Genomic DNA, 114,410 nt, shown 5'->3' with positions numbered 1-114,410 from the left:
ATGGCGTGTTCAAGATCGACGGCGAGGTCGGAAACAAGAAGGTCTACGATCCCCGCTCCTACATGAAGAAGGCCGAGACCGGCATGGCCGAGCGCATCGTGGAGGCCTGCCAGGACCTCCACTCCGCCGGCACCTCCGTGTCCAAGTAACACCCCCCCTTCACACCCTCCCCACAGCACACCACGCAACGGGGAGGGTTAAGCTTTGCTCCAAGCAAAATTACGGACGTCAGCCGGCAACCACCACGTCATAGCCACGTTCCTGCAAAGAGCAAATAACTTTGCTGTCGATGTCCGAATCGGTTACCACAGTTCGGATCGCCTCTGGGCCTCCTACCGAAGAGAATGAACGTTTCCCGAACTTGGAGGAGTCCGCAACCACGACTGGTTTCACCGCCCGCGAAGCCATAGCACGGTTAGTGAAAGCTTCAAATTCGTCAGTAGTACCCGGTCCACTGGAATCAAAACCATTCACACCGATAAAGGCCAAATCCATATTGATCTGCTCTAATACCTGAGTACTAAAAGGGCCTGTTAGCTCGCAGGAGTGCGAATTCATCACTCCCCCAACCACGACAATCCGCAGCTCTGGCCTTCCACTGAGACGGTAGGCAACGCTCACAGCATTTGTAACTACTGTCAAAACCGGAAGCGTCACCGGAGACTTTTCGGCATGCTTGGCCGCCCATCGAGCGATCTCTAAGGCCACCTCACTAACCGTGGTTCCGCCAGATAATCCAATAACTTGCCCAGGCTCTATAAAACGCATGCACTCCAAGGCTATTTGCCGCTTTTGCGCTGAATATGGAGACGTTGAAAGAAGCGAAAAGGTTGGCAAGCCACTATCGATAGCCGTTGCCCCGCCATGTGTCCGTAAAGCTTGACCCTTCTCTGCGAGTAGATCTAGATCACGGCGCGCGGTTGCCGCAGAGATTCCAAGCGTGTTTATTATTTGATCTACCGTCACTGTGCCATTACTATTAAGCATTTCCACGATAGATTGAAGCCGTTCCGTTCGAATCACTGCGCGAAGTCCTTCCGAGCTATTTTTGCCCTCCGTTAGCCCCAACTGATGAGGGTCACCCCTCTATCTTAGTATGCTTCCCCCCATCGTCCTATGTTGGATTCGCCGACCCGCCTACAGGCGCTTGAGCATCCGGGTGTCTAAAACCACTTTTCGGACGAGTTCATCGCATCACCATCTGTGCCTCCAAGCGCCGGCGCGCGCCAAGGGGCTACCAACTCCCACTTCGCAACTAGATCGACGTTAATGCCTTAGCAAGCCATGAGCAGGCTTGTAAGCTACTCATCCTTCCCGACACAACTTCGACATCTTGCAGTCGAAAGCGATGTACATTCATACACGCATTGCACATACTCTGCACAATCCTCTTTTTCAGATAAACATAGGCTGCGCTTAATTGGATATAAGTTGAGTCGGACAATGGTAATTCCAGCGCTGGATAGAGTAGGTCAAATTAGCGATATAGAGATTCCCTAAAATTAGGACCGGTTGCGAAGACGTGTTCGCCGGTTTTCTTTCGCTATCGGCTTCCACACGCGATCAAACTAATTCGCGCGGTCTAGATCTGCACCGAGCTCGCAACTTATATTCACAAGCAAGAGATATGCACCTCCGCCCCCCGTCAGGGGCGCAGGTTTCTCATACGCATCCAGATACTGCACGCCGAGAGGGAACGTAACCTCTGAGAAACAATGCCGCGTTCTCTGCTGTGCTCTTGTGGGATTTTCAGATGTTTAACTCCAGCAGCATTTCGTCTCCCTCAACGAGGAGAGCCCCTCGACCCCTTTTCGCACAGGCCGCTCATCATAGATCCTGAGGTAAGAGTCAGCGGCATTCCTACTCTCCTACTCGCTGAACTAGATACGAGAGCTGTAGAGGTTGTGGAGTTCCCTCACACCGTAGATCGCGCTCCTCTCATGTACTACCGCGCCTCCGCGGGCCGTATCGCCCGTGATCACACACCCCGCGACCGCCCCAACACGGCGTAGTCATATCGGCCCACCGTGAGCGCCGACTAATTAAACTTAAGAAACTATGACTCAGCCCTCCGCAGCGGCCTCATCTGCTACCGCCAGCCCCCGCGACCCCAGCTACTTCGATCAGCTCGCGCCCGGCGTCACCGTGGAGGTGCGCAATGAGTCGTGGCTGGTCACCCACGTGACCCGCTCCACCGATGGCTTCCGCATCAAGGTTCGCGGCCTCAGCGATTACGTGCGCGATACCACCGCTACTTTCTTCACCGCCCTTGACGATGTCCGCATCTTCGACCCCGCCGCGGTCACTCCCGTACCGGATCATTCCCCGCGCTATCGCCACTCGAAGCTGTGGCTGGAGTCCACGATGCGCCAAACCCCGGTGCCGCTGCGGCAGCAGGAGCTCGACGTGGCCACCCGTATGCTCGCGGACCCGCTCGATTATCAGCTCGCCGCCGTGCGCATGGCTCTCGACCCCCAGCGGGTACAGCCCCGCGTGTTGCTTGCCGACGCCGTCGGCCTGGGCAAGACCCTCGAAATTGGCATGATCGCCGCCGAGTTGATTCGGCGTGGGCGCGGGGAGCGCATTCTGGTGGTCACCCCGAAGCATGTGCTGGAGCAGTTCCAGCAGGAGCTGTGGACGCGCTTTTCCATTCCGCTGGTGCGTCTCGATTCGATAGGTATTCAAAAGGTGCGCCAGAAGCTACCGGCCAGCAAAAACCCCTTCACGTACTTCCCGCGCGTGATCGTGTCCATGGATACCTTGAAGTCCCCTAAGTACCTCGCCCAGCTGGAGAAGGTGAACTGGGACATCGTGATTGTGGATGAGATCCACAACGCCACCAATGCCGGCACGCACAATAACCGCTTGGTGCGCACGCTCGCGCCGCGCACGGACGCACTGATCCTCGCCTCGGCCACCCCGCACAATGGCGATCCAGACTCGTTTAAGGAGATCCTGCGCCTGCTCGATCCTCTGGCCGTGAGCCCGAGCGGGGTGATTGATGAGGTCGCCGCCAAGGATCTCATTATCCGGCGCCATCGCAACTCCAAGGAGGTCGCCTCGGTGGTGGGCGATAAGTGGGCGATTCGTGCGGAGCCCACCAATATCCTCATTGAGGCCTCGGCGGAGGAAAATGCCGTGGCCCGCGAGCTCAGCGAGACGTGGGTGAGTACGAAACTGGCCGGCGATCTTTTCCCGTGGACCTTGGTCAAAGCCTATCTCTCCTCCCCCGCCGCCCTGCTGGAGACCATCGATAACCGCCTGCGTACTCTGGCCGCGGATTCCGCCTCCACCAACAGCGCCGCCCAAGTGCAGGCCCTGCACCGGCTGCGCGAGCTGGCCGAGCGCATCACCCCCGATAATTCCAATAAGTACTTCCAACTCGTGGACTATCTGCGCAATGAGGTGGGCATTAAGAAGCGCTCCTCGCAGCGGGTGGTGATCTTCTCTGAGCGTGTCGCCACCTTGCACTTCCTCGAGACCAACCTGAGCAAGGACCTCAAGCTGGGCAAGGGCGCGGTGAAGGTCATGCACGGCGGCATGTCCGATGTGGAGCAAATGGAGCTGATCGACGAGTTCAAGCGCGCCGATTCCAAGCTCCGGGTGCTCATTACCGGCGATGTGGCCAGCGAGGGCGTGAACCTGCACAGCCAATGCCACCACTTGGTGCACTATGACATCCCGTGGTCGCTCATCCGTATCCAGCAGCGCAATGGCCGTATTGATCGCTATGGCCAAACCAACCCGCCGCAGATCGCGACGTTGCTTCTGGACCCCGAGGAGGGCATCGGCGAGACCCACGTATTAGAAAAGCTCGTCGAGCGTGAGCACGCCGCCCACCAATTCCTCGGCGATGCCTCCTTGCTCATGGGCAAGCATTCCATCCGCAGCGAGGAAGATAGCGTCCGCGATATTCTTCGGGGCCGCCGTGATCTCGATTCCACTATCCGCACCGCGGAAGAGGTGGTGCGTGACGCCCGCGACCGCGCCGCCCGCCAGGCCGAAGACCACGCCACCGACGCGGACGCTCCTGCGGCGGATGCCCCCTCGGCCGAGAGCAGTGCAGACGAGCGGGCCGTGGATGATCTCTGGGCCATGCTCAACAGCGGCACCCTGGTCCTCGACGAGGAACCGGAGCAGCCACTTACCTCCTCGGCGGCTCATAGCCTGTTCTCCAGCGAGCAGGACTATCTCGTGCAGGCCCTCGCGGAGGCGTTTCATGATGTGGCCTCGGAGTCCCCGGCGCGCGGCGGGGTGTCGATGGAGCTGCACGATAATGACACGATGGAGCTGACTCCCCCACCGGATCTGCAGCGCCGTTTCGATCTGCTGCCCCAGGACTATGTGGACTATCGCCAGGTCAAGAAGCGCCTGATGCTGGCCACCTCCACCGCCCGTGGCGAGTCGCAGCTGCAGGCGGCCCGCGATAACGATTCCAAGACCTGGCCGAAGGCACACTATCTGGGCCCGCTGCACCCAGTATCGGATTGGGCCGCCGATCGCGCGCTGTCCTCGATGGCAAAGTCCGAGATCCCCGCGTTCACCGGCGACGTGGAGGAGCTCACGGTCCTGCTCATGGCCACGCTCACCAGCTCCCGCGGCCAGGTGGTCACCCGTTCCTTCCTGTTGGCCACCCCGGGCCAGTTCGGCCTGGATGTGCCCGAGGGGATTCCTGCGGCCACGGTGGATACCGTCACCGATCCCATCGCCATGCTGCGCGAGATCGGTTTGAATGAGCAGGCGATTTCCACTGGCTCGCTCAGCATTCCGCCGGAGACGAACCGGCTGATCCGCGCGGCGCTTGCCGCCGCGGAGACGCATGTGGACGCCATCCAGAGCGCCGGCATCGCCGAGGCCGAAAACCGCGCCGCGGCGTGGTCAGAGCGCGCCACCGAATGGGAAAGCGCCATCGGCCACAGCTCCGGCCGGGCGCCCCGCTCTCGTGCCGTGGTGGACAAGCAGCGTGAGATGCTCGTGGCCACCCGCCCGCAGCGTTCCCTCATCCGCCCCCTGGCCGTCATCATTCCCGCCACCACCCCCAGCGCATAACAAGGATCTCCCCCATGGCTTCTTTCGATTCCATCGCCAACGTTGACGAGTGGATCAGCGACTACTACCTGACCAACGATGAGAACACCAAGGGTGCGTCCTTTGGCAAGCGCGCTGAGCACGCAGTGAAGGTGTGGAAGGCCGACGATAAGGATTCCGCGTCTTCCACCTCCCCGTGGGGTCGGCTCACTGCCCAGCGCAATGAGCTGCAGACGGCGCTATCCACCATTGACCCCGCCACTCCTTCCTCGGTGGAGGCTGCCGCCGCGGCCATCGAATCCGCCTGTGGCTATCCGCACCCCGCAGCGCAGGAGGTGCAGAGCAGCGCCGGCACTCTTGCCTTCACCGGATCGCTGCAGCACAAGGCCGCTACCCTTCGTATTTCTCCCATTACCAATATTGAGGAGCTGGTGGAGGCCACCCCACTGAGCCCGCCGAGCCTAGATGGTGCCGAGCTGGAGTGGTCGGCCACCAAGCTGGTGACGGAACTATTCCTCAGCGAGGAACAGCCGGCCTTCATCGTGCTGATCGCCGGCTCCTGGGTGATTCTCGCAGAACGCGATTCCTGGCCCCTCGGTCGGTATTTCGGCGTGGATGTGGCCCTTGCCGCCGAGCGCAATAACACCAAGAATCGCGGCGAGCTACAGCAGGTGTGCGCCGCCCTGGCGTGGGAGAACATCACCTGCGCCCCCGATGGCAGCACCTGGTGGCTTGAGACGCTCGCCGAGTCCCGCGAGCACGCCGTGAAGGTGAGCGAGAGCCTCCGCCAGGCCATTAAGGAATCCATCGAAATCATCGGCAATGATGTGCTGGATCGCCACCGCGAACAGCGCCTGCCCATTGATCTCGACGGCAATGAACTGGCCAAACAGTCGCTGCGCTATCTCTATCGCATCCTCTTCCTGCTCTTCGCCGAGGCCTCCCCGGAGCTGCAGATCCTGCCCACCGGGGTGCCCGAATATGACGAGGGCTATGGTCTGTCGAACTTGCGCGACCAAATCCTCATCGAACCACCCAGCGAGCGGGCCGCCCGCGGCACCTACCTCTACGACAGCCTCGATCTCCTCTTCTCCTTGGTAGATCAGGGCCACGATCCCTTGGACCCCACCGCCGAGCTTTTCGACGCCAACGCCGGCGCCGATGGCCTCCGTTTCCGGAATCTCGCCGCGGACCTCTTCAAACCGGATGCCACCGCGTATATCTCCCGCGTCAAACTCTCCAATGCCGCCCTCCACAGGGTGCTGCAAAACCTGCTGCTCACCCCCGAAACCTCGGGCCGTGAGCGCGGCTTCGTCTCTTATGCCACCCTCGGTGTCACCCAGCTCGGCCAGGTGTACGAGGGCCTGATGTCCTATACCGGCTTCATCGCCACCCAAGAGCTGCTGGAGGTCGCACCCCACGGCGATCCCTCCAAGGGATCGTGGGTTGTGCCCGAGTCGCTGGCCGCCACTCTGCCCACGGACAGCTTCGTCCAAGAGCGGATTGACGACGCCATCTCCGGCACCCGCGCCCGCAATCGTCGCCATAAGGCCGGCTCCTTTGTGTATCGCCAATCCTCCCGGGATCGAGAGCGCTCGGCCTCCTTCTATTCGCCGCCGGTGATCACCGAGTTCACCGTGGGCCAGGCCATCGAGGAGCTGCGCAGCTCAGGCCGTATCAGCTGCGCCGATGATGTGCTGAACCTGAGTGTCTGCGAGCCGGCGATGGGCTCCGGCGCTTTCGCCGTGGAGGCCGTGAACCAGCTGGCAGAGCTCTATATCACGCTGAAACAAGAAGAACTGGATGAGCAGATTCCGGCGGAGTCCCTCACCGAGGAACTGCAAAAGGTGAAGGCCTCCATCGCCCTGCACCAAGTATATGGCGTAGACCTCAACCGCACCGCCGTGGAGCTCGCCGAGATCTCGCTGTGGCTAAACACCATGACCGCCGATTTGAAGGCCCCATGGTTCGGCCTGCACCTGCGCCACGGCAACTCGCTTATCGGGGCGATGCGTTCCACACTGAGCACAGATGCTCTCACCACCAAGCAGTATCTTTCGGAGCGCCCGCGGCACCACAGCGTGCAGACGGTCTCGGAAGCCATTGTCACGCGGAGGCCCGATCCGAAGGTCTCCTCGCGGGTGCATCACTTCCTCGTTCCCGCCCTTGGCTGGGGTGCCGCCAGCGAATCCAAGGACCTCAAAGCCATGGCGCCCGAGCAGATCGCAGCCATGAAGACGTGGCGAAAGTCGGTGCAGAAGGGCTTTAGCAAGACACACGCCCGCGAGCTCGCGAAGCTCTCCGAGCGAGTCGAGGTGCTATGGCGCTTTGCCCTGGTGCGCCTGCGCATCGCAGAACAGCAGGCCCGACGCACCATTAACCTATGGGGCCAGCCGGAACAGCACAGCGCCGGCGCGGTCACTCGTGCACAGATTGAGCAGGAGCTCTTCGCTAATCTCAATGGCTCCTATCAGCGCCTGCGGCTGATCATGAACGCCTGGAACGCCCTGTGGTTCTGGCCGCTGAATGAAACGGAGCTGCTCCCCAGCCGTGAGGAGTGGCTGCGCACGCTTCACCACGCCTTGGGCCGGGCCAATGACGCCCTGAAGTCTGGAAAGAAGCAGGCCGAGGGATTCGGCTTCGCCATGGACTGGGAGGACTTGGACTTTATCGAGGATCTCGAGTTCAAGGCCTCCGGCGCCCTGAAGTACGAGGAGCTGCTGGAGGCGCACCCGTGGCTGGCCATTGTGGAGCGCGTCAGTGCCGAGCAGAGCTTCTTCCATTGGGATCTCGACTTCGCCGCCGTGATGGCCGAGGGCGGCTTCGACTTCCAAGTGGGTAACCCGCCGTGGGTGCGGCCTACCGCTGATGTCGATGCATTGATCTCTGAGCACGACCCATGGTTCACTCTCGCTCATAAGCCCACGCAGGCTGCAAAGAAGGAACGGCGCGCGGTACTGCTCGAGGACCCCGCCGTGCTGGACACGCTCTCTCGCGGCTTGGGGGAAACTGTGGTGACGGCGGAGGTCCTCGGCGATATCACCCGCTATCCACACCTTGCCGACCAGCAGCCAGACCTCTATCGCGGCTTTATGGAACGCACTTGGGCCAATGCCAGCGATACTGGTGTGATCTCCCTGATCCACCCGGAATCACACTTCACGGAAAAGAAGGCTGCGGCCCTGCGCATAGGTGCGTATCGTCGCCTGCGCCGCCACTGGCAGTTCATCAATGAGCTCAAACTCTTCGATGTTCACAACCTAGTCAAATACGGAGTACACGTGTACGCGGCACCAGTAGACAACCCCAGGTTCCTTTCTGCGAACTCTCTCTACCACCCCACGAGCGTGAGCGATTCTTTTAAGCACGATGGAAGTGGTGCACTCCCCGGTTTCAGGGACGAGAACGATAACTGGGATCTGCGACCCCACCGTGATCGTATTGCCACCGTGGATAAGAACACCCTCGAGCTGTGGAAGTCCATCCTGGAGGATCCCAGCACACCGCTGCTGGAAACCCGCATGGTCTATACCGTGAACACCGCTGCTGCCGCCGTTCTGGAGAAGCTCGCTACCGCAGACCGCATTCGAGCACTCGGGCTCCAGTACTCGACTGGTTGGCATGAAACCGCAGATCGGAAGAGAGGCTACTTCGACACCTCGTGGCAGCATCCAGACTCGTGGGCGAATACGATTTTGCAAGGCCCACATCTGGGCGTATCCACGCCCATGATCAAGCAGCCCAATCCCACGATGAAGAGCAACAAGGACTGGTCCGAGATTGATCTTGAGGCCGTAGCCGAAGACTTTATTCCTGCGACCTCATATGCATTCGATGACTCCTTGGATCAAGCTGCGATAAATGGCTTGTTTGGCACGTGGACCGTAGACGGGGAAAAGGAGTATGCGTCATCGTTTTCCCGCGTCGGATGGCGAAACATGGCTGCTACTACCGGTTTTCGGACGCTCTACCCTGCTCTACTGCCCCCAGAGTCCACGCACTTGTACACCATTACTTCTGCTGGGCCGATGAGGGATGTGAGAACGCTTGCCGCAGCGTTCACTGCCAGCTCGTTCCTTGTAGATTTCTATCTGCGATCAACCGGGACGGGGCATATTATGGCGACTGTTTTCGAAGTGCTCCCCCTCGGCACCGAGAATGCGCTGTGGCCCATCGCGGCCCGCCGCTATCTGGAGTTGAACTGCCTCACCCCCGCGTATGCGCCCTTGTGGGAGCAGATCACGGGTGAGGAGTGGACGCCGGAGACTCCGCTGCGGAACGCGAAGGAGCGCTGGCATGCGCAGAATGAGATTGATGCCATTGTGGCCTTGTCCTTGGGTATCAGCGCTGATGAGCTGTGCATGATCTATCGCACCCAATTCCCCGTGATGCGTCGCTACGATCGGGAGGATCTTTATGATGCGCATGGCCGTAAGGTGCCGAAGGAGATTGTGAAGCTTCAGGAGAAGCTGAAGCCCGGCGCGGAGCTGTCCGCGGCGGAGCGCACCTGGACGCACCCGCAGTCTGAGGTGTCCTATACCTTCGACTACCCCTTTGCCCCGCTGGATCGTGAAGCCGATCTGCGGGCCGCCTATGAGGCTTTTTCCAAGGAGCTATAACCCACCATGTCCAGTATCATCCCCACGCATGCCTCGAACCACATTATTGGTGGCTTGAGTGAGTACCTAGCCACCAGCTTCTCCCTGGCGGAGCAGGCAACGGCGGCGGGGCTGAAGGAGTTTCTCACCAACTCCGAGGAGGGCATGTTCCATGGGCCCTATGTGCGCACCCGTTTGCCCTATGCCCCGGCGTCGGACTGGTCGAATCTTCTGGGCTGGCTGCCGGAGCATTTTCTTCCCTACCGGCACCAGGCGGAGGCGTTCCGCAGGTTGGCATCGTCACGAGATGGCGAGGAGCGGCGCCCAGAGCCCACTCTGGTAGTCACGGGAACGGGCTCGGGTAAAACAGAGTCCTTTCTCTATCCAATTCTGGATCACTGCCTGCGCACCACGGGGCGGCGGGGAATTAAGGCGCTCATCCTTTATCCGATGAATGCGCTGGCTAATGACCAAGCGGCGCGTCTGGCGGAGCTGATCACCACCGATCCGCGGTTGGGCGGGATTCGTGCCGGTATCTATACCGGTGAAACGGCTGACTCGCACCGTCGGACCGTGAGCGAGGCGGGGCTGATCACCGATCGGGAGACGATGCGGCTGGCCCCGCCGGAGATCCTGCTGACCAACTACAAGATGCTGGATCAGCTCTTGCTGCGCGATGAAGACCAGCAGCTATGGAAGGAATCGGCCACAAGCCTGCAGTATGTGGTGCTCGATGAGTTCCACACCTACGACGGCGCCCAAGGCACCGATGTGGCGCTGCTGCTGCGGCGCATGGGGTTGAAGATCAAGGCCCTCCAGCCCGAGGGCGAGTTAAGCGAGGAGGACAAGGCCCGCCCTCTGGGGCGGATCACGCCGGTGGCTACCTCCGCAACACTGGGCGATAAGAATTCCGAGCCCACAGAGATGCTCGAGTTCGCGCACACTATCTTCGGCGAACAGCTGCCACCGAGCTCCGTGGTGCGCGAAACCGTGCTCACCATCGAACAATGGCAGCGCAGCATTGCCGAGTTCACTGGGATCGAGGCCGAGCCCACGCCCGCGCCGACGGCCGCGGCGATGCAGGAGATGAATCGCGCGATCGAAAAGGCCACCGCGACCGAGGAGCATGTGGAGCACGATCGCATCGTGCGCCGAGTGCTCGGCGAAGAGCTACTTGGCGTGGGCGCGGAGACGTCCGTGGAGCACACGATTGCGGCGGCCTCGCGCAATGAGTGGGTTCTTCAGCTGCTGCAGGCAACGAGCCGGCCGGTGGCGATAACGGAATCCTTCGAAAAGGACGAGACTCCGCTGGATGCCCAGCTCTTCCATGCCGAAACGCTACGTCAGCTCGGCGCGGACGCAGCCACCTTTATTGCCCACACCCTCACCTTGATCGCGCACCTGCGCGCCGAGTTCGGGGCGCAGCATGGCTGGCACGGCAAGAAATTCCCTGGGGTAGAGACCCACCTGTGGGTGCGGGAGGTATCGCGCATCGACCGCGCCGTGGAGCTGAACGCCGCTGGGGCAGCAATGTTTCGCTGGTCCGATAACGGCACCACCGAGGGCAATTGGTTGCCGGCCTGCTACTGCCGTAACTGCGGGCGCTCGGGGTGGATGGTCAGCGTCCAGCCCGGCGATGAGCGCATCGAAACCAACCCTAAAACCATCCGCGGCCACAGCGTGCGCAAACGCACCATGATGCGGCCGCTCATCGACGCCTCCAGTGAGCTGCGCTTGGGACACGATCGCCTGGCCGAGGACCACTCCATGCTGGCCTGGCTGGATCTGCCCAATGCGCAGCTGAGCGTGAGCGAGCCCGATGAGGAACACCTGGACTTCGGTGGCGTGGTGCGGGTTCTCACCTATGGCGGCGAGGACGTAGACGAGCTTGCCCGCCAGAACGTCTGCCCTTCCTGCGGGGAGCGCGACTCCATCCGCTTCCTCGGCTCCTCCGTGGCCACGCTGCTCTCCGTGGCCGTGTCCAATCTCTTCGGCATGGACGATGTGGACGCCGCAGAGAAGAAATCCCTGGTGTTCACCGACTCCGTGCAGGATGCTGCGCACCGCGCCGGGTTCATGCAATCCCGCGCCCGCACCTTCGCCTTCCGTGGCCGCACCAATGCGGCCATCGACGAAGCGACCACCCTGGACACTTTGCCTAAGCAGCTCATTGCCTCCGCCGATGCAGATGAGATCCCGGCGCGCTCCCGCTTTGAGCTCCTGCCGCCTTGGGTGGCGGAGAATAAACGCTTTGCGCCCTTCTGGGATCCCAGCTATTCCTCGGGGCAGCGCGGCGAGGCCACCAAGCGCCTGACCAAGGTGCTGGAGCTGGATGTGGCTCTCGAGTTTGGTGATCGCGCCGATCTGCCCCGCTCTTTGGTCTCCACCGGAACCGTCTCCGTGGGCGTGGACGTAGACGATGCGGTGCTGGAGCCCATCGCTAAAGAGGCTCTGCGCAGCGCCTTCGGCGAGACGCAAATGGCGGCGTTTATCTCCCATGACCCCGCCACCGGCGATGCACTCGATGGTGCCGGCAGCGAGCTGGCCTGGGCCCGCGGCCTGCTGGAATACACCCGCCTTAGCGGCGGTATCTATACCGAGCTGCTGCGCGCCTTCATTAAAGACGACGGCAACGAGTACATGCTCTATCGCCGCGAAGCCGCCGCCCAAGGCGTGCCCCGCTTCCCCCAAGGCGGTGCCCCGCACTTTCCCCGTGCGGGCGGAAAACTCGCTGGCGCAAAATCGAAGAACTCAGTGCTGCCGCTCTCCGAGGAGCGCGGCTGGTGTGCCCGCTGGAGCGCCACCCACTTAGGGATTGATACCCGCCATGCCGCGTGGGCGGTCACCGCGCTCTTTCGCCTCTTGGCCGCAGAGGGCATCGTGGGCAGCCTGGAGTCCAACACCGGTGCCACCATGTACTATCTCGAGCCCTCGCGCATTCGCGTGGTGCACGAGCCCGATCCAGGCATCCTCGAATGCTCGGTGTGCCACCGCCGTTTCGGCGTGGACGCCCACGGCCGCGAACTATTGGCCCACACCCCCTGCCACTCGCTCGGCTGTGAGGGCCGATTCGAGGTAGTGGCTAATCCGCACAACTACTACCGCAGCCTGTATAGCTCCCGGGACTCCCGCACGGTTATCAGCCGCGAGCACACGAGCTTGCTGGCGACCGCGGATCGCTTAGAGATCGAGGAACAGTTCAAGGCGGCCGTCGATAAGCAACAACCGGATGCGCCGAATGTGCTGGTGGCTACCCCTACCCTCGAGATGGGTATCGATATCGGGAATCTGTCCACGGTGATGCTGGCCTCCCTGCCGGATTCTGTGGCCTCCTATGTGCAGCGTGTGGGCCGTGCTGGGCGTTTGAGCGGCAACTCGCTGGTGATCGCTGTGACCCGCGGGCGCGGGAAGGCGCTGGCTAGGCTGGAACGGCCGCTGAGCACCATCAATGGTGTGGTGCAGCCGCCGGCGGCCTTTTTGTCTGCGCGAGAGATTCTGCACCGGCAGTTCTTGGCCTATGTGATCGACACCATGGACTTCGCCGAGGTGAATGTGTCGGCGACGCGCGCGAAGTCCGTCTTCGGCTATGGCCTGCAGGACTTCGAGGGCACGGTGGTGGCCGCACTCATCGATCGCATCGAGGGGGGGATCGACGCTGAGCTCGATGCCTTCCTGGACAGCCTGGGCGAGTTTGCGCCCCAGGCCGTGAAGGAGGAGCTGCGGGAGTGGGCCAGCACCCAGGCGGTGGCCGTGCTGCGCGAGAGCCGCAGCACCTGGCAATCCCACCGCGCAATGCTCATGGAGCGCAAAAAGGCGGTGCATGCCACGCTCGATGAACTCAACCGCGTCGCCGAGAGCAATAGTGCCGATGAGGAAACCGAGTTGCAGCTGCGCCAAACCCGGGCGGCGGCGAATTTCATCAACAGCCAGCTGACCTCCGAGTTCGAGGAGGAATACTGGATCGCCGTGATGGAGCGCGCGGGCCTTTTGCCGAACTTCACTCTCTTGGATGAGACCGTGGAGTTTCACCTTTCGATCTCGCGCACTGACGCCGATACCGGGGAGATCGAAACGCATGCCCGCGACTATTCGCGCGGTATCTCCTCCGCGCTCTTCGAGCTCGCCCCGGACGCGACCTTCTATGCCCAAGGCATTGCCGCCACGGTGGACTCGGTGGAGCTCGGGCCGGATAACGCCGCTGTGCAACAGTGGCGGCTCTGCCCCAGCTGCTCCTACTCGCGGGTAGAAACCCCCGACTCTGATACGCTTCCCTGCCCACACTGCGGCGACGCTCGCTTTGCCGACGCCGCGCAGGTGATCAACGTGGTGGAAATGACGCGCGTCTACGCCAGCGTGGATTATTCGCGCTCTGCGATTACCGATGCCAAAGACGATCGCACCTCGGTGCGCTTCGAACGCGCCCTGTCCATGGTGGTGCCCGAGGGCGGCTATGGAGAGGGATGGTTCTTGCGCGAAACCGGTTTCGGTATCCGCTACCTGCCCTCGGTGAACATGCGCTGGCTGAACCTGGGCCGCGCCCAAGGCGGAATGCGCCAATCCCTGTGCGGCGCCGAAGTAGAAACTCCCATGTTTCGCGTGTGCCGCGAGTGCGGCCACAAGGATTCCGAGGCGGGATCGAATCACTGGCGCGACCACAAGCCCTGGTGCTCCCTGCGCAATGCCGCCGAGGAGGACACCATCGCCTTCGCCCTGGGACGCACCCTCACTACCCAAGGCGTGCTCATGCACCTGCCGCCCAGCATTGCCGCCGCCGATGAGAACGCCACCCCGAGCCTCATCGCCACGATCCGCATGGGCTTCAAACTGGCCCTCGGCGGCAACCCCGATCACCTCGATGTGGCGCCGGTCCATGCCAGCACCCACGGCAAGGTGAGCCCCATGCTGCTGCTCCATGACACGATCCCGGGCGGCACCGGCTATCTCTCGCAATTCACCTCCTCGGCCGATATTCGCCGCCTATTGCTAAAAGCCTATGAAAAGCTGGAGCACTGCCCCTGCCAGAACGATCAGCGCCAAGCCTGCCCCGAGTGCCTACTGCCCTTTAGCGCCGGCAGTGATGTGGATAAGACCTCGCGGGAATCAGCGCTGGCGGCGATCACCAAAATCCTGGTGGATGATCTCCACCCGGATGACAGCGTCGATCCGCTGCGCGAGGAGAACCTCTGGGAGGGCCACATCACCGAGGAGGCCCCGGAGCCGGATAGCCGCTCAGCACTCGAGGTGATGTTCCTCGAGCAGCTGCGCGCCGATCTCAAGGCCAAGGGCGCGCGCGTGCAGGAGCAAACAGTGGGCAACCGTGCCCGCTGGACCATCAGCTTCCCGAACTCGCCCCACCAGTGGACCATGCACGAGCAGAAGGATCTGGTAGAAACCAAACCCGACTTCTACTTTGAAACCGATAACGCCACCGTGAGCACCGTGGCCGCCTATCTCGACGGCTATCAGTATCACGCCAGCCAGCTGCACAACCGGGTGGCTGGGGACATCGCCAAGCGATCACAGCTGGCCCGCCGCGGCATGTACCCGTGGTCCATTACCTACAAGGATCTCGAGGCCCGGCGCGCCACGGCCACCACCGGTGCCACCCAGACGCCCCGCTGGTATGTGGGGCAGCTGCGTGGGGTGCTCAATGAGAAGCTGCGGCTCCAGGATTCCTTCCACGAGCTGCTGCTGCGCGATCCCATGACACAGCTGCTGGAAATCCTGCATCACCCCACCCATCGCTGGGATAAGCTCGGCGAGGCTGCGGCCTTCCACATCTCCTGGGCCGCCCAAGAACAGGGCCCCCAGCTGCTGGGGCCGGCGGTGGATCTGCGCCGCGTGGACAAGGGCGTGCGCATCAGCTTCATTCCAGACCAAGAGGGCTCGGACAAAGACAGCTGGAACCGCTTCTTGCGCATCTCGAACTTGGGCTTCCTCAGCAATAACAGCGTGCTTATTGATGTGTGCGATAACAGCGAGTTCTCGGCGGTGGAGGCGGCAGTGCCCGCAGCAGCTGCTGCGAGCCCGGCTGCGGCGGATACCGCGGCTGCGTCTCACACTTCCGAGATCAGCGACGCGTGGGCCGAGGTGCTCGAGGAGTGGGATGACGATGAGGAGGCGGTGGCCGCGCTGCGTGTTCTCGCACGCGCCGGGGTGGCCGCGCCCGAAAATATCGGCGAGGAGATCGACGGCGTCTCCACCATTGCGGTGTGGGAGCTCGAAGACACAGAGCAGAAGCTGGCGCTGCTCTTCGACGACAATGAGCTCGCCGCACCGTGGCTGAGTATCACCATCGCTGAACTCAGCGATGCGGAGAACCTGCCGGAGGTAGTCCAGCGCCTGCGCGAGTAGGCGCACGCGCCGAAGGTGGGCGTCGATAAGCGTGCACAGGATGTGGCCACCCCATAGCTATCCCCTCCCCTATCGGTGAGGGGATAGCGTGGCCAGCAGCGAGGGCCTTAACCCTTGGCGGCTCCAGCGGAGAGGCTGGACTACTAGAAGCGCTGCAGGCCGAGGAAGAGAATGATCATCGGCAGCAGGACGTTATTCCACGCCGCCACGCACATACGGTCTGCAGCCCCCGCAAGCATGAGCAAGCCGCCCACACAAAGACCCCAAAACTCATCATCGTAGCTCCCACTTACTTCATCTGGGCACTATCCTCATCGACGGTCTCGGCGATCTACTGCTCCAAGTCCGAGTCACCGCTGAAGGGAATGCCGCGCCCTTAAGAACGACATGTATGGCGATCTGTTTCTTCCCCTCTGGAATAACGATCACTAGGAAAACCCCGCCACACAGAGCTCCTTTGTTGTTTTAGCGTCTCATCATTGTTGGACTGTGCCACAATCGACGAGGAGTGCTTTGTATGGCACGAATCGCTCGGCAGAAATAGCCGGCTGCTTCGCGGCCTGCTCATACCCCCTTCACAACGGATCGTCCGGCACGTACCTGCCGGTGAAGAAAGGTGTGCCAGATCATGGCAACTGTGACTTTTGATAAGGCGACGCGCGTTTATCCCGGCGCGACAAAGCCCTCCGTCGACTCGCTCGACCTACACATTGAGGACGGCGAGTTCCTCGTTCTCGTCGGCCCCTCCGGCTGCGGTAAATCCACCTCGCTGCGCATGCTCGCAGGCTTGGAGGATGTGAATGCCGGCCGGATCTTGATCGGCGGCAAAGATGTGACCGCGATGCAGCCGAAGAACCGCGATATCGCGATGGTGTTCCAGAACTACGCCCTCTATCCGCACATGAGTGTGCGGGACAATATGGGATTCGCCCTGAAGATCGCGGGGGCCGCCAAAGAAGAGATCAACCGGCGGGTGGAAGAGGCCGCGGACATCCTTGACCTCACCCAGTTCCTCGACCGCAAACCCAAGGCCCTCTCCGGCGGCCAGCGCCAGCGCGTGGCGATGGGCCGCGCCATTGTGCGCCAGCCCCAAGTCTTTTTGATGGACGAGCCGCTCTCCAACCTAGACGCCAAGCTCCGCATCCAAACCCGCACCCAGATCGCGGATCTGCAGCGTCGCTTGGCCACCACCACCGTGTACGTCACCCACGATCAGACTGAGGCGCTGACCATGGGCGATCGCATTGCGGTGCTCAAAGACGGCATTCTCCAGCAGGTCGGAACCCCAGAGGAAATGTATGACAAGCCGGCCAATGAGTTCGTCGCTGGCTTCATTGGCTCGCCCTCGATGAACTTCGGCACCTTCACCATTCAGGGTGAGCGCGCGGTGCTTGGCGACGCGGAAATCCCCGTGCCCCGCGACGCCATCAGCGCCCTGAAGGAGGAGGACCAGGGCACTCTCACCGTGGGCTTCCGACCCGAATCCCTCGAGCTGGTGTCCGCCGATACCCCCGGCGCCATTCCGCTGCACGTGAACCTCGTGGAGGAGCTGGGCTCCGACGCCTATGTCTATGGCTCCTTGGCCGGCGCCGACCCCGAGAAGGCACCGACGTCGGACTCCGTCGATTCCACCCTCATCGTGCGTGTGCCTCCGCGCACTGTGACCAAGGGCGATGGCACGATCTACGTGCGCATTCTTCCCGATAAGCAGCATCTCTTCTCCCCCTCCACGGGAGAGCGCCTGATCGACTAACCCCCTCGTCGCCTCCGATTCAGCGCCCCCGCCGCGAAGCGCTAGCTCCGCCGGCCGGGGAGCTGCTGCGATGGGCGCTAAAAACCTCGCACCACCAGGCCTACATGCCAGGGAAATTGTCGATGTTCGCCGCACGTTTGTAGCTCGACGACGGAACCTGCAGGCTCGGCAGCTTCTTTCCGACGTAGCTCCCGTGCTATCACCGTCACCGCGGCGAGTGGACACTGTGGCGTCCTCGGCCAACCAGAGCCCCTCAGTAACCCCCTGCTCCACAAGCGAGCCACTAGCCCACATATTGGCGGCGGAAAACCGCCTTTACTGGACGTTGAGTAAGTAAAATTGGAGATCTATGACGCCCCACCGAGAGGCCGAGCGGTGTGTGCACGAGCGCGCCATCGGCACCACCGGACGGCGCATCAGACCATCCACTTCAACGACGTGGTGGAGAGCTCGCTTCTTTTTCACGCCTATCTAGTGAAGGTGAATTCATTGAGTACCCGCACCACCTACTCGACAGCCACGAAGGCATCGGCACTAGCCCTCGCCGCGGGGCTGTGCATCGCTGGACTGACAGCATGCAACGACAATGACACCACAGCAGCCCCATCGACAAGTGAGGCTACGACCACCACCATCACCGAAACCTCAACAACGACCATCGCCCCAGATGAGTCAACCGAAAGCAGCGCGCCGCAGCCTAGTAGCTCTGAGAGCCCGGCCGGAGCCTCAACGTCGGAGGCAGAAGAAATCGCATTAGCCGCGGCAGAAACAACGTTCGGCAGTGGCAGTTGGGTTGTCTCTGATAGCTCGGAGTACGACCCAGATAGTGATGTGTCGTACATCCTTATTGACAATAATGATGTGCGCGCTTACCTACAGGTTGCACTTTTCCACAAGGGTTCGTTCCAGGAATTCGCAGGTGACAATCTCTTAGCAATCGCGGGCGCCACAGCGGATCCCAACGGCGTTCGCGTGTCTTTTGTGGACAGCAAAGCCTTTCAAGCTTCAGGAGAACCACTAGCTAACATGTACGCCTTCACCAAGGAGGTTGTCTACTACTGGAATGGCGACCACGTGTCTTATGAAGGAGAGATGCCGAATCCGCCTGAGCTTCCGTAGAGGCCACACCGAAATGTGGTGACGGGTGAGCATCACCGACACCAATGGAGGCGATCCTGGTTGATCGCTGACTACGAGTGTGATCATCAGCCAGAGGCCCGCGCTAGCAGCACGTATCTACCGTGAAAGCGCGGAAGCACCGCCCTAGCTACCTTGGGGCGAGGAGGTCCGTGTACGGTAGCCGCATATAACACTGCCTTCCAGCAAATAGCCTCGAGGCATATACTGAACACCATGTCTGGATGTCATCGCGCTCCCTCTCGCCTTCCCCGCGTATCCCGCCACGTTGTGGCGGCTGTATCGACGGCGGTGATCGCCTCGGCCGCCGCCCCGCTACTGGCCGCCTCGGCTGCGGCGGCGCCGGTGCCGCACACGCACCCCGATGGCACCATCGATGCCCCGGCGCGCACCCAGATCTCTTTTGAGCACACCCCCACCGGCTTCCATGCGGGCACCGCGAACGAGCATGAGTCCCGCCCTGGGCTGTCGATCGTGAAGATGTACATCGCCGACTACGTCTTTAGACACGGCACTGCCGAAGACAAAGCGCAGGCCACCCAGATGCTGCGCACCTCGGATGATCGCATCGCCTCCCAGCTCTATGCGAAGTATCCGCAGTCCATCAACGCCACTGCCCGCACCTATGGCCTGCATGACACCCACGGTGCGGCCCACTGGGGTAATTCCACTACCTCCACGGCAGATAGCGTGAAATACCTTGAGGCGAAGAAGCGCGAGAACCCCACCGATCCGGTACTCGTGGCCCTCGCCACCACCTCCCCCGTGGCGGCCGATGGCTATGCCCAGAACTTTGGCACCTCCACGCTGCCTGGGGTGATCGGCACCAAGTGGGGCTGGTCGGATGATCGCCGCTCTTTCCACGCCTCCGCCAGCTATGGCCGTGACTTCTCCGTGGCGGCCGCCACCAATGGCTCCGCCGCGCAACTCACCCACGATGTGCAGTCCGCTTTCGGCCCCAGCGAGCACATCCCCGCCCCGCCGAGCCTGCCCAACCCCGTGGGCTCTGCCGGTCTCTCGCTCGTGAACTACCCGGCGCGCCAGGTGCTGGATCAGCAGCTCGGCCATATCGTCCCACCAGTGAGCGATCCGGTGCTGGCAGTGGTTCCGGAGTATGTGCCGCTGCCGCAGCCAGTGGCCGCGGCCCTCCCCCAGTCGCGCTAAACGCACCCGCTTACCCCACGCGAGGTGGAGGTAGCTAGGCAGGCGCTCAGCGGGGCTGATACTCGCAGTATCGCCGCCGAGCTACACATGAGCGCAGGCACGGTGCGCAATCACGTCTCCAGCATCGCCGCCGAGCCACACATACCGGCAATCGCTATGAGGCTGCCCGCGTTGCCCGCGATCAGGGTTGGCCATAGGAAAGAAACCCTCAGCGATGGCGCATTCACTAAGCTGTGCTTCACACGGATACGCCACTGCGGCGCGAGTGGGCGTCGATAAGCGATCGCGACAGCACATGGAGTGAAGTGAATGAGCAGCACCCTGATGATGGGAAAGAATTTCCATTCCGTTCCGGGAATGGAAAAACAGATTCTGTCCTTTATTGAGAAGATTCAAAAGGACCCGAGTCATCCTTCCCTAAGGATCAAGCCGCTGAAGAACACCGCCGATCCGCGGGTGCGCACCGGACGGGTGACGGACAAATACCGCGCGGTGCTCGTGGAGCTCGATGGCTCGAACGGGCGGCTGTTCATGCTGCTGCACGTGGATAATCACGATGAGGCCATCGCCTATGCGCAGACAGTGACGGTGAAGATCAACTCCACCACTGGCGAGGTGGTCATCGACAATAGCGGCACACCGAGCGCCTCCACGTCTCCGGAACTGGATGCGGAAATCGAATCCCGCGCCAAGCAGCGCGCCGCGGAAATTGCCGCCCAACAGCTTGCCGACGCCCAAAAGGACCAGTCGGATGCGAGCGTGGGCACCCCCGCCCAGCTGCCGCAGACCCCGCCGCGGGAGGTCCTGCGCGCCGCAAGTATCAGCACCGAGGATCTCCGCACCGAGCTAGGCCTATCCCCCGATACCATCGCCGCAGTCCAGGCCGCCGAGAACGACACCGTCTTGGAGGAGCTGCTCGCCGAGCGCCCCGAGTTCGAGCACGACGCCATCGTGGGGCTGCTCGCGGGAATGAGCATCGCCGAGGTGGTTGAGGACCTCGGGCTCGAGCGCATCGACTCAGATGACGAGACCGCCGGCAGTGATGACACCATCATCAACTCGCTGCAGCGCTCCAGCTACTGGATCGACCCCTCCGAGCTGGATCTCAAAGAAATCCTCGAAGAGGGCAGCTTCGCCGAGTGGCGCACCTTCCTCCACCCCTCCCAGCAGCGCGCCGTGCAGAGCCAGCACCGCGGCAGCGCCCGCATTCTCGGCGGCGCCGGCACCGGCAAAACGGTGGTGCTGCTGCACCGTACCCGGTATATCTACACCCACGGCGCCCAGGGCGGGCCGGTGCCGCGGATCTTCCTCACCACCTTCACCAAGGATCTCGCGCGGCAGCTGAAAACCCAGATGAATGTGCTGGACCCCTCCTATCCCGAGGCCGGGATGCCCGGAACCCCTGGGGTGTGGATCAACGGTATTGATTCGGCGATCTACAACTTCATCACCAATGCCAATAAGGAGGAGCTCGACGCCGCCCTCCACGCCACGTTGGGGATCAGCAGCTCCTTTGTGCCCCGGCCGCTCGATGACCGCGAGGTGCACAAAAACTGGGAGCTGGCCGCCGAGCTCAATGGCGAGGGACTGCCCCAGGACAAGCGGCATCCCGCATTCCTCAACGATGAGTTCACCGATATCATCCTCGCCCACTCCATTACCGAGATGAAGGACTATCTGCGCATTACCCGCACGGGCCGGCGCACCCCCTTGGGCCGCAAGGAACGCAAGATCGTCTGGACTATCGTCAAGGCCTTCATCCGGCGCTGCTCCGAGCAGAAACGCCTCACCTATCCGGCGCTCGCGGTGGTGGCCGCCCACATTCTGGAGGCCCGCCAGCAGCCCTTCTTTGATCACGTGGTGGTGGACGAGGGCCAGGACTTCCACGCCGGGCACTGGCGCTTCATCCGCGCCTGTGTGGCTCCCGGCCCGAATGACATCTTCCTCGCCGAGGACTCCCACCAGCGGATCTACGGCAATCAGCTGCCGCTGAGTCGCTTCGGCATTGAAACCCGCGGCCGCGCCACCAGTCGGCTGCGCCTGAACTATCGCACCACCGCGGAAAACCTCAGCTACGCCTCCGCCATCCTCGAGGGCGTGCACTGGCTGGACTCCAGCGGCGAGGAGGACACCCTCACCGGCTACCGCTCCGTGCGTACCGGCCCGCTGCCGCGGATCGTGCACGCCGCCACCCCGGAGGAAGAAGACGCCGCTATCGAGCGCGCCATCACCGCGTGGAGCACCAACGCCAGTGCCTCCACGCATATCGGCGTGCTCTGCCGCGATAAACGGCGCGTGGTCATGCGCACCAGCCATTTGGATTCCGCCGGTATCACCACCAGCACCCTGCGTTCCGGGGCCGCCACCCTCGAGGCGCCGGTGTCGGTGATGACGATGCACAACGCCAAAGGCATGGAATTTACCCACGTGATCCTCGACGGCATCAATGAGCAGGCCATTCCTCGGCGCGGCGGGCGGATGCCGCTTCCCGACGCCGAGCGCGAGGACGCCCTCCAGCGGGAACGAGCCCTGCTCTACGTGGCTGCATCCCGTGCCCGTGACGAGCTGCTCATCACAACCATCGGCGAGCCCTCCTCCCTCTTGCCGGAGTGTGGCGAGGGCTAAACCTCAGCCACACCTCAGCTGGGAGGTGGCGCCGCCGCGCGCATGTTGGATTATTCACAACAACTCAACAAAACGGGCATGGAAACCCACAACCACGGTCCTGCGGAGTAGCCTTGTTTAGCGATGACGAGCACACAAGGTAAGACCAGCACCGCTGCTTCGAACGGTGCCCACGGAACCCTGCACACAGAAGCCACAACCCTCACCGGCTGGGGCCGCACCGCCGCCACCACGGCTCACGTGCTGTCCACCCCCGATGTGGAAGAGATCGTTCGCGCCGTCACCCTCGTGGCGGAGCAGAACGAATCCAAGCCCAACCATCTCAAGCGCGGCATCGTTGCCCGCGGTATGGGCCGCTCCTATGGCGACCCGGCGCAAAACGCCGGTGGCCTCGTGGTGGATATGACCCCGCTGAACCACATCCACTCCATCGATACCGAGACCGCCATCGTGGATGTGGACGGCGGCGTCACCCTCGACCAGCTGATGAAGGCCGCCCTGCCCTATGGGCTGTGGGTGCCGGTGCTGCCCGGAACCCGCCAGGTCACCATCGGTGGCGCTATCGGCCCCGATATTCACGGCAAGAACCACCACTCCGCCGGCTCCTTCGGCGACCACGTGGTGTCTATGGAACTGCTCGTGGCCGATGGCCGCATCCTGCACCTCGAGCCGGAGGGCTCCGCGGATGATCCGCAGGGCGAGCTGTTCTGGGCCACCGTCGGCGGCATGGGCCTTACCGGCATCATCCTGCGGGCGCGCATCAAGATGACCCGCACCGAGACCGCCTATTTCATTGCCGATGGCGATCTCACCGCCAACCTGGACGAGACCATCGAGTTCCACTCCGATGGCTCCGAGAAGAACTACACCTATTCTTCTGCCTGGTTTGATGCCATCTCGCCCGAGCCGAAGCTCGGCCGCGCCGCGATCTCCCGCGGCTCCTTGGCCACCCTCGCCCAGCTGGAAGAGCTCAACCCGAAGCTGGCGAAGGATCCGCTGAAGTTCAACGCCCCGCAGCTGGTGACCGTGCCCGATATTTTCCCCAGCTTCACCATGAACAAGATGTCCATGGTGGCCATCGGTGAGCTGTGGTGGATTAAATCTGGCACCTATAAAAACCAGGTGCAAAACCTCACCCAGTTCTATCAGCCGCTGGATCTCATCGGCGAGTGGAACCGCGGCTATGGCAAGCGCGGCTTCCTGCAGTACCAGTTTGTGGTGCCGCGCGAGGCCGTGGAGCCTTTCAAGTCCATCGTCAAGGACATCCAGGCCTCCGGCCACTACTCCGCACTCAACGTGTTCAAGCTCTTCGGCGAAGGCAATAAGGCGCCGCTGTCCTACCCGATGCCGGGCTGGAATGTGTGCGTGGACTTCCCCATCAAGAAGGGCCTCGGCCAGTTCTTGGATGATCTGGATCGACGCGTGATGGAGTTCGGCGGCCGCCTCTATCTGGCCAAGGAATCCCGCACCACCGCCGAGAACTTCCACCAGATGTACCCCGGCATGGAGGGCTGGCTAAAGACCCGCAACGAGATCGACCCGCACGGTGTCTTCGCCTCCGACATGAGCCGCCGCCTCGAGCTGCGCTAATTTACGCCCCGCGCAAGAAAGGAACCCACATGCTGAACGCTGTAGGCCAAGCCCAAAATATTCTCCTGCTCGGCGGCACCTCCGATATCGGACTCGCCATCGTCGAGCGCTTCCTCAAGGAAGGCCCGGCCCGGGTGACCCTCGCCGCCCGCGAGGACTCCCCGCGCGTCGCCGAGGCCACCGCCCGCATGGAAAAGGCCGGCGCCTCCGCCGTGGAAGTGCTGGACTTCGATGCCACCAACACCGACTCCCACGCCGACGTGATTGATCTCGCCTTCGCCGCCGGCGATGTGGATGTGGCCATCGTGGCCTTCGGCATCCTCGGCGATAACGAAGAGCAGTGGCAAAACCAACAGGAAGCGGTCAAGGCCGCGAATATCAACTTCACCGGCGGCGTGTCCGTGGGCACCCTGCTGGGCCAGAAGTTCAAGAAGCAGGGCCACGGCCACATCGTGGCACTGTCCTCGGTGGCCGGGGTGAAGGTGCGCCGCTCCAACTTTGTCTACGGCGCCACCAAGGCCGGCTTCGACGCCTTCTACGAGCAGCTCGGTGAGGCCCTGCGCGATAGCGGCGCCCATGTGCTCGTGGTGCGCCCCGGCCAGGTACGCACCAAGATGACCGAAGAGCTCGACGAGGCCCCGCTCACCGTCGATCGCGAGGACGTGGCCAACGCCGTGTTCAAGGGCGTGAACAGCAATAAGGACGTGATCTGGGTGCACCCGCTTTTCCAGCCGGTGATGATGATCCTGCAGCACGTACCGAAGCCCATCTTCCGCAAGCTGCCCTTCTAAGGCCCTGCCGCGGCTGCTAGCGACTCGCACAGCCGCCCCTACCGCCCCGCTCGGTGTTCTCCACCGCTTCCCGCCGCGTCCCGCGGCGGGCGAGCATCGCCGGCGGGGCGGTTGCGTATGCGGGTGATACGGGGCGTGGAGGGTGGCGTCGATAAGCCCCGCGATGCATTAACTGAGCAGCGTGGATGTTTTCCCTCCCCGCGCGCGGGTGTGTCACACTAAATGCATGAGTACCAGCACCGCCTCAGATGGCTCCCTGCGCGCTCCCCGCACTCCCCGCCCTGCGCGGGACAACCCCGAGCCTGATGGCCTCGCCCCCTACGCCCCCGATGCCTTAACGCCGAAACGGGCGGCCCTGTCGGTGCTTGCGGCGGGCCTGGCCGGAGCCGTCGCCACCTATGTGGCGTGGCTGATACTCAAAACCACCAATCTGCCCGCGTTTGGCACCTCCTATGTATCGCGCGCGGCCTCCACCGCCGTCACCGTGATCCTGCTGCTCACCGTGCTCACCTTCGTGTACCTGTGGCTGCAGGACGAGCACGCCTGGCGGCACGGGGAAACCACGGCGCGCTCGCCACTGCGCCGCTGGCTCACCATCGCACTGTGCTATCTCAGCCCCGCCGGGCTGGTGGTCTCCTCCCTCGGTATTCCCCTCTCGGCGACCAGCCTGTATCTCGATGGCGCCAGCGTGGACCAAGGCTTTCGCACCCAGTTCCTCACCCGGCTGACCGACACCGCGCGGCTGGTGGATATGAACTACATCAACATGCCTCCCTTCTACCCGGCGGGGTGGTTCTGGTTCGGCGGGCGCTTCGCCAACCTAGTGAACCTGCCCGGCTGGGAGGCCTTCCAGCCGTGGTCGCTGATCACGCTCGCCACCGCGGGCTGTGTGCTCGTGCCGGTGTGGCAGCGCATCACCGGCTCGCTGCCCGTGGCCACCGCCATCGCGCTCACCACCACCGCCATCACCCTGGTGGTGGCCGCCCACGAGCCCTATGCCGCCGTCATTGCCATGGGTGCTCCCGCCGCGGCAGTGCTGGCCCGGCGCGCCCTCGACGGGGCTCGGATGTCCATGCTGGGTCTGGTGATCTACCTCGGGGCCTCGGCATCCATGTACACCCTCTTCACCGCGGTGATCGCGCTCTCGGTGGTGCTGCTGGCGCTCGTTGCTGCCGTGGTGGGATCCCGCTCCGTGGCGCCGCTGCTGCGGCTGATGGTGATCGGCCTGAGCTCGCTCGCCGTGGCCGCCGTGGTGTGGTGGCCCTACATCGCCGCGATCCTCAGCGGGCAGAGCACCTCCTCCTCCGGCGCCACCCACTACCTGCCGCGCCAAGGCACCGAGATTCCCCTGCCCATGTTCTCCCTATCGCTGGTGGGCGCGTTGTGCATGATCGGCGTGGCCTATCTGGTGATCCGCGCCGCCGACCGCGATATCCGCGCCCTCGGGCTATCGCTGGTGGTGTATTACGGCTGGTCGGTGGCCTCCATGATCGTCACCCTCGCCGGTAATACTCTGCTGGGCTTCCGCCTGGAAACGCTGATCACGCTGCAGTTGGCCACCGCGGGTGTGCTCGGCATCGCGGAGCTGCGGCTGGTGGGGCTGGATCAGCTCTATCCGCGGATGATCTCGAAGAAGCTCAAGAGTTCCATCACCGCGCTGCTGGTGATCGTGCTGGGAGTGAGTGGTGTGGCCTACGCCCAAGATATCCCCAACAAGCTCTCCCGCGGCTTGGACTTTGCCTATACCGACACCGACGGCAATGGCCAGCGCGGTGATTCCAACCCGCCGAACGCGGCCCGCTACTACGGCGATATCAGCACGTTCATCACCGATGAGCTGGGCAAGCCCGCTGGAAATATCGTGATCGCCACCGACGAGTTCAACCTACTCTCCTACTATCCCTTCCACGGCTTCCAAGGCATGACCGCCCACTACGCCAACCCTCTGGGACTATTCCGACAGCGCAATGAGCAGCTGGAGAGCTGGGCCCAGGCCTCCTTTGACCCGAAGATGACCCCCAGCTCCTTCGCCACGCTCTTGGACGATGCGCCCGTCTCTGGGGCCTTCTCGGGCCCAGAAGCCTTCGTGTTCCGCGGCCAGCTCGATGGCTCCCCCGCCGAAGAGGACATCGACGTCACGGCGCCAAGCGCGGGGGCGACAGACACTGCGTCGAGCGGAGACGCGGCGGGCGCCACAGGCGCCACGGGCTCTTCAGGAACGGCCTCTGCCCCCAGCACCAACCAGCCCGTGGACGCCCCGGCGGGCGCGTGGAAGCTGGACATCTCCGAGGACATCTACCCGAATAATCCGAATGTGCGTTTCCGCGCGCTCTGGTTTAACCCGGAGATGTTTAACGCGCCGGATGCGCCGTGGACAGTGAAGCAGATCGGCCCCTTCGTGGTGGCTGTGCGCACCACCACATCCAGCTAGCACGCTGGTCTTTCCGCCTCGGCCTCGGACGCGCATGACTGGGGCTGCGGCGGCGAGGAAGTACAATGATCCGTTATGTCCACTCCTGTCCTCGCTTCATCTGACCCTGCAGATTCTCTCGGCAGCAGCGAGCACGCCCACCCCCCACGCACGGGGCTCAAGGCGTTCTCGGTGATCACTGGTCTACTGGGATTTGTGCTGTTTGTGCTCACCCCGTTGATGCCCATCAACCAGGTGCAGTCCTCCTTCAGCTGGCCGCAGGGCGATCTCCAATCCATCAACGCCCCGCTCATTTCCTATGCCCCCGAGCAGCTGGATGTGCGCCTGCCGGTGGATGCGGTGGATGATCTCCGCGAGGGCCAGAATCTGCTGCTCTCCACGCTGCCGCAAGATTCCGCCGAGGCGGCCAACCGTGGCCTCATGATTCGCAGCACCGATGGCGATCTGGTGGTGTCCACGCTCAAGGAAATCCTGGTACGCCTCACCCCGGAGAAGGTGAAGGATCTCCGCGGCGAGGTGCTGGATATCTCCGTCGGGGCCGATGGCGCCAGCGTGAGCGCCCAGGGCACCACCTTGGGAGAGGTGGATACGGATCAACGCCCCCAGGTCAGCGGTATCTACACCGAGCTCGATGACACGGGCGAGAACTATCAGGCGCTGGTGGATCAGGGGCTGAGCGCCCAGGTGGAGATCAACTCCCGCTTCACCTCCTCGCCCACCCCGCTGAAGCTGGCGTGCATGATCGGCGGCGTACTGCTCACCCTGGCCTCTTTGGCCGCGCTCTACCGCCTGGATCGTGCCGATGGCCGTGGCTTTATGGAGATTCCCGCGGAGTGGAAGACGCTGCGCGTCACGGATCTCGTGGTGCTGGCCGGTATCGCCTTCTGGTACGTCTTTGGCGGCAATACCTCCGATGATGGCTTCATCCTCACCATGGCCCGCGCCAGCGAGCACGCTGACTATATCGCCAACTATTACCGCTGGTACGGCGTGCCGGAGTCGCCCTTCGGCTCCCCCTACTATGACCTGCTGGCGGCGATGTCGCAGATCTCTACCGCCTCGATGTGGATGCGTCTGCCGCAGCTGGTGGCCGCCATTCTCACCTGGCTGTTTGTGTCGAAATCCATGCTGCCGCGTCTCGGCGAGGCCGTTGCTTCTCGACGCATCGCTCGCTGGTCCGCAGCGCTGCTGTTCCTCGCTTTTTGGACTGCCTACAACAACGGCCTGCGCCCCGAGCCGATTATCGCCCTGGGCGTGGTGGTCACCTGGGTGTGCTTCGAGCGTGCCATCGCAACCTCCCGTCTCTTTCCCGCCGCCCTCGGTGTGCTCGCCGCCGCCTTCTCGCTGTCGGCCGGGCCCACCGGCCTGATGGCCGTGGCGGCGCTGCTCGTCAGCCTCGCCGCCCTAGTGAAGATCCTGGTGGCGCGGTTGAAGATCATGGGCTCCGGCCCCACCGCCTTCAATGTTGCGGCGATCATCGCCCCCTTCCTGGCCGCCGGTACCGCCGTGATCGTGGCCGTCTTTGGCGATCAGTCCCTGGCCTCGGCTTTGGAGTCCACTAGGGTGCGCGGACTGGTGGGCCCCTCCCTGGCCTGGTACCAGGAATACAGCCGCTATGCCGCCCTGCTGCTCGGCAGCGTGGACGGTTCGGTGGCCCGCCGTTTCCCTGTGCTCATGGCGTTTTTTGCCCTCGCCGTGGTGCTCTACGCCAAGGTGCGCTCCACCTCTATTCCGGGTACCAATGCCGCCTCCATCACTCGACTCTTGTTGGTGTTCGCCGGCGCCATGTTCTTCATGACGTTCACCCCCACCAAGTGGACCCACCACTTCGGTGTGTGGGCTGGGCTTAGCGCCGCCGTGGCCGCCGTGGCGGCGGTATCCTTGGCCAGCTACGCCCGCCAGTCTCGCTCTACCCGGCTCTTCTTGGGTGCTGCGGTGATGGCGGTGGGTGCGGTGAGCCTCGCCGGCATCAATGGCTGGTGGTACGTCTCCAGCTTCGGTGTGCCGTGGTGGGATAAGACCCCGCAGATCTTTGGTATCGAGTTCACCACCGTCGCCCTCGTGTTCACTCTGGTGGTGGTCGGCATCGCCGTGGTGTACTCCTTCCTCGACACACTGCGGCGGCCGCAAAATGTCTCCGCCGCGGAACAAGAGGACAACGCCCGGCAGGCCCGCATGGCCGATGCGCTGTCGAAGAGCCCCACCAAGGACGAGGCCATGGCCGCCGCCCAGCGCGAGAGCGAGCGGGAACAGCAGGCCCAAAAAGCGGCCTCCCATTCCCGGACCGGCCAGCTTTTGGCCGCCCCCATCGCTATTGCCTGCGTGGGCATTTTGATCATCAGCTATGGTTCCTTTGCCAAGAGCTTCCTGCAGCAGTGGCCGCAGTACTCCATTGGCACCGGCAACGTCCGCGAGCTGAGCGGAACCACCGGCCAGCTGGCCAATGACGCCGTGATTGAGACCAATACCAATGATTCCTTCCTCGCCCCTGCCGATGGCAAGGACCTCAAGGACTCGCTGGATAATGGCGAGAACTCCTATGGCTTCGGGCCCAATAATCTGCCGGTGCGCTTGGACGTCTCCGGCTACCGCGCCTGGCCGGAAAGCGCCGCGGAGGCGCTCGACGGCCCCCAAACCACCATCGAGATCCAGGAATCGGTGGTGGGCCAGCCGGTGGGCACCGAGGGCGGCTTCAACACCACAACCGGCATCAACGGCTCCCACGCCAAGCTGCCCTTCGGCCTCGACCCAGCACAGGTGCCGGTGCTGGGCTCCTATCGCCAGAATGATCAGATCCCAGCCGCGGTGACCAGTGACTGGTTCTCCCTGCCGGCTGAGCGCAGCGAGGATGCGCCCATCGTGGTGATCACCGCCGCCGGCTCCACCGAGCGCAAAGACGTTAATGGCGATCCCATCGAGGGCGAAACCTTGGTGGTGGAATACGGCCACCGCGACGCCGATGGCTCCGTGGAGATGCTCGGCGAATACGAGCCCATCGACGCCTTCCGCGACGATATCTGGCGCAACCTGCGCGTCCCGCTGGCCGATCTCCCCGGTGAGGCCAACGTGATCCGTATTAAGGCCGAGGATGATTCCCTCTACCCAGGCCACTGGCTGGCCTTCACCCCGCCGCGCGTGCCCACATTGGCCTCCGTAAACACGCTCATTGGCAGCGACACCCCTGGCCTGCTCGACTGGCCGGTGGCCCTACAGTTCCCAGATCAGCGCAGCTTTGATCACTATGCCGGTGTCACCGAGATTCCGCGCTATCGAATCTCACCGGATAAGCCCGGTAAGGAATCCCTCTCGGGCTTTCAGGACTTCACCGGCGGTGGCGCCCTCGGCACCGCCGAGGCAGTGAATACCTCCTATGAGGCGCCGGGCTATCTGAAGAATGATTGGAAGCGCGACTGGGGCAGCCTGCAGTACTACGCACTACGTACCAACTCTGAGGGCGAGGCGCCTAAGGAGGCCGCGATCGACACCGAGACCATCACCCGCTCTGGGTTGTGGAAACCATCGAAGATGCAGACCTTCCGCAACTAGCCCACCTCAGCCCCGCGCCGAGCGAATCGACAAAAGGCGGCGGTTACAGCACTGATGCTGTGATCGCCGTCTTCTGCTGAGCGCCGCCGCCACACTGGGACTATCACCGGCCTGCGGGGCGGCGTCGATAAGCATCCCTAGGCCTGAGCCATGACCACCTCGCGCAGCACGCCCAGTGGGAGCGTGCCCTCGCGCAGCGCGAGGCGGTGGAACTCCTTCAGCTCGCCGGGGCGGGCCGCCAAGAAGTCATCGCGCAGCTGCTCCCACAGGCGCTGGCCCACCTTGTAGGAGGGAGCTTGCCCCGGCCAGCCCAGGTAGCGATCCACCTCGAAGCGGAGGAAGCCATCGGCCATGGCCACGTTGTTCTTCATGAACTGCCAGGCATAGTCCGCATCCCAGGTGCCACCATCGGGAGTGGTTTTACCCAGGTGCACGCCGATGTCCAGGGCCACACGCGCCGCGCGGAGACGCTGCCCATCGAGCATGCCCATGCGGTAGCCGGCATCGGGAAGGAACCCGAACTCATCCATGAAGCGCTCCGCATAGAGCGCCCAGCCCTCGGCATGGCCGGAGTTGAATCCCATCTGGCGGCGCCAGCTATTGAGGTGCTCGGCCTCATAGACCTGCTGGCCCAGCTGCAGGTGATGGCCGGGCACGCCCTCGTGGTAGACGGTGGTGAGCTCCTGCCAGGTATTGAACGTGTCCTCGCCCTCCGGCACGGACCACCACATGCGGCCCGGGCGGGAGAAATCCGCCGAGGGCTCGGTGTAGAAGATGCCGCCGGTGCCGGCCTTGTCGATGCAGCACTCGATGCGCTGCACCGGCTCGGGGATATCGAAATAGGTGCCGTTCATTTTCGCGATCACATCATCGGCGATCTGCTGCATCCACTGCTGCAGCTCATCCACGCCGTGCAATTGATAGGCGGGATCGGCGTTGAGCCGCTCAAAAGCCGCGGTGGGGCTGGTGCCCTCCCCATAGAGCTCGGCGGCGCAGACCTCTTGCTCGGCGATGATCCGCTGCAGCTCTTCCAAACCCCACTCATAGGTATCGTCCAGATCGATGCGGTGACCCACCCACAGGTGGCTGGCCACCTCGTAGCGCTCCCGGCCCACCCCATCCGCGGCGGTGGCGTGGGGTGCGATCCGCTCCTCCAAGAAGGTGGCCAGCTCCGCGGCTGCCTGCTTGCCCGCCGCCACCTGCTCGGCGGTGGCCTCGGCCTCCGCGCCATAGACATCCAGCAGGGATTGCTCGGCGGCCATGGCCTGCAGCTGCTCGATACCGCGCTGCACCTGCCGCTGCGCGGGCACCAGGCCGCGGGAGGCGCCCTCGGCGAGGGTCTGGGCGTATCCGCGATAGGCCTCGCCCATGCGCGCAATACGCGCGGCCACATTGGCCTTGCCCTCTGCAGTGGAGGTGTCCATCTGCGCCAGGGTGTCGCGCACACTCTGAATCGGGCAGGCAATGTTATTGAGATCCCTTAAAGGTTCTCCCAGCGCGTGGCGATCCAAGGCCACGCCGAGGCGATCGAGCATCGCCGCCTTCGTCACCGACTCGCCCTCGTCCGCCGGCTCGGCCTGCTGCAGCTTCCTCATGGTCTCCCGCGCTAGGTCAGCCTCGGCCTCAACCCCCGCAGGGGAGTAATCGCCCCAGCGGTCTTGGTTCTCCTCCAAGCCCAAGGCAGTAGCGAACTCGGGCGAGAGTGCAATACTCGCTTTCACATACTCGTCAGCGATCTGGTTAATAGTCATACGCTACAGATTAGGGGAGAACACCCCCTGCGCGATCGCACTGCAGAGGCTGGGCGCTCGATGCGGGGTGCGAGACCGGCTCCCCGCAACCACATAGCCACAGCCACACAGAAAACCCCCAGCGAACCGCACTGAGCTGTGCGCCGCTGGGGGTCTGGTGTGGCCGTGGCCGTTGTTTTAGTCGTCTACATCGATTTCATCGACAGTGCCATCCTCGAGCACTTCCACCTCGATGGCCCCATCACGGTAGGTCCAGTGATCATCGTCGAAGGTGGCACTGCCGCACTGGTCCTGCACCAGCTGGGTCACGCGGGGCTTATCCACCCCGGCACGCACCACGTCATCGTCGAGGAGATCATCCTCGGCGTTATTGGAGTAGGCACGGATCTCGCAGGGCGCAGTACCACCGACGGGGGTGCGGGTGGCGGGTGCAGCGCTCTCGGTCTCAGTGACGGTTTCTACCTGGGACGTCTCTCCGTTCACGGAGGTAGTTTCGGTGACGTTGTCAGTGGTGGTTTCACCAGAGTCACCACAGGCCGCTAGGCACGCCGCTGCGGTGGCAAGGGCAGCGTAGCTCAGTATCTTTTTCATAGTTGAAAAATTAATCTATGACGATACTGAAGTTCTAGGCGGGGGTGACAAGAGTGGCTTGTCGCAGAGGACATAGCCTGTATCGCGCTTCGCTTGTTTCGATAGCCGCACAAGAAGAACGATGAACAGACCGTATATGTAGCAGCCCGCCAATGCGATGGAGACGCCCATCGCCACCGTGTTTCCCCACTGTAGGTTCCACCAGAAGTGGCCCGCGAAGGAGGCCAGCAGCCAGCCGAGGGCGATGAGGATGCGGCGTGGCGTCGATAAACGAGCCACCTGCGGTCCGCCTAGCAGGGCATACCCCACACCCCAGCCGGCGATCGCGGAGAGCACCACGTGCAGCCCCACGCCTAAGAGGGTGCGCAAGCCCCACATATGCAGCGCTCCCCAGAGATCCGAGGCGGGGTGATACACCGCGCCGATGGTGCCATAGAGCAGGTTCTCGGTGATTTCAAAACCGAGCCCCACGAGCGCACCGGTGATAAAGCCATGCCACGGGCGGTTGAGGAAGCGGAAGGAAAAAATGATGATGACCACGCCTAGGGCTTTGGAGATTTCCTCCGGATAGGCGCCTCCTAAAGAGGCTTCTACTTTGTCCCAGCCGAGCTTGGAGGTCAGTGCCATGATCGGCCCACCCGAAAGCATGGTGAGCCCGAAGGAGGCGAATGCGCCCCAGCTCATCGCTGCGACCGCCCACCACAGCACGTGGTTGCGGCGCAGCTCCGGCGCGGTGCGGGCAGAGGGCCACAGCGGGGTGCGGCGGAGCAGCGAGATAATCACCACCGCATAGAGCAGGGCGCAGAGAATACCCACGCCGATGCCCTGCGGGGAAAGCACCGCGGTGCCGCCAACCAGCCCTAGGCCGATGGGTACGCAGATGACGATCATGACGATCAAGGTGATGCGGTATATCGTGCTCATGCCACATCCTTTTCTCGGCTCAGGGCCTGCACGGGCTCCTCGGCGGGGGCTTTATCCGAGCGGTGTTCGGAGGGGGCGGCCTTCCCATCCAGCTGGCGTTGCAGCTGCTCGGGATACACCCGTGGCGCGAGTGGATACTCGCCTTTGAGGAGTTCCTTGCCGTAAACCACCTCGCCCTTATCGGCTAGCACCACCGGTTCCTCGCCGGTGAGCGAAGCAAACACTGCGGCCCCGATACTTGGCGCATAGTCACCAGAGACAAGCGCCACCATTGTTGTTCCCTCGTGTTCACCGGTGCCGACGGCAGAGAAGGCCACGTAGCCGCTATCACTGGCGATCACATAGGCCTCGCTGACATCCTCACTGTTCACTTTGAGAGAAAACACAGCCTCATCCGTGGGCAGTCCGGTCACGCGAATGGCCCGCACCATGCGCTGCAGAGTCAGCACCGGATCATCAGTGCTGTCAACGACAGTGGAGGTGATTCGCGCGCCGTGACAATTGAAGGAGGTCACCAGCGGATCGGTACCGTCGTATGAACAGGAAGGCTGCATCTGCTGCTGCGTCGGGTCCAAATAGACGGGTATCTCCCAGTTGTTATTCACGCCGGTAAGCACCACCGGCTTTGCGCCCGCACTGAGGCGCTCAGGGATTGCGGCATTGATAGCCAGCGGCAACGCCAGCACAACACTCACCGCAATCATCAATGCCCACCAGCTTTTCGCGCCGGCGGACGGTTTCAAGTAATTGCGCATAGCCACCAGTGTAGGTGGGCAGTAGGACACGCTCTCACTACGCTGGTGCCTATGAAACTTTATGATTTGTTTGACCTTGTCAACGGGGATTGGATCGATTCCATTACAATCCCTGCCGACCGCGGCATCTACGGTGCCTTCCATAAACTGCGCGATCGCGCCGAGGATGATGTCCGCGCCCTCATCGAGGGTGGCTCCTCGCGCGCCAGTGCTCTCTACTCTTCCTTCATGGACACTGAGGGCATTAACCAAGCCGGTATTGCGCCCATTGCTCCGCTTATCGACGCCATCTCCCAAGGCATCCATCCCGCCACCCCTGACACCGACGCTGGGGTAGATAAGACCCGCTTCGCCCACGCGACTGGGAAACTCTACCGCGAGGGTGTGCCCTCGTTGTTGGGCTGCTACATGGCCAAGGATGCCGGCAGCGAAAACGTTGTCGCTTGGGCGGACCAGTCCGGTCTGGGTCTGCCGAACGAAGCCTATTATCGCGAAAAGGCTCACGCCTCGGTGCTTCAGGCCTATGAGCAGCATGTGGCCACCATGCTCGAGCTCGCCGGTGTTGCAGAGGGAGATGCGGCCGCCGATGCTGCAGGACGCATCGTGGCCTTTGAAACTCGGATCGCCTCTGGGCACCGCGATGTGGTGGCGTCGCGCGATGCGCAGAAGAGCTATAACCCGATCGCTATCTCTGAGCTGCCCGAGTTTAGCCGCGAGTTCCTGCTGGCGAGCGGGCTTGAGCCCGACACCACCGTCATTGTGCGCAACAAGGAGTTCCCCGAGTTCATCGATAGCCTGCTCGCGGAGGTCGCCCCCGAGGACCTGCGCCTATGGGCGTGCCGCAGCATCATCTCCTCCTTCGCCTCCATGCTGCCCACCGAGCTTGAGCTGGAGAATTTCCGCTTCTACAACGGTGTGCTGCAGGGCTCGACCGAACAGCTGCCCCGATGGCGTCGCGCTGTGTCCTTCGCCGACTCGGCCGTTTCTGAGGAGATCGGGCAACTCTTTGTGCAGAAGCACTTCCCACCGGAGTACAAGGCAGAAATGGAACGCCTCGTGGACTATCTGCTGGGTGCCTACCGCGAGCGCATCAGTCAACTGGAGTGGATGACACCCGCCACCCGCGAGCGCGCCCTAGAGAAGCTGGGCACCTTCAAGGCCAAGATCGGCTACCCCGACACCTGGCGCTCCTATGACTTCGAGGTCTCGGCCGCCGGTGCCGATGTGGTGGCTAATGCCCGTGCCGCCTCCGCCTTCGAGCACGACTACCAAGTGGCCAAGGTAGGCAAGCCCGCCGACCGCGAGGAATGGTTCTGTCCGCCGCAGATGGTCAACGCCTTCTACTACCCAGTGCAAAATGACATCACTTTCCCGGCCGCGATCCTACGCCCACCCTTCTACTCCCCGGATGCGGATGCCGCCACCAACTTCGGCGCCATCGGTGCCGTGATCGGTCACGAGATCGGCCATGGCTTCGATGACCAAGGCTCCCGCTACGATGGCCAAGGCAACCTCAACGATTGGTGGAGCGCCGAGGATCGCGCCGCCTTCGAGAAATTGACCGCCACCTTGGTGCAGCAATTCGACGGCCAGGTGCCCTCCGTCTTGGCCGAGTCCGAGGAGGACAGCGCCGGAGTCAACGGCGAGTTCACCCTCGGCGAGAATATTGGCGATCTCGGCGGCCTCGGCATCGCCGTGGTGGCTTATCGCCGCTGGCTCGATGATCAGGGCTTGAGCTTCGACACCGATGAGAAGCTGCGTGTGGACACCGAGGGCGCACGCCCCGAACTGGATGTGGAACTCACCGGCCTGCAGCGCCTCTTCGTCTCCTGGGCTCGGGTGTGGCGCACCAAGATCCGCCCCGAGCTACAAAAGACCTACCTGGCTGTGGACCCGCACTCCCCCGCCGAGTTCCGCTGCAACCTCATCGCCGGCAACGTGGCCGAGCTCTATGAGGCCTTCGAGATCGATGAGAGCTCCCCGCTGTATATCCGCCCCGAGGAGCGGGTGAGCATCTGGTAGCACCCCGCAGCAGCACAAGACATCTCCTTGGCTAGAATCTAGGCACCATGCGCGATTCCTAGTGAAGGGGATGTTCTCGTGTCCGATAGCTCCACCACCGCCGCCGAAACCGTGGAGATGATGCCCGCCGCCGAGCAGCTCGAACAGCTGCTCTGGTACTTCTCGGAGCACTATCCTGCACCGGGTTTCACACCGCCGTGGCAGGGCGGGCGCACCGATCCGGCCGATGCCGAGCGCTGGGTCTCACACATCGTGGACCGCACCACCCATGCCGCGATTCTGCAGCTGGGCACAGCGGTGGATCATCGCATGCCGCAGGTGGCCTGGACCGACCAAGTGGAGCTCGCCCCGCTGGGCGGCCACACCCTCATCACCGCCGATAATCCCAGCTCCACGGCGATCGTCAGTGTTCATGGCGGCAGTGGCTTTTTCGGCGGCGGCGCCTTCCGTGAGGTTTACTGGCAGCCGCTAGTGGCCGCGCTGGCCCAGCGCAGCGGCGCGCGGGTCATAGATGTGCACTATCCCCTGCACCCTGCGGAGCCTACGGCCGCCCGCACCGCAGTGCGCGAGGCCCGCAGCGCCGCCCGGCAGCTGCAGGGGGTGGATCGGGTCATCGGCTTCGGCGATGGCTATGGTGCCGCCCTCCTCGGTGCTCTCGCCTCCGAGTTCGACGGGCTGATCCTGCGCAACCCGCAACTCGGCGGCGGCGCAGAGACGGTTGAGCTGCCCAACGCTGAGACCTGGCCCCGCACCCTCATCCAGGAGTTCAGTCATTCCAGCTGGGCCGATGAGGGCGCGCTCGGAGAGCTCAGCGAGGCACAGACGGTGCGCTATTACGCAGCAGACTATCTCGCCACCCCACAGCAGGCCCGCCAGCTCATCGAGGACGCCGCGGACTTCTGCCGCTAGGGGGATAGCGGCGAGGTGGCGTCGACAAGCGCTAGTTCTGGATGTCCTTGCGCAGCTGCTCCACATCAATATCGTGCAGCGGCGCGGCCTCGTCGAGGAATTCTTCCTCCTGGGGTTCGTCGACCTCCACGAGGGTGACCACCGCGCCGGTGGAATCCGCGACCAAAGCCAGCGCCCCAAAATCGGAGTTCATGGGCGGGCGAATCACCTCGCCGCCGAGATCCTCCACCATCTGCACCGCAAGGCGCAGATCCTCCACGCCAAGGAAGGACTGCCAAAAGCTCGGCACCTGGGGCGGGAACTGGCCGGCGGCATCAAAGAATCCAGCAAAGGCCGCGCCATCAGCCAATGCCATGGTGTAGCTCTGGCCGGCGTCGTTCTCCACGGTGTGCAGATTCCACTCGAAAAGCTCGGCATAAAACTTCAGTGTGTCCTCGTGATTGGTCACGGTGGTCAACTCATGCCACACGCTCGTGCCCGGCTCGCCCGCGGCCACGAAACGCTCCTCGCCGTCTGGCTGGATCACACCGAATAACGCGCCGGAGCTATCGGCGATCACCACCATCTGGCCTTGGCTGGTGGGCAGCGGCTCGGTGAGGCAGCGCCCCCCGAGCTCAGGAACGCGCTCGACCACATGGTTAATGTCCGAGGTGAGGAAATACGTCACCCAACTATCGGGCTGCTGCGAATCCTCCGGCTTGGCCACCAGGCCTGCCACTGGCATCCCGTTTTTCGTGGCAAGCAGATAGCCCGAGGAGAGCTCGGTGTAGTCCCAGCCGCACACCTTGGAGTAGAAATAGCGCGCCTTGCGCAACTCCGAGGTGGACAGATCGATCCAATAGGGCATCCCGTCCTGGCCCATGAATGCTGGCATGGCTTAGAGATTCCTCCACTTCTCAGGGTCGAAGTCATCATTCGCGGTGGCCTCATCAAAGAAGTCATCCTCATCATCAGAGGTAGACACCCGTGCCTGCAGTCCACCGACGCGCACCACATCACCGGCGTGCAGAGTTTTGCCGCGGCGAGTTTCTTGCTCATCGTTGACATACACCTCGCCCTCGGCGATAGCGGTCTTGGCCGCACCGCCGGTCTCGACAAGGTTGGCGAGCTTCACGAACTGCCCGAGCTTAATGGTCTCGGTCTTAATCGCAACATCAATTACATGTGAATTGTTCATCGTGTCTTCAGTGTAGTCAGCGCCCCAGACACTGTGGCGCACCGCGCTACGCCGCGGCTCGCGGCCACACCTAGGCGAGTAACGCCGCCGCCCCCGTGAGGCACATATAGCAGCCGAAACCGGCAAAGACGGTGCCACTGAGAGTATCGATGACCGCAGCATAGCGGCGCAGCGTGGCGCTGACCGTGCTGACCGCCAGCGCCACCCCGGGAAACCACAGCAGCTGGATTATCTCGAGACACAGCACGATGAGTACTTGTTCCCCTAAGGCGCTGTCTGCCGAGATGAACTGGGCAAATACGGCCCCGAAAAACAGGATGGCCTTGGGATTGGAGAGGTTGGTGGCCATCCCCAGCCGCAGCTGCGCCGCCGTGCTGCGGGGCAAGGCGTCAGGCGGTGTTGTTTCCTTCGCGTCCGCAGCACCCTGCGCATGGCGACGACGCCGCCCTGACCAATAGGGGCCAAGCGCCGCAGAGAGGGCCCGCATGCCGAGATAGAGCAGGTAGGCGCCACCGATGAGTTTGAGCAGATTCATTAGCCCTGGGTGGGTGGTGACCAGTGCCGAGAGGCCTGCGAGCGAGGCGAGAATCCACACCGTATTGCCCAGACAGATACCTAGGGCCACGAGCACCCCGGCGCGCCGGTGCCGGGAGGCGATGCGCAGAATTTGAAAGACATCCGGCCCTGGGGATGCGAGTGCCACTATCCACACCGCGCAGAGGCTAGCGAGAGAGCTGAACACGAGGGCCTTTCTTCCGGAAGCGACGAGGCGGTGGCGAGACAGTGCTGGGCAGCGGTGAACACGCTGCGTACAGGCTGGCCGCTAGATCTGATCCCGAGGCCGCAGCGTGATCTGATCGACGTTCATATGCGCGGGCAGGGCAGCGATCCAGCGCACCGTTTCTGCAATGTCTTCGGCCGAGAGGTTGAGCTTATCGGCATAGACCTTCTCGGCTTGGCTCTGATCGCCGCGGAAACGGTTGAGAGAAAAGTCTGTCTCTACCCGGCCCGGGCATACCTCCACCACGCGAATGGGTTCCTCGCGGGTTTCGATACGCAACGCTCGAGTAAGCGCGGCCACCCCGAACTTCGCGGCGTTATAGCCACCGCCACCGGCGTAGGCGGTGTGTCCGGCAACCGAGCTCATGTTGATGATCTGCCCAGCACCCTCGGGGGCCTGACGCAGCAGCGGCAACAAGGCCTGGGTGAGACGCACCGTGCCGAGCACATTGACCTCATACATCCACTGCCATTCCTCGATGCGCCCTTCTTCTACAGAGTCCAGCCCCTTGGCGCCGCCGGCGTTATTTACCAGCAGATCGCAGCGGGAAATCTGGGAGCAGAAACTCTCCACGGATGCTTCATCGGTGACATCCAGCGGCAGGGCGATACCGCCGATCTCGTGCGCGAGTTCCTCGAGTGGTTGCTGCCGTCGCGCCCCGAGGATCACGGTCCAGCCATCGGCGGCGAGGGCGCGGGCGCAGGCCGCGCCGATACCGGCGGAGGCTCCCGTCACCACGGCGGTGCGGCCCTGCGTGTTCAGGTGCGGATAGTGCTCATGCGCTGTGTTTTCGGCCATAGCGGCCATTATGGCAAAATTCGCCACCGCGGGGGCACTATCCACCCGCTGAGACGGGATCTGGCTGGGCGGCTCAGCGCTGCTGTGGATGGGAATCCGCTGGCGTTGCAGCGTGCTGGGGTAGCCATCTGCCCACGGCCTCCTCGACGGCTGTGCGCGCCGCGTCGGAAACGAACATGTGATCCGTGCACTTTGGCACCACCACGAGCTCGCTGTCCGGCAGTAGCTCGTGCAGTCGCCGACCATGCTCGATTCCTACCACTGGGTCCTCATCGGGGTGCACAATCAGCACCGGCACGTCGCAGTCACTGAATTCGGTGGCCGCGGTGGCAGCGACATCCTGCACAAAGGTTTCATCCACCAACCCGGGGTCCAGATCGGGCACATCGGCGGCCGCAGCCTCCACGTGATGGGCGGTGGCTGGGGCGGACAGCGCCACCACACCCTGCAGGTGCTCCCCCAGCCCCGTGCTGCGGCTACGCGCTGCGGCGCTGAGCACCGCCAGCCCGCCGAGCGAATGCCCGAGGAGGATCACCTGAGAAAACCGCGGCAGCTCCTCCAGTTCCCCCGCGCTGCTGCCAGCTGCGGCTGCGTCGCCAAGCATGACCCGAGAGACGCCCTCGAGTTCCTCGATATAGGTGGAGTAGAGATGCCGCGAGAAATCCATGCGCACGGAGCCGTAGCCGTGGCCGGCGAGGAAGCGGGCTAGTTTCACCAGGATTTTGGTTTCTTTGCTGCAGCCGAAGCAATGCGCCATCACCACGAGGGTCTCGCTGGGCTGGGCGGGCAGCGTGAGCACCCCAGTGACGCCGTTGATCGTGAGCTGTTTCTTCTTCAGCATCGAGATTCTCCCTCCACTCGTGTTTCCACTAGCCCACTCGCCTGCATGAGCGCATAGCAGGTGGTGGGCCCTACAAAACGATACCCAAGGCTTTTGAGTTCGCGGGCTAATTCTGCAGCCTCGGGGCTGGTGGTGGGGATGTGATCCACATGAGCAAAGCGGCTGCCGAGGGGCTGCTGGTAGCGGGCAAGCAGCTCCGGCAACGGCGCACTCTCGCGGGTGCGCAGCAGCACCTGCGCATTGCTGATCGCTGCGGTGATCTTGACGCGGTTGCGGATAATCGCTGGGTTCTCCAGCAGGCGCTGTATGTCTGCCTCGTCGAAGGCTGCGACTTTCTCGGGGTCGAAATGAACAAAGGCCTGCCGGAAAGCGGGGCGTTTCTGCAGGATCGTTCGCCAGGATAAGCCCGCTTGGAAGCCTTCGAGCACGAGGCGTTCATATATCCCACGCTCATCGCGCACCGGATGCGCCCATTCGTTGTCATAGTAATCGCGCAACTGGGCGCTCTGGTTGCCCCAAGGAATACGCCAGCGCCCATCCTCACCTTGGGTGAGACCGCGCTGCTCGGGGCTGAATACTGCTGTGTGATCTGCGGTGGTGTTCATGCCTTGCACTCTAGAAAAAACCCCGGACACTCGCCCCACCCCCTACTGCCGGTGGCACCGACTCCCACCGCTCTTATCTGCGGCGATAGCTCCCCGCCGGCGCGGTAATGCCCTCACCCCCGCAGGCGCTCGCCCAGCCGCGGCGGCGCGGCTCACCCATGCGATGCCGCCCATCCTCGCCTCCTAGAATGGGGCATTATGAGCTTTGATGTCGGTACCTATTCCAGCTTCGAGCAGATGGCGAAGGGGGAATGGCATCTACCCATCGACAATGCCACCCTCAACGCGGTGCACCGCCGCTCCCAGAATCTGATGCGTGATTTCAATGAGGAGCGCCACCCCGAGCGGGCCCGCGCCATCGCCGAGGAGTGGCTGGGCGCTGTCGGCGGCGGTTCCACAGTGGTGGCACCGGCCTTTATCGAATACGGGCGCAATACCTTCATCGGCCCCGAGGTATTTATTAACGCCAAGGTCACTATTTTAGATTCCGCGCCCGTGACCATTGAAAAGGGTGCACTGATCGGCCCCGATGTCCGGCTGATCACTGTGAATCATCCGGTCTATGACGTGGAAATGCGCCGCCATGGCTGGGAAAAGGCCGCCCCGATCACCATCGAGGAGGATGCATGGATCGGCGCTGGAGTAACGGTTCTGCCTGGGGTGCGGATCGGGGCCCGCTCGGTGATCGGGGCTGGGGCGATCGTCACCACCGATATTCCTGCCGATTCCTTAGCGCTAGGGGTGCCGGCGCGGGTGGTCGATACGCTCGAGGATAGCCAGGAGAAGTGGGAGCGCGACGAGCTTCCGGATGGGGTGCCGGTGCGCGCCATGGATTATCGACGCACCATCACCAAGCGCTAGGTCAGAGCAGCTAGGGGCGAGCCGCTAGGAGAATACCGGGCTGATCACAATAGATATCTAGCCGTGTGACCTCGTGAAATCCCAGCGATATGTCCTCGACAACAACAGGATGTGTGCACGTTATCTGCACATTCATCTGCCCGAGCACGCCATTGCTCACCATGAGGTGCACAACCACAACCTCCACGATTCCCAGTAGCAGCACCCCTAACATCCCACGCTCACCCCGACACTACGGCTAGCCTCTGCACCATGACCCTTCCCTGTGATCTTGGAGCGATTGGCGCTGGGCTGCCCGTGGCCCGCGATATCGCGCTCTTTCAGCAGCGTCTGACCCAGAGCGGTGCCACTGTGGTGCACGCCCCGCCCGGTACGGGTAAAACCACCCTGATCCCGCCGGCGGTCGCCAATCTGCTGCATGAGCAGTCACATTCCGGGAAAGTACTGGTGACAGCGCCGCGGCGAGTGGCGGTGATCGCCGCCGCCCAGCGCCTGCGCCAGCTGCATCACGGTCCCCGCACAGATATCGGTTTCGCGGTGCGCGGCCAGAGCGAAGCGGGTCGGCTCATCGAGTTTGTGACCCCGGGCGTGCTGGTGCGCATGCTACTCAGCGATCCCGAACTCTCCGGTATCGACGCCGTCATCCTCGACGAGGTACATGAACGCAATCTCGACACCGACCTTGCCCTCGGCATGCTCGCCGAACTGCGCCTATTGCGCGAAGACCTGCAGCTTGTGGCGATGTCCGCCACCGTGGATGCCCGCGCCTTCGCCACGCTTATCGACGCCACCCTGCACCAGGTAGACGCCGCCCTCCATCCGGTAGATATCCGCTATCAACCCGGCCCGGCGCGCCTCGACGAGCGGGGGGTGACCCCAGAGTTTTTGTCGTGGACAGCGCGGGTGGTCGATGAGGCGCTGGCCGAGTTCGATGGCTCAGTGCTGGTTTTCTTACCGGGGCGTCGGGAAATCGAGCGAGTGGCCGAGCAGCTGCACGGCCCGCATGCGCAGCTGCATGGCGGGCTGAGTGCGAAAGACCAAGCGGCGATCGTGCGCGGCGGCAACGAACCGCGGATTGTGCTGGCCACCTCGATTGCGGAGTCCTCTCTGACCGTGCCCGGGGTGCACACCGTGGTGGATGCGGGCTTGGCACGGGTGCCGCGCCGCGACAATCTCCGCGCCATGACGGGGCTGATCACCATCACCGCCGCGCGCTCGGCCATGGATCAGCGCGCCGGCCGCGCCGGACGACTCGGGCCCGGCACCGCGATTCGGCTGTGCGAGCAGCGTAGTTATGCTGCCGCAGCCGCCTATCCCGCCCCAGAGATCGCCACCTCTGATCTCACGCAGGCGGCGCTCACCTTGGCTAGCTGGGGCAGCCCTCGGGGCGAGGGCTTTCCGCTTCTCGATGCTCCCCCGCCGGCCGCGCTGGCCGCTGCGGAGGAGGTGCTGCGCGGGATAGGTGCCGTCGATAAGCATGGGGCGATCACTGAGCATGGCCGCAGGATCTCTACCATCCCCGCGGACCCGCGCTGTGCCCACGCGCTGCTGCAGGCAGGCCCCGCTGCCGCGCCGGTGCTGGCCGAGCTCACCGTGGGCAGCTCCACGGATCTCAGCACCCCAAGCAACTCGCCGCAGGTGATGCGAGAGACCCGCCGTTTTACCCGAATCGCCGAGGCGGCTTCCGCCAAGCAGACCGGAGATATGCAGCAATTATCCGCCGGCGGGGTGATCGCATTGGCCTTGCCGGATATGGTGGCCCGCCTAGTCGATGCCGACCAGCACATCTATCTCACCACCGGCGGCACGCGGGCGCGACTGATGGATGCGCACCTGCGCGGCGCCCGGTGGCTGGCTGTAGCGGAGATGAGCCGCGGCACCAACCAGCAGGCGCTGCCTATTATTCGTCGCGCCGCGGCGGTCGATGAACAGGAGATACATCAGCTGTATCCGCCCACTAACACCACCACGGTGCAGGTACGCCAAGGAAAGCTCAGCGCCCGCAGGATCCGACGCATCGGCGCAATCGAGCTGGCTTCCACCCCCACCGCCGTGCCCGTGGATCAGGTAGAAGAAGCACTCGCCCATGCTCTCGAACGGGATGGGCTGCGAGATTTCCACTGGAGTGCCACCGCTACGCAGCTTCGCCAGCGCATGGCCTTCTATCACGCCCACGACCCGCAGTGGCCGGATATAAGCGATGCGGGCCTCATCGCCGCTGCGCCCATCTGGTTGAGCATGCACTATCCGCGGCTCGCCGAGGGCATGCCGCTGGCGGAGATCGACATGCACCAGGCGCTGTCCGCTCTGCTGCCCTGGCCGGCGGCCCGAGACTTCGACAAGGATGTGCCCGCCAGTATCACCGTGCCCTCGGGGCGATCGATCCCCGTGGACTACAGCGATAAGCAACCCAGCGTGCAGGTCAAACTCCAAGAATGCTTTGGTCTCGAGGACAGCCCCGAGGTACTCGGCACGCGCATCCGCTTCGAACTGCTTTCCCCTGCCGGGCGACCCGTAGCGATCACCGATAACCTCACCCGCTTCTGGGACGGCGCCTATGCAGATGTGCGCGCCGACATGCGCGGGCGCTACCCCAAGCATCCCTGGCCGGAGGATCCCCGAACCGCACCAGCCACCCGAAAAACCACAGCCCAGCTGCGCCGTTAAAAGCTCCCGCCGGGCACCACTACGCAGGTAGGAACGCATGAAGGGCAATTCGACATCCACCGGCCCGTGCCCCACCGGCCGTGATCATCGTTCGCTCGCGGTGACGGAGAGGGTCTGGCCCGACCAGCTGCTCCATGAAGGGATACCCTGCGCACGCCTGCGCCGCACCTTCTAGGGCTTCAGATGTGCTTTACTATCCTTTACTGTTTTTTAGCATTTCTACTATCTCACCCCACGCACCAGCATCTCGCACCCGAGGTGTGCGACGGCCGAAGCCGATAGGACGGGTACATGACGAGCCCTTTTCCGAGTGACCACACCTACACCCACGGATATGACGCCTCCGTGATCGATGGACACAGCAAGCGCACAGCCCAGAACTCAGCGGGGACACTGCTCGGCATGCTACGCCCAGGCATGGATGTGCTGGACATTGGATCGGGCGCCGGCACCATCACCGCTGATCTTGCCTACGCGGTGGCTCCCGGACGAGTAGTGGCGGTTGAGCTTGATCATACTGCTGCCGAGTGGAGACGCCGCACCCTAGAGCAGCGTGGTATCAACACAGTCGAGGTGGTGGTAGAAGACGCCCACCAGCTTTCGTATGCGGAACACTCTTTCGATCTTGTTCATGCCCATCAGGTGCTGCAGCACGTGGCCGACCCTGTGCTCGTACTACAGCACATGTGGCGAGTCACCCGCCCTCACGGCATTGTTGCCGCGCGCGATGCTGATTACACCGCTTTTAGCTGGTAGCCCCACGATCCACGACTCGAGCGGTGGCGCGAGTTGTACCTTTTGGCTGCCCGCCACAATGGCGGTCATCCCGACGCGGGTGTGCGGCTCAAGTATTGGGCTGAGCAGGCAGGAATTCATCCGGTCCGCATAGGCGCAGCGATCTGGCCATTCAGCACCCCGAGGATCTCACCTGGTGGTCTCAGTCGTGGGCGCAGCGCATCAGCAACACCCAACTCTCCACGCTGATTCTCCGCGAGGGCTGGGCCAGCGAGGAGGAATTACACGATATTGCCGATGCGTTCCGTCGCTGGGGCAGTCAACTCGGCGCCTATTTCATGGTGCCGCACGGCGAACTCATTGCCCGCAAGCCACACCCATCTGCCGCCGGCTAAAACGGCTCCCCAAAAATCTGGGTGTAGCTGAGATAGCAGGACATCACTACTACCAGCGTCAACAACGCAATCCGGATGAGTTTCGTCCCTCCTGCGAGCACGGTGCGCGCCCCCAGCTGCGCCCCAGCCACGTTCATCACCGCCAAGGCGATGCCCATGGTCCACCACACATGTCCTCCGAGAATGAACACCACCAGTGCGCCGGCGTTGGTGGCACAGTTCACCACCTTGGCCAGCACCGCCGATTGCAGGAAATTCCGTCCCAGCACCGCCGTAAACACCATGATCAGAAACATTCCGGTGCCGGGCCCGAACACGCCGTCGTAGAGTGCGATCGCGCCAACCGCGACCAGCACCACCGCTTCTCGACGCCTACTGCTGTGCTCCCGCGCCTGCTCACCGAAGTCTGGCCGGCACACCACGAACACGCCCACTACCACCAGCATCACAATGACGATCGGGCGCAGCACCGCTTTAGACAGCGAGCTGGCAATCAGCGCCCCCGCGCCTGAACTGGCGGCCGCGATCGGAATGTAGGTCACCAGCCGGCGCCGCTCCACCTGCACCTTCCGCAACAGAGACACTGCGGCTGAACCGGTGCCGAGACAGGCCGCACACTTGTTGGTCGCTAGCGCCACCACGGGGGAGGCTTGGGGCAGCACCGCCATAATCACGGGGATGAGTACCAGCCCGCCACCACCGATCACTGCGTCAATCCAACCGGCGGCGAACGCAGCGCACAGCAGGACGAGCCATCCTCCTAGTCCGAGTGACAACATGGGCGGCTCCTACTTCACGAGTCGGGCAATGGCCCGCGATACCTCCGCGATTTTATCCTCGGCCTCCTGGCCGCCGTGGGCTGCTGCCGTGACCACACAGTGCGAGAGGTGATCGTCGAGAAGCTTCAGCGCCACATTGTCGAGGGCGGCGCGAGCTGCCTGGATTTGGGTGAGCACATCGATGCAATACTCGTCCTCATCCACCATGCGGTGAATGCCACGGACTTGCCCTTCGATGCGTTTCAGGCGCGCGAGGTAGCGTTGCTTGTCGCTGTCGTATCCGTGGCTCATAGGATTGATTCTAAAACGGTAAGAAGAAAGGGGTGAGGCCAGTGCGCGCCCAGTGGGCACGATGGGCCATTGTGGTCCCGCTCTCTTTGGTGCTGGGCGTGGCGTTGAGCGCGCTGCATGTGCCTGCCGCATGGATTCTCGCCGCCATTATCGCCGCGGCCGGCTCGGCTATCCTCCACGGCGAGGAACTCACCGTGGATCCTCGCCTGATCACCGTGGCCAAGTCCTTCATCGCGATCATCGCCGCCTTGCCCTTGGTGCGCACCCCCGCCGGTGAGCTGCTGCGCTATGTGGCACCCGGGCTACTCTCTGCGGGTTTTACCGTGGTGCTCGCCTTCGGTGGCGGCTGGCTCTTGTGGCGTGGCTCCCTGCGCCAAGCCCAGCGCGCCGGCGCCGATCCACGCGATCCCGCGCACGTGGTCTCCCCGGAAACCGGAGTGTTATCGCTCTTTGCTGGCGGCGCCTCCGTCATGCCGCTGCTGGCCAAGGACCTCGGCGCGGACTTCCGCTATGTCACCCTCACCCAGTATCTCCGGCTCCTCAGCGTCTCCATCATCATGCCGCTGGTGGTGGCCTGGGCTCATCTCAGCGGCAGTAGCAGCGCCAGCGACCACGAGGCGCAGCCCTTCACCTGGCTGAGCGCTCTCGCCATCGGCATCATCGTTGTGTGCGGCGGGCGCGTGGGACGGCTTCTCCACCTGCCCGCGGCGAGCGTGCTCGGACCCATGCTGCTCACTATCATCGTGGCGCTGCTGCTCGACCCCTGGCACTCCCTCGCCCTGCCCGAGGCCGCCCGCGATATCGCCTATGTCTCCATCGGCTGGATGGCCGGCGGTGGGCTCTCGGTAGCAGCGCTGCGCTCCTTCTCCCACCAGCTTCCCCTGACCCTAGGGTTGATTGCGGTGCTCATTGGCGGCTGCGCTGGGCTGGCGTGGGTGATTGCGCAGTGGATGGGCATGGACTACATCGACGCCTTCCTCGCCACCAATCCCGGCGGTCTCGAAACCGCCCTGGCCTTGGGCTCCGAAACCGGTGCCGTCGAGATCGTCGCTGCCATGCAGATCGTGCGCCTCATCACCGTGCTCTTCCTCGCCGGCTGGCTGCCCTGGGTGCTGCGCTGACTGCAGCGGGTGCTCTAGGCAGAGGGCGGCGTCGATAAGCCGCCATAGCACGGGCATTCCACTCCCCCACCCCCACGTGATGTGACACACTAAGACGCACATACTCTTCAGCGATCACACTCTAGGGGTGAAAAAATGAACTCACTGTGGCTCATCCTCATCGGTGTAGCGATGATGAGCGGCGGCTACCTGTTGTACTCCCGCTACTTGGCATCGACGGTGTACCAACTCAAAAAGGACTACGCCACCCCCGCGCATGAGCTCGAAGACGGCGTGGACTTCGTGCCCACCAATAAGTACGTGCTGTGGGGCCACCACTTCACCTCCGTCGCAGGTGCCGCTCCCATTGTGGGCCCGGCCGTGGCCGTGATCTGGGGCTGGCTGCCCGCCTTCCTGTGGGTCACCATCGGCACCGTGTTCATCGCCGGCATGCACGACTTCGGCGTGCTGTGGGCCTCCGCGCGGCACAAAGGCCAATCCATTGGCACCTTATCCGGCAAGTACATTGGCAACCGCGGCCGCAACCTCTTCCTCGTGGTCATCTTCCTGCTTCTGCTCATGGTGGTCGCCGCCTTCGGTGTGGTGATCGCCGGGCTGCTGGTATCCACCCCGAGCGCCGTGATCCCCACCTGGGGCGCACTGCTGGTGGCGCTGCTCATCGGGCAAGCCATTTACCGGCTCAAGTGGAACCTGCCGCTGGTATCGCTGGTCGGCATCGTGGCCCTCTACGGGCTGATCGTGTTGGGCGACCGTGTTCCCGTGAGCCTGCCCGAATCCACCTTCGGGCTCGCCCCGGAGGCCGTGTGGATTCTGCTGCTGTTCATCTACGGCGGCATCGCCTCGCTGCTGCCGGTGTGGGTGCTGCTGCAGCCGCGCGACTACATCAATGGGCTGCAGCTGTTCATCGGCCTCGGCATTCTCTATGTCTCCGCGCTGCTCACCGCGCCCACCGTGGTGGCCCCCATGGTCAATACCTCCCTGCCCGAGGGCACCCCGTCGATGGTGCCGCTGCTCTTTGTCACCATCGCCTGCGGCGCGATTTCCGGCTTCCACGGCACCGTCGCCTCCGGCACCAGCTCCAAGCAGATCGACAAAGAAACCGATGAACGCTTCGTGGGCTACTTCGGCGCGGTCGGCGAGGGCCTGCTCGCCCTCGGCGCGATCGTGGCCACCACCGCAGGTTTTCAGACCCTGGCGGCTTGGGAGGAGATCTACACCGAGTTCAACGCCGGTGGCGTCGGTGCCTTCGTGCAGGGCGGCAGCTCCATCATCAACGAGGGTCTCGGCTTGCCCACCTCGCTGTCTGCCACCGTCCTCGCCACCATGGCGGTGCTCTTCGCCGCCACCACTATGGACTCCGGTATTCGCCTCCAGCGCTTCGTGGTCCAAGAAATCGGCGGCATCATCGGCGCCAAGGTCTCCGCTATCTGGGCCACCATCATCGCCGTCACCGTGGGCTTGGCGCTCACCTTCTCCACCGGCAGCAATGGCTCCGGCGGCGTGCTCATCTGGCCGCTATTCGGCACCACCAACCAACTCATGGCGGCGCTGTCGATGTCTATCATCGCGGTGATCCTCTCCCGCCTCTCCCGCCCGATCTGGCCGGTGGTAATCCCGCTGCTCTTCGTGCTCGTGATGTCCGTGTGGGCGCTGGTGGTACAGCTCAAGACCTTCATCGCCGACGCCAACTGGCTGCTCGCCACCCTCGATATCATCATCCTCGCCTGCGCCCTGTGGGTCTCCGTGGAAGCACTCTCCGCCGTGCGCCGCGCCCGCGAGCACAGCGAACCGGATGCGGCCTTCCCCGAGGACTACCCCGAGCTGGCCGCCTCCTCCACCCGGAGCTAGCGGGGCACCATGACGGCCTGGCCTGCACAGCTTCTCGACGCATTCAAGAAAGTGAGCCGCGGCATGGAGGAGTTTTATGTCTCCCCCTACCGCGCCACCTTCGCCCAGGCACAGCGAGAGGAAGATGACCTCTTCATGATGCTGGTGCTCTCCGAAGCTCTCGGCATTGATAATCCCGCGAGCTTCTACACCATCGAGCTGCTGCCCATCATCTACGAGGACTTTCACGCCTGGCATACCCGCATGGGCTTAGAGCACTCACCCGTGGAGCACATCCAATGCTGCTAAACACCCCCGTGATCTTCTTCGGTGGCAAAGGCGGGGTGGGCAAAACCACCCTCGCCGCGGCCACCGCGCTGCGTCTGAGCGAGGCCGCCCCCACCCTGTTGGTCTCCACCGACCCAGCCCACAATATCGGGCACATTTTCGACGCCACCCTCAGCGACTCCCCGACCGCGCTGACTCCCACCCTGTCCGCGATGGAACTCGATCCGCGCGCCACCGCCGAGGCGCACATCGCCAAGGTGGAAGAGACCATGCGCACGATGATGCCGGAGCGCCTCCACGGCGAGGTGCGCAAACACCTCAACCTAGCGCGTACCTCGCCCGGCACCCACGAAGCGGCCCTGCTCGAGCGCATCGCCGATGTGGCGCTCCACCAGCGCGAGGAGTTCAGCCACATCGTCATCGACACCGCCCCCAGCGGGCATACCTCGCGGCTGCTCGCCCTGCCCGAGCTGCTCGGGGCGTGGACCGAGGGGCTGCTGAAACGCCGCGGCCAGTCCGAGAAATTCGGCGAGATTGTCCGCGGCTTCTCCGGCGAGAAAGAGCGCAGCCGCGATGCCGAGATCCGCGCTATCCTCACCCGCCGCAAGCACCTTTTCAGCAGTTTCCGTGAGCTCATCCAAGACCCAGAACTCACCTCCTTTGGGCTGGTGACCCTGCCCGAGAAGATGCCGGTGAGTGAATCCATCGAGCTCTACCACACCTTGCAGCACCTCGGGGTGCGGGTGGGCGGGGTGTATATCAACCGCTGCTCGCCCACCGATCAAGGAGAGTTCTTGGCACAGCGCGCCGCCCAGGAATCCGCCTATATCGCCACCCTGGAGCAGGCCCTCGCCGTACCGCAGCAGCGTTTAGCATTGCTGCTCGACGCGGACCCCAGCGAGGTCGCCTCGCTTCTCTAGCATGGACACTATGGACAGCACGGACAGCATGGACAGCATGGACCACGACAGTATCGCCATCGCCGGGGATCTCGCCCTGCACTCCGAGCGTATCGAGGTATTCAGCGGCGCCGGAATGAGCGCCGACTCCGGCTTGGAGGTGTATCGCTCGGCCGAATCGGGGCTCTGGGATCATGTGGACCCGCAGGCCATGGCCTCCATCGATGCGTGGGCGCGCGACCCCGAACCCATGTGGGCTTGGTACCTGTGGCGGGCCCGCGTGGCCCAGAGCGCCTATCCGCATGCTGGGCACCTCGCCATTGGCGAGTGGGAGCGGCTGCAGGACGTGCACGTCACCACCCAAAACATCGATGATTTGCACGAACGCGGCAACTCCCGCACGCCCACTCACCTCCACGGCTCGCTCTTTGCGTTCCGCTGCTGCATGTGTGGCGCCCCTGCGCGCCGCCCTGAACTGCCCGAGCAGCCCAGCCCGCGACTGACCCCACCGACGTGCTCGCGGTGCGGCAACCTTATTCGCCCCGGTGTCGTCTGGTTCGGCGAGCCGCTTCCCCAACGAGAATGGCAGCAGGCCGAAGAACGCATGGCCACCGCCGATCTCGTGGTGATCGTGGGCACCTCAGGCATCGTGCAGCCCGCCGCCTCCCTGCCCATTATCGCCAAGCAGATGGGGGCGAAACTGGTGGAAATCTCACCCCAAACCACCGACCTGACCCCGCAGGTGGATGTGTTCATCCAGGCCACCGCCCAAGACGCACTTCCTGCCCTCGTGGCCCATGTGCGCGAAGGCTTGCGCGCGACCCGCGAGTAGCGGAGGCGCTGGTCTAGTACCCACTTACCGTTCGGTCCGCCATATCCCAGAGCCGTGCCGCGCCCCAGAGTATGACATTCCCTCTGGGCCATGGCGGACACCCTTCTCCTCACCACCCAGCCACATATGTGGATGTGTCCTTTATCTACTGTAGGTTTCTAGGCGCGAACCGAGTGGTGCATTACAGCAAGCTCTCTAGTGTTAATTCCTAATTATTAAGCGAGCATCTCATGTGGAAGGCTTTGTTCTCTTTCTCCACTCCTCTGACATCTGATGCCACCCCCATGTGCGCAGGGCCAAAATTGGCTCAGTTACATCCTGAAAAGGGGAATATTACGTCCCTAGCCGCGCTCGGTAGGGGCGCACTATCACTACATCTATAGAAACCTAAAGATGCAGTACACCACCACAAAATGAGAGGACCCTGAGAACTCTTTAAGCCCAGATTGTCGTTTTCGTGGTCCGTCAAGGCTATGCATAGAATGACTCGCATGAAATCCCCCGCAACACATGCACCAGTCAAGGAAGACATCAGCGTCCTCTCGCCCTTGGCAGGTCAAACCTTTGTGTATACGGCGGATACCCCTCTAAGCCGCTGTCTATCCGTCCTCCAGCAGGGCACCCAGATGATCCGCCAAGACCTCATCGAGGCCGCCGAGCTCAGCCAACCAACAATCACTCGCGCAGTCACCACGCTGATTGAATCGCGCTTGGTGCGCGAGCGCCCCGATCTGATTGTTCCCCGTGGCCCGGGCCGTCCGCGCATCCCGATCGAGTTGTCTCCGTCGCCGTGGCTGCATGCCGCCATCGCCATTGATCCCACTGGCTTCCACATGGCGCTGTACGGCACTCGCGCTGATCTGGTGGTGGAGCAATCCATCACCATGGACCCTGCCACCACCAACCCCGCCCACTTCGTGGACACCATGATCGCCGAACTTCGCACCCTAGTGGCCGAGCACGCATTGCCGCTCGCCGCTATCGGCATCATGATCCCGGCCCGAGTAATGCGCGGAACCGTCACCAACGCCGAATGGTATTGGCGCGACGTGGACATCCTGCACCCCTTCACCGAGGCCTTCGCCGTGCCGGTGGATGTGGAGGATCTGGCCACGGGCACCGTGCTCGCGCAGTACCTCGACCGTGGCGCCTGCCTGGCACAGACCAAATCCCCGCATCAGGTGGCGGTCCTCGCCGCCGGCGATACCGTCGGCGCGGCCTGGACCAGCACCCACGGGGTCTCTGGTGCCACACGCCTGCCGATTCCCGATTCGGAGCTGCTGGGCTTCGGCGGCTGCGAATCGCCCACCGAGTCGGAGATTCACGTCTGCGACGCGCACGAGGCGCTATCGACCCGCGGCTTCCTCGCCGCAGCAGGCCGCCAAGGCATTAAGACCGCCACGGTCAGCGGCATGGTGGATCTCGCGAACTCTGATGATGAGCGCGCAGAATCCGCCCGCCGCCTGCTCGATGAGCGCGCCCGGCTCCTGGGCTCGATCGCCTCCACCATGGCCTCTGGTCTGGACGTCACCACGGTGATCGTCACTGGGTGCGCCTTCTCCCACGACCCCCGCGCCGTGGAGATCGTCCGCTCCACTCTTCGCGAGGCCGGCCACTCCCACGAGGTGGTGTACTGCGATAACTTGCAGGGCACCTACACGTCGGCGGCACGGGCAATCGCCGTGCGGCCGCTGTTTACCGATCCCACGCTGATCTCCGAGCGGCTCTTCCCGAAGCGACGCATCACCACCACCCGCCGTCGCCCGCGGCGCCGCCGCCAGAGCAGCTAGCTTCCAGAGCAGCTAGGCGCCAGCCACGGCGCCCCGTCCATCCATCAGTTCAGCCCCCTGCCGTGATGCGGTATCGCATCGCGTAACAGGGGGCTTCACACATGGCCGGTCTGGCTTAGCTCTCTTGTGGTTCCTCTTGGAGTTGGGCGGTTTCCACATAGCGGCCGGCATGGGCGATGAAGTGCTCGCGGTCGCCGTCGTTAAGCTGCCGCCGCACCCGCGCAGGCACGCCAGCGACCAGCGAGGAGGCCGGAATATCTTGACCCTCCAGCACCACAGCTCCGGCGGCCACGAGGCTGCCCGTGCCCACGCTGGAGTGTGATAGGAGCGTGGAGTGCATGCCGATCAAGCAGGCATCGGCCACGGTCGTGCCGTGCACCAGGCTCATATGCCCCACCGTCACGTCCGCGCCGAGGGTACAGGGGGCGTCACGATCCACGTGCAGCACCGAGTTGTCTTGGATATTGCTGCGCGCTCCCACGCGAATAGCGTTGATGTCCGCGCGGAGCACGCAACCATAGAACACGCTGGCGTGCTCGCCAATCACCACATCGCCGATGAGGGTGGCATTGGGCGCCACCCAGGCGGTGGGGTGGATCTGCGGGGTCTTATCGCCGATGGGGATGATGGTAGCCATGAGTTCATGCTAGCCAGAGCGCGCTATGAGCCCGCTGAGGCGTCCACGGTCTCCCACTCGGAACGGTGCTCGAGGAAGCCGCGCACGGCCTGCTGTGCGTCGCCGAGAGAGTGATTAGCGCCCCACCCGCACTGCACTTCGTTTGCGGCCGGTACCTCGGTGGCATCGAGGATGTCCTGCAGGGTCTTTTCGAGCAGCTGATAAAACTCCTCGGGCTCCACGCCGAGCATGAGGGCATAGAAGCCGGTCTGGCAGCCCATGGGGGAAAAATCGATGAGCTTATCGGTGTGATTGCGCATGTGCTCGGCGGTGAGATGCTCAATCGAGTGGATTGCCGGCATCTCCAAATGGCCCTTATTGGGCTGGCTAAAACGCACATCATATTTGATCAGCACATCGCCGCCGGGCAGCTCCTTGCGATCAGCGATCCGCACATAGGGCGCGGCCACCTTGGTGTGGTCGAGGTTGAAGGATTCCACGTTCATACGATCAGTCATGCACACCAGCCTACCGTAGACCACCCTGTCTAGTGGCATAGGGCACACGCTTATCGACGCTCACCTGCCCCCGTATCTCCACCGGCCACGCCTCAGCGCGTCAGCCCTCTCTTTCCGTGTGCTGTCATTCGAGGCGGCCAGAAGAATAATCCCTATTTCATTCGCCATTGATGTGCGTCAATGGGCAAAAACAAAAAGGATTCGGTACCCGCATTCCCTCAAAACGAGTACCGAATCCCTTTAATTTCATCCGTGGGGCACCCACCCCAATGGACGACATAACTTCCGCCACAACATACGCTGACCTTGAAAAAGGCCTGCCTTGCTGGGCGGGTGACCGTCTACCTCAACGGCTAAAAAAGACTTTGCCAGCTCGTTACGCCTCCGTCAATATAGCAGGGACGAAAACGTTACACAGAGCCCCTTTTCGGGGGTATTGTCGGAGGTCTCACTCTCTTATTTTGTTTTACTAATTGCTTAATCTCTTTCTTATTTGGGGGATTTTATTAATACATATAACCCCACTAATGGGCGTCAATTACGGCACCCCGCCCACGCACACCCCGCGCGCGGCCTCCCAGCGCCACTGAGGCAACAGGCGGCGATCGCCGCGCTCACCCAGAACCGCAGACGCCACAATTGAATGCTGTTTAAGATATTCGGTAGATCCATCGCGGATCGCTTCATCTATTCGCGCCCTAGGGCCCCGAACACGCAGGAGAAACGTGTCTCAGCAACAGGTAGACGTAGCCATCATCGGTGCCGGAATCTCCGGCATCGCCACCGCCTACTATCTCTCCCAGATCCCTGGGTTGAGCTGGGTGATCCTCGATGCCAAGGAGGATCTCGGAGGCACGTGGCACACCTTCTCCTACCCCGGACTGCGCAGTGATTCCGATATCGATAGCTACTGCTTTTCCTTCGAGTCCTGGACGGGCAGCCGGCCTTTGGGCACCGGCGAGGAGATTCTGCACTATCTGCGACACACGGCCCAGCGCCACGGGCTCGCCTCCGGAATGCGCTTCGGCGCCCAGGTGCGCGAGGCGGCCTATGACAGCACCACCCAGCGCTGGCAGCTGCGCTATGTGGATACCGCCACCGGCGAGGAACACCAGCTCAACGCGCAGTTCCTGCACGCCGCGGTGGGGTATTACGATCACGCCCACTCCCACCAACCCACTCTTCCCGGTGAGGAAAACTTCGCGGGCACCATCGTTGATCCCCAGTTCTGGCCGGAGGATCTCGACCTCAACGATGCCGCGGTGGCCATCGTCGGCTCCGGCGCGACAGCCGTCACGCTCGCCCCGGAACTCGCTGCCACGGCACGCCACGTGACGATGATCCAGCGCACCGTGAATCACGCCGCCGTCATGCCTAACTCCACTCCCCTCCAGCCGCTGCGCTCGGTATTGCCGCAGCGGGGCGTGGATGCCCTCGATCGCTGGCGTGCGATCGGCACCCAGGCGCTCACCCTCAAGGCCTCCCAGTTCGCAGAGGATGCGGTCACGCGCACGCTCGCCTCGCACCGCCGCGCCATCATTGGTGAAGAACTGCACTCCCAGCACTTCGAGGCCTCCTATCCCCTGTGGACCCAGCGGGTGTGCCGTGTGCCCGATGGCGATCTCTTCCACGCCATCGCCGCCGGCGATATCACCGTGGTCACCGACACCATCGATACCCTCAGCGCCCACCACATCCACACCAGCGATGGCACGGCCGTGGAGGCCGATGTGCTGATTAAGGCCACCGGACTGCAGCTCAAGGCTTTGGGCGATATCGAGCTCTCCGTGGACGGTGCGCCGGTTCATCCCGGCGAGAAAACCGCCTGGCGCGGCATGTGCCTGGATGGGGTCCCCAACTTCAGCTTCACCCTGGGCTATGTGAATGATTCCTTCACTCTCCGGGCCGAGCTGGTGGGCCGCTATCTGGCCCGCATGATCACCCATCTGCGCCAGCACGGCCTCGGCTCCTTCTGCCCCACGACCCCGCCGGCTGGGCCCCGCAGCCGCATCATTGACCTGCAGAGCAACTATGTGGAGCGCGGGATCGCCCAATTCCCCGCCGTCACCGACACCGCACCGTGGACCCTGCGCAATGATTATCTGCGGGAAGTGCGCGATTTCCGCCGCACTGATCCCACCACGGATATGGCCTTCGCCCCCGCCATTGCCGCCCCAGGCGCTGCCGCCGCAGCCGATCCTGCCGCAACACCCGATGAGTCCACGGACCCAGCGCAGCAGCCGCCGGCATCAGAGCTGCCCGCACCACAGATGCTGCACACCTCCCATGGTCCGCTGCGCTATCGCCACATCCCTGCCACAGCCGAGAGCCTGCCGGTGGTGTGCATCCACGGCATTGGCCGGGGCCTCGAAGACTTCGACACCCTCACCCGCGAGCTGCAGCGCATCCGCCCGCAGGACGCGAACGCGCCGGAGCTCGAGATCCTCAGCCTAGACATTCCCGGCTTCGGTGCCACCCCTGCCCTGCGCCCAGAGAACACCCTGACGCTCATGGTGGAGACGCTCTGGGAAGCAGTGGATGAGCTGCTCGGCAGCGAGCGGCCAGTGGTGCTCGTGGGCCATTCCTTGGGCGGGGCGCTGGTGCAGCGCATGCTCACCGACCGCCCGGCGCACTGTGCTGGGCTGCTGCTGCTCGCGCCGTCGGGCTTTTCCACCGAGATCACCCCAGTAGTCAAGGCCGCGGCCGTGCCGGTGCTGGGTCAGCGCCTCATGGCGATAGCGCATCCGCGGGTGGTGGCCGCCGCAGATAATGTGGCCGTGCACGATCCAGCAAGCATCACCGAAGAGCAGCGGGCGCTGTCTCTGCGCTGGGCGCAGCATGAGGACCGGGCGGAGACCTTCGCCGGCATTTCCCAGGCGCTGGTGGGTACTCCAGCGCCGCAGCGCATGGCGGCGGCGCGGCAGTGTGCCCGCAGCTGCCGCGCCCACGCTATCCCCGTGGGCGCCGTCTGGGGCAGCGAGGATGCGGTGCTCGGCATCGGGCAGCTGGATAACCTTCGTGCGCTACACGCCGATCCGCAGGTGACGGTACTGCCCGGCTGTGGGCACATGGTGATGAATGAGCAACCGGCGGCCACCGCCGCCGCTCTGCGCGCCCTCACCCGGCAGCTTTCTACCCCGTAGCTCTTTGCTGCGGCGGCCGCCGCTGTTAGCGGAAGGGCACCTCGCCGATGGTGCGGCGCAGCTTTCGGGTGCGGAGTCGGCTCTTATCCTGCGCGAGGGATTCCACGGCCCGCACCGCACACATCACGTGCGCCTCCTTCGAGGAGGAGTAGAAGGCCTGCGCCCCGCTGGGCAGCTTGGGCACCGCATGCAGCGGCAGATCCGAGACCGAGAGCAGCGTGCCATAGGGGATGCGATAGCGGTAGCCATTGGTGGCCAGCGCCGAGGATTCCATATCCACCGCCACCGCGGTGGAGCCGCGGAACATCTCCCACAAGGTGGTGGGGGTATGCCACTCCCAGTTGCGGTCATCGGTGGAGAGCACCGTGCCGGTGCGCATCATGTTTTTGTCCTCGCCATAGATATCGCGCACCGCGCGTTCCAGCGCCCGCTGCACCTCAGGCACCGCGGGAATCGGCGTGGACAGCGGGATACGATCATCCAGAATATGGTCGCGCCGCTCATAGGCATTACCCAAAATGAGATCGCCGATGCGCATACGCCCATCGAGTCCCGCGCAATGGCCGATCATCACCCACATCTCCGGGCGCAACACCGCCAAACAATCCGTGGCCGTTTTTGCATTCGACGGCCCCACCCCGATATTGACCATTGTCAATCCATCGTCATTGGGCGCAATGAGGTCATAGCGCGGCATCTGATAGTGGCTCTCTAAGGAGAGATCCTCGATGCTTATCGACGCCGCCTCCTCGCGCGATACCCGCGTACCATCGGGTAGCCACAGCTCGGTATAACGCGACTCCTCCCGCGCCAGCTCATACAGGGCATAAGCCACGAACTCCCGAGTATGCATGGCGTAGTTACTGAAAAGAATAAAGTTTTGCACCCCTTCGATAGGGATGCCGGTGTAGTGCTCGATGCGCTTAATCGCGATATCGAAGCGCTGCGGAGAGAAGTGAAACAGGGGGCGCTCATCATTTCCCTGCTGGTGGAAGACATCCCACTTGGCGTCGATAATGCCATCATCGACAAAGTCCAAGCTGGGGCGCGGCAGCCGCACCCCGAGCTGGAGCGCCTCCTGCAGTTTCTCGGAACGATCCAGCCCATCGATATATTCCGGCGGAATCTGCTCGCGGGAATAGCCCACGTGAATAGTGCAGGGATAATTACTGACCAAGCGTTCAATCATCTCGGTGAAGTAGCGGCCCATCACCCGCGGCCGAGACACGCTGGCGCAATAGCGCCCAGCCGCATCCACATAACCGAAGGGCTGGGCGCGATCGATGGGGCGCCAGCTGTGGACGTCGATCACCAATCGCGGATAGCGCACATTCTCATACTCCGCCCACTGGGCTGAATCGATCACCCGCGCAGCGAGCCGCGTGGAGGCGTCGTAAAGCTCGCACAAGCGCTGCACCGCCTCCTCGGCGGAGGCACACACCCGATAGCCGCCAATTCCCTCTGCCTCTGACTCTGAAGGGGTGATGGTCTCGCCATCGGTGTTGGCCATAATGCGCGCTCCTTAACTTCAGACTCCTATAAGCTAGGGCCCACACTACCGTGTACACATATTTCTGCAGGACTTGCGGATTAGAGCTGCGATTCCCCGCGAATCGCGTGATGACCAGTAAGAAAGGGACAGACGGTTTTCATGAAAAAGCTTCCAACCGCACTGAGCGCGTGCCTTGGCGCCTCCCTCCTGCTCGGCGGGATCACCATCCCCGCAGCGCAGGCTGATGAGGGGCTGGAATGGGGCCCCTGCCCCACCGGCAGCGGTACCGCAGAGCGAGCGGTGTGCGCCACCTTCTCCGTGCCGAAGGACTACTCCGACCCAGGCGCCGGCAACATCGAATTGACCATGAGCAAGCTGCCCGCCACGGGCGAGCGCAAGGGCGTGATCGCCGGCAACCCGGGCGGTCCCGGCGGCGATGCCCTCGGCATGTTTGCCGATACCACCCCCAAGGACGGCGTGAGTCAGAAGGTGCAGCTGCCCGACGATGTCCGCGCCGCCTATGACCTCATCGCTGTGGAGCCGCGCGGACTCAGCTACGGCACCCCGCTGACCTGTAGCAGCGAGAATATCCCGCCGATCGCACTGCCCGGCACCACCTTCCAGATGTGCGAGCAGACCCAACCCGGCTATACCCGCACCATCACCACCGATAACACCGCTCGGGATCTCGAGCGCGCCCGCCTCGCCCTCGGCGAGGAACAGCTCAACCTCTACGGCGTCTCCTATGGCGGCTCGCTAATGAGCACCTACGCCACCATGTACCCGGAGCGGGTCAATAAGTTCCTGCTGGACTCCAGCGTCGCCCCGCAGGATCGCTGGTTCGCCCTCGGCGCCAACCGCAAGGCCGTCCGCCAAGAAGCCATCTCCGCCTTCTTCAGCTGGACCGCAGACAATGATGACACCTATCACCTAGGCACGACCTCCCGCGAGGTGTACCAGAACTTCAGCCGCGTGATCCGCGATAACCTCGGCGTGACCCCCGCCCTGAAACCCCGCGAGGCCGAGGCAGCGGATCTCGGCGCCAGCGGCTCAGTGGCTCTCGACGCCCTCGCCTCCGCCGCCGCCGGCAACGAGCAGATCGAAGACATGGCCCTGCTGCTGCTCAACCTCTATGACTGGACCCAATGGCGCGGCGAGACCTTCGCCGATGCCATCTCCAACACTGGGGATTTCACCGCCGCAATGAAGATCGCCCAATCGGTGGGTCCGATCAACCTCGCCATGTACTCCGAGCAGGCATGGCCAGAGCTTGCCGAGGCACTCTCCCGCTCCGCCGAGCACACCCCCGCCACACCGCTAGAGCTCGACCTCGGCGAGGCCACCGCACAGCCCACCCCGGAGGAGCAGGAGGCGATGCAGTTGCAGGCGATCACCATGCAAAACGTGGACCGCGCCATCGTCTGTAATGAGAACACCACGGCCCCCGACCCGAGCCTGATTGCACCCTTCTGGGAGACCACCTTCACCGGCGGTGACTTCATCGACCTCAATGGTGATCTCCTAGGCAGCGGCCAGCACTGCCTCGGCTGGCCCGAGCCCGTGGCCCCCGCCCGCCCGCTCAACGGCGAGAAGCTGAAAACGGCGCCACTGAATTTGGGCTATTCCAAGGACTCCGCGGTAGGCCCGCACGGCGCGCCCAGCATGAAGGAAGCCATGGGCGGTGAGCTGATCACCCTCAGCGGCTATAGCCACGGCGTGCTCATCAACCACGCCGCCCACGTAGCTCCGGCGGTTTCGGCGTACTTCCGCTAAGCCGCCCCGCTAGGCCCGGCTACCCAGAATGCGCGCTGCATAGTGCGCTTGCGCGAGGTGCTGGATGGCATCGTCGATAAGCGATACGATCCGCGCCCCGCGGGTGACCGGCGGAGTGAAACTGGTATCAATCACCTCGTCGAGATCCGGCCCCGACAGCGCATAACACTGCACGTCATCGAGACAGGCGTGCACATAACTCATCAGCCCGCGCACATCCTCTGCCCGATGCACCTGGATGGCGCGGGCTTCATCATCGCTATGTCCATAGCCCATACCATCGCCGAGCTCACCAAGACCCAGCTGCCGCCGCAGCTCTAGGGTGTGCCACAGCTGGGGCTGGCCGCTGAGCTCGGATAGCTGAATATCCAGCATCCGGCCGGTGTGCCACAACAGCCACGTCAGCGAGTTGGGGTGCCCGCCCGGCGAACGGGAGGCGGTGGCGGCATCGACCTCGCCGAGGGACTCGAGGCTGTCGTGGGCGCGGGTGATGAACTCGATAAGGATTTCGTCTCGTGTCATAACCCCACCGTATCGGGGGCGGGGACAGCATGGGGATTCACAGGGGCGATGCGATATAGAAGACGATCGCTTTTTATTCGTCACTTCTTTTCTCGCTCGCGGGGCTGATCTCGGCGATGCCCACGCGCACTATGCCATCAGGGCTTTGTGTTGATCGCTCTCCTCCCGCGACACCACCGACGCATTCCATCTGTGGTTGGGACTGCTGCAGGCTGAGGTGGCGGCTGTCTTAGAGCGTGCTCTGAAGTGGTGTCTTTGGGGCGCCTGTGCGATCGATACACACGATGAGTATCACTAATCCCTACAGCTGACTCACCCTCTCGGTGAGCCACCCGCCGTGGCTAGAGAGCAACATCACTACGTACTGCACACTAGGACAAGCCAATGATCGACGCCCACATTGCCCTATCCGCGGCTACGGCACGATGAGTACCACCGAGGGCATAGAAGGTGATCGTGGGGCGTCTAGGAATCTTGGCTTGAGTGCTCTCATCCTGGCCTGTATTCACACACCACACGATGTTCACCCGCAGTAATCAAATACCAGAGCCAGGGCCCCCCTGACTGAATGGTGGCTGTGCCACAGGAACCAGTTCAACCAACAGCGACACTGCAGTGCAGGCTGAGGGCCACCCCCACACCGCGCAGCAACGCGCAATAGACACCACGCACACCTCGCAGCCCGTAGCGCACACTTTTATCTCGGCATACGCGACGGGTGGCAGTCCTTAGAAATAACTGGGAAGCGGAGCTAGGCCGCACGAGATGGTGGGCTCATCCCCGCGTGTGCGGGGAAAACGCCACCGTGCAGGTGCTCACCGAGGGAGCCGACGGCTCATCCCCGCGTGTGCGGGGAAAACGCGGAAAATGTAGTCGACTACTGCCGAGTCCTCGGCTCATCCCCGCGTGTGCGGGGAAAACCTTGACCCCGAGCTCAGCGAAGAGGACTTTTGGGGCTCATCCCCGCGTGTGCGGGGAAAACCTGGTAGATGCCGAGAATCACCTGCTTAAAAAGGGCTCATCCCCGCGTGTGCGGGGAAAACGCTCCGGCCTGCTGCCGGTGCGGATAATCACAGGGCTCATCCCCGCGTGTGCGGGGAAAACCTCGGTGCGGATCGACCGTTTCGGATCTAGCAAGGCTCATCCCCGCGTGTGCGGGGAAAACGGATAATGCTCTTGCCTCGGTGAAGGGCACCAGGGCTCATCCCCGCGTGTGCGGGGAAAACATCAACCCCGACCCGGCGCTGCCCGAGTGGGAAGGCTCATCCCCGCGTGTGCGGGGAAAACATAGAATTACCGAGCCGCTGCGCCGCGCACTGAGGCTCATCCCCGCGTGTGCGGGGAAAACGTCGCGCCCAAACGGCCGGCCGCCGCGCCCATGGGCTCATCCCCGCGTGTGCGGGGAAAACGCGGCGCGGTCCTCAACGCGCGACAGTTTTTTGGGCTCATCCCCGCGTGTGCGGGGAAAACTCACCAATGTTCTTGACATTGGCCCAAAAGGCGGGCTCATCCCCGCGTGTGCGGGGAAAACCAACAGAGAAACCCCGCACACGGCGGGGCTTACGGCTCATCCCCGCGTGTGCGGGGAAAACTATCCACGCGCCGTGGGGGCGGCCGGGCGCCGGGGCTCATCCCCGCGTGTGCGGGGAAAACCCCCGATTTCTCCGCGGTAGCCGGCGTCGATGAGGCTCATCCCCGCGTGTGCGGGGAAAACGTGCTATCCATAAACACGCTACCCAGCGGCGACGGCTCATCCCCGCGTGTGCGGGGAAAACTCGGCAGTAGTGGTGATCGGCTGTCGGGACGGGGGCTCATCCCCGCGTGTGCGGGGAAAACCACCTCGTCCGCGATGGCGTCGATGTCGAATTCGGCTCATCCCCGCGTGTGCGGGGAAAACGAGTAGATGTAATCCCAGTCCATCTGTGGCGGGGGCTCATCCCCGCGTGTGCGGGGAAAACTGGTTGCAGCCGCACGCGCAGCAAGCCCAGCAGGGCTCATCCCCGCGTGTGCGGGGAAAACGGATCACTGTGTACTCCCCCTCCGAACTGGGGAGGCTCATCCCCGCGTGTGCGGGGAAAACGAAGCTGGACTTCGGAAGGCGCGCCTTATTGTGGGCTCATCCCCGCGTGTGCGGGGAAAACATCACCGCGTAGCTGGGTGTCCTCGATCTCGTAGGCTCATCCCCGCGTGTGCGGGGAAAACGACACAAGCAACGTCACGAACATGAACAGCATGGGCTCATCCCCGCGTGTGCGGGGAAAACGTTCGTGCCAAGCTGAAGCTGGACACGCGCCCCGGCTCATCCCCGCGTGTGCGGGGAAAACGTCTCTGAGATCGAGGCGATACGGGCCGCGCTGGGCTCATCCCCGCGTGTGCGGGGAAAACTAGGGAGCCGTCAGCTAGCCCTTGGTGCATCGAGGCTCATCCCCGCGTGTGCGGGGAAAACTGCTCAGTCTCGGTGAGTGCCATGAAAGCATCCGGCTCATCCCCGCGTGTGCGGGGAAAACGACACCAGCAACGTCACGAACATGAAGGCGATGGGCTCATCCCCGCGTGTGCGGGGAAAACTTCCTGCGCAGCGACAGCCAGGAGCGGGCCGAAGGCTCATCCCCGCGTGTGCGGGGAAAACAATGAAATGACCGTCCCACCCTTCGAGGTTCCCGGCTCATCCCCGCGTGTGCGGGGAAAACAACTGACACCACAGCCAGCAGCGCCTGCGCGAAGGCTCATCCCCGCGTGTGCGGGGAAAACAAGAGCACCGCGGTGAGGGTATCGCCACCGCCCGGCTCATCCCCGCGTGTGCGGGGAAAACGGGCCCGCGTCGATCATTCTGCCGGATTTCTCGGGCTCATCCCCGCGTGTGCGGGGAAAACAACCCCGTGAGCACGCTCATGCCCTCGGCGGAAGGCTCATCCCCGCGTGTGCGGGGAAAACTCCTTGTCATCGTCCGAGATGTCGTCGCGGTCGGCTCATCCCCGCGTGTGCGGGGAAAACATACAGCGCCAAGCCCCTAGGATCGACACCACAGGCTCATCCCCGCGTGTGCGGGGAAAACTCGCTAATCTGCCATCGCGGCGGGCCGGAAATAGGCTCATCCCCGCGTGTGCGGGGAAAACCAGGAAGCCATCGGGCCCGAAAACATCGGCGTGGGCTCATCCCCGCGTGTGCGGGGAAAACTTTCTGTGTGTGGTGAGAGTTTCTTTCTCTCTCGGCTCATCCCCGCGTGTGCGGGGAAAACTCAATACCGATAGACCGGGCATTAATGTCTGCGGGCTCATCCCCGCGTGTGCGGGGAAAACGGATTAGGCCAGCACAAAATGTGCTCCAGCTCCGGCTCATCCCCGCGTGTGCGGGGAAAACATGAGTTCGAATGTGGCCTTGTGCTGGTCGATCGGCTCATCCCCGCGTGTGCGGGGAAAACCTCATAGTCAACTGGCAGCTCAACGTTGTTAGCGGCTCATCCCCGCGTGTGCGGGGAAAACCTCGAGCTTGGTCCAGCTTCTCATCGATTCTCCGGCTCATCCCCGCGTGTGCGGGGAAAACGAGTTGCGGTTTACCCCGAGTGGGGACGCGGTGGGCTCATCCCCGCGTGTGCGGGGAAAACTCGAGGATAAAGTCGGCGCGCTCATTGTCGATGGGCTCATCCCCGCGTGTGCGGGGAAAACCAGACGGATACCTAGATATCGGCCGGGACGATCGGCTCATCCCCGCGTGTGCGGGGAAAACGCTAGCCCGGTCGCTGACAGTAGCGGAGTCATAGGCTCATCCCCGCGTGTGCGGGGAAAACCGCCACCGAACAGCCCAAGCGCTCGAATAAGCGGGCTCATCCCCGCGTGTGCGGGGAAAACCGCGCTAGACAGATGTTCCTACACGTTGCAGAGGGCTCATCCCCGCGTGTGCGGGGAAAACGTGATTTTGCCCTGAGAGCCGAGGTCCTTGACCGGCTCATCCCCGCGTGTGCGGGGAAAACTCAATACCGATAGACCGAGAGTTGATATCTGCGGGCTCATCCCCGCGTGTGCGGGGAAAACATCGCTCACTACCAGTATTGTTTTGGGCCGTGCGGCTCATCCCCGCGTGTGCGGGGAAAACCCGCCGACCTTCGACCGCCCGCTCACTACGGCGGGCTCATCCCCGCGTGTGCGGGGAAAACGCATTGCCACTCACCCATGCTTCGCCGGTGAGGGGCTCATCCCCGCGTGTGCGGGGAAAACACTTACTGAGCTGGTGAAATATTAGCGCCTAGCTCAGAATAGCTACAACTTGTAGCGGGAAGTTCTCACCTCGATCTGTAGGTGCGGCGTTGGCGTCGGGCATTGCTCCAGCCAGTACGTCGCCGTGGCGTGTCCGACGCTCCAGGGCGAACCATCAAGGTCAGGCCTTCGAAGTCACGAGGCATCCACTTGTGGCGATGCGTCCTGAATTCGAAGCCCTGCTCGCAGTCGGCGGAATACACGAGAAGGGCTTGCCCATCTTTGCAGAGGCCTACGGTCCTATCCCACAGCAGGTCACGGATCCGGGCTGAAGGAGTTCCCACAAACGTGCCCGGCGCAATCTCCATGAGCCACTTAGTCAGATCCCCCCGTAAGCCTGCAGGGCACGCTGTTACTACGAGAACGATCATGATGAACTCGCCGGTTCAGCCCAGGAGACACCCGAGGACACAAGCTCCAATTCACTCCATAGCAATAGCTCCGCATCCGCAGTCAGGACATCATCACTGAGATCGAAGAGAAACTTGAGATCCTTGACCATCCTAGGCAGCAACCGCTTCTCAGTGACGAGATCCCGTAACTTGCGACGAGCAGCTGAACCTGGATCATCAGCCCCCGCAGCCACCGCGTCGAAGGCGGCAGGGATAGCAACTTCAGCTTTGTATAGGTCCGCGATGTCGTACACGAAGGCCCGATCCGTGCCAGTGTGAACAACTCCTAAGGAGGGCACAAATCCTAATCCCGCGACTACGCCGTGCGCGATCCCGTACAGAGCTGCACTGGCAGCCGTCAATCCTTGATTGATCGGATCACTTGAGTCGAAGTCGTTCGGATCATATGATCTCCGTGACCACGGCACTCCCGTCCGCCGAGCCTCGCGGGCGTACACCTTTTTCATACGTGCGCCCTCTCGACCTCTGAGCTGTGACATGGACAAGGACGAGACCTCTTCATCAGGAAAACGCAACCCATACATCTTCCTCGCACACTCCAGTCTCTTACGCTGATTGCTCACAACAGAGGCTTGGACCTCCGCCATACGCGCAGACTTAGCCGGAGGGCGACCACTCGCATAAAAGCGCACACCTCGCTCACCAACCCACACCACGCTGACGCCGGCATCACCCAGCAGGGCCATCCCGGCATAGGTGACCTTGGTCCCAGGTCCCAACATCACCACTGTCAGCATGGCCGCTGGCACGTGCGCAGTGCCTCGCTGATCGTTCACCGTCAAGGCATTTCCATCGCGGCTGACTACAGCACGCTCGATATAGAGAAAGGACAATCGATCACTAAACCGAGCTAATGCTTGGCGTTCGATGGGTACTTCGCTCGGGTTAGGCATTATCGGCCTGAATTTTGGCTAGGGTCATGAGTCCGCACCCATAAGCACGGGCACGACCAATTCCCTGCGTAAGTGTCTGCCGCAGTATGTCGGCATCCGTTACCTGTAGCACACCGGAGAAGCGCGCCTGCGCAATACGAACGCGATGTCCCGAGCTACGCCGCCCTTTGGAGAAGGAGATCATTCTTCGCTCCATCACGCGGGGTTCTGCCACAGCCTTCAGCGCTTGCTCGAACGAATCAGTGTTTCGATCAGGCAAAACAAATCCGGCATTGGCAGACCTCTTGTACAGCCATTCAAGTTGGTGAGCAGCGGATACGTGTGCCTTCACCTTGCCCCTCTGTCCCTTAGTGGGCTCCGAATACGTCGGATTCGCCACCAGCTCGAATCTCCAGAACTGGTTTTGACGGAGGCTATTGAGCATCGGCTCATAATCAGCCGTCTCAGCAGGTCGTGTAGACCATCCAGCCTGCTCCACAAGTGGTGTGCACGTGGGAGTCTCGGGGCCAACGATATAAAGCCGGTGCTCATGCCCTTGGCTATCTACTCGCCACAAAATACGTTCATGCTGATCGCCGAGATCAGGGGGAAAACAAGCCCGTACCGCGGCATGCATGGACTGCGGATCAGTAAGAAGCTTCCTTCCCTCCCGTGTGCGGGGGTTGAGCAACAAACGGGTAAACGTGGTCATGCCTGCACCACCGATTCAAAGAAGGGATCATGGCCTCTATTCGCACGTCCTAACGGATTAGCCATTTCCACATCATCGACTCTCACTTCGTATCTCCAGTCATAGGATCGACGCTGAGGGGAGAAGGAGACAGGCACATCCTGTCGTGCAACGGCACCTGCTTCACCTGGAAGCGCATCCCTGTACACAGCTAACCCAGATGTCTGCGGACATTCCTTTTTGTAGGTCTCGGTCGCGTACCACGTTGGGTGCTCACGAACCGCACTTTCTGCTCCACGATCAACAATGCCGATTACAAGGCCTGGATGGACGGGGCACGACCGCCGCCCCATGTAGAGCGGGTAGACGGGATTGCGCAGCGCTTGCTCATATTCTTCAAGCACCCCGCGATCCTCCGATTCAAGAGCCACGACAAACGCCGCATCGGAAAGAAAGTATCGGGTCGAGAGCATGGCAGGTGCGCTGGGTTTCTCTAGCCACGGCTGTGCAGTTTGATAATCCCGCAGCAAGCTTCCCTGCTGATCAACACGCGTCGCCATCGTCAAATGGGCAAGGTCTTCAACGGATTCATCCCGACTCCGCCCCTGGGCTGCAGCAATAAGCCCCACGACACCAGACTTAGTGGGAGTGGCTGCAGTAGCCCGAATCCTATAGCGCGATTCATCACCCCATGCCTGTAGTGGACCTTTGAGGAGCACCATTAGCGAGTGCGCCATCACTGATCACCCAGGATACGACGAACATCGTTGGCCACCTTCTCACCCATCTCGGGGCAGGTGACAGTTTCAGCAAGGTCGCTGAAAGACTCGTCCAAACCTGATAGCCCCAGTACATAGGATGCCTCGGGCACGAGTCCATAGACAGTCCGAACGTCAGTGGCCTCCTGTGCAAGGCGCTCAGCAGCCACCCTGCGGCGATCCTTCCCGTCCTGAGCTTCAACCGGGGTTTCGAAGCTGGAGACAAGAGACACTGGACGGCCACGCCTTACCTCCACTAGGACGAGCTCAGGCAGGGTGTTATGCGCAAAGGTCGTGACTTTGCCTGTGGGCAGCGACTGGATGAACGCTTCAATAAAGTGCTGGATTGCCTCGATAGCAACGTCCTCGGAATCAAGGTTCGCTACAAGGCCATCAACATTAACGGACGCATAACGGTACAGCGTGGAGGACATCATCTGCACCGTTCCAATCATCCCGGCACCAGTTTCCTCACCTTCTTCAGCCATATCATCGACCGCAGTGAAATAGTCGAACTCAGGGGCAGAGGAGTGAACTCCTAATGCGTGGGCGACCTGAACAGCAGCATCGACATTGAACGCAGCATCATCGGCGACCATGCGACCGAACAATGCGATGTCCACGGAATGCTCGGTATCCAGAATCTTTTTCGCATCACTCTTAGTGAGCTTCTCTCCCTCGCTCGCGAGGAGCGCCTCTACGGCATTATCGATTTGATGCTTACTGAGGAAGAGAAGGTATCCCGTTCGCGGGTACGGGCTATGCTCCTGCTCACCTTCACCATCAGCCTTCTTCTTGGGCTTGTCGACGGCAGTCTTGATCCCGGCCTGCTTGAACAGCATCTCTGTCCGACGAATAGCCTCGTCCTGCTCCACACCACGCGCTTCTAGGCGCTTGGCAATGCTCTCCGGCAGTCGACGCGAACGAGCGCCCACGGCTGCGGAGTCGACATGCTGGTCGAAATACTTGCGCATCGCCCGCTTCCACGACTGCGAGGACACTCGCTGCCGCGAAACTCCGCCGAAGATCGCCGATTTTGGGGCACCCGTGTCATCACGGTTAATGAGAGACGGAGGGACAGTGTGCAGGGAGTGGATATCGATAAAGAGACTCATGGAATTATTCCTTTCCTATCCGATAGCGGATTCGTTGTGGTTGTGAGGGGAGGGAGTGCGGAACACGCCGCGGGCAAAATCTCGTCCCCATCGCAGCAGAACGCCACTGCGTCGCTGCGGGTGCTGTAAAGATCGAAGATCTTGGGCGAAGCGTCCATAGTCGAAGCCAAGCGACTGACCCCGAAGCAGCGTGATAAGAGAACGTAGATGCACAATACGGGCCTGTTCATCCGTGGCCGATTGCATTGCGTCGAAGCGCGGCTTGATGGATTTCGAAGAGCTGCGTGCATACAGAGCCCCGCAGGCAGAGGCAAAGGGGATGCCTGGGCAATGCATAGGCTCTCGCGCACTCTGCATATGAACGGCAAAGAGTGTGAGAGCGTGGAACGCAGCCTGCTCAGAAGGGCTCGCGTGGTCGCCTTTTCCCAACTCCTGTTCACTCAAAGGCAGATCCATCATGAACAGCACACTCTCCAGTGCCAGAGGTGAATCTTCAACGCTGTACGAGGAATATTTTCTCAATTCAGCTATCTGCGCACGCGCTTCTGCTCCCACAGCGGTATGGGAGTGCTTGAGTAGATTGCGCTGCAGCCTCTGTGCTGTAGCTCCCACTCCTTGTGCGAGACTGAGCGAGGATGTCTTGGGACTATCCTGGGTCACTGATCTCTCCTTGTCTTTTGTTCGTTGCTGAGGAGGTTCAGGATGTCTGCAACCTTCCTCCTCAGCCCGTCATAGGCTGTGGCCGCTGATATGATGCGACCTCCTGAGCCAGAATCGTCTGCTCCTATCGTTCTACCGATCAGTGCGCGCGGCCCTGCGCTTCGGACCAGCTCCTCCGCAATCGCAAAGACCTGCTCTTTCAATATTTTCTGCCAGGCCACCACATGCGTGTCGGAGTCGGCTGTGCCTACTCGGCGAATCCACTCAATGAAGCGGGGCTCCATGTCTGCATAGAAGCGATCTGCAGCATCGGCACCGAATTCATAGTCCCCGCCGCTGGCCACGAGTAGGTTTCCAGCGAAAGATCCAAGGGCCGTGGCAATCTGCTCAGTACGCGCAGCGGCATCACGAATATCCTGCCTCAGCGCATCACTCATCTGATTGGAGCGAAGAACATCAAGAGGAATACCGACCGAAGCACTCACAATCGTGCTGACAGATGAACTCTGGGCCCCGTATGCCATGGAGACCACAGAGACATCAAGGATCCCCTCCACCACGCCGTCATCAGCCAACATCGCGAGGTGACTCAGATTTGCCGGACGTTTGGGAGCCTTCTTTTTCTCACTAAAACCAGGGTCACCGTCCAGCACCAGCAGAGGATCGATGGCTCGCCACATCGTCCGCGATGTGTCATAAGGTTTTGCGTAGTACGCCACGTGCCCCTTTTTGGACTGGTTAGGGCTGTAGCGATAGGGAGTCATGGGATCCAGCATGACATTCTTGCCAGCATCGGGAATTCGATCCCCATTACTCACCAGCACAGCTGTGACGGCAGTACCTTCGCGGAAAAGTCGAACACGTCGTGATTGCCAGGTGGCAAGATCTACGGGGCCGGTGGGCACAAGATCGCCCGAGCCACGCTGGGCTGCTGTATCGGGCTTCCGCTCCCATACGGGAAGATCCGGCGTGGACACCTCAAGAACTGCTTCCGGTGTCGTGTTAAGAACTAGGGTTTCCCGCAGCGTTGCTCCGCACACTACGGTTCCACCTGTCATTCCCGTCCAACCGGTGCCAATCGGATAACCTTTTCCTCCCTTGACCCTAGGATCACCCACCGTACCGGATTTGATTCCTGAATAATCCCACGCGTGTGTATGGATCAGCCACCGGGCTGCCTCTGCGAAATCGAGTTTTTCTTGTCCGCTCCCCGCACGCATGGAGAAATACGAGTGCTCAGCCTCAGGAATCAGCCTATTCACTGTCGTTGCTTCATTTTTTTTCGTATGCAGGTCGCTGACCTGCATAAAAGGCTGAGTAGGATGGAAAAGATAGAAACGATCTTTCACCGTGTCTAGATAGTCGAGCACAACCTCATCACGAGATCCAGAGGTGGCATCGATCAGCTGATCTTCAAACCAGTCGGGCCACGAAAAAGCTTCGCGTTCCCGTCGAGTGCTCATGTGCTTCTCTAGTGCATGGTGGTGTGCTCGCCAGTAGATGGAGAGAAGTACGCGCAGCACTGCATAATCCTGCGTGGGCGAATCCCCGAGGACACTGATTGGGCTGGCACTGCCGTCAAAAACGTCGCGAATACTCAGCGTTTGAGTACCCTCCGCAGTGCGGCAGCACATCCACGGTTCATCAATCAGATTAAACCGCGGTTCCGGTTCAACGGTATGTGACACCTCCTGCTCCTTTCTTAAATCGCCGTTATCGTTGTGTGTTGGTTTCATCGAGGCATCTGCCATGAGTGTGGTTGTCCACCAATGCAGTGCACATTCATAAATCTAGCTGTCAGTTCGGACGTGTATTGGATTGTTCTAGTTACTACATTCGATTCCCATATCGGTGGAATAGCGAAGCTGAAACCGTCCAAGTTTTATGGCACCATCGTCATCCAGCGGCATCGCCAGTTGTCCGCGCAGCAGATAATGCGACGCCCAGTGGGCGGGAGTGCGTTCTTCCAGTTCCGTCACCACTGCATCGAAATCCTTATCAAAGCGTGTTATTCGTGCTGGCAGGCGCACTGTACTCGAAGCTAAGCGGAAGGCTTGGGCATAACCCAGCTCGCCGTTGGGAATGATCTCCTCTGTATCACCGAATGCGCGATAGCCATAGTCGGCCTCCACAATGGGGATGACTTCCACGGTAGGTTCACTATCCCTCACCTGGGCCGCGCCCCTCTCTTCATCGCCCAAGTGCACTACCGCTTCGATGAAGCGACCAAAAAGACTTTCGAGATCCTGGTTCATGTATGGCGATGGCACGCGGAAGTGCGTTGCTCGACTCCGAGCAGCGTCAGCTTTGGCTTCATCTTCACCCACCGCCTCGCGCCAGAGGGATACCCAATGCTCCGGCACATTCTGCTGCGGCGCATAAACAGCCTGCACGAGTGGGGCCACATCATCGGGGCGGCGAAATACTTCGGGCAGGTGCAACAAAGTCGCGAGGAGTAGCCGCTGTCCGTACACTGCTACTGCTCCACTGTCGAACGCTGGAACAGGCTCCTGCTGCGTTATTCCTCTGATACACACAATGGGCTGTTGTACAGGCTCTGGGCGATCCTCCTTAGGACGGTGATGCCGATGCAGGCGGCCAATGCGCTGGATAAGGAGATCGACTGGGGCAATATCAGTGATCACCACATCGGCATCGATATCGAGGCTTTGTTCAGCTACTTGGGTAGCCACCACCACGAGATTCTCAGGGCGACCCTCACCTCGTCGAGCCCGGGGGCCGAGCTTGGTGCGCAGTGTCTCTTCCCGCCTCACCCTGTCACGTGCAATGAATCCAGAATGGTGAAGCTCAATCTCCCATGGCGCATTCTCGCTGAGCACCCGATACGCTTCTTGAGCGCGAGCGATGGTAGTGCAGATGATCAGCGCACAGCCGCCTTCGCACAGCAAAGTCTCCACGTGGCTGCGGAGTTCTCTCACACCATCATCGATTACTCTGATCTCCGCATGGAGATTCGTGGGTGATGGCTCTGGGGTTCGAACCTCAATGCTGGTACCGATACCGGCCACAGTAATGAGCGGATATGCGGTGGTCGATTCAGCGAGATCACAATCGGAATAGGCCTTAACTAGAGCGGCTCTTCGCTGCTCCGGCAACGTGGCACTCATCATTATCACGCTCACGCCATACTTGGACAGCCATTCCAGTGTCCTCTCGAGATACATAGAGGAATAAGCATCAAAAGCGTGCACCTCATCGAAGATCACTACTTTTCCGGCCAGCGCCAGATGACGCAGCATAGAGTAGCGCTGTTGCAGCGCCATCATGATCACTTGGTCCATCGTCCCCACCACGATGTTGGAGAGCAGCCCGCGGCGCCGACCACGCATCCACGAGCTAGCAACAACGGACGCATACTTGGCGCCCTCGTCCTCAGCGATACCCTGCATCTTGAGCCGGCGGAAAGGCTCGGACAAGTCGCTCTTCGAATGGGCAAGATACATCGATTGCACCGTATCGCTGTGAGCTGTTCGACGTGCCCACGAGATCGTGCGTTCGAGGAGGCCATTGGCGGTGGCCATAGTCGGCGTCGCAAAGTACACGCCCTGCGCACCGGTGTTTTTTCCTATGATCTGGGCGGCGATCAGCGCGGCCTCGGTCTTACCCACCCCGGTCTCAGCCTCAAGGATCACAAGGCTGGGGCGAGTGATAGTCGCAGCGGCCTCCGCCATTGCCCGCTGCACCGGGCGGGCATGGGCATCGTCTGGCCACTCGAATGCTGACTGAAAATAACGGTCGATATCTCCTTCAACCTGTTGCGGTCGCCAGGGCAGTGTGAGGTCGGTGGCTTCCATGCCTGCAATCAGTCGCTCAACCTGAGATGAATGCACGTTCAGCGGAAAGGCATCGGTGTTGGAGGCAATCCAGTCCGCCATCACGACAATGCCGGTGAGTAACTGCAGCACAGGGGCCGAAGGTGCAACGCGTCGCCGACGGAGTACGTCGAGAACATCGGAGACTCCTGTTATATCGGCCATGGCGGCGAGCAGCTCGGAGTGAATCGCCTGCCATGATGCTTCGTATCCGTCGAGAACTATGCCCACGGTTGTTCTTTCCTCCCGACCGGAAGAGATTCCGTGGTGCGCATCCACGACATCAGAGAGCCGCCGCGCCATACGAGAGCGAAAGCCCTGGCGCACAAGCCACCGCTGCAGCACTACACCGGAGACCACTCCATGGGGCATTTTCCGCCCCAGCTCGTGCCGGCCGAGGTCGAGGGGCAGACCAGATGAGTGGAGTGCGGCCATGAGGTAGTCGAAGCGAGGACTCTTTTCCAATTGGGTTTGGAATGTTTTGCACGCCTTGCCGATGTCATGAATCCCTGCCCACCAGATCACCAGACGGCGAGCATCCTCGCAGTCGAGGTCGAGTTCTGTCGCCACGGTGTTCTTCGTTGCGGGAGATAACCACACTTCCCACACAGCCGCTGCAGTACACGCGGCATCTACTAGGTGTTGGGGAAGGTTGAGGTAGCCAGTGTCGTCTCCCGATTTCGCCCACAGTGCACGCGCCGCTGCACTCCGTGCTTCCACCCAGCCATCAATGGTCTCTGCAAAAGCGAGTGCGTGGCGCATTGATTCGGTGGAACGAGACACTGCCGTAACTCCTTGCGGCGGGAAAAGAAATACTGCTGTCCCCACACTACTCAGTCAGTCCACTCTTAATCTCCAGTTTGCGCTGCGGAATTGGGCCTAGCGGTACTGCGCAACTGCCGAGACCGCAGGAGAAGACAGAAAAAATACCCCGCACCATAGTGAGAAACCATGATGCGGGGCACTAATCATTGTGGGCGAAGGGGGACTTGAACCCCCACGTCCGTAAAGGACACTGGCACCTGAAGCCAGCGCGTCTGCCATTCCGCCACTCGCCCGAGTTGGCGTCTAACCAGCAGTGCTGTGCAAGACTTAACCTAGGTTACACAGATTGTTACACTATCCCAAATCCGCAGGTGGATACCTGTTTCATGGTGGGCTCGCGCGGCGGGCACAGCGTTTTTGCGCTGGTAGAAGTTCATTGTGGCAGACGTGGCCTCTATACTGGGGCCACACTTCGGCTCAAGTGTGGCCATGTCTCTTATATCTTTATGGGGCATGAGAACTGCCTGCAGGCTCGCCCGGTGAGAGCGGTGACGGGCGGAGGCGTTGAGCGTTGTGGCCACCATGGCTATGACGTGCACATTCTGAGCCTTGATAGGGCCCTAGTGGCCATGCCAGATATGTCGGCCACAACTGATGAGCCGCTGAGTACTCTCGCCGAAGAAAAGTAGGAAGGTGACACTGCATCCGCTATGTCTGTGTGGTCGAGATTCGCAAAGATGGACAGCGCCTTGCAGCGCGGCCTAGATAACAGCTTCGCCTTCGTCTTTGGCGGCAAGATTGTGGCCGCCGAAGTCGAGGAGGCGCTTAAACAGTGCGCCGAGGACGAGGCTGTCACCACTTACGAGGGCTATGTGGAGGTTCCCAACCAGTTCGAGGTAATGGTGGGCAAGAAAGATTTCTCCAATTTGCAGGAAACCTCGCCCGAGCTGCCCTGGGATTTCGCGGATCGTCTGGCTCGCTATTTCCGTAATCAGAATTGGTCGCCGGCGGGGCCAGTCGTCGTCAAGCTTGTGCAGGCTAAAGGACTGCGCACCGGCCAGTTGAAGTCCCACTGCATCCGCTCCCAGCGCCCAGAGGATGAGAGTGGTTTCTACGGTATGCCGGAGGACGCGGATGCCGTAGAGTCTGAGGATTCAGGCTCTTTCGAGGAGCACTCCTTCGAGCAGCAGCCGGAGGATCACGACCACGACCAGCAGGATCATCACTACAGCTCCACTCCGCACCGCAATGAGCCGGCGGATCACCAGCCAGCAGAGACGAATGGATATATGAACAGCGATCACCACAACTCCCCCGGCGCGGCCAGCGCAGCAGGCGCCGCTACGGGCGCAGCGGCCGGTTATGCCGCGGTAACCCCGACGAGCGCTGCTCATCACGTGGACATGCCCAAGGCCGCAGCGCTTCCGGCGGAGGATTCCGCCAAGTACTCCGCGGAGACCACTACCTTCGACTCCCCCACCGAGACAGCGGCGGCGAATGCGCCGGAGGAGACCCGCGCCCCAGCGGCATCGCAACCGACCGTGTCCTTGCTGCTGCAGGATGGCTCCTCGCGCACGTACTTGGTCCGCGATGGCTCGAATATCATCGGCCGCTCGAATGACGCAGACTTCCGCCTGCCCGATACCGGGGTTTCCCGCCAGCACGCCGAAGTCACATGGAATGGCCATGATGCTGTCATTACAGACTTGCAGTCTACGAACGGAACCACCGTCAACGATGTTCCGGTGGATAATTGGCTGCTCGCAGACGGTGACGTGATCACCGTGGGGCACTCCTACATTGAAGTGCGGATCACTAATAACTAGGCCTACGCGTACTAAAATGTGTGGGTAACCTGCTTGGCTCCCACGCTGGGCGGGGGTGTCTTCCGTTCTAGGGCGGGAATAACCCCTACCAGCAGCATGGTTGGTGCTGGTAGAGGATGCATCTGTGTGGTGCGGCCGAAGACTGGATCGTTTGCCCTTGTATATATGGGGAAGCGACTGGGAGGCGGCACCACAGGGCTCGCGTTCCCGTGGCACCAGCAGCTGCTGGTTGTGCCCCGTGGCCCAATCAGCCGGACATGCGCACCCGGCGCATGGACGTGCGGGGCGGATATGAGTGCCCGCCTAGAGCACACCGACATTGCCTTTAAAGGAGGCCTGAAGAACAACAATGAGCGCCGTCATCTTACTTGTGTTCCGTATCGGCCTGCTTGTGCTGCTCTGGCTGTGTATCTTCTTTGCGCTGCGCGCCATGCGGCGCGATACCAACCGGCTCGCGGGCACGCAGTCCTCGGGCCGTTTCTGGTCCAAGCGTTCCCCGGCTACCGCCCCGGCGGGTGCGCCGCGCAAGCGCCCCCAGCCACCGGCGCAGCTGGTGGTGGTCGATGGCGCGATGCGTGGCTCCCGCATGGATCTGCTTGGTGTGCAAGAGATCACGATCGGCCGCTCCCAGGAGTGCACCTTTGTGATCCAGGACGACTTCGCCTCCTCCCGCCATGCGCGCCTGTTCCGCCGCGGCGATGATTGGTTTGTGGAGGATCTCGATTCCCGCAATGGCACCCACGTAGGCGGCTACCGTATCGACCAGCCCGAAAAAATCACCACCGAGAGTGAAGTGACGATCGGGCGCACGACCGTGAGGCTGATGCCCTGATGCTGAGACTACATTTTGCGGCCGCCTCTGATCGCGGCCACGTGCGAAAAAACAACGAGGATTCCGCCTACGCCGGCCCCCATCTGCTGGCCTTGGCCGATGGCATGGGTGGCCACGCTGCGGGCGAGATCGCCTCGCAGCTGATGATCACTCATCTGCAGAAGCTCGACGCCAACCCGGGCGATAATGACATGTTCGCTCTGCTCGGCGGGGTCGCCGATGATGGCAACCGCTCCATCGCCGCGGAAGAACGCGCCAATCCCCAAACTGAGGGCATGGGCACCACACTGACGGCGCTGATGTTCGACGGCACCGAGTTCGCCATGCTGCATGTGGGCGATTCCCGCGGCTATCGGCTTCGCGATGACCGTCTTGAGCAGATCACCGTGGACGATACCTTCGTCCAATCCCTGGTGGACGAGGGCAAACTCGCCCCCGAGGATGTCTCCACGCACCCGCAGCGCTCGTTGATCCTCAAGGCTTATACCGGCCGTCCGGTTCAGCCCTCTTTTCGGCTTATCGACGCCAAGCCCCAGGACCGCCTCCTGCTGTGTTCGGATGGCCTCTCTGATCCGGTGTCCTTTGACACCATTGAAGAGACCCTCCGCCACGGCTCTCCCGCCGAGGCGGCCCGCACGCTCGTCGATCTCGCGCTGCGCGGTGGCGGCCCCGATAACGTCACCGTGGTGGTAGCCGATGTGGTGGAGGATGAAGGATCCGAGGCCTCTCAGCTGGCCGTGACTCCCATGGTGGCTGGCGCGCTCAATAGCGCCACTGCCGAGGAGCCGCGCGGAAATACCTCTGCGGCCCGTGCCTCCCTGCTCGACCAGAATGAGGCGCCGTCCGCCGCGCGCGAGTCACACCCCCGCCCAGAGGCATCCGAAAACGATGTTGAGTCGGAAGCGCCGGAGGGACGCGAGGAAGGTTCTTCTTCGCGGTTTCGCTGGATCCCCATCAGCATCGCCCTTGTTCTGATCCTCGCGGCGATTCTGGGCGGCTGGGCGTTTATGCGCAGCGTGGACTCGCAGTACTACCTCACCACTGGAGAGAATGATCGCCTCGAGATCCAACACGGCGTGAATCTCGATGTCTTTGGCGCCTCCTTCCACGAGCCGCACCAGGCGGCCTGCTTGGATAAGTCCGGCAATCTGATGCTCACTGACCCGGTGAAGCCGTCCAAGAACTGCTCCTTGTTCACCTTGGACGCCCTCCCCGAGGCCACCCGCAACTCTGTGGAAGGCTTGCCCTCGGGCAGCTATGACGAGGTGGTGCAGCAGCTGCAGCGTCTCGCCCACGACGCCCTGCCGGTATGCCTCAAGGGCGAGGCCGGCGACCTCACCAAACCCGGAACCAATTGCCGGGAGGTGAAATAGCCCATGAGCGTGTGGCAAAGAATCACCATCCGAAGAAATGAGATGTGGCTGCTCATCTTGTCGGCGGCCATCGTCATGGCCGCGGTGGTGAGCCTCGAGATTTCGCTGGGCAATGAGCTCGGCAGCCAGCTGCTCTGGGTGGGCGGCGGCTTCATCGGCGTATTCATGATCGCCCATTTCGCCCTCGTGTGGAAGGCCCCGCACGCGGACCAGATTTTGCTGCCCGTGGCGGCGATCCTCAATGGCCTCGGCCTGGTGATGATCTCGCGTCTCGACGCGGCCAAGGACACCTCCATGGCTAGCCGCCAAGTGATGTGGTCGCTGGTGGCTGTAGTGCTCATGACCATCGTGCTGGTGATCATGGAGGACTACATGGTGCTCACCCGCTACTCCTATATTTTGGGCGTGGTCGGCATCATTCTGCTGGCCCTGCCCATGGTGTGGCCGCAGGGCTCCGGCATCCAATCCGATGCCCGCATCTGGATCTCCGTGGGTCCCTTCACCCTGCAGCCCGGGGAGTTTTCCAAGATCTTGCTGCTGCTTTTCTTCGCCAAGCTCTTGGCAGATAAGCGGGCACTATTCAATGTCGCTGGCTATCGTGTGCTGGGTCTTGAGCTGCCCCGCCTGCGCGATCTCGGCCCCATCTTCTTCGTGTGGGCACTCGCGCTGGTGATCATGGCCGGAGAGAACGACTTTGGCCCGGCGCTGCTGCTCTTCTCCACCGTGCTGATCATGATGTATCTCGCCAGCGGCCGTATTTCCTGGCTGCTTATCGGCGTGATCTTGGTGGCTATCGGCGGTGTGGGTATCTATCAGATCTCGGACAAGATCCAGTCCCGCGTGGCTAATTTCATGGACCCGCTGTCGAACTATGACACCACCGGTTTCCAGCTCTCCCAGGCGCTGTTCGGCATGTCTTGGGGCGGTATCACGGGCACCGGGCTTGGCGAGGGTTACCCCCAGGCCGTGCCGGTGGCGGAATCGGACTTCATCTTGGCCGGAATCGGCGAGGAGCTCGGTTTCATCGGTCTCGCGGCCGTGCTCGTGCTCTTCACCCTGTTCGTGGTGCGTGGCATGCACACCGCCATGCTGGCGAAGTCCTCCTATGGGAAATTGGTGGCCTCGGGCTTGTCCATGACTATCCTGATCCAGCTGTTCGTGGTAGTCGGCGGTATCTCCGCCATGCTGCCCATGACTGGTTTGACCACTCCCTTCATGTCCCAGGGTGGCTCCTCGCTGATGGCGAACTACATCCTGCTGGCCATCCTGCTGCGCATCTCTCACCAGGCGCGCGTACCAGAAGATCACACCAGTGCCGCACCGCCGCAGCGCGGCGGCGGCCACGCGGAGCCCTCCAGTATCGAGCAGACCTCGCACTTTTCCGCCGTCAGCAGTGACCACTCCCCTGGAGTGTCCCCGTCCAACCACTCAGCACAGAAGAATCGGAGGTAGGTGAGAGACCATGAATAAGGCTATTCGCTCGTCCACCATGATCGCTCTGCTGATGGTTCTAGTGCTGCTGATCAACCTCACCGTGGTGCAGGGCTTCCGCGAAGAAACCTATGCGCAGAACCCGCTGAATAAGCGCCAGTTTTATGAGATGAAAAGCACCCCCCGCGGCCAGATTTCGGCCGGCGGCGTGGTGCTGGCCAAGTCCAGCAAGGCCGCGGACGACTTCTACTACCGCTCCTATCCCTCCACCAATCCGCAGGCCTATGCCCCCGTCAGCGGCTATCTCTCCGATATCTACGGTGCCGCTGGGCTGGAGCAGGGCTTCAACGAGGTGCTCAATGGCACCGATCCCTCCATGCTGGTGTCCAACACCTGGGACACACTCACCGGCAAGGAGCACGATGGAGCTTCGCTGAAGCTGACCCTGCTTCCCGAGGCCCAAGAGGTGGCCTATCAGCAGCTGGTGAACAACAACTATGAGGGCGCCGTGGTGGCCCTCAAACCCTCCACCGGCGAGGTGCTGGCCATGGCCCAGACCCCGAGCTTTGATCCCAATACCGTGGTGGATAATGATTCCGCCGAGCAGGCGTGGGAGCGGCTCACCTCGGATCCGGCGTCACCGCTACTCAACCACGCCACCCAGGAGACGCTGCCGCCTGGCTCGATCTTTAAGATCATCACCTCTACCGCGGGGCTGCGCAATGGCTACGAGCCAGGCTCCCAGCTCACCGGCGAGGCCAAGATCACGCTGCCGAACTCCACCTCGACGCTGGAAAACTACGGTGGCCGGCCCTGCGCTGGTGGCGGCGAGGTATCGCTCACCACGGCGTTCTCCCTCTCCTGCAATACTGCCTTCGTGCAGATGGGCGTGGATGTGGGCGAGGATGCCCTCTACGATGCCGCGAAATCCTTTGGCATCGGCGACACCTATGATCTTGGGCTGCCGGAGACCCCGAGCTCGGTCGGCGATCTCAGCGATCCCGCCCGGCGCGGCGTGTCCTCTATCGGCCAGGCGGATGTGTCCATGACGGTTCTCGACGCCGCCGTCATGGCCGCCACCGTGGCCAATAACGGTAAGCGCATGAAGCCCTATGTGGTGGATGAGGTGCTGCGTCCGGATCTGTCTACGCTGTCCTCCCATAAGCCTCAGCAGGCCAAGGATGGCCTGGATGAGGATGTGGCGGCCAAGCTGCAGGAGCTGATGCGGCAGTCGGAGCGGAATACCTCCGGCGGGCGCGGAGATATCGCCTCCAAGACCGGAACGGCCGAGCATGGCGAGGATTCGCGCTCTAGCTTCCCGCACACCTGGTATGTGGCCTTCGCCCCAGATAAAGACGCCGATGTAGCGGTGGCTGTGATGGTGAAAAACGGCGGTAACCAGGGTGCTGGTGCTACCGGCGGTTCGGTGTCTGCCCCTATTGGTCGTGCCGTGATCGATGCCGTTTTGAGGACGCAGGCCTAGCCGCGGATCGGAAGTGAGAAAGCAACTATGAGTAATGACTCCACCGGCTTAGACCGCGTGCAGGCCCTCATCGGCGATGACTATCAGCTGCAGTTCATTATTGGACACGGCGGTATGTCCACGGTGTGGCTGGCGAAGGAAAGCCAGAGCGGCCGCGAGGTGGCCATTAAGGTGCTGCGTCCGGAGTTTTCGGACAATGAGGAATTCCTCACCCGCTTCCGCAATGAGGCGGAGGCTGCGGAGAGCATCAATTCCGAGAACGTCGTGGGCACCTACGACTACCGCGAGGCGGATGATCCTGCGGGCAATGTGTTCTGCTTCATCGTCATGGAGTACGTCCGCGGCGAGTCCTTGGCGGATATGCTGCGCCGCCGCGGCAAGCTCGAGCAGGAGCAGGCCCTCGATGTGTTGGAGCAGGCCGCCCACGGGCTGGCCGTGATCCACCGCATGGGTTTGGTGCACCGCGATATTAAGCCCGGCAATATCCTCATCACCGAGTCCGGGCAGGTAAAGATCACCGATTTTGGTATCGCCAAGGCGGCGGAGGCCGTGCCGCTGACCCGCACCGGCATGGTGGTGGGTACCGCCCAGTATGTCTCCCCGGAACAGGCCCAGGGCCACCCGGTGACCGCCTGTTCGGATGTTTATTCTCTCGGTGTGGTGGGCTATGAGATTCTCGCTGGCCACCGTCCCTTCAGTGGGGATTCGACGGTCTCGGTGGCCATTGCGCATATTAATGAAGCCCCGCCGGTGCTGCCGCGGGAGATCGCCCCGCAGATCCGAGAGCTCGTTGGGATCTGTTTGCGTAAGGATCCGCAGCGTCGCTACGCCGATGGCAATGAGCTTTCCCACGCCATTTCCGCGGTGCGTTTTCAGAAACGCCCGCCGCAGCCGCGCTCAGCGGCGGTGGCTGGTCAGGCACCGCAACACCACCCCGGATCCTCCACCACCGCGCTCGGCAATGCCACGGTTCCGACCACGGTGAATCCGGCGGTCACCCCGCCACGGCCGCAGATGCTGCCCGCGGCACCTCGCGCGGCTCAGCAGCCGACCGGGCAGCGGCCCGCGAAAAAGAAAAGCATCGGGCCGTGGCTGTTTGTGCTGCTGCTGCTAGTAGGAGGCATGGGCGTGCTGCTGTACTATCTCACTAGCCAACCGACGGGGCAGCCCGCGCCGACGGAGACGAGCAGCACCAGCGAGGAGACGTCGACAAGCAAATTGCCCCCGGTGACGGAGACCGTGATCGAGACGATCACCCCCGAGCGCCGCGAAAGCCCAACGCTAAGCTCTGAAGAAGAAACATCCGAGCCGAGCGTGACCACGTCGCAGGAGCCGACGGAGGAGCCGGCACCTCCACAGCCCACGCAGCCCACCCAACCCGCGCAACCGGCGCAGCCGACCCAACCGGCATCGCCGGCTGACACCCCCAAGAACGACGAAGGAGGCGAGCAATAATGATGCACACCAGTTTCGGTGGCCGCTATGATCCCCAAGAAAATATTGGGCACGGCGGCATGTCCGATGTGTATTCCGCCACTGATACGCTCTTGGGACGCCAGGTGGCGCTGAAGGTGCTGCGTATGGAGCTGGCGCGGGATGAGAATTTCCGCGAGCGTTTCCGCCGCGAAGCCCAAAACTCGTCCCGGTTGAATCACCCCAATATCGTGGCGGTGTATGACACCGGCGAGCAGCTCATCGATGGCGTATCGGTGCCCTATATCGTGATGGAGCTGGTGCACGGCACCACCCTGCGCGGCATTGTCCACGACCGCGGCCCCTATTCGCCATCCGAGGCCGCCCAGGTAATGATCCCGGTGTGTTCGGCTCTGCAGGCCTCGCACGACGCCGGCATCATTCACCGCGATATCAAACCCGCCAACATCATGGTCACGAATACCGGCCAGGTGAAGGTGATGGATTTCGGTATTGCGCGAGCGCTTGACGACGCCACCTCGGCAATGACCCAAACCTCTGCCGTGATCGGCACCGCCCAGTATCTCTCCCCTGAGCAGGCGCGCGGCCGCAATGCTGACGCCCGCTCGGATGTGTATGCCTTGGGCTGTGTGCTCTATGAAGCCATCACGGGCCGGCCGCCCTTTGAGGGCGAGTCGCCTTTTGATGTCGCCTATCAGCACGTGCACGAAACCCCCACTCCGCCCTCGGAGTACGCCAGCGATCTCGCCCCCACCATGGCCACCAATATTGATGCGGTGATTCTCACCGCCATGGCCAAGCACCCGGGTGATCGCTACCAGTCGGCGGCGGAGTTTTCCTCCGATCTCGAGCTGGTGATGCGCAACGCCGTCACCCATGCCGCGAAGATGCACCTCTCCGGCCCGGTGGGGGCCAAGCTGGAAAACACCCATCGCCAGGGCGAGGGTCCGGCACATACTGCGATCATCGGTGATTCCGGTGAGATCTCTGCCGCGGCCGCCAGTGCCGCCGGCCAGCACTATGGCTCGCAGAACGAGTACCCGGCCAATAACCAGTACGCCGCCCAGCAGGCCCCGGCACAGCAAAGCCCCCAGGGCGGGCATCGCAAGAAGAAGTCCTCCCGCTGGGGCGTGTGGCTGACCTCTCTCCTCGCCGTCGTGGTGGTGGGTATTGGTGTCGCTTTCGCCGTGGACTACTTTGGCAACCGCGAGGAGCGGGTGGCCGAAAGCTCCATCTCGGTTCCGACGATCGCCGGGCTCGAGGAGCAGGTCGCCACCCAGCGGCTGCGCTCGGCAGGGTTTGAGGTGATTCGCTCCGAGGAACCCAGCCCAGATGTGGCGCGTGGTCTGGCACTGGGCACGAATCCTTCCGCCGACTCCACCCTGCCCAAGGGCTCCACGGTGACGCTGATCGTCTCCTCGGGTAAGGAGATCGTGGAGGTGCCGCAGATCACCGGCCGCACCACCGAGGCCGCCAATAGGGAACTCGAACGGGCGGGACTAAAGCTCAACTCCACCCCGCGTGAGGAACCCTCGGATACCGCCCCCGCCGGCGAGATCATCGAGCAGTCGCCGCCCGCCGGTACTGCCGTGTCCAAGGGCTCCGAGGTGAGCATCACCATCTCCACCGGTGTGGAAAATGTGCGCATCCCCTCGCTCACCGGCATGAAGTACGAGCAGGCCGTAGGCAACCTCGAGTCCGCCGGCTTTATTCCGCAGCCCGAGTATGTGGAATCCGATAAGCCGGAGGGCACGGTGCTGAGCGTCAATGGCGAGGGCACCAAGGTACCCAAGGGCTCGACGGTGATTGTGCGCGTGTCCAATGGCAAGAAGCAGATCACCGTCCCGGATCTCCGCGGCAAGAACGTCAATCAGGCCGTCGCCGCCTTGCGGGCCGCCGGCTGGAAGGGCACCCAAGCCCAGGTGCGCCAAGAAGAGGAGCCCACCGATGATCTGACGAAGCAGAACACCGTGGCCTCCCAGGTTCCCGCCGCCGGAGAAAGCATCGGGGATGAAGATGAAGTGGTCCTGCGGATCTATCGCTTCTCCCTGCTGGAACTCGCGCCCTAACCGCAGCGAGCAACGCAGCTCGTAGTCGCACACCCGCCCCCGCCGCAGCGCGTGAGGGCGGGTGTGTGCTGTCTACTGTCACCAGCTGAGCGAACACGGCGGCCGTGTGCGGTGTTCAGAAACTCTATCGACGCTGGTAGGGTGTGCAGGAGACGTCCACGGGCGCACCTGCCCGAGAACTGTGAAAAGAAAGAAAGGCTAGATATGCCGAAGGCAAAGGTTACTCAGAGCTCGACCACGGTGTCGACGTCGACGGCTAGCCGCACCCCTGTGAAGATCAATTCCTCCGGTACCCCGCTGTGGTACAAGGTCTTGATGTTTGGGCTGATCTTGCTCGGCCTGGCCTGGTTGGTAGTGAACTATTTGGCTGGCCCGCAGATCGCGCTCATGCGTGAACTCGGCCCGATCAACTTCGCGATCGGCTTCGGTCTGCTCATCATTGGGCTGCTGATGACGATGGGCTGGCGCTAGCCACGCAGACCGAGAAAGAACCCGACTCCGCTGGGGAGTCGGGTTTTTTCATGCCCCACACCCTCACCGCCGCCGCTGCGTAGTAGCGGCCATAGGCCGTGGACCGGGCCGCCGGCACGTTCGCCGCCGCACCAAAAAGACACCACAGGCGGTGCACACCACCCCCATGTGAGAGAGCAGTTATGCACAATTACACAGGGTTATGCACAACCTAGGCTGTGCATAGCGCATGTGTGTAGAAAACGACAAAGTTATGCACAGGCTGTGGATAACTCTGTGGATTCTGCTTACATTCTTGTAATTCAGCGGTTCTGCACAGCCTGTGCATAACTTTGTGCACTAACTCAACACGCTGTGCACACAGCTGAATAATGTTCTAACTATCTGCTCAAACGCAGGTCAGGCATAGGCGTTTCGAAAGCGCGTGCGTTCGAGTCTAGCTAAATTACACGCAGAAGATTATGCACAGCCTCCACAGCGGGTGTGCACAGTCTATCTGCCTTTGCCCACAAAACACTTATCCCCACCGACTGGGCATAACCTGCCTGTCGATGGGGATAACGGTCGGTGCGTTTCTTCTCGCCTGTCACAAGATGCTTGTGGATATCTTCGCGAAGCCGGCCAGCAGAGCACACAGGCTCGCCCCACATAAAAGACCAACAATGGGGGTGCGTTGCTGCCTAGTGCTATACACCAGCGGCCATGCGAGCAGGGCGCCCATGATGATGCCGCCGATATGGCCCCATACCGATACATTGACTGCGATGAATGTGTAGACGATATTCACTGCCAACAGCACAGCCGGCCCGCGCACATCACGGCCGGTGCGGTGGCAGAGCACCATAAAGACCACCATCAGCGCATAGACCGCGCCCGAGGCTCCTGCGGTAGAGGTCAGGGGGCTGGCCCAGGTGATGCACGCGGCCGTACCCACCACGGAGCAGAAATAGGCGGCAACCATCACGCGGCCGCCCACATACTGCTCGATCTCGCGGCCAATGAGAAAGAGCAAAAACATGTTCATCAATAGATGGGCGAGGCCCACATGCATAAAGGCGTAGCCCACAGAGGGCAGCAGCCCGGCGAAGCCGAGATACGCCGCCCGCGGCGGAAAGAACACGAGGTATTCGGCCAGCACGGAGCGTGCGAGGTTGTGCTGCAGGGAGAGCGACTCGACTGCGGTGATCAGATAGAACACGCAGTTGAGCGCAACCAGCACCACGGTCACGGGCGCTTCGCGATACCAGCGGGCAATGGTGGAGGAATTCATGACACTCTTTCTTTAGACACGCAAAGACCCATCGCCGCATACGGCCTCAGGCCGGCGATGGGTCATAGGTTGATGGGGGAAGTCACGGGGGTGGGGCGTGCAGCGCGCTTATCGACGTTCACTGCCCACGCCCCGCCGCGATGATCACCCTCCTACTGGATGTCGATGGACTCGATAACCACCGGGTCATTCGGACGATCCTGGATGGAGGTCTGCACCGTGGCGATGGAGTCCACAACAGCCTTGGAGTCCTCGTCCACAACCTCACCGAAGATGGTGTGGTGGTTGTTTAGGTGCGGGGTGGGCGCCACCGTGATGAAGAACTGGGAGCCGTTGGTGCCGGGGCCGGCATTGGCCATGGCCAAGAGGTAGGGGCGATCGAACTGCAGCTCGGGGTGGAACTCGTCCTCGAAGGTGTAGCCGGGCCCACCGCGGCCGGTGCCGGTGGGGTCGCCGCCCTGGATCATGAAGCCATTGATCACACGGTGGAAGATAGCACCATCGTAGAAGGGGCCTTCGGTGGTGCCGTTGGCGTTGTTGGCACGGTACTCCTTGGTGCCCTGGGCCAGACCGACGAAGTTCTCGACGGTGACGGGCGCGTGGTTGCCAAAGAGTTCAATGACGATATCACCGTAATTGGTGTGCATCGTTGCAGTTGCGGTCTTCTGAGTCATAGCCCTCATCGTAGAGAAAAAACGTGGCATGTGCACCGTCACTGCACCTAGGATGGGACTATCTATTAAAGAAACTAAAGATTGGAAGGTGGGACACCACTATGAATCCCATGTTGCTCGTCCAGGGCGCACAAACCGCTAAAAAGGGCCTTATTGCATTGAATGAGTATCGCGCGCAGAAGGCTGATGAGGCCTATGAGGCCCTGCAAGAGGCCGCCCATGCGGCCGTGGATAAGGGCCAGGAGCTCTATGATTCGGCAGCTGAGGCCGTGGATAATGCGGACGTCGATAAGCGTGTAGCCGATCTGAACAAGCGCGGCTCCGCCATTGGCGCCCAGGCCGCCAAGCGCCTCAAGAAGGCGAAGGCGCAGACCGGTTCCTTCCGCAAGGAGGCCGAGAAGAACGCCAAAAAATCCGGCAAGCAACTGCGCAAGCTGGCCAAGCAGCGGGAAAAGGATGCCAAGAAGGCAGCCGCACAGGCCAAGAAGAAGTTTAAGAAGGACAAGGGCTGCGCGAAGAGAAAGACCTTCGGCACGATCGCCGCGGTTCTGGCGCTGCTGAGCGCTGTGGCCGCCGCCGTGTACTACTTCTTCTTCCGCGAGGAGGAAAAGGTTCAGACCGTCCCGCCGCGCGTGGAGGACTTCGATACCGCCACACCGGATGAGGAGCCGAAGCTGGTCTACTCCACCGAGACCCCCGCCGATGCCGAGGTGGCCACCCCGGAGAAGCCCTTCGATGAAAAGGTTGCCGACTCCCTCGATCCTGCCGTGCCCAACACCGGTGTGGGTGAGCTCGATAATGAGGCCGAGGTAGAGAGCTGGACCGATGAGCGCTCCAGCTCCGCCCAGGCGCATGAGATCCTCTCCGCCGAGGTAGACGCCAAGTACGGCGACAACGAGAAGAACTAAACACTTCTTCACGCTGCGTATAGCCGCGGCGAGCAGAACCGCCTTCCCTTCGGGCAGGCGGTTTTTCTTATGCCCCAGTTTCCGGCCCATACCGTGATAGACCAGTTGGACTATGCAACGCCCCTTCGCAGGCCTTCTAGCCTCTCTGTAGGGAAGCTATGAACCGTGCAGACATGGCGGCGATCACCGCCTCCTCCCCATCCGCGTTGAGGACTGCACGACGAACCTCGGTATCACGCCCCTGCACTATGAACGCGGCGTTCTCGAAGGTCTCTAGCACCTAGGCGTTTTTTCGGTGCGCGATGAGCGCGGCCGTCGCGGCAGGAATACTCTCGGCGATGGCGCTGGCGCTCGTCGGCGCCGGCCCATAGGGGGTGTGCGCCGCGAGTGCCGCGGCCACAGAGTGCACCAGCACCGCCGAGACCACCGCCTCGATAGTGTCGATGTGCTCGGTGGCCTCCGCCCAGGCGAGATGGGCGCCGAGAATCCCCGCCAGTACATCACCCGAGCCGGCCGTCGCTGCCCAGGACACACCCGTATGAACGATGGTGCTCTGCTGCGGATCAGCGATGATCGTCGCATGCCCCTTGAGCAAGACCGTGACACCCAGGAGGGCGGCCAGCTTCTCGCAGGCCTCCACGCGGTGTTCACTCAGCCCCGGCAGCTCATCGTCGAGGGCGGCGGCCAGGCGCTCGAACTCCCCAGCATGGGGAGTGAGCACGGTGAGCGCCTGCCGGGCGGCTAATGCGGCGCGCAGCTTCGGCAGTTCAGCCAGCAGGGTGATCGCATCGGCGTCCACCACCACCGGAACATCCATGGACAGCGCGGTCAGTAATTCCTCGCGCGCTCTCTCATCTGTGCCGCGTCCGGGCCCCACCACCACGCATTGCACCTGGCCGCATTCACCAAGGCTGGGATGAGAGACCACCTCCGGGAGGCATTCCACGACTCTCGCTCGCAGCGCCCCCACATAGCGCACCATGGAGCTGCTGGCCCGCACCGCGGCCGTCGCACACAGCACCCCAGCGCCGATATAGTCCTCAGATCCGGCGAGAATTCCCACCACTCCGCCACTGTACTTATCATCCTCCGGCCCCGGCGATAGATCCGCGATGCCGTGGTGGCCACCTACGCACTCATAGCCTTCGAGCTGCAACTGGCTTCTGCCATAGACCGCGCGCAGGCCAGTGCAGGCGCGCCGCCGCGCAATCTGCTGGGCAATCAGCTCGGATAGCGGCGGCATCGTAGCGCTGTCGAGGGCGATATCGGCTATGAGCACCGTGCCGCACGCTGGGGAGAGCACATGGGCCAGGCGCGGCGCCCCGAAACTCACCGTCACATCCGCATTAATGTGCTGCTCCCCCGCCGCGCCACTATCGGCGGCCACTCCCGAGGGGATATCTACTGCCAGCACCTGGGCCACATCAAGCCCCTGCAGCACCGCGGCGGCTTCTGCTCGTAGCCCGGGCCGCGCTCCGATACCCGTGATGGCATCAATGAGCAGATCCACCCGGCCCATGGTGGCGGGATCGCTCACCACCGTTCCCCCCGCGTCGAGGAAACGCTGCCACGCCGGGGCGTGTACCGAGCTGCTCACCCGATAGGCGCTCACCTGTGTCCAGCCCTGCTCGCGCAGCATGGCGGCCGCATACAGCCCATCCCCGCCATTGCCACCGGCTCCTGCGAGAACCAGGATGTGGGGCTGGGAGGGGGCGTCGATAAGCCTCTGAGCATCGCCCAGCATGGCGCTGGCGACCCCCGCCACCGCGCTGGCGGCACTACGCATCAGCTCATCGACGCTGCCTTGAGCATCGAGGAGAGGCTGTTCGGCGGCGCGAATCTCGGCGACGGTGGCCGGGCTGCTCAGCGTGCGGGTGGGACTACCAAGAAGATCGCATACGGAAAGGCTCATACCCACCAAGGATAATCCCGCCAGGCGAAGGCTAGGAGTAGCTCTCGCTATCCTCGGCGTCCGCAATGCCATAGTGGCGGTAGAGGCGTTCTTCCTGCTCGGGGCCGATATGGGCGCCATCGAAATTAGGGGCGCCATTGATGCGCTCTAAGGGAAAAGCCAGGTGCAGCTGCTCTTCCTCGAGGCGGTGGCCGAGCAGCGGCACCACGCTCGACTTCATACCGAAGAGGCCATGAGAGACCTCCACGAACTTGGGCTGGCCGGTGGCATCATTGATGAATACCTCCTCCACGGCGCCCAGTTTCTCGCCGTCACTATCGTATGCGGTGGCATCATTCAGCGCGGCGATCTCATGCTGAGACACGGGAGAACCTCTTTTCTTGGGTGAGTATTCCACGGCGGCTGCGGCACAACCACGGCGGGTGAGCTGTTCTATCGCCGTAAGCCTCATTCTTCTCACCGCGATGGATCCAGAATACCCAGCGCAACGCAGTGACGGCCACTGATTTTCCCACCCACCGCCCAGACACAACAAAACCCCTAGTGGATAACCACTAGGGGGAATGTGAGTTGTGGAGCATAGGAGAATCGAACTCCTGACCTCCTGCTTGCAAAGCAGGTGCTCTACCAATTGAGCTAATGCCCCAAACAACGAAACCCGAGGGCTTCGCAGTGGGCCTAGCAAGAATCGAACTTGCGACCTCATCGTTATCAGCGATGCGCTCTAACCGACTGAGCTATAGGCCCTTGGAACGTGTAAGAACTTTACCCAGAAAGGGCAACAACACCAAATCAGCTGGTCACACTGCGTTTTTAGGCGTCTCTATCGGTATATGCCAGCGGCCCCAAGCACAGGTGATTCCGTGCTGGGGCCGCCGGCGCTACCGCCGAAAAAGCGGCGTTTTAATCCTCGACGTCACCGATGGTGATCACGACGCCTCCGAAGAGATCAACCACGGCGTTGTAGATGATCGCCACGAGGGGCGCGAGGAAGGTGGCAATCAGGGCGAAGATCGCCCCCACCAGCGTCGCGAGCGAGACCGTGATGCCGAAGTTCAGCACCTGCTCGCCGCCGACGCCTGCAATCACTTCATTGGCCTTATCCCACACCCCTGCGGCATCGAGGCCCATATAGAGAACGATCACGCAGATGATCCAGGCAGCTAGTCCCGTGAGCGATAGGGCCAGCGCTGTCTTGAATGCAGACAGCGGAGAAATATGCCGCACGGCGACTCTCCGACTACTCATTAGTCCTCCTCGGACTCATCGTTGTCGCTGAGACCTTCCACTCCGGGAATGGGGTCCGCGGTGGCATCATCTTCTCCGGTCTTGCGCGCCCGGGCAGCGGTCGGGGACTCGGCCTGGCCGGTGGCCACGGCGGTGGCGTTTTCCTCGCCCTCGTCCTCGACGTTGCGGTCGATAGCCAAGACCTCGACATCCTTTGCCAGGTCCACCAGACGCACGCCCATGGTCGAGCGGGAGCTCGGGCGGATCTGGTTCACCTCGGTGCGGATCACACCGCCAGCGGAGGTAATAGCGAAGATTTGATCGTCCTCATCCACAGCCAAGGCGCTGATCAGCTTGCCGCGCTTCGGAGTGTGCTTGAGCGTGACCACGCCAATACCGCCACGGTTTTGGGTGGGGTATTCCTCCATCGGGGTGCGCTTGCCATAGCCGCCGGAGGTGGCCACCAAGAGGAACTCTCCATTGTCCACGCGGGTCATGGAGAGCAACTGGTCATCGTCGCGGAAACGCATGCCCTTCACACCGGCGGTGGCACGACCCATCGGGCGCAGCGCATCATCATCGGCAGTGAAGCGAATGGACTGCCCCTTTTCGGAGACCAACAGGATGTCATCATCGCCATTAGAGAGTGTGGCGCCGATGAGCTTGTCGTTATCGTTGAGGTTGATGGCGATTAACCCGCCGGAACGGTTGGACTCATAATCGTGCAGCTTGGACTTCTTTACCCGACCCTGCTGGGTAGCCAAGACGAGGTACTCGGCATCGTCATAGGTTTGGATCTGAATGATCTGCGCGATGGTTTCTTCCGGCTGGAACTCCAGCAGATTCGCCACATGTTGGCCGCGCGCGGTTCGCGATGCCTCGGGCAGCTCATAGGCCTTCAAGCGATAGACCCGGCCAAAGTTGGTGAAGAAGAGAATCCAGTCGTGCGTGGAGCAGACGAAGAAGTGGCGCACAATGTCTTCTTGCTTCAACTCGGCGCCGCGCACGCCCTTGCCGCCGCGTCGCTGCGACTTATAGGCATCCACCTTGGTGCGCTTGGCATAGCCGGTGGAGGTGATGGTGACCACCACGTTCTCGCGGGCGATGAGGTCTTCTTCGGTGACATCGCCGGAGGCAGCCACGATCTGGGTACGACGCTCATCGCCGTACTTGCGCACGATCTCCTCGAGCTCTTCGCGCACGATGGTGCGCTGGCGCTCTGGGGAGGCCAGAATGCTCTGCAGATCCTCGATGAGGGCCTGCAGTTCGGCTAGCTCGTCCACGATCTTCTGCCGCTCCAGAGCGGCGAGGCGACGCAGCTGCATGGCCAAAATAGCGTCTGCCTGGATCTCGTCGACATCCAGCAGCGTCATCAAACCGGTGCGGGCATCATCCACGGTGGGCGAACGTCGGATAAGGGCGATCACCTCATCCAGCATGTCCAGTGCCTTGACCAAACCGCGCAAGATATGGGCGCGCTTCTCGGCCTCGTCGAGGCGGTACTGGGTACGACGCACGATCACATCGATCTGGTGCTTCACGTACTGCTTGAGGATCTGATCCAGGCGCAGGGTACGCGGCACACCATCCACAATGGAGAGCATGTTCGCACCGAAGCTGGTTTGCAGCTGGGAGTGCTTGAATAGGTTATTCAGCACCACGCGCGGCACCGCGTCGCGCTTAAGGGTCACCACGATGCGCAGGCCGACGCGATCGGAGGACTCATCGTCCACGCTGGAGATACCCGCCAGCTTGCCGTGCTTGACCTGCTCCGCAATCGAGGAGACCAGGTTATCGGGATTCACCATGTAGGGCAGCTCAGTGATCACGATGATCTGCCGGTTACCCAGTTCCTCGATGCTGGTGACACCGCGCATGCGAATCGAGCCACGGCCCGTAGTGTAGGCATCCTTGATGCCCTCATCGCCCACAATCAACCCTGCAGTCGGGAAATCGGGGCCCTTCACGCGCTCCATGCACGCCTCGAGCGCCGACTTCTCATCGGCCTCGGGATGGGCAAGAATCCAATAAATGGCCTCGGCCAGCTCGTTGAGGTTGTGCGGCGGGATGTTGGTGGCCATACCCACGGCGATACCGCCGGAGCCATTCATCAACAGATTCGGCACGCGTGAGGGAAGAATATCCGGCTCGAGGGTCTTGCCGTCATAGTTCGGGGAGAAATCCACGGTGTTCTCGCGGATATCGCGCACCATCTCCATGGCCAGCGGCGTGAGACGGCACTCGGTATAACGCATGGCGGCCGGGCCGTCATTACCGCGAGAACCGAAGTTACCCTGGCCATCCACCAGCGGATAGCGCATGGACCACGGCTGGGCCATACGCACCAGGGTGTCATAAATCGCGGAGTCACCGTGCGGGTGATAGTGACCCATAGTGTCGGCCACTGGGCGCGCCGACTTCACATAGCCGCGCTCCGGGCGATAGCCGGAGTCAAACATCGAGTACAAAATACGGCGGTGCACCGGCTTGAGACCGTCGCGCACCTCCGGCAGCGCTCGACCAACAATGACAGACATGGCGTAGTCGATATAACTCGACTGCATCTCCTCATTGATATCGATGGGTTCGATGCGGTCGAATAAGCTCTCGCCGCCCTGATTGTCATCGCTCACGCGCGTCACCTCTTATGGTTTGGGTTTCTCAGAATCCAATCTCCGCCATTCTACTCCCCTTTTCGCCGCAGAGTGGCACTGAGCGCGATTTACACGCATTTTTTCGCTTATCGACGCTACTATGATCGAATTCACACCACCCTTCCGGCCCGCATAGAGGCTCTCAGGCGCGCACAGAGAAAGAAAATGATTCCCCGTTCTCTTGGCGCCGCCCCTCTGCTCATGTAAGCTATGTTGCAGTTGTGATTGCAGTGAAAGCATGTGACTACTGAGGTGGTCGGCTGAGCTGTGGCGGAAGAGTCACAACACGCGAATACGATCCTTGTAGTTCCACATTTCTCAGGTGCGCCGAAAAATGTGGAACTACAAGGATGTTGCGTTATCTGCAGTTCAGAGCCCGTACCATGAGGGTCATGCAACATTTACGCGAACTGCTCACCAAGGACGATGACACCACCAACGCGGTCGTTTCCGACTTCAGCGCCCTGGTGGAGAAGAAGGTGCAGGAGCAAAGCGGTATCTCCGGCAAGCTGATCACAGGTGCCCTCGCCGCCGCCAAGAAGGTGGATTCGGACATCGTGAATAAGGCTGCCCGCCGCCTGCTCCCCGAAATGGCCGATGAGTTGGACCCCTATTGGCAGAAGTTCCAGGAGCCGGGGGCTGGTCACAGCTTCGGCACCTACCTCGAGGAGAACTCCACCGAGGTGGTCAACTCCATCATGACCGTGGCGGACCGCAACGCCGATAAGATCTCGGCCGCGCCGCTGAAGAAGGTCTACTCCTCGGTCCGTGGCAAGAGCGAGAAGCTCATCACCGACTCCCTCTTCGAAACCGGAGAGATCATCCACAAGCACGCCAGCTAAACGGCCCTATCTTCACCGCGATACACCACCACCCGCCTCCTGCAGTGCAGGAGGCGGGTGGTGTGCTTGATGCGGGCTGCGTGACAACGCAGCGGGCGATCCTAGATATCGAGGAAGCGCACATCCTTAGCATTGCGGGTGATGAAGCTGCGACGGGCGCGCACATCGTCGCCCATGAGCACGGAGAAGAGCTCATCGGCGGCCTGGGCATCGCCCACATCCACGCGGCGGAGAATACGGGTCTCGGGATCCATGGTGGTCTCCCATAGCTCCTTGGCGCTCATCTCGCCCAGACCCTTATAGCGCTGGATGCCGTCATCCTTGTTGATCTTGCGGCCCTCGGCCAGGCCGGCGGCCAGCTGCTCATCGCGCTCGCCATCGGAGAAGGCGAAACCAGGCCGGCCCTTGCCCCACTTCAGCTTGTACAGCGGCGGCTGGGCCAAGAACACATGGCCTTCCTCAATCAGCTGCGGCATGAAGCGGTAGAGCAGCGTCAGCAGCAAGGTCGCGATGTGCTGGCCGTCCACATCGGCGTCGGCCATCAGCACGATCTTGTGATAGCGCAGCTTGTTGATGTCGAACTCATCATGAATACCCGTGCCGAGAGCAGTGATGATGGCCTGCACCTCATTGGACTTCAGCACGCGATCCAAACGGGCCTTCTCCACGTTCAGGATTTTGCCGCGCAGCGGCAAAATGGCCTGGAACATCGAATCGCGGCCGGACTTCGCGGAACCACCTGCGGAGTCACCCTCCACGATGTAGAGCTCGGAACGCACCGGATCCTTCGAACGGCAATCGGCCAACTTACCGGGCAGGCCACCAAGATCGGTGGCGGATTTGCGCCGCACCAGATCACGGGCACGACGGGCAGCTTGGCGGGCGTGCGCAGACGCCAGCGCCTTGTTGATGATCACCTTCGCCTCGGCCGGGTTGGCCTCCAACCAGTCCGCGATGTGCTCATTCACCATCTTCTGCACGAAGGACCGCACCTCGGTATTACCGAGCTTGGTCTTGGTCTGGCCCTCGAACTGAGGATCAGCCACGCGCACGGAAATCACCGCGGCCAAGCCCTCGCGGCAGTCCTCGCCGGTGAGCTTGCCGTCCTTTTCCTTGAGCAGCTTGTGGGATTGGGCATAGCGGTTCATCAAACCGGTCAGGGCCGCGCGGAATCCCTCTTCGTGGGTGCCGCCCTCGATGGTGTTGATGGTGTTCGCGAAGGTGTGCACGGACTGCTTAAAGCCCTTATTCCACTGCATCGCGATCTCCACCTCGTGCTCCTCGGTCTTGGCATCAAAACCGATGATGGTGGGGTGGATCGGGGTCTTCGTATCGTTGAGATACTCGACGTAGTTAATCAGGCCCTCAGGGTAGAAGAACTCACGGACCTTGTCCTTCTTCTTCCCGGGCTTATCCTTGGCGCCCTCGCCGAGCGCCTCGCGGTTTTCTTCCTGCTCATCGATATCATCCAGGGAAGGAGTATCAATGGCGGCGGCGTCCTCGCCGGCCTCGGCGAGAGCATCGAGCTCGGCCTCGGCATCGGAGACGCGCTTATCGATCAGCTCGATCTTCAAACCCTTGTTCAGGAAGGCCATTTCCTGCAAGCGGCGGGCGATGGTGTCGAACTTAAACTCTGTGGTTTCGAAGATCTCCGGATCCGGCCAGAAACGCACCGTGGTGCCGCTGCCGCGGGCGTTGCCACCCTCCTCCAGCTCCTCCGGAATCGCGTTCCTGAAGTTCTGCAACCAGTGCTTGCCATCGCGCTTGATATCCGCCTCAACACGCGTCGAGAGCGCATTGACCACCGAGATACCCACACCGTGAAGACCACCGGAGACCGCATAGGACTCCGAGTCGAACTTGCCGCCGGCGTGCAGCTGCGTCATAACCACCTGCACGGTCGGCGCGCCCGAGGGGTGCATTTCCACGGGAATACCACGGCCATCGTCGACGACTTCCACGCCGCCATCCTCCAAGAGAGTGACTTTCACCTTGGTGGCATAGCCGGCCATGGCCTCATCGACGGAGTTATCCACGACCTCCCACACCAGGTGGTGGAGGCCGCGCTCACCGGTGGAACCGATGTACATGCCGGGGCGCTTACGCACTGCCTCAAGACCTTCGAGGATGGTAATTGAGGAGGCATCATAAATGTGTTCGGTGCTAGCCACTGTAATTACTCAAACTCCTTGAAACAGATTAATTAGACCCCTCCATATTACACCCCTACAGGCCCAATCACCGCCTTCACTCCCCGATGAGCTATCCCCCTACTTGCCTGGCGCCTCATTCGCTCTCAGGCAGAAACAGAGCGGGTTAGACGCACCGGCCCGTGGCCTATCCGTAGGTATCGCGCGGCCCGCGGCCCTTCACGTGCAGCGGGCCATGACGCCAGCTGGGCGCCTCGGGGCCGTGAATCTTCAAGGTAGTAACCACATTCGGGCCCACCTTTTCTGCGATTTTGGCTAGGATCATGCGCTGCATGGCGCGCAAATTCGTCGCCTGCGGGGTGGTGGCACAGCGTACGTAGACGGTGGTTCCCTTCACCCTTTCCACCACGGCATAGCCGGCGATCGTCGGCCCCACTAGTTCCGGCCAGTGGGTCTGCACCCAGCCATTGGCTAAATCCTTGCCCCAGCCTCGGGCCGTGATTTCCTCCGAGAGCACCTCCCCCACCGAGGAGAAGGTGCGGGCTCGGCGCAACGCCCGCCCATCCGGGCCGGTGGCGCGCAGCACGGTATTCGAGCCGCGCCGCAACCGCCACGAACGCGGCGCCGAGGAGGACTTGTCCAAGCCCATACGCTGCAACATCGCCGAGGAATCGGCGCGATCAGAATCCAGGCGGCGAGTGGTATCGCGGCGCTGCCGCGATAAATCCGGCACATAGCCCCGCCGCTTTTTCGCCTCGGCGCGCACCGCCTGAAAAGAGCGGCTAATCAGATCCGCCGGGCGGGACGGCGCCGGTGCCGCGCCCTTAGAGGCAGAGTTGGGGCTCGTTTCCTTCGGCTGCGCCGCGGCCGGTGGCTGCTGCTTGTCGCTCACGACGACGCACCCTCCTCGGGCTCAGCCGCGGCAGGAGGATCGAGGGGCATGGGAGTGAGCGTCGATAAGCGAGCGTGCTCCTTGCCCTCTGGATCGGCGACGGCCTCCACGAAGTAGCGGGCAGCAATGTGCTCATCCAGATTATCGGGCAGGTCATCGCCCACGGCTGCGGTGATGAGCACCTGCTCGGCGTCCTGGGCCAGCCCCACGAGCTGGGCGCGGCGGCGCGCATCCAGCTCGGCAAAAACATCGTCCAGGATGAGTACCGGATCTGTGCCATCGCCGCGGTGCAGATGAAACTCCGCGAGCCGCAGGGCCAAGGCCATGGACCACGTCTCGCCATGGGAGGCAAAGCCCTTGGCCGGCTGGCCGCCCAACATGAGCTGAATATCATCCCGATGCGGCCCGGCCAGGGTGATACCGCGTTCGATCTCATTCGTGCGTACCGCCGACAGACGCGCCATCAACGCCGCCTCCAGCACTCCCCGATCGGGCCGGCCCTCCACCTCTGCCAAGGTGTCATTGAGCGAGGAATCATAGGCGATCGACGCCGGCCGAGATTCTGGGGCCAGCCCACTATAGGCGCCGGTCACCAATGGCTGCAGCTGCTCAATGGTGCGCAGACGCTCCTCGAGGACGATCGCGCCGCAGCTGGCCAGCTGCATATCCCAGGAATCGAGGGTGGCCAAGGTGGCGGCGCCATCATCGGCGGAATAGCCGCGGCGCAGCGCGGCATAGTTCGACTTCAACAGCGCATTGCGCTGGCGCACGATCTTGTCATAATCCGCCTTAACCCCCGCGATCCGCGGTTTGCGCGAGGCAATAATCGCATCCAGATAGTGGCGGCGCTCGGCGGGTTCGCCGCGCACCAAGCTGAGATCCTCGGGGCCAAACATCACGGTTTTGAGCACGCCGAGCAGTTCGCGGGTGCTTTTGAGCTTGGTACGATTAATGCCAGCCTGATTGCCGCCGCGGGCCTTAATCAACACATGCCCTGCGAGTTCGCGGCCATCGTTGACCACCGTGGCCGATGCCCGTGCCGCCTGCGCGCCCTCGCGCACCAGCGGCGCATCGGTAGAGACCCGGTGGGAGCCGAGATGCGCCACATAGCCGGCCGCCTCCACAATGTTTGTTTTGCCGTGCCCATTGCGGCCGGTAAACACCGTGATCCCGGGGGTCAGATCGATCTCGAGGCTCGGCCACGAGCGGAAATCGCGCAGGCTGAGATGCCGAATGTACACCGCGGAAGAATTAGCCCGGCAGGCGAACCGGCATCAGCAGATAGGTGAATTCCGACCCCGGGGTGGGGAACTCACCAGCGGAATTAGCCTCGATGGCTTCCTCCGGCTCGGGGATGATGATCGCCGGGCGCGACGGAGCGGTGAAACCAAAGACCACGCGCTGTCCCGGCATGGCGTTGAGGCCCTCCTTGAGGTAGGAGGGGTTAAAGGCGATGAGCAGGGAATCCTGGCCCTCGGCGCCCTCGCCCACCTGATAGTCACAGGGCAGCGACTCCTCGGCGTGGCCGGAATCAGTGGCACCGGCAGCCAACACCACCTGGCCCTCGGAGAAGTGCATGCGGATCTGCGCATTGCGCTCGGCCACGAGGGAGACACGCTTGATGGCGTCGAGAAGCGGGCCGATAGCCACGGTTGCCAAAGAGGTGTGCACCTTCGGCAGGAGCGGATCGTAGTTCGGGAACTCCGCATCCAGCATGCGGGTGGTGGTCTGGCGGTTGCGGGTATGCACGCCGAAGAGACCATCGGCGCCCACCTTCTCGCCGGTACCAGCGGCGATCTCCACGTTCTCGTTGAGCGAGGGATCGATGGATCGGGCGTTTTCCTGCAAGGTTTTCGCCGGGATGAGCAGGGCGGCCTCGACGTCATCGGCCACCGGCTCCCACTCGAAGCGCCGCACCGCGAGCCGGAAACGGTCGGTGGCGGCCATGACCACGTTCTTTCCCTGCACCTTCATGTGCACGCCGGTGAGCATCGGCAACGTGTCGTCTTTACCAGCGGCGATGGCCACCTGGGACACGGCCTCGTTGAAGAGGCTCGGGTTCACTCGGCCGGTCACCTCCGGCAGCGTGGGCAGCGCAGGATAATCATCCAGCGGGATCAGCGGGAGCTCAAAGCTGGAGGAACCGCAGCGGAAAAATGCCTTGGACTCGTCGGTGCGCACCTCGATGGGCTTATTTGGCAGCGAACTCACAATATCCGAGACCAGCTTGCCGGGAACGGCGATGCGGCCCGGCTCATCGATCTCCGCCGAGATGCTGACCTTGGTGGATACTTCATAGTCGAATCCGGCCAGGGTGAGGCCGTCATCGTCGGCGCTAATCACCATGCCGCGAAGTACCGGCTGGGTGGGCTTGGTGGGCAAACTACGAGCGACCCAGCCCACGGCTGCGGAAAAGTCATCTTTCGACACTCGGAAAGACACAGGCTGCGATTCCATGCTTAGCTGAGGCTCCTTCAAGCACAAGCAGCCGCTGAGCAGCCAAGAAATCCTGCTATCAGGTCCTCGGCGATACGGCCAATATGGCCCAGTATCGGCTCATCGGCGGCAAAACAATTGTTCTTCCCTCCCAGCCTACAAGAATCACACTCCGCTATAAACCGGGATCCGCGCGGGAGGGGATATGTGATTCCGCCTCCCCGCACCTCGCGGCGTGCCGTCGTGGCGGGTGCGGTGAATGACAGGAATCGGCGCCGCGTCCACACCCCCTATTTCTTCTTAGTTCAATCCATAACTTTCTTTGGTAGTAGCAGTAGGTGCTGTGCAATCTGTGTAATTCCACGATCCGCGCAGCTCACCCTAGCGTTGCGGCATGTGTTCCAGGCTGTGCATAACAGGTGCATAACTAGAGGGGGTTGTGCACAACTTTCGACCCCTGCTCGTTGTGCACAATTCATGCACCGTCGAGGCGGCTGCGAACAACAGAAAATCGCCACTTATGCACAGGCGGCGACCTGCGGTTTCTCCGAACGGGCAGTAAATGACAATTCTGTAATTACACAACTGTGAATAACTCTGTGGATAACGCCCCAGCGCGCGTATCGACGCCACCTCTGCGGCGCCTTCGCCCAGTACAGATACGACACAGCGCCCGTGCCACACACTGTGCATACGGGCGCTGGGGGCCGCGGCGGGCAGAAGGTGCTCCTGCCCTACCCCGCGGGGGTGAAAGTCTGGCTAAAAAGCCTGGCTCGTAGGCCTCGCTAAGCGGAGCCATTCTTGATCAGCTGGGTGAGCTCCTGGATCTGATCGTAGGTTTCGCGATTTTCTTGCATCTCGTTCTTGATCTTGCGCACCGCATACATCACGGTGGTGTGGTTCTTACCACCGAATTTCTCGGCGATCTGGGGCAAGGAGAGAGCCGTGAGCTCGCGGCAGATGTACATGGCTAGCTGGCGGGCATGGACCACCGCATGGGTTTTGCTCGTGCCGGTGATGGTGTCCACCGAGATGTCGAAGTAATTGGCCGTGGCGGTGATGATGGTCTGCCCGGTGATCTCGACGTGCTTGTTCTCCGGCATGATGTCGCGCAGCGCCACCTCGGCGTGCTCGATGGTGATCGGCTGATTGGTCAGCGAAGAAAACGCCGCCACCCGAATCAGCGCCCCCTCGAGTTCACGAATAGAGGACTCGAAGCGGCTGGCGATCAGCTCCAGCACATCCCGGGGCACTTGGGTGCCATCGTCTTGGGCCTTCTTCATCAAAATGGCGATGCGGGTTTCTAAGTCCGGGGGCTGAATATCGGTGATCAGCCCCGCGGCAAAACGGGTGCGCAGACGATCCTCGAGAGTGGTCAGCTCCTTCGGGGGCCGGTCCGAGGACAAAATGATCTGCTTATCCGCCTGGTGGAGGGCGTTGAAGGTGTGGAAGAACTCTTCCTGCGTTCCCTCTTTGCCCTCGAGGAATTGGATGTCATCAACCATGAGGATGTCGAGGTTGCGGTAGCGCCGCTTGAAGGCTTCCTGGCGGTCATCGCGCACCGAGTTGATGTAGTCATTAGTGAATTCCTCACTGGAGACATACTTCACGCGCAGGCCCGGCTGCAGTACCTGCGAGTAAAGGCCCGCAGCGTGTAGAAGGTGGGTTTTCCCCAGTCCTGATCCGCCCCAGATGAACAGCGGGTTGAAGGCTTTCGCTGGGGTCTCCGCCACCGCGACTGCCGCGGCATGGGCGAAACGATTGGAGGATCCGATAACGAAGGAATCGAAGGTGTACTTCGGATTCAGCGATCCTTCCGAGGATGCCTTGGGGGCCGGCTGTTCGCGAGTATAGCGCTGCGGTGCTGCTGCCTGCGGATTGGTTACCGGGTGCCCGAAACCCACCGAGGCGTCGTGGCCGCGCTGCGCCAGCGAATCATGGTGCTGAGCCCCATGCTGGCCGGGCTCGGAGTGCTGCGGTTGTTCGGGATAGTTGGCATGGCTTTCCTGCCAATTCTTCTCCGGCCAGCCCTGATCCGCCCACTGCTGCTGCGGGCTGTCGCCCTCGGAGTGCGCGGTAGGCTGCGAGAGCGTCTGCGCGCTGCTCGGCGGCGGGACGACCGCTGCGTTGTCGTTATTGAGCATCTCCGTGGCCGCGCTGCTGGCCGCCCCGTGGGGATCTACGCGCTGCTCGGCGTGTTCGGCGTGCTCGGAATAGTCCGCGGCCTGCTCGGGGGCGGCGGCGGTCTCCGGCATGATCGCTTCCGGATTGACGCTGACGGCCAGCCCCGTCGGGCGGCCCATATGGGTGGTAAGAACAGAGGTCAGCGCAGGGCCCAAATCCTGCTCAATGACGGTTTTCGCCATCGCATGAGGCGCGGCGAGCACCGCATAGCCCGGCACCAAGGCCACCGGGGTGACGAGGCTGAGAAAACCGCGCTGGCGGGCGCTAATTGGTCCGATCCCAGAGGAGGGTTGCTCAGACAGCGCCAACAGATCGTTAATCACGCTCTGCCACGTCTGGGCGAGAGAACCAGAATGCTCTGTCACAGGGAAAGCCCCTTACTACACGGGTGGACGGACAATCACGGGCACAGCACCACCACCGGGTGATGGCACGCGGAAACGACACATCCGCACCATCCCTGCCACACAGGCACGATACGTTTTCCCAGCGAGGAGGTCGTTTCCGAATAACGGTGTCCTCGAAAGGAGCTGCAGCCACCAGCCATGGGCACCCCTAGCTCACCGCTATCGCGGCGAAGCGAGGAAACACCAAAGCCTCAAGGCGCACGCGCGCTTAAAGCCGGTCTCCCCTCTCCCCGACGGCCTTTCCGAGCCTGTTCATAACCCCAGAAAAAGCGAGTTATCTCAGTCGGAAAGAACGCTTCGCTGTGGATGCACGGTTGTGTGATTACACCGCCGTGTGCACAGAGCCGACATAGCCGAACTCCATGGTGATGCGGAGTTTTCCACAACGTTATCCACAGCTGTGGATAACTGGACTGCACAAGCGCTATCCACAGCCTAGTCGAGAGCCTGTGCATAACTAAATCGCCGAAAAAATGGGTTCTGAGCTGCATCAAAGCGCCGGGCTCAGGGAAGTCTCAACTTCAGCTTTAGAGTTATCCACAGCCACGGGGTGTTCACAGCTGTGTTTAATTCACGGTTTCCATTGTTACCCGCCGGTGGTGGATACAGTCCAACAATCGCGGGGAATATCAATACTGTAATTATCGTTATCTCCGTACCCTCGGCCGGAAAGTCGATAATCCCACATTGCGATGACATGCTCTTTTTCTGTTGCGCATCGGCATTGCCGCAGGAGCGGGAGCAGAGGGGTGTCGAGGGTCGAGCCGAGAATTACATCGGCAGTATTTCAGGGGTAAAAAATGCTCATTCTCCCCCCGCTGTAGCGCCGTGGCTCTTCCTCGGTGGCCGTGCGGGCAGAGCGCGGGGAGCGTGGCCGAGGGGGCTTTACACTCTTGGATGTGGGTACTGGTGGAATCACCTAAATACCAGTACACCCGTACTATTTGTGCCGAGTTCGGGGCCGTACAAGTCCGTCCGCGATGGTGTCCTGGTTGCAGCACAGCTACAGCGGGAAAAGCACAGGGATGTAAGTTCGCCCAGCTAGCGCCACGAATCTTATTCGCGTGGCAACTTGTTATTCACGACGGCCATACCGTATTCTGTCTAGGTCTATTGCGGTCACGCAGCTGCATCGCGGGTTCAACCTGAGGTTGAGCCTTGCAGATGGGGTGGGCAGGGCCGCGTGTGGACGATACTTCGGCGGTACAGTGCGCTGATTCGAGCGCCGGCTCGGAGGTGGGTGACTACCTCGTTGCGGAAGCTGAAGTATCGATCTGCATCCTGTTTCGCTTCGGCGGAAGAGGGGAAGAAGAGAATTCATCTCATGAGTTCCTTAGGCGTCGCGCAGCGCCAGCGTCTCAGGCCGCCATTGTGGTCTGGGTCTCTAGTGCTGAGCAGCGCGGAGCTTATGACAGCAAACTTTCAAGGAGTGTTTGACCTATGGCTAAGGGCAAGCGGACTTTCCAGCCCAATAACCGTCGTCGTGCCCGCGTCCACGGTTTCCGTACTCGTATGCGCACCCGTTCCGGTCGCGCTATCGTCGCTGCACGTCGCCGCAAGGGCCGTGCTCGCCTCACCGCGTAGTTTTCTTTTCCCGTGAGGCGACGGTGCCACGCACTCTGTGGCCCGGGGCCTCGCCACCGAAAAATTACTCGAGGGGCGCACTGATGCTTCCGAAGAACCTCAAAATTGGTTCCTCTGCGGAGTTTTCGCAGGTTGTCTCCGGCGCAAGCCGGGCCGGAACCAAGCGCGTGGTTGCTTATTATTCGCGCGCCTGCGAGGAGCGGGAGCCTCAGGTGAGCTTTGGTGGGCCGCATTTCGGGCTCATCGTGTCTAAAGCCGTCGGGAATGCTGTGATTCGTCACCGCGTCGCCCGGCGGCTGCGGCATATCTGTGCCGAGCTCGCCAACGAGCTCGATCGCACGGACCGAGTGGTCATCCGAGCGCTGCCTGCCAGCGCCGATGCCCCCGCAGGGAAATTAGAGGACGATGTTAGACGAGCACTCGCACGCAGTCGACGACGCTTCGCCGAGCGCACCGCACAGTCCCACTAGGCCCACTCGGCGTGGCCCGCTGACCGCGGTGTTGGTCGGTGCGGTGCGGCTGTACCAGAAGTATCTTTCTGGACTCAAAAGCGGCCCGAGCTGCCGCTTCGAACCGAGTTGCAGCGCCTACGCGCTGGGCAGCTTGCAGCGCTTTGGGGCGTTGCGTGGGGTGCTGCTCACCGTGATTCGTCTGAGTAAGTGTGGTCCCTGGCATCCGGGCGGCTATGACCCCGTGCCCCCAGTGCAGAGAAAATGATGGAATAATACACGCATATGTGCCGCCGGTGGCGGCGCGAGCGAACACCCCATGTGGCTGTGTTTTTCTGCGGCACGACGCAGGCGCCGAGCGGCGCGCTGCTGAACCCTGAACGATGATCACACCACGTAGCAGCTAAAGGAGCATTCAGAACGCCGTGCTGGATCCTATTTATTATGCAATTTCTGCCATCTTGTGGTTTTGGCACAAGGTGGTCAGTTATGTCCTCGACCCCGACTCGGGTGTGTCCTGGGTGCTCGCCATCGTTCTTCTGACGGTGACCATCCGTGCCTTCCTCGTCAGGCCCATGCTCAAGCAGATGCGCTCGACGCTGAAGATGCAAGAGATGCAGCCGAAGATGCAGGCCATCCGCGAGAAGTACAAGAACGACCAAGCCAAGATGATGGAGGAGTCGCGCAAGCTGCAGAAGGAGATGGGTGTCAACCCCATCGCCGGCTGTATCCCGCTGCTCGTGCAGATGCCGGTGTTCATCGGCCTGTTCCACGTGCTGCGTTCCTTCAACCGCACCGGTACCGGAGGCACCCAGCTGGGCCTGTCCATTGAGGTCAACCGCAATACCCCGAACTACATTTTCGGCGTCGATGAGGTGCAGTCTTTCCTCGATGCTCGTATCTTCGGAGTGCCGCTGTCCTCCTATATCTCCATGCCCAATGAGATGTTCGGCGCCTTCGGCACCGTGGACTTCACCCGCGCCAAGATCATTGCTGTTGCCGCACCGCTGATCCTTATCGTGGTCTTCGCAACCCACATGAACGCCCGCCTGTCGATCTCCCGCCAGGAGGAGCGCCGCCGCTCCGGCAAGACCAAGGCCCCGCAGAATGACATGATGGCCACCCAGATGCAGATGATGAACAAGATGATGCTCTGGTTCATGCCCGGCATCATCCTTTTCACTGGTGTCTTCTGGCACATCGGTCTGCTCTTCTACATGGCATCGAACAACGTGTGGACCTTCTTCCAGCAGCGCTGGATCTTTGCCAAGGTCGACGCCGAGGAGGAAGAAGAGCTCGCCCGCAAGCGCGAAGCGAAGCGCACCACTGCTCCTCGCCCTGGCCAGAAGCCGAAGAACCCGAAGAAGGGCACTAACTCTTAAACGCGCTCAAGCGTCCTAGAGTTCAGCGACCTAGTAAGCCCCCGCGGCCCAGCATCCTCCTCGCAGAGATGCTGGGCCGCGATGCATATTCCCCCTTGGGAAAGGCCGCATAGGGCAACGTATAGTGATGAATACAGTGCAGTCTGGCTGGGCAGGAGATACAGCCAGCGCCGAGGATGAGGAAAGGGATGTTTCACGTGAAACCAGAGTCGGAGGGCGAGCTGAATACAGAGATGGCTCCGCCGCCTGCGAGCGCGGCTGCCGTCTTTGGCGAGCGCCTCGATCTCGCTGTGCGCTATCACGCCTCGCTCGCCACCACCGGCACCCAGCGCGGCTTCATCGGCCCCCGCGAGATCCCCCGGCTTTGGGAGCGGCATATCCTCAACTGCGCGGTGGTCACCGAAGCCATCCCGGCCGATGCGCGTCGCGTGGCCGATATCGGCTCCGGTGCGGGCCTGCCCGGCATTCCGGTGGCCATCGCCCGCCCCGATCTCTCCATCACCCTCATTGAGCCGCTGCTCAAGCGCTCCACTTATCTGCGGGAAGTGGTCGAGGAGCTGGAATTGGAGAACGTCACGGTCGTGCGCGGCCGCGCCGAAGAAAAGACCGTGCGCGCTGAGGTTGGCCGCTTTGATGTGGTGACCTCGCGGGCGGTGGCCCCCTTGGGCAAGCTCGCCCGGTGGTGTATGCCGCTGGTGCGCCCGAATGGGAAAATGATTGCCCTCAAAGGCTCGAGTGTGCACGAAGAATGGGAACGCGATCACGCCACTATCGCCAAGGCCGGCGGCGGATTGGGCACAATCATGACCGTCGGTGAGGGTGTGCTGGAGCAGCCCACCACGGTGATCAGTATCCCGCGCCGCCGCTAGAAGTTGGTGTGGGTGCGTCGGCCTCTTACCCCATTGGTTGGTGACACAGTGAGGCACTAGGCTAGAGGCCTAGGTGTGTGCGCCAAGAGGGTGGCGTCGATAAGCATGATGGCCATGCTCCGGGCAGCGCACGCGGTAGTCTCATAGGCCAGCCATAGAGGGGATAGATCAGCGAGCATGCATGAAACTACGTGGGACGACACACCCATTGCCGCTGCGGCACAGCGGGCGGCGCAGGTGCGCACCCCGAATGCGCTGAAGCTGCCTCGACCCGAGCGGCCGCGCATCGTGACGATTGCGAATCAAAAGGGCGGGGTGGGTAAGACCACCAGTTCCGTCAATCTTGCCGCGGGTCTCGCGATTTGCGGGCTCCGGGTGCTGGTGATTGACCTCGACCCGCAGGGCAATGCCTCCACCGCGCTCGGCGTGGAGCATCGCGCCGGCACCGTCTCCAGCTATGAGCTGCTCCTCGGGGAAACTACCGCCGAGGAGGCGATGCAGAGCTGTGACTTCTCGGAGAATCTCTTCTGCATTCCCGCCACGATCGATCTGGCGGGTTCGGAGATCGAGCTGGTGTCCATGGTGCGCCGCGAATATCGCCTGGCAGATGCCATTAATGAGGACTTCCTCGCCGAGCACGATCTGGACTATGTGCTCATCGACTGCCCGCCCTCGCTGGGCTTGCTCACGATTAACGCCATGACCGCCGTCAACGAGGTGATCATTCCGATTCAGTGCGAGTACTACGCGCTGGAGGGCGTGGGCCAGCTGCTCAATAACATCTCCATGATCAGCACCCACCTCAACCCCGATCTGCATATCTCCGCCATCCTGCTCACCATGTATGACGGCCGCACCAAGCTGGCCGAGCAGGTCAGCAGCGAGGTGCGCAATCACTTCGGCGAGGTCGTGCTCAACACGGTGATCCCGCGCAGCGTGAAGGTCTCCGAGGCGCCAGGCTATAGCCAGACAGTGCTGGAATATGATCCCGGCTCGCGCGGCGCTATGGCCTATCTGGATGCGGCACGGGAGCTGAATAATCGGGGCGACTACCCCGCCACCGAGGAGTCCTCCCCTATCGGCCAAGCCCCATCCGGCGATGAGGATTGACGGAAACATGCCCAGGAAAGATACTGGGAGCGAGCGGGGCGATCGTCTCGATCGCAGGCGCTTAAGCGCCCCTGCAGCGCCCACGCGGAACGCAAACGAAGGATGTTGAGCAACCATGGCGAATGAAACTCGTAAAGGCGGTCTCGGCCGCGGTCTCGCGGCCCTGATCCCCGATGGCTCCGCCAAGCCGCGGCTGGGCAATAATGCCGCGAGCATCGTTCTGGGCGAGTCCTCTCGCGAGCGCGGGGCGGCCGGCAACCAGGGCGCACGCGGCAATCAGGGCGGTTCCCGGGGCCATTCCCAGGGCGTGGCGCAGGGCGGCACCGGCCAGGGTCGCCAGCGCAGCCAGAAAGGCGTGCAGCGCAGCCGCCCCGAGAATATCCACGAGGACTACTCCACCCCGATGGGTGCGACGTACCGGGAGATCCCCATTGGGCTGATCGAGCCCAATGAGAAGCAGCCCCGCGAGGTCTTTGATGAGCAGGCCATGGCCGAACTCACCCACTCCATCAAGGAGTTTGGCCTCATGCAGCCCATCGTGGTGCGCGAGGTAGCCGAGGGCTATGAGCTCATCATGGGCGAGCGCCGCTGGCGCGCGGCCACCAAGGCCGGCATGCAGGAAATCCCCGCGATCGTCCGCGAGACCGAGGATTCCACGATGCTGCGCGATGCGCTGCTGGAAAATATCCACCGCGTGCAGCTCAACCCGCTGGAAGAAGCCGCCGCCTATCAGCAGCTGCTGGAGGAGTTCGGTGTCACCCAAGCGGAACTGGCCGATAAGCTGGGCCGCTCTCGGCCGGTGATTACCAATATGATCCGTCTGCTCGCCCTGCCTGTGTCGGTGCAGCGCACGGTGGCTGCCGGGGTGCTGAGCGCCGGCCATGCCCGCGCTCTGCTGGGCGTGAAGGTGGGCGAAGACGCCCAAGAAAAGCTCGCCAAGCGGATCGTGGCCGAGGGCTTGAGTGTGCGCGCCACCGAAGAGGCCGTCACCCTGCTGAACCGCGGTGGGAATGCGGATAAGCCCGCGCCCCGCGAGAAGGCCCCGCAGCCGGAATACCTCACTCACGCGGCCGAATCCCTAGCCGATAGCTTGGACACCAAGGTGACCGTGCAGGCTGGGAAGAAGAAGGGCAAGATCATCGTGGAGTTCGCGGGCCGCGAGGATTTCGAGCGTATCGTCGAGCTCCTCGAGCGCTAATCCAGGTGCACGCTACCGGCCGGGGATCACAATGGGCGCCGATCACATCCAGCTGCTGCGGCTCGATCCGCGCGGCCTGAAGCATGTGCACCCGCAGGCGCGCCGCAGCATCTTCTGGGAAGTTGCGGCCGCCGATGAGGCCCTCATCCGCGATAGCGCCTTAGAAAAAGAGGCGTGGATCGTTCATGCCGCCACCACCCTCGGGGTGTGCGGCTTCAACCTCATTACCCCCACAGAGACTCTCGGCACCATCCTCTTCTGCCCGCCCGCGCTCGCCGGCGGCGTCTCCCGCCTCCCCAGCGGCCCGGTCCCCCGCCGCGCCATGCTGCTCAGCTCCTTATTTCGTACCCCACAGCTGGGCACTGCGCCGGTGCTTATCGACGCCGCCCTCATGCACCTCAGCCGCCACGGCATAGAGACAGTGCAGGCCTTCGGCTGGCGCGTCAGCGGCCGAGAGGAACTGGACTGGGTGCCCGAGCGTATCGGTTTGATGAGCGAAGAAGAGCTGCGGGCCGCGGGCTTTGAGGTGGTGCGCGAGCACCCCGTGGTGCCCCGGCTAGAAATAACATTGCCGCCAGACTCCTCAGTGCTGGCGGCGGCGGCCATGGACACCCTCAGCGCGGAGCTACACTGCTAGGAAGGTATCGGCTTAGCAGTTTTCCTGCTCGAGCAGTTCCGCGAAATTGTAGGTGCCGGTGGGCTGATCATCGGCATCCATGAGGTAGAGGCGCTTAACGGCCACCACGATGGCCTCGGCGATATCATCGCGCACCATCGGGTCGGTCAGCTTCGCCACGTCCGCATCGTTGGTGAGATAGCCGGTGACGACCTCCACGGTGGGCATCTGGGTCAGGCGCAGCAGCTCCCAGGTGCGGCCGTGATTACCGCAGTTGATCATCTGGGTGCGGGCAACGATCTCTCGCTGGATGAAGCCGGAGAGCTTCTCCCCTGTCAGCGAGGAGGAGCCGAGGGCGGAGCCGAAGTAGAACGTGGCCACACCGGAGGCTTTGTCATTCTTGTAGCGATCGGCTTGGAGGCAGATCATGAGATCCGCACCAAAGGCGTTGGCCACATCGGCGCGGGACTCCGCGGAGGAGTTATCCCCGCGTGGGCGGGACAAGATGGTCTCCATACCGGCGGCGATCATGCGGCCCTCGAGGCGGGTGGCGATATCCCAGAGGATTTCCTCCTCCGTGATGGCACCATAGGTGCCCACGACCGTCATGCCCTGGTCCTTGCCGCCGAGGCCCGGGTCGATCACGACCCGCTTGCCGGCGAGACGTGGCCCTGCACGGCGAATCTGCTCATCCTCGCGGATCGCCTGCGGGCAGCCGCCCGTGATGCGTAGTCCTAGTCGGCTGAGCGCCTTGATGGTCTTGGGCCCGCAGATGCCATCGGTCTCCAGACCGTAGTTGAGCTGGTAGTTTTTCACCGCATCAAAGGAGTTGGGCCCATAGCGGCCGTCGATGCGGTCGGTGTAGAAGCCGAGTTCCTGGAGCTGGGTCTGCAGCTGCACCACGTCATCTCCCACCAAGGTGTTATTCGGCTGGTACTGCAGCACGCGGGCACCCAAGGTATAGGAGGCCTCGCGGAGGGCACGGAGCGTGATTTCACCGATAAAGCCATCAGCGATGATGCCGCGGGATTGCTGGAAGCCGCGAACGACCTCGGCAAGAGCGGTATCGAATAGCGTGTCGGTTGCTGCATAGCTATCGAAGTCATCGGAAGATCCGTCTGCGGATTCGTCGACGGAAAGCAGCCCAAGACGAGCAAGGCTCTTCCGTACTTCCGCTACGCGCGGGCTACGGTCACCAACCCGCAACACGTCCACCACCGAGGTCCCTTCTACATTGATTGCAGCCGCGCTGCGCGGCTTTTCTAGTGCGCAGCACGACACCTGATATCTCAGCGTGTCACTATTCTAGGCGCGGGCGGCCCGCTAAACGAAAGTTGCTGAGAAAGGCACTTTCACGCTGTCGTTTTAACCTTACCAGTTACGCAAGTGACGCAAGTTTTTCCACGTATTCGCGCTTCGGTCGCACGCCCGTGTACTCAGCGACCTTCTCTCCGCCTTGGAAGATCAAAACGGTGGGAATGGACATAATCTGAAACATCGCGCCCAAGCTGCGCTCTGCATCCACATCCACCTTGGCCACTACCGCAGTATCGCCGACCTCCTCGGCAACCTGCTCGATCACAGGCGCGAGCTTCTTGCAGGGGCCGCACCATTCGGCCCAGAAATCCACCAAGACCGGTTTCTCGGACTCGATCACGGTGGACTTAAACGTATCGCTGGTGAGGTTGATGATCTCAGACATGGGGGTCTCCTTGGAGAATGAATGAAGGGCGGGGTTTAGTGCAGCGTGTCTTCCAGTTCGCCCAGATAGTGCTGGGCATCGATGGCGGCGCGGCAGCCGGTGCCGGCGGCGGTGATGGCCTGCTGGTAGTGATTATCTACGAGGTCGCCGACGGCGAAGACCCCGGGCACGCTGGTGCGGGTGGAGGGCTCCTGAACGCGCACGTGTTTGGTGTCGGTGAGTTCCACCTGCCCAGCGGCAATATCCGAGCGCGGATCGGCGCCAATGGCCACGAACATCGCGGCCACCGCCAGCTCGGAGGTTTCACCGGTGACGGTATCTCGCAGCAGCAGCGAAGACACCTTGGACTCGCCGCGCACCTCCTCGACCACCTTGTTCACCATGAACTCGATCTTCTCGTTATTCTTGGCGCGCTCCAGCATGATCTTGGAGGCGCGGAACTCCTCGCGGCGGTGGATGATGGTGACCTTGGAGGCGAAGGTGGTGAGGAAGGTGGCCTCCTCCATAGCGGAGTCGCCGCCTCCCACAACGGCAATCTCGGCGTCCTTGAAGAAGAACCCATCGCAGGTGGCGCAGGCGGAGACACCGCGCCCCAGCAGCTCCTTCTCCCCGGGCACGCCCACATAGCGTGGAGCGGAACCCATCGCCAAGATCACGCTGCGGGCCCGAAACTCCTCTTCACCGACGCGCACGATCTTCACCTCACCGCTGAGATCTGCCGAATCCACCATCTCCATGCGCAGATCAGCGCCGAAGCGCTCTGCCTGGGAGCGCATCTGCTCCATCAACTCAGGCCCCATGATGCCCTCGGCGAAGCCGGGGAAATTTTCCACCTCGGTGGTGGTCATCAACGAGCCGCCGTACTCATAGCCCTCAAAGACCAGTGGCTTGAGCTCGGCGCGTGCGGCATAGATGGCGGCGGTATAGCCTGCTGGGCCGGAACCG

83 protein-coding genes, 3 tRNA genes, 1 pseudogene and 1 CRISPR repeat array (1 of these 88 only partly in view) are annotated in these 114,410 nt (G+C 62.2%); of the genes and pseudogenes, 44 read left to right on the top strand and 43 right to left on the bottom strand.

Going from position 1 to position 114,410, the window contains the following annotated elements:
* A pseudogene (locus tag GBB11_RS09705) lies at positions 1-149 on the top strand (class II fructose-bisphosphate aldolase); the annotation flags it as partial.
* A 79-nt stretch (positions 150-228) separates the two neighbouring features.
* Here GBB11_RS09705 and GBB11_RS09700 read toward each other — a convergent pair.
* Positions 229-1,023: a DeoR/GlpR family DNA-binding transcription regulator gene (locus GBB11_RS09700; protein WP_151529614.1), complete on the bottom strand. Its 795-nt coding sequence runs from the start codon at positions 1,021-1,023 to the stop codon at positions 229-231.
* A 1,035-nt stretch (positions 1,024-2,058) separates the two neighbouring features.
* Here GBB11_RS09700 and GBB11_RS09695 point away from each other — a divergent pair.
* The 12 genes from GBB11_RS09695 (at position 2,059) to GBB11_RS09640 (ending at position 31,017) form a co-directional block, all read left to right on the top strand.
* Entirely contained in the window at positions 2,059-5,049 is a 2,991-nt protein-coding gene (locus GBB11_RS09695) for a DEAD/DEAH box helicase (RefSeq protein ID WP_151549816.1), read from the top strand.
* Positions 5,050-5,063: 14 nt separating this feature from the next.
* The gene (locus GBB11_RS09690; RefSeq protein WP_151549815.1) at positions 5,064-9,647 is read left to right on the top strand and encodes a DNA methyltransferase; all 4,584 of its coding nucleotides are present in this window, start codon (positions 5,064-5,066) and stop codon (positions 9,645-9,647) included.
* 6 nt (positions 9,648-9,653) lie between these two features.
* Entirely contained in the window at positions 9,654-15,980 is a 6,327-nt protein-coding gene (locus GBB11_RS09685; protein ID WP_151549814.1) for a DEAD/DEAH box helicase, read from the top strand.
* A 628-nt stretch (positions 15,981-16,608) separates the two neighbouring features.
* Complete coding sequence (locus GBB11_RS09680; RefSeq protein WP_151549813.1) at positions 16,609-17,733, top strand: ABC transporter ATP-binding protein; 1,125 nt, start codon at positions 16,609-16,611, stop codon at positions 17,731-17,733.
* A gap of 438 nt (positions 17,734-18,171) precedes the next feature.
* Positions 18,172-18,852, top strand: coding sequence for a hypothetical protein (locus GBB11_RS09675; RefSeq protein WP_151549812.1), 681 nt, complete (start codon positions 18,172-18,174; stop codon positions 18,850-18,852).
* A 234-nt stretch (positions 18,853-19,086) separates the two neighbouring features.
* Positions 19,087-20,034 (top strand): hypothetical protein, encoded by a 948-nt coding sequence (locus GBB11_RS09670; protein ID WP_151549811.1) that lies wholly within the window; start codon positions 19,087-19,089, stop codon positions 20,032-20,034.
* A gap of 24 nt (positions 20,035-20,058) precedes the next feature.
* Complete coding sequence (locus GBB11_RS09665; RefSeq protein ID WP_225979236.1) at positions 20,059-20,313, top strand: LuxR C-terminal-related transcriptional regulator; 255 nt, start codon at positions 20,059-20,061, stop codon at positions 20,311-20,313.
* Positions 20,314-20,343: 30 nt separating this feature from the next.
* Positions 20,344-22,659, top strand: a complete 2,316-nt coding sequence (locus GBB11_RS09660) for a 3'-5' exonuclease (protein WP_151549810.1) — start codon at positions 20,344-20,346, stop codon at positions 22,657-22,659.
* Positions 22,660-22,782: 123 nt separating this feature from the next.
* Positions 22,783-24,249, top strand: a complete 1,467-nt coding sequence (locus tag GBB11_RS09655) for an FAD-binding oxidoreductase (RefSeq protein ID WP_151549809.1) — start codon at positions 22,783-22,785, stop codon at positions 24,247-24,249.
* Positions 24,250-24,278: 29 nt separating this feature from the next.
* Positions 24,279-25,040, top strand: coding sequence for a decaprenylphospho-beta-D-erythro-pentofuranosid-2-ulose 2-reductase (locus GBB11_RS09650; RefSeq protein WP_151549808.1), 762 nt, complete (start codon positions 24,279-24,281; stop codon positions 25,038-25,040).
* Between the two features lie 226 nt (positions 25,041-25,266).
* A complete protein-coding gene (locus GBB11_RS09645; protein ID WP_151549807.1) occupies positions 25,267-27,471 on the top strand; it encodes an arabinofuranosyltransferase in 2,205 nt (734 codons plus the stop codon).
* Between the two features lie 75 nt (positions 27,472-27,546).
* On the top strand, positions 27,547-31,017 hold the full coding sequence (locus GBB11_RS09640) for an arabinosyltransferase domain-containing protein (RefSeq protein ID WP_225979234.1): 3,471 nt from the start codon (positions 27,547-27,549) through the stop codon (positions 31,015-31,017).
* A 137-nt stretch (positions 31,018-31,154) separates the two neighbouring features.
* Here GBB11_RS09640 and GBB11_RS09635 read toward each other — a convergent pair whose 3' ends face one another.
* From GBB11_RS09635 to GBB11_RS09620, 4 genes are all read right to left on the bottom strand, one after another.
* Entirely contained in the window at positions 31,155-32,768 is a 1,614-nt protein-coding gene (locus GBB11_RS09635) for a DUF885 domain-containing protein (RefSeq protein ID WP_151549806.1), read from the bottom strand.
* A 177-nt stretch (positions 32,769-32,945) separates the two neighbouring features.
* The gene (locus tag GBB11_RS09630) at positions 32,946-33,359 is read right to left on the bottom strand and encodes a hypothetical protein (protein WP_151549805.1); all 414 of its coding nucleotides are present in this window, start codon (positions 33,357-33,359) and stop codon (positions 32,946-32,948) included.
* 15 nt (positions 33,360-33,374) lie between these two features.
* Positions 33,375-34,283 (bottom strand): PrsW family intramembrane metalloprotease, encoded by a 909-nt coding sequence (locus tag GBB11_RS09625; protein ID WP_151549804.1) that lies wholly within the window; start codon positions 34,281-34,283, stop codon positions 33,375-33,377.
* Positions 34,280-35,038, bottom strand: a complete 759-nt coding sequence (locus GBB11_RS09620; protein WP_151549803.1) for a hypothetical protein — start codon at positions 35,036-35,038, stop codon at positions 34,280-34,282. The genes GBB11_RS09625 and GBB11_RS09620 overlap by 4 nt, the downstream gene beginning before the upstream one ends.
* A 51-nt stretch (positions 35,039-35,089) precedes the next feature.
* On the opposite strand from GBB11_RS09620, the gene GBB11_RS09615 reads away from it, so the two are divergent.
* Positions 35,090-37,060, top strand: coding sequence for a M13 family metallopeptidase (locus GBB11_RS09615; RefSeq protein WP_151549802.1), 1,971 nt, complete (start codon positions 35,090-35,092; stop codon positions 37,058-37,060).
* A gap of 78 nt (positions 37,061-37,138) precedes the next feature.
* Positions 37,139-37,969 carry an alpha/beta hydrolase fold domain-containing protein gene (locus GBB11_RS09610; protein WP_151549801.1) on the top strand — a complete coding sequence of 277 codons (831 nt, stop codon included), beginning with the start codon at positions 37,139-37,141 and terminating at the stop codon, positions 37,967-37,969.
* Positions 37,970-38,000: 31 nt separating this feature from the next.
* Here the strand turns inward: GBB11_RS09610 and GBB11_RS09605 are convergent, their stop codons facing one another.
* The 6 genes from GBB11_RS09605 to GBB11_RS09580 form a co-directional block, all read right to left on the bottom strand.
* On the bottom strand, positions 38,001-38,843 hold the full coding sequence (locus GBB11_RS09605) for a VOC family protein (protein WP_151549800.1): 843 nt from the start codon (positions 38,841-38,843) through the stop codon (positions 38,001-38,003).
* Between the two features lie 3 nt (positions 38,844-38,846).
* Complete coding sequence (locus GBB11_RS09600; RefSeq protein WP_151549799.1) at positions 38,847-39,146, bottom strand: RNA-binding S4 domain-containing protein; 300 nt, start codon at positions 39,144-39,146, stop codon at positions 38,847-38,849.
* 70 nt (positions 39,147-39,216) lie between these two features.
* The gene (locus tag GBB11_RS09595) at positions 39,217-39,888 is read right to left on the bottom strand and encodes a LysE family translocator (RefSeq protein ID WP_192796366.1); all 672 of its coding nucleotides are present in this window, start codon (positions 39,886-39,888) and stop codon (positions 39,217-39,219) included.
* Between the two features lie 81 nt (positions 39,889-39,969).
* On the bottom strand, positions 39,970-40,734 hold the full coding sequence (locus GBB11_RS09590; protein WP_151549828.1) for an SDR family oxidoreductase: 765 nt from the start codon (positions 40,732-40,734) through the stop codon (positions 39,970-39,972).
* A 64-nt stretch (positions 40,735-40,798) separates the two neighbouring features.
* Positions 40,799-41,566: an alpha/beta hydrolase gene (locus GBB11_RS09585; RefSeq protein WP_151549797.1), complete on the bottom strand. Its 768-nt coding sequence runs from the start codon at positions 41,564-41,566 to the stop codon at positions 40,799-40,801.
* Positions 41,560-42,171 (bottom strand): DNA-3-methyladenine glycosylase I, encoded by a 612-nt coding sequence (locus tag GBB11_RS09580; RefSeq protein WP_151549796.1) that lies wholly within the window; start codon positions 42,169-42,171, stop codon positions 41,560-41,562. The genes GBB11_RS09585 and GBB11_RS09580 overlap by 7 nt, the downstream gene beginning before the upstream one ends.
* A 198-nt stretch (positions 42,172-42,369) precedes the next feature.
* Between GBB11_RS09580 and GBB11_RS09575 the strand changes: the two genes are divergently transcribed.
* The 3 genes from GBB11_RS09575 (at position 42,370) to GBB11_RS10960 (ending at position 46,455) form a co-directional block, all read left to right on the top strand.
* Complete coding sequence (locus GBB11_RS09575) at positions 42,370-43,032, top strand: sugar O-acetyltransferase (RefSeq protein ID WP_151549795.1); 663 nt, start codon at positions 42,370-42,372, stop codon at positions 43,030-43,032.
* A 252-nt stretch (positions 43,033-43,284) separates the two neighbouring features.
* Positions 43,285-45,699: an ATP-dependent helicase HrpB gene (hrpB, locus tag GBB11_RS09570; RefSeq protein WP_151549794.1), complete on the top strand. Its 2,415-nt coding sequence runs from the start codon at positions 43,285-43,287 to the stop codon at positions 45,697-45,699.
* 291 nt (positions 45,700-45,990) lie between these two features.
* Complete coding sequence (locus tag GBB11_RS10960; RefSeq protein ID WP_225979232.1) at positions 45,991-46,455, top strand: class I SAM-dependent methyltransferase; 465 nt, start codon at positions 45,991-45,993, stop codon at positions 46,453-46,455.
* Between the two features lie 370 nt (positions 46,456-46,825).
* On the opposite strand, the gene GBB11_RS09560 is transcribed toward GBB11_RS10960, so the two are convergent.
* Complete coding sequence (locus tag GBB11_RS09560; protein ID WP_192796418.1) at positions 46,826-47,608, bottom strand: TSUP family transporter; 783 nt, start codon at positions 47,606-47,608, stop codon at positions 46,826-46,828.
* Between the two features lie 9 nt (positions 47,609-47,617).
* Positions 47,618-47,899 (bottom strand): metal-sensitive transcriptional regulator, encoded by a 282-nt coding sequence (locus GBB11_RS09555; RefSeq protein WP_018018436.1) that lies wholly within the window; start codon positions 47,897-47,899, stop codon positions 47,618-47,620.
* Between the two features lie 41 nt (positions 47,900-47,940).
* On the opposite strand from GBB11_RS09555, the gene GBB11_RS09550 reads away from it, so the two are divergent.
* The 6 genes from GBB11_RS09550 to GBB11_RS09525 all read left to right on the top strand — a co-directional run bounded on the left by GBB11_RS09550 (position 47,941) and on the right by GBB11_RS09525 (position 54,656).
* Positions 47,941-49,020 (top strand): AbrB family transcriptional regulator, encoded by a 1,080-nt coding sequence (locus GBB11_RS09550; RefSeq protein ID WP_225979230.1) that lies wholly within the window; start codon positions 47,941-47,943, stop codon positions 49,018-49,020.
* A gap of 135 nt (positions 49,021-49,155) precedes the next feature.
* Entirely contained in the window at positions 49,156-50,868 is a 1,713-nt protein-coding gene (locus tag GBB11_RS09545) for a carbon starvation protein A (RefSeq protein ID WP_151549792.1), read from the top strand.
* Positions 50,869-50,931: 63 nt separating this feature from the next.
* Positions 50,932-51,156 carry a cory-CC-star protein gene (locus GBB11_RS09540; RefSeq protein ID WP_370451582.1) on the top strand — a complete coding sequence of 75 codons (225 nt, stop codon included), beginning with the start codon at positions 50,932-50,934 and terminating at the stop codon, positions 51,154-51,156.
* The gene (locus tag GBB11_RS09535; protein WP_151549790.1) at positions 51,147-52,055 is read left to right on the top strand and encodes an ArsA family ATPase; all 909 of its coding nucleotides are present in this window, start codon (positions 51,147-51,149) and stop codon (positions 52,053-52,055) included. The genes GBB11_RS09540 and GBB11_RS09535 overlap by 10 nt, the downstream gene beginning before the upstream one ends.
* A 37-nt stretch (positions 52,056-52,092) precedes the next feature.
* Positions 52,093-52,866, top strand: coding sequence for an NAD-dependent deacylase (locus GBB11_RS09530; RefSeq protein ID WP_151549826.1), 774 nt, complete (start codon positions 52,093-52,095; stop codon positions 52,864-52,866).
* A gap of 491 nt (positions 52,867-53,357) precedes the next feature.
* A complete protein-coding gene (locus GBB11_RS09525; protein WP_151549789.1) occupies positions 53,358-54,656 on the top strand; it encodes an ROK family protein in 1,299 nt (432 codons plus the stop codon).
* A gap of 115 nt (positions 54,657-54,771) precedes the next feature.
* On the opposite strand, the gene GBB11_RS09520 is transcribed toward GBB11_RS09525, so the two are convergent.
* Both GBB11_RS09520 and GBB11_RS09515 read right to left on the bottom strand, forming a co-directional pair.
* Positions 54,772-55,293 carry a gamma carbonic anhydrase family protein gene (locus GBB11_RS09520; protein WP_151549788.1) on the bottom strand — a complete coding sequence of 174 codons (522 nt, stop codon included), beginning with the start codon at positions 55,291-55,293 and terminating at the stop codon, positions 54,772-54,774.
* Between the two features lie 23 nt (positions 55,294-55,316).
* The gene (locus GBB11_RS09515) at positions 55,317-55,790 is read right to left on the bottom strand and encodes an S-ribosylhomocysteine lyase (RefSeq protein WP_151549787.1); all 474 of its coding nucleotides are present in this window, start codon (positions 55,788-55,790) and stop codon (positions 55,317-55,319) included.
* A 725-nt stretch (positions 55,791-56,515) separates the two neighbouring features.
* Between GBB11_RS09515 and GBB11_RS09510 the strand changes: the two genes are divergently transcribed.
* Entirely contained in the window at positions 56,516-58,933 is a 2,418-nt protein-coding gene (locus tag GBB11_RS09510; protein WP_151549786.1) for an alpha/beta fold hydrolase, read from the top strand.
* A 25-nt stretch (positions 58,934-58,958) separates the two neighbouring features.
* Here GBB11_RS09510 and amn read toward each other — a convergent pair whose 3' ends face one another.
* Positions 58,959-60,443 carry an AMP nucleosidase gene (amn, locus tag GBB11_RS09505; protein WP_151549785.1) on the bottom strand — a complete coding sequence of 495 codons (1,485 nt, stop codon included), beginning with the start codon at positions 60,441-60,443 and terminating at the stop codon, positions 58,959-58,961.
* A gap of 141 nt (positions 60,444-60,584) precedes the next feature.
* Here amn and GBB11_RS09500 point away from each other — a divergent pair, with 141 nt between their 5' ends.
* On the top strand, positions 60,585-62,198 hold the full coding sequence (locus GBB11_RS09500) for an alpha/beta fold hydrolase (RefSeq protein ID WP_151549784.1): 1,614 nt from the start codon (positions 60,585-60,587) through the stop codon (positions 62,196-62,198).
* A gap of 9 nt (positions 62,199-62,207) precedes the next feature.
* Here GBB11_RS09500 and GBB11_RS09495 read toward each other — a convergent pair whose 3' ends face one another.
* From GBB11_RS09495 to GBB11_RS09450, 11 genes are all read right to left on the bottom strand, one after another.
* Positions 62,208-62,720 (bottom strand): DinB family protein, encoded by a 513-nt coding sequence (locus GBB11_RS09495; protein ID WP_151549783.1) that lies wholly within the window; start codon positions 62,718-62,720, stop codon positions 62,208-62,210.
* A gap of 371 nt (positions 62,721-63,091) precedes the next feature.
* Positions 63,092-63,229, bottom strand: a complete 138-nt coding sequence (locus GBB11_RS10860) for a hypothetical protein (RefSeq protein ID WP_192796364.1) — start codon at positions 63,227-63,229, stop codon at positions 63,092-63,094.
* Between the two features lie 262 nt (positions 63,230-63,491).
* Positions 63,492-66,934: direct repeats of the CRISPR family, unit length 28 nt; unit sequence GGCTCATCCCCGCGTGTGCGGGGAAAAC.
* 65 nt (positions 66,935-66,999) lie between these two features.
* Positions 67,000-67,344: a type I-E CRISPR-associated endoribonuclease Cas2e gene (gene cas2e, locus GBB11_RS09490; RefSeq protein ID WP_151549782.1), complete on the bottom strand. Its 345-nt coding sequence runs from the start codon at positions 67,342-67,344 to the stop codon at positions 67,000-67,002.
* A complete protein-coding gene (cas1e, locus tag GBB11_RS09485; RefSeq protein WP_151549781.1) occupies positions 67,341-68,279 on the bottom strand; it encodes a type I-E CRISPR-associated endonuclease Cas1e in 939 nt (312 codons plus the stop codon). Before cas1e ends, cas2e begins: the two co-directional genes overlap by 4 nt.
* Positions 68,272-68,970 (bottom strand): type I-E CRISPR-associated protein Cas6/Cse3/CasE, encoded by a 699-nt coding sequence (cas6e, locus tag GBB11_RS09480; protein ID WP_151549780.1) that lies wholly within the window; start codon positions 68,968-68,970, stop codon positions 68,272-68,274. Before cas6e ends, cas1e begins: the two co-directional genes overlap by 8 nt.
* Positions 68,967-69,686, bottom strand: coding sequence for a type I-E CRISPR-associated protein Cas5/CasD (cas5e, locus tag GBB11_RS09475; protein WP_151549825.1), 720 nt, complete (start codon positions 69,684-69,686; stop codon positions 68,967-68,969). The genes cas6e and cas5e overlap by 4 nt, the downstream gene beginning before the upstream one ends.
* On the bottom strand, positions 69,686-70,822 hold the full coding sequence (gene cas7e, locus GBB11_RS09470) for a type I-E CRISPR-associated protein Cas7/Cse4/CasC (RefSeq protein WP_151549779.1): 1,137 nt from the start codon (positions 70,820-70,822) through the stop codon (positions 69,686-69,688). Before cas7e ends, cas5e begins: the two co-directional genes overlap by 1 nt.
* 15 nt (positions 70,823-70,837) lie before the next feature.
* Entirely contained in the window at positions 70,838-71,482 is a 645-nt protein-coding gene (gene casB, locus GBB11_RS09465) for a type I-E CRISPR-associated protein Cse2/CasB (RefSeq protein ID WP_151549778.1), read from the bottom strand.
* On the bottom strand, positions 71,479-73,233 hold the full coding sequence (gene casA / locus GBB11_RS09460; protein ID WP_225979228.1) for a type I-E CRISPR-associated protein Cse1/CasA: 1,755 nt from the start codon (positions 73,231-73,233) through the stop codon (positions 71,479-71,481). The genes casB and casA overlap by 4 nt, the downstream gene beginning before the upstream one ends.
* 72 nt (positions 73,234-73,305) lie before the next feature.
* Positions 73,306-76,098, bottom strand: coding sequence for a CRISPR-associated helicase Cas3' (gene cas3, locus GBB11_RS09455; protein WP_225979226.1), 2,793 nt, complete (start codon positions 76,096-76,098; stop codon positions 73,306-73,308).
* A gap of 191 nt (positions 76,099-76,289) precedes the next feature.
* Positions 76,290-76,373, bottom strand: a tRNA-Leu gene (locus GBB11_RS09450).
* 444 nt (positions 76,374-76,817) lie between these two features.
* On the opposite strand from GBB11_RS09450, the gene GBB11_RS09445 reads away from it, so the two are divergent.
* From GBB11_RS09445 to crgA, 8 genes are all read left to right on the top strand, one after another.
* Positions 76,818-77,906, top strand: coding sequence for a DUF3662 and FHA domain-containing protein (locus GBB11_RS09445; protein WP_255441715.1), 1,089 nt, complete (start codon positions 76,818-76,820; stop codon positions 77,904-77,906).
* Positions 77,907-78,255: 349 nt separating this feature from the next.
* Positions 78,256-78,738 (top strand): FHA domain-containing protein, encoded by a 483-nt coding sequence (locus GBB11_RS09440; RefSeq protein ID WP_151549776.1) that lies wholly within the window; start codon positions 78,256-78,258, stop codon positions 78,736-78,738.
* Entirely contained in the window at positions 78,738-80,111 is a 1,374-nt protein-coding gene (locus tag GBB11_RS09435) for a PP2C family serine/threonine-protein phosphatase (protein ID WP_151549775.1), read from the top strand. The genes GBB11_RS09440 and GBB11_RS09435 overlap by 1 nt, the downstream gene beginning before the upstream one ends.
* Positions 80,112-80,114: 3 nt before the next feature.
* The gene (locus GBB11_RS09430; RefSeq protein ID WP_151549774.1) at positions 80,115-81,563 is read left to right on the top strand and encodes an FtsW/RodA/SpoVE family cell cycle protein; all 1,449 of its coding nucleotides are present in this window, start codon (positions 80,115-80,117) and stop codon (positions 81,561-81,563) included.
* A gap of 10 nt (positions 81,564-81,573) precedes the next feature.
* The gene (locus GBB11_RS09425) at positions 81,574-83,025 is read left to right on the top strand and encodes a penicillin-binding transpeptidase domain-containing protein (RefSeq protein WP_151549773.1); all 1,452 of its coding nucleotides are present in this window, start codon (positions 81,574-81,576) and stop codon (positions 83,023-83,025) included.
* Between the two features lie 27 nt (positions 83,026-83,052).
* A complete protein-coding gene (locus GBB11_RS09420) occupies positions 83,053-84,480 on the top strand; it encodes a serine/threonine-protein kinase (protein WP_151549772.1) in 1,428 nt (475 codons plus the stop codon).
* Positions 84,480-86,528 carry a Stk1 family PASTA domain-containing Ser/Thr kinase gene (gene pknB, locus GBB11_RS09415; RefSeq protein WP_151549771.1) on the top strand — a complete coding sequence of 683 codons (2,049 nt, stop codon included), beginning with the start codon at positions 84,480-84,482 and terminating at the stop codon, positions 86,526-86,528. Before GBB11_RS09420 ends, pknB begins: the two co-directional genes overlap by 1 nt.
* Before the next feature lie 204 nt (positions 86,529-86,732).
* Positions 86,733-86,999, top strand: a complete 267-nt coding sequence (crgA, locus tag GBB11_RS09410; protein WP_151529660.1) for a cell division protein CrgA — start codon at positions 86,733-86,735, stop codon at positions 86,997-86,999.
* 586 nt (positions 87,000-87,585) lie between these two features.
* Here crgA and GBB11_RS09405 read toward each other — a convergent pair.
* Together GBB11_RS09405 and GBB11_RS09400 are read right to left on the bottom strand one after the other, a co-directional pair.
* Positions 87,586-88,269: a rhomboid family intramembrane serine protease gene (locus tag GBB11_RS09405; protein WP_151549770.1), complete on the bottom strand. Its 684-nt coding sequence runs from the start codon at positions 88,267-88,269 to the stop codon at positions 87,586-87,588.
* Between the two features lie 152 nt (positions 88,270-88,421).
* On the bottom strand, positions 88,422-88,952 hold the full coding sequence (locus GBB11_RS09400) for a peptidylprolyl isomerase (RefSeq protein WP_151549822.1): 531 nt from the start codon (positions 88,950-88,952) through the stop codon (positions 88,422-88,424).
* Between the two features lie 92 nt (positions 88,953-89,044).
* On the opposite strand from GBB11_RS09400, the gene GBB11_RS09395 reads away from it, so the two are divergent.
* Positions 89,045-89,851 carry a hypothetical protein gene (locus GBB11_RS09395; protein ID WP_151549769.1) on the top strand — a complete coding sequence of 269 codons (807 nt, stop codon included), beginning with the start codon at positions 89,045-89,047 and terminating at the stop codon, positions 89,849-89,851.
* A 280-nt stretch (positions 89,852-90,131) separates the two neighbouring features.
* Here the strand turns inward: GBB11_RS09395 and GBB11_RS09390 are convergent, their stop codons facing one another.
* The 6 genes from GBB11_RS09390 to gyrA all read right to left on the bottom strand — a co-directional run bounded on the left by GBB11_RS09390 (position 90,132) and on the right by gyrA (position 95,623).
* The gene (locus GBB11_RS09390) at positions 90,132-91,763 is read right to left on the bottom strand and encodes a bifunctional ADP-dependent NAD(P)H-hydrate dehydratase/NAD(P)H-hydrate epimerase (RefSeq protein WP_151549768.1); all 1,632 of its coding nucleotides are present in this window, start codon (positions 91,761-91,763) and stop codon (positions 90,132-90,134) included.
* 31 nt (positions 91,764-91,794) lie between these two features.
* Positions 91,795-92,127 (bottom strand): PRC-barrel domain-containing protein, encoded by a 333-nt coding sequence (locus GBB11_RS09385; RefSeq protein WP_192796363.1) that lies wholly within the window; start codon positions 92,125-92,127, stop codon positions 91,795-91,797.
* Positions 92,128-92,336: 209 nt separating this feature from the next.
* Positions 92,337-92,409: transfer RNA gene (locus GBB11_RS09380), tRNA-Ala, on the bottom strand.
* A 27-nt stretch (positions 92,410-92,436) separates the two neighbouring features.
* Positions 92,437-92,510: transfer RNA gene (locus GBB11_RS09375), tRNA-Ile, on the bottom strand.
* Positions 92,511-92,666: 156 nt separating this feature from the next.
* Positions 92,667-93,011 (bottom strand): DUF3566 domain-containing protein, encoded by a 345-nt coding sequence (locus GBB11_RS09370; RefSeq protein WP_151549766.1) that lies wholly within the window; start codon positions 93,009-93,011, stop codon positions 92,667-92,669.
* Positions 93,011-95,623 carry a DNA gyrase subunit A gene (gene gyrA, locus GBB11_RS09365; protein WP_151529669.1) on the bottom strand — a complete coding sequence of 871 codons (2,613 nt, stop codon included), beginning with the start codon at positions 95,621-95,623 and terminating at the stop codon, positions 93,011-93,013. The genes GBB11_RS09370 and gyrA overlap by 1 nt, the downstream gene beginning before the upstream one ends.
* Before the next feature lie 413 nt (positions 95,624-96,036).
* Here gyrA and GBB11_RS09360 point away from each other — a divergent pair, with 413 nt between their 5' ends.
* Positions 96,037-96,486 carry a hypothetical protein gene (locus GBB11_RS09360; RefSeq protein WP_151549765.1) on the top strand — a complete coding sequence of 150 codons (450 nt, stop codon included), beginning with the start codon at positions 96,037-96,039 and terminating at the stop codon, positions 96,484-96,486.
* 101 nt (positions 96,487-96,587) lie between these two features.
* Here the strand turns inward: GBB11_RS09360 and gyrB are convergent, their stop codons facing one another.
* The 5 genes from gyrB to dnaA form a co-directional block, all read right to left on the bottom strand.
* The gene (gene gyrB / locus GBB11_RS09355) at positions 96,588-98,657 is read right to left on the bottom strand and encodes a DNA topoisomerase (ATP-hydrolyzing) subunit B (RefSeq protein ID WP_151549764.1); all 2,070 of its coding nucleotides are present in this window, start codon (positions 98,655-98,657) and stop codon (positions 96,588-96,590) included.
* A 166-nt stretch (positions 98,658-98,823) separates the two neighbouring features.
* The gene (locus tag GBB11_RS09350) at positions 98,824-99,426 is read right to left on the bottom strand and encodes a DciA family protein (protein WP_225979239.1); all 603 of its coding nucleotides are present in this window, start codon (positions 99,424-99,426) and stop codon (positions 98,824-98,826) included.
* Between the two features lie 98 nt (positions 99,427-99,524).
* Positions 99,525-100,769: a DNA replication/repair protein RecF gene (recF, locus tag GBB11_RS09345; protein ID WP_151549763.1), complete on the bottom strand. Its 1,245-nt coding sequence runs from the start codon at positions 100,767-100,769 to the stop codon at positions 99,525-99,527.
* Positions 100,770-100,779: 10 nt separating this feature from the next.
* The gene (gene dnaN / locus GBB11_RS09340; RefSeq protein ID WP_151549762.1) at positions 100,780-101,985 is read right to left on the bottom strand and encodes a DNA polymerase III subunit beta; all 1,206 of its coding nucleotides are present in this window, start codon (positions 101,983-101,985) and stop codon (positions 100,780-100,782) included.
* A 764-nt stretch (positions 101,986-102,749) separates the two neighbouring features.
* Positions 102,750-104,513: a chromosomal replication initiator protein DnaA gene (gene dnaA / locus GBB11_RS09335; RefSeq protein WP_151549761.1), complete on the bottom strand. Its 1,764-nt coding sequence runs from the start codon at positions 104,511-104,513 to the stop codon at positions 102,750-102,752.
* A 1,482-nt stretch (positions 104,514-105,995) separates the two neighbouring features.
* On the opposite strand from dnaA, the gene rpmH reads away from it, so the two are divergent.
* The 8 genes from rpmH to GBB11_RS09295 all read left to right on the top strand — a co-directional run bounded on the left by rpmH (position 105,996) and on the right by GBB11_RS09295 (position 111,784).
* On the top strand, positions 105,996-106,139 hold the full coding sequence (gene rpmH, locus GBB11_RS09330; RefSeq protein ID WP_083878205.1) for a 50S ribosomal protein L34: 144 nt from the start codon (positions 105,996-105,998) through the stop codon (positions 106,137-106,139).
* An 83-nt stretch (positions 106,140-106,222) separates the two neighbouring features.
* Positions 106,223-106,609 (top strand): ribonuclease P protein component, encoded by a 387-nt coding sequence (rnpA, locus tag GBB11_RS09325; protein ID WP_151549760.1) that lies wholly within the window; start codon positions 106,223-106,225, stop codon positions 106,607-106,609.
* Positions 106,545-106,856, top strand: coding sequence for a membrane protein insertion efficiency factor YidD (gene yidD / locus GBB11_RS09320; protein WP_151549759.1), 312 nt, complete (start codon positions 106,545-106,547; stop codon positions 106,854-106,856). Before rnpA ends, yidD begins: the two co-directional genes overlap by 65 nt.
* Positions 106,857-107,013: 157 nt before the next feature.
* Positions 107,014-107,970, top strand: coding sequence for a membrane protein insertase YidC (gene yidC, locus GBB11_RS09315; RefSeq protein WP_151549758.1), 957 nt, complete (start codon positions 107,014-107,016; stop codon positions 107,968-107,970).
* A gap of 233 nt (positions 107,971-108,203) precedes the next feature.
* Positions 108,204-108,839: a 16S rRNA (guanine(527)-N(7))-methyltransferase RsmG gene (gene rsmG / locus GBB11_RS09310; RefSeq protein WP_225979238.1), complete on the top strand. Its 636-nt coding sequence runs from the start codon at positions 108,204-108,206 to the stop codon at positions 108,837-108,839.
* A gap of 177 nt (positions 108,840-109,016) precedes the next feature.
* The gene (locus tag GBB11_RS09305; protein ID WP_151549756.1) at positions 109,017-109,949 is read left to right on the top strand and encodes a ParA family protein; all 933 of its coding nucleotides are present in this window, start codon (positions 109,017-109,019) and stop codon (positions 109,947-109,949) included.
* 115 nt (positions 109,950-110,064) lie between these two features.
* Complete coding sequence (locus GBB11_RS09300; RefSeq protein ID WP_151549755.1) at positions 110,065-111,147, top strand: ParB/RepB/Spo0J family partition protein; 1,083 nt, start codon at positions 110,065-110,067, stop codon at positions 111,145-111,147.
* 31 nt (positions 111,148-111,178) lie between these two features.
* A complete protein-coding gene (locus GBB11_RS09295) occupies positions 111,179-111,784 on the top strand; it encodes a hypothetical protein (protein ID WP_151549754.1) in 606 nt (201 codons plus the stop codon).
* A gap of 12 nt (positions 111,785-111,796) precedes the next feature.
* Here the strand turns inward: GBB11_RS09295 and GBB11_RS09290 are convergent, their stop codons facing one another.
* From GBB11_RS09290 to trxB, 3 genes are all read right to left on the bottom strand, one after another.
* Entirely contained in the window at positions 111,797-112,981 is a 1,185-nt protein-coding gene (locus GBB11_RS09290) for an N-acetylmuramoyl-L-alanine amidase (RefSeq protein ID WP_151549753.1), read from the bottom strand.
* A 160-nt stretch (positions 112,982-113,141) separates the two neighbouring features.
* Positions 113,142-113,465, bottom strand: a complete 324-nt coding sequence (trxA, locus tag GBB11_RS09285; RefSeq protein ID WP_151549752.1) for a thioredoxin — start codon at positions 113,463-113,465, stop codon at positions 113,142-113,144.
* A gap of 35 nt (positions 113,466-113,500) precedes the next feature.
* Positions 113,501-114,410, bottom strand: the 3' portion of a protein-coding gene (gene trxB, locus GBB11_RS09280) for a thioredoxin-disulfide reductase (protein ID WP_151549751.1). It continues 32 nt past the right edge of the window; the window shows 910 of its 942 coding nt (coding positions 33-942); its start codon lies beyond the right edge, outside the window; its stop codon occupies positions 113,501-113,503.

Source organism: Corynebacterium sp. 74A, assembly GCF_008930665.1.
Classification (GTDB): Bacteria; Actinomycetota; Actinomycetes; order Mycobacteriales; family Mycobacteriaceae; genus Corynebacterium; species Corynebacterium megadyptis.
This window is presented reverse-complemented; position numbering and strand designations above follow the sequence as displayed.

Excerpts from the sequence above, each read along its gene's own strand:
- GBB11_RS09695 (WP_151549816.1), top strand. The coding sequence starts at position 2,059 with ATGACTCAGCCCTCCGCAGCGGCCTCATCTGCTACCGCCAGCCCCCGC.
- GBB11_RS09690 (WP_151549815.1), top strand. The coding sequence starts at position 5,064 with ATGGCTTCTTTCGATTCCATCGCCAACGTTGACGAGTGGATCAGCGAC.
- GBB11_RS09685 (WP_151549814.1), top strand. The coding sequence starts at position 9,654 with ATGTCCAGTATCATCCCCACGCATGCCTCGAACCACATTATTGGTGGC.
- GBB11_RS09680 (WP_151549813.1), top strand. The coding sequence starts at position 16,609 with ATGGCAACTGTGACTTTTGATAAGGCGACGCGCGTTTATCCCGGCGCG.
- GBB11_RS09670 (WP_151549811.1), top strand. The coding sequence starts at position 19,087 with ATGTCTGGATGTCATCGCGCTCCCTCTCGCCTTCCCCGCGTATCCCGC.
- GBB11_RS09660 (WP_151549810.1), top strand. The coding sequence starts at position 20,344 with ATGAGCAGCACCCTGATGATGGGAAAGAATTTCCATTCCGTTCCGGGA.
- GBB11_RS09655 (WP_151549809.1), top strand. The coding sequence starts at position 22,783 with ATGACGAGCACACAAGGTAAGACCAGCACCGCTGCTTCGAACGGTGCC.
- GBB11_RS09650 (WP_151549808.1), top strand. The coding sequence starts at position 24,279 with ATGCTGAACGCTGTAGGCCAAGCCCAAAATATTCTCCTGCTCGGCGGC.
- GBB11_RS09645 (WP_151549807.1), top strand. The coding sequence starts at position 25,267 with ATGAGTACCAGCACCGCCTCAGATGGCTCCCTGCGCGCTCCCCGCACT.
- GBB11_RS09640 (WP_225979234.1), top strand. The coding sequence starts at position 27,547 with ATGTCCACTCCTGTCCTCGCTTCATCTGACCCTGCAGATTCTCTCGGC.
- GBB11_RS09635 (WP_151549806.1), bottom strand. The coding sequence starts at position 32,768 with ATGACTATTAACCAGATCGCTGACGAGTATGTGAAAGCGAGTATTGCA.
- GBB11_RS09630 (WP_151549805.1), bottom strand. The coding sequence starts at position 33,359 with ATGAAAAAGATACTGAGCTACGCTGCCCTTGCCACCGCAGCGGCGTGC.
- GBB11_RS09625 (WP_151549804.1), bottom strand. The coding sequence starts at position 34,283 with ATGAGCACGATATACCGCATCACCTTGATCGTCATGATCGTCATCTGC.
- GBB11_RS09620 (WP_151549803.1), bottom strand. The coding sequence starts at position 35,038 with ATGCGCAATTACTTGAAACCGTCCGCCGGCGCGAAAAGCTGGTGGGCA.
- GBB11_RS09615 (WP_151549802.1), top strand. The coding sequence starts at position 35,090 with ATGAAACTTTATGATTTGTTTGACCTTGTCAACGGGGATTGGATCGAT.
- GBB11_RS09605 (WP_151549800.1), bottom strand. The coding sequence starts at position 38,843 with ATGCCAGCATTCATGGGCCAGGACGGGATGCCCTATTGGATCGATCTG.
- GBB11_RS09600 (WP_151549799.1), bottom strand. The coding sequence starts at position 39,146 with ATGAACAATTCACATGTAATTGATGTTGCGATTAAGACCGAGACCATT.
- GBB11_RS09590 (WP_151549828.1), bottom strand. The coding sequence starts at position 40,734 with ATGGCCGCTATGGCCGAAAACACAGCGCATGAGCACTATCCGCACCTG.
- GBB11_RS09585 (WP_151549797.1), bottom strand. The coding sequence starts at position 41,566 with ATGCTGAAGAAGAAACAGCTCACGATCAACGGCGTCACTGGGGTGCTC.
- GBB11_RS09580 (WP_151549796.1), bottom strand. The coding sequence starts at position 42,171 with ATGAACACCACCGCAGATCACACAGCAGTATTCAGCCCCGAGCAGCGC.
- GBB11_RS09575 (WP_151549795.1), top strand. The coding sequence starts at position 42,370 with ATGAGCTTTGATGTCGGTACCTATTCCAGCTTCGAGCAGATGGCGAAG.
- hrpB (WP_151549794.1), top strand. The coding sequence starts at position 43,285 with ATGACCCTTCCCTGTGATCTTGGAGCGATTGGCGCTGGGCTGCCCGTG.
- GBB11_RS10960 (WP_225979232.1), top strand. The coding sequence starts at position 45,991 with ATGACGAGCCCTTTTCCGAGTGACCACACCTACACCCACGGATATGAC.
- GBB11_RS09560 (WP_192796418.1), bottom strand. The coding sequence starts at position 47,608 with ATGTTGTCACTCGGACTAGGAGGATGGCTCGTCCTGCTGTGCGCTGCG.
- GBB11_RS09555 (WP_018018436.1), bottom strand. The coding sequence starts at position 47,899 with ATGAGCCACGGATACGACAGCGACAAGCAACGCTACCTCGCGCGCCTG.
- GBB11_RS09545 (WP_151549792.1), top strand. The coding sequence starts at position 49,156 with ATGAACTCACTGTGGCTCATCCTCATCGGTGTAGCGATGATGAGCGGC.
- GBB11_RS09540 (WP_370451582.1), top strand. The coding sequence starts at position 50,932 with ATGGAGGAGTTTTATGTCTCCCCCTACCGCGCCACCTTCGCCCAGGCA.
- GBB11_RS09535 (WP_151549790.1), top strand. The coding sequence starts at position 51,147 with ATGCTGCTAAACACCCCCGTGATCTTCTTCGGTGGCAAAGGCGGGGTG.
- GBB11_RS09530 (WP_151549826.1), top strand. The coding sequence starts at position 52,093 with ATGGACCACGACAGTATCGCCATCGCCGGGGATCTCGCCCTGCACTCC.
- GBB11_RS09525 (WP_151549789.1), top strand. The coding sequence starts at position 53,358 with ATGAAATCCCCCGCAACACATGCACCAGTCAAGGAAGACATCAGCGTC.
- GBB11_RS09520 (WP_151549788.1), bottom strand. The coding sequence starts at position 55,293 with ATGGCTACCATCATCCCCATCGGCGATAAGACCCCGCAGATCCACCCC.
- GBB11_RS09515 (WP_151549787.1), bottom strand. The coding sequence starts at position 55,790 with ATGACTGATCGTATGAACGTGGAATCCTTCAACCTCGACCACACCAAG.
- amn (WP_151549785.1), bottom strand. The coding sequence starts at position 60,443 with ATGGCCAACACCGATGGCGAGACCATCACCCCTTCAGAGTCAGAGGCA.
- GBB11_RS09500 (WP_151549784.1), top strand. The coding sequence starts at position 60,585 with ATGAAAAAGCTTCCAACCGCACTGAGCGCGTGCCTTGGCGCCTCCCTC.
- GBB11_RS09495 (WP_151549783.1), bottom strand. The coding sequence starts at position 62,720 with ATGACACGAGACGAAATCCTTATCGAGTTCATCACCCGCGCCCACGAC.
- cas2e (WP_151549782.1), bottom strand. The coding sequence starts at position 67,344 with ATGATCGTTCTCGTAGTAACAGCGTGCCCTGCAGGCTTACGGGGGGAT.
- cas1e (WP_151549781.1), bottom strand. The coding sequence starts at position 68,279 with ATGCCTAACCCGAGCGAAGTACCCATCGAACGCCAAGCATTAGCTCGG.
- cas6e (WP_151549780.1), bottom strand. The coding sequence starts at position 68,970 with ATGACCACGTTTACCCGTTTGTTGCTCAACCCCCGCACACGGGAGGGA.
- cas5e (WP_151549825.1), bottom strand. The coding sequence starts at position 69,686 with ATGGCGCACTCGCTAATGGTGCTCCTCAAAGGTCCACTACAGGCATGG.
- cas7e (WP_151549779.1), bottom strand. The coding sequence starts at position 70,822 with ATGAGTCTCTTTATCGATATCCACTCCCTGCACACTGTCCCTCCGTCT.
- casA (WP_225979228.1), bottom strand. The coding sequence starts at position 73,233 with ATGGCAGATGCCTCGATGAAACCAACACACAACGATAACGGCGATTTA.
- GBB11_RS09445 (WP_255441715.1), top strand. The coding sequence starts at position 76,818 with ATGGACAGCGCCTTGCAGCGCGGCCTAGATAACAGCTTCGCCTTCGTC.
- GBB11_RS09440 (WP_151549776.1), top strand. The coding sequence starts at position 78,256 with ATGAGCGCCGTCATCTTACTTGTGTTCCGTATCGGCCTGCTTGTGCTG.
- GBB11_RS09435 (WP_151549775.1), top strand. The coding sequence starts at position 78,738 with ATGCTGAGACTACATTTTGCGGCCGCCTCTGATCGCGGCCACGTGCGA.
- GBB11_RS09430 (WP_151549774.1), top strand. The coding sequence starts at position 80,115 with ATGAGCGTGTGGCAAAGAATCACCATCCGAAGAAATGAGATGTGGCTG.
- GBB11_RS09425 (WP_151549773.1), top strand. The coding sequence starts at position 81,574 with ATGAATAAGGCTATTCGCTCGTCCACCATGATCGCTCTGCTGATGGTT.
- GBB11_RS09420 (WP_151549772.1), top strand. The coding sequence starts at position 83,053 with ATGAGTAATGACTCCACCGGCTTAGACCGCGTGCAGGCCCTCATCGGC.
- pknB (WP_151549771.1), top strand. The coding sequence starts at position 84,480 with ATGATGCACACCAGTTTCGGTGGCCGCTATGATCCCCAAGAAAATATT.
- crgA (WP_151529660.1), top strand. The coding sequence starts at position 86,733 with ATGCCGAAGGCAAAGGTTACTCAGAGCTCGACCACGGTGTCGACGTCG.
- GBB11_RS09405 (WP_151549770.1), bottom strand. The coding sequence starts at position 88,269 with ATGAATTCCTCCACCATTGCCCGCTGGTATCGCGAAGCGCCCGTGACC.
- GBB11_RS09400 (WP_151549822.1), bottom strand. The coding sequence starts at position 88,952 with ATGAGGGCTATGACTCAGAAGACCGCAACTGCAACGATGCACACCAAT.
- GBB11_RS09395 (WP_151549769.1), top strand. The coding sequence starts at position 89,045 with ATGAATCCCATGTTGCTCGTCCAGGGCGCACAAACCGCTAAAAAGGGC.
- GBB11_RS09390 (WP_151549768.1), bottom strand. The coding sequence starts at position 91,763 with ATGAGCCTTTCCGTATGCGATCTTCTTGGTAGTCCCACCCGCACGCTG.
- GBB11_RS09370 (WP_151549766.1), bottom strand. The coding sequence starts at position 93,011 with ATGAGTAGTCGGAGAGTCGCCGTGCGGCATATTTCTCCGCTGTCTGCA.
- GBB11_RS09360 (WP_151549765.1), top strand. The coding sequence starts at position 96,037 with ATGCAACATTTACGCGAACTGCTCACCAAGGACGATGACACCACCAAC.
- dnaN (WP_151549762.1), bottom strand. The coding sequence starts at position 101,985 with ATGGAATCGCAGCCTGTGTCTTTCCGAGTGTCGAAAGATGACTTTTCC.
- rpmH (WP_083878205.1), top strand. The coding sequence starts at position 105,996 with ATGGCTAAGGGCAAGCGGACTTTCCAGCCCAATAACCGTCGTCGTGCC.
- rnpA (WP_151549760.1), top strand. The coding sequence starts at position 106,223 with ATGCTTCCGAAGAACCTCAAAATTGGTTCCTCTGCGGAGTTTTCGCAG.
- yidD (WP_151549759.1), top strand. The coding sequence starts at position 106,545 with ATGTTAGACGAGCACTCGCACGCAGTCGACGACGCTTCGCCGAGCGCA.
- rsmG (WP_225979238.1), top strand. The coding sequence starts at position 108,204 with ATGGCTCCGCCGCCTGCGAGCGCGGCTGCCGTCTTTGGCGAGCGCCTC.
- GBB11_RS09305 (WP_151549756.1), top strand. The coding sequence starts at position 109,017 with ATGCATGAAACTACGTGGGACGACACACCCATTGCCGCTGCGGCACAG.
- GBB11_RS09300 (WP_151549755.1), top strand. The coding sequence starts at position 110,065 with ATGGCGAATGAAACTCGTAAAGGCGGTCTCGGCCGCGGTCTCGCGGCC.
- GBB11_RS09295 (WP_151549754.1), top strand. The coding sequence starts at position 111,179 with ATGGGCGCCGATCACATCCAGCTGCTGCGGCTCGATCCGCGCGGCCTG.
- trxA (WP_151549752.1), bottom strand. The coding sequence starts at position 113,465 with ATGTCTGAGATCATCAACCTCACCAGCGATACGTTTAAGTCCACCGTG.